The organism is Paenibacillus sp. NRS-1760 (assembly GCF_050467785.1).
GTDB lineage: Bacteria > Bacillota > Bacilli > Paenibacillales > Paenibacillaceae > Pristimantibacillus.
In genome coordinates this window covers 346028-461370 of sequence record NZ_JBITPK010000010.1, presented here as the reverse complement: position 1 = coordinate 461370, position 115343 = coordinate 346028, and the positions used below count along the sequence as shown (strand labels likewise).

97 protein-coding genes, 1 tRNA gene and 1 pseudogene (2 of these 99 running past the window's edge) are annotated in these 115343 nt (G+C 45.0%); 31 read left to right on the top strand and 68 right to left on the bottom strand.

What is annotated here, in order from left to right:
• The 4 genes from clpX to ACIFSR_RS13055 form a co-directional block, all read right to left on the bottom strand.
• A protein-coding gene (gene clpX, locus ACIFSR_RS13070; protein ID WP_076271649.1) for an ATP-dependent protease ATP-binding subunit ClpX crosses the window boundary here: on the bottom strand, positions 1 to 962 show its 5' portion. 295 nt of this gene lie to the left of the window's left edge; 962 of the gene's 1257 nt are visible here — the first part of the coding sequence; the start codon lies at positions 960 to 962; its stop codon lies beyond the left edge, outside the window.
• A gap of 16 nt (positions 963 to 978) precedes the next feature.
• Positions 979 to 1572 carry an ATP-dependent Clp endopeptidase proteolytic subunit ClpP gene (gene clpP, locus ACIFSR_RS13065; protein ID WP_053374767.1) on the bottom strand — a complete coding sequence of 198 codons (594 nt, stop codon included), beginning with the start codon at positions 1570 to 1572 and terminating at the stop codon, positions 979 to 981.
• Positions 1573 to 1800: 228 nt separating this feature from the next.
• Positions 1801 to 3090, bottom strand: a complete 1290-nt coding sequence (gene tig / locus ACIFSR_RS13060) for a trigger factor (RefSeq protein ID WP_339207834.1) — start codon at positions 3088 to 3090, stop codon at positions 1801 to 1803.
• Between the two features lie 88 nt (positions 3091 to 3178).
• The gene (locus tag ACIFSR_RS13055; RefSeq protein WP_430057718.1) at positions 3179 to 4084 is read right to left on the bottom strand and encodes a hypothetical protein; all 906 of its coding nucleotides are present in this window, start codon (positions 4082 to 4084) and stop codon (positions 3179 to 3181) included.
• Positions 4085 to 4323: 239 nt separating this feature from the next.
• Here ACIFSR_RS13055 and ACIFSR_RS13050 point away from each other — a divergent pair.
• A tRNA-Arg gene (locus ACIFSR_RS13050) sits at positions 4324 to 4400 on the top strand.
• A 110-nt stretch (positions 4401 to 4510) separates the two neighbouring features.
• Here the strand turns inward: ACIFSR_RS13050 and ACIFSR_RS13045 are convergent.
• On the bottom strand, positions 4511 to 4975 hold the full coding sequence (locus ACIFSR_RS13045; RefSeq protein WP_339207832.1) for an HPP family protein: 465 nt from the start codon (positions 4973 to 4975) through the stop codon (positions 4511 to 4513).
• Positions 4976 to 5090: 115 nt separating this feature from the next.
• Here ACIFSR_RS13045 and ACIFSR_RS13040 point away from each other — a divergent pair, with 115 nt between their 5' ends.
• The gene (locus ACIFSR_RS13040) at positions 5091 to 5984 is read left to right on the top strand and encodes a LysR family transcriptional regulator (protein WP_430057717.1); all 894 of its coding nucleotides are present in this window, start codon (positions 5091 to 5093) and stop codon (positions 5982 to 5984) included.
• 71 nt (positions 5985 to 6055) lie between these two features.
• On the opposite strand, the gene ACIFSR_RS13035 is transcribed toward ACIFSR_RS13040, so the two are convergent.
• On the bottom strand, positions 6056 to 6664 hold the full coding sequence (locus ACIFSR_RS13035; RefSeq protein ID WP_430057716.1) for an AAA family ATPase: 609 nt from the start codon (positions 6662 to 6664) through the stop codon (positions 6056 to 6058).
• Positions 6665 to 6885: 221 nt separating this feature from the next.
• Entirely contained in the window at positions 6886 to 7218 is a 333-nt protein-coding gene (locus tag ACIFSR_RS13030) for a hypothetical protein (protein ID WP_430057715.1), read from the bottom strand.
• 141 nt (positions 7219 to 7359) lie between these two features.
• Here ACIFSR_RS13030 and asnB point away from each other — a divergent pair, with 141 nt between their 5' ends.
• A complete protein-coding gene (gene asnB / locus ACIFSR_RS13025) occupies positions 7360 to 9204 on the top strand; it encodes an asparagine synthase (glutamine-hydrolyzing) (protein ID WP_339209540.1) in 1845 nt (614 codons plus the stop codon).
• 103 nt (positions 9205 to 9307) lie between these two features.
• On the opposite strand, the gene rdgB is transcribed toward asnB, so the two are convergent.
• The 3 genes from rdgB to ACIFSR_RS13010 all read right to left on the bottom strand — a co-directional run bounded on the left by rdgB (position 9308) and on the right by ACIFSR_RS13010 (position 12048).
• On the bottom strand, positions 9308 to 9958 hold the full coding sequence (rdgB, locus tag ACIFSR_RS13020; RefSeq protein ID WP_339207828.1) for an RdgB/HAM1 family non-canonical purine NTP pyrophosphatase: 651 nt from the start codon (positions 9956 to 9958) through the stop codon (positions 9308 to 9310).
• Positions 9959 to 9965: 7 nt separating this feature from the next.
• Positions 9966 to 10703, bottom strand: a complete 738-nt coding sequence (gene rph / locus ACIFSR_RS13015; RefSeq protein ID WP_076271641.1) for a ribonuclease PH — start codon at positions 10701 to 10703, stop codon at positions 9966 to 9968.
• 292 nt (positions 10704 to 10995) lie between these two features.
• Positions 10996 to 12048: a GerMN domain-containing protein gene (locus ACIFSR_RS13010; protein WP_339207826.1), complete on the bottom strand. Its 1053-nt coding sequence runs from the start codon at positions 12046 to 12048 to the stop codon at positions 10996 to 10998.
• A 131-nt stretch (positions 12049 to 12179) separates the two neighbouring features.
• On the opposite strand from ACIFSR_RS13010, the gene ACIFSR_RS13005 reads away from it, so the two are divergent.
• Together ACIFSR_RS13005 and ACIFSR_RS13000 are read left to right on the top strand one after the other, a co-directional pair.
• Positions 12180 to 12719, top strand: coding sequence for a phosphatidylglycerophosphatase A family protein (locus ACIFSR_RS13005; RefSeq protein ID WP_076271639.1), 540 nt, complete (start codon positions 12180 to 12182; stop codon positions 12717 to 12719).
• Between the two features lie 174 nt (positions 12720 to 12893).
• The gene (locus ACIFSR_RS13000) at positions 12894 to 13574 is read left to right on the top strand and encodes a TIGR00266 family protein (RefSeq protein ID WP_339207825.1); all 681 of its coding nucleotides are present in this window, start codon (positions 12894 to 12896) and stop codon (positions 13572 to 13574) included.
• Positions 13575 to 14254: 680 nt separating this feature from the next.
• Here the strand turns inward: ACIFSR_RS13000 and glpX are convergent.
• The 5 genes from glpX to ACIFSR_RS12975 form a co-directional block, all read right to left on the bottom strand.
• Positions 14255 to 15226 carry a class II fructose-bisphosphatase gene (gene glpX / locus ACIFSR_RS12995; protein ID WP_339207824.1) on the bottom strand — a complete coding sequence of 324 codons (972 nt, stop codon included), beginning with the start codon at positions 15224 to 15226 and terminating at the stop codon, positions 14255 to 14257.
• A 250-nt stretch (positions 15227 to 15476) separates the two neighbouring features.
• Positions 15477 to 24038 carry a carbohydrate binding domain-containing protein gene (locus tag ACIFSR_RS12990; protein WP_430057714.1) on the bottom strand — a complete coding sequence of 2854 codons (8562 nt, stop codon included), beginning with the start codon at positions 24036 to 24038 and terminating at the stop codon, positions 15477 to 15479.
• 164 nt (positions 24039 to 24202) lie between these two features.
• Entirely contained in the window at positions 24203 to 25936 is a 1734-nt protein-coding gene (locus ACIFSR_RS12985) for an extracellular solute-binding protein (protein ID WP_339207822.1), read from the bottom strand.
• Positions 25937 to 26063: 127 nt separating this feature from the next.
• Positions 26064 to 26942 (bottom strand): carbohydrate ABC transporter permease, encoded by an 879-nt coding sequence (locus ACIFSR_RS12980; RefSeq protein ID WP_339207821.1) that lies wholly within the window; start codon positions 26940 to 26942, stop codon positions 26064 to 26066.
• A gap of 23 nt (positions 26943 to 26965) precedes the next feature.
• A complete protein-coding gene (locus tag ACIFSR_RS12975; protein WP_076268055.1) occupies positions 26966 to 27820 on the bottom strand; it encodes an ABC transporter permease in 855 nt (284 codons plus the stop codon).
• 268 nt (positions 27821 to 28088) lie between these two features.
• Between ACIFSR_RS12975 and ACIFSR_RS12970 the strand changes: the two genes are divergently transcribed.
• Both ACIFSR_RS12970 and ACIFSR_RS12965 read left to right on the top strand, forming a co-directional pair.
• A complete protein-coding gene (locus tag ACIFSR_RS12970) occupies positions 28089 to 29822 on the top strand; it encodes a sensor histidine kinase (protein ID WP_430057713.1) in 1734 nt (577 codons plus the stop codon).
• Positions 29823 to 30009: 187 nt separating this feature from the next.
• Positions 30010 to 31623: a response regulator transcription factor gene (locus ACIFSR_RS12965; RefSeq protein WP_430057711.1), complete on the top strand. Its 1614-nt coding sequence runs from the start codon at positions 30010 to 30012 to the stop codon at positions 31621 to 31623.
• Here ACIFSR_RS12965 and ACIFSR_RS12960 read toward each other — a convergent pair.
• Together ACIFSR_RS12960 and ACIFSR_RS12955 are read right to left on the bottom strand one after the other, a co-directional pair.
• A complete protein-coding gene (locus tag ACIFSR_RS12960; RefSeq protein WP_430057709.1) occupies positions 31620 to 32660 on the bottom strand; it encodes an MBL fold metallo-hydrolase in 1041 nt (346 codons plus the stop codon). The two genes, ACIFSR_RS12965 and ACIFSR_RS12960, sit on opposite strands and share 4 nt — an antisense overlap.
• Positions 32657 to 33406, bottom strand: coding sequence for a class I SAM-dependent methyltransferase (locus tag ACIFSR_RS12955; protein ID WP_430057708.1), 750 nt, complete (start codon positions 33404 to 33406; stop codon positions 32657 to 32659). Before ACIFSR_RS12955 ends, ACIFSR_RS12960 begins: the two co-directional genes overlap by 4 nt.
• Positions 33407 to 33592: 186 nt before the next feature.
• Here ACIFSR_RS12955 and ACIFSR_RS12950 point away from each other — a divergent pair, with 186 nt between their 5' ends.
• From ACIFSR_RS12950 to ACIFSR_RS12940, 3 genes are read left to right on the top strand one after another with little or no spacing between them, the layout of a single operon-like run.
• On the top strand, positions 33593 to 34924 hold the full coding sequence (locus ACIFSR_RS12950; protein WP_339207815.1) for a spore germination protein: 1332 nt from the start codon (positions 33593 to 33595) through the stop codon (positions 34922 to 34924).
• Positions 34921 to 36021 carry a GerAB/ArcD/ProY family transporter gene (locus tag ACIFSR_RS12945; protein WP_430057707.1) on the top strand — a complete coding sequence of 367 codons (1101 nt, stop codon included), beginning with the start codon at positions 34921 to 34923 and terminating at the stop codon, positions 36019 to 36021. Before ACIFSR_RS12950 ends, ACIFSR_RS12945 begins: the two co-directional genes overlap by 4 nt.
• Entirely contained in the window at positions 36018 to 37109 is a 1092-nt protein-coding gene (locus ACIFSR_RS12940) for a Ger(x)C family spore germination protein (RefSeq protein WP_339207813.1), read from the top strand. Before ACIFSR_RS12945 ends, ACIFSR_RS12940 begins: the two co-directional genes overlap by 4 nt.
• 73 nt (positions 37110 to 37182) lie before the next feature.
• Here the strand turns inward: ACIFSR_RS12940 and fni are convergent, their stop codons facing one another.
• Positions 37183 to 38238, bottom strand: coding sequence for a type 2 isopentenyl-diphosphate Delta-isomerase (fni, locus tag ACIFSR_RS12935; protein ID WP_430057705.1), 1056 nt, complete (start codon positions 38236 to 38238; stop codon positions 37183 to 37185).
• Between the two features lie 492 nt (positions 38239 to 38730).
• On the opposite strand from fni, the gene nagB reads away from it, so the two are divergent.
• Positions 38731 to 39456: a glucosamine-6-phosphate deaminase gene (gene nagB / locus ACIFSR_RS12930; RefSeq protein ID WP_076267784.1), complete on the top strand. Its 726-nt coding sequence runs from the start codon at positions 38731 to 38733 to the stop codon at positions 39454 to 39456.
• Positions 39457 to 40653, top strand: a complete 1197-nt coding sequence (nagA, locus tag ACIFSR_RS12925; protein WP_430057703.1) for an N-acetylglucosamine-6-phosphate deacetylase — start codon at positions 39457 to 39459, stop codon at positions 40651 to 40653. It abuts the gene before it with no gap.
• Between the two features lie 68 nt (positions 40654 to 40721).
• Here the strand turns inward: nagA and ACIFSR_RS12920 are convergent, their stop codons facing one another.
• The 7 genes from ACIFSR_RS12920 to citZ all read right to left on the bottom strand — a co-directional run bounded on the left by ACIFSR_RS12920 (position 40722) and on the right by citZ (position 49239).
• A complete protein-coding gene (locus ACIFSR_RS12920) occupies positions 40722 to 41504 on the bottom strand; it encodes a DeoR/GlpR family DNA-binding transcription regulator (protein WP_430057702.1) in 783 nt (260 codons plus the stop codon).
• A gap of 2 nt (positions 41505 to 41506) precedes the next feature.
• Entirely contained in the window at positions 41507 to 42463 is a 957-nt protein-coding gene (locus ACIFSR_RS12915; protein ID WP_076267787.1) for a sugar kinase, read from the bottom strand.
• 49 nt (positions 42464 to 42512) lie between these two features.
• Positions 42513 to 42935: a hypothetical protein gene (locus tag ACIFSR_RS12910; RefSeq protein WP_076267788.1), complete on the bottom strand. Its 423-nt coding sequence runs from the start codon at positions 42933 to 42935 to the stop codon at positions 42513 to 42515.
• Between the two features lie 221 nt (positions 42936 to 43156).
• Positions 43157 to 45310, bottom strand: coding sequence for a DNA helicase RecQ (recQ, locus tag ACIFSR_RS12905; protein ID WP_430057701.1), 2154 nt, complete (start codon positions 45308 to 45310; stop codon positions 43157 to 43159).
• A 126-nt stretch (positions 45311 to 45436) separates the two neighbouring features.
• Positions 45437 to 46378 carry a malate dehydrogenase gene (gene mdh, locus ACIFSR_RS12900; protein WP_076267790.1) on the bottom strand — a complete coding sequence of 314 codons (942 nt, stop codon included), beginning with the start codon at positions 46376 to 46378 and terminating at the stop codon, positions 45437 to 45439.
• Between the two features lie 328 nt (positions 46379 to 46706).
• A complete protein-coding gene (gene icd / locus ACIFSR_RS12895; RefSeq protein ID WP_076267791.1) occupies positions 46707 to 48002 on the bottom strand; it encodes an NADP-dependent isocitrate dehydrogenase in 1296 nt (431 codons plus the stop codon).
• Between the two features lie 124 nt (positions 48003 to 48126).
• Entirely contained in the window at positions 48127 to 49239 is a 1113-nt protein-coding gene (citZ, locus tag ACIFSR_RS12890; RefSeq protein ID WP_076267792.1) for a citrate synthase, read from the bottom strand.
• A 306-nt stretch (positions 49240 to 49545) separates the two neighbouring features.
• Here citZ and ACIFSR_RS12885 point away from each other — a divergent pair, with 306 nt between their 5' ends.
• Entirely contained in the window at positions 49546 to 51093 is a 1548-nt protein-coding gene (locus ACIFSR_RS12885) for a Ppx/GppA family phosphatase (RefSeq protein WP_430057698.1), read from the top strand.
• On the opposite strand, the gene ppk1 is transcribed toward ACIFSR_RS12885, so the two are convergent.
• From ppk1 to ACIFSR_RS12840, 9 genes are all read right to left on the bottom strand, one after another.
• On the bottom strand, positions 51065 to 53131 hold the full coding sequence (gene ppk1 / locus ACIFSR_RS12880; protein WP_339207807.1) for a polyphosphate kinase 1: 2067 nt from the start codon (positions 53129 to 53131) through the stop codon (positions 51065 to 51067). The two genes, ACIFSR_RS12885 and ppk1, sit on opposite strands and share 29 nt — an antisense overlap.
• A 168-nt stretch (positions 53132 to 53299) precedes the next feature.
• The gene (locus tag ACIFSR_RS12875) at positions 53300 to 53692 is read right to left on the bottom strand and encodes an FxsA family protein (protein ID WP_430057696.1); all 393 of its coding nucleotides are present in this window, start codon (positions 53690 to 53692) and stop codon (positions 53300 to 53302) included.
• Between the two features lie 98 nt (positions 53693 to 53790).
• Positions 53791 to 54258 carry an acyl-CoA thioesterase gene (locus ACIFSR_RS12870; RefSeq protein ID WP_339209539.1) on the bottom strand — a complete coding sequence of 156 codons (468 nt, stop codon included), beginning with the start codon at positions 54256 to 54258 and terminating at the stop codon, positions 53791 to 53793.
• 124 nt (positions 54259 to 54382) lie between these two features.
• A complete protein-coding gene (gene pyk, locus ACIFSR_RS12865) occupies positions 54383 to 56137 on the bottom strand; it encodes a pyruvate kinase (protein WP_076267797.1) in 1755 nt (584 codons plus the stop codon).
• Between the two features lie 97 nt (positions 56138 to 56234).
• A complete protein-coding gene (locus ACIFSR_RS12860) occupies positions 56235 to 57305 on the bottom strand; it encodes an acetyl-CoA carboxylase carboxyltransferase subunit alpha (protein ID WP_076267798.1) in 1071 nt (356 codons plus the stop codon).
• Positions 57295 to 58164: an acetyl-CoA carboxylase, carboxyltransferase subunit beta gene (gene accD, locus ACIFSR_RS12855; protein WP_076267799.1), complete on the bottom strand. Its 870-nt coding sequence runs from the start codon at positions 58162 to 58164 to the stop codon at positions 57295 to 57297. Before accD ends, ACIFSR_RS12860 begins: the two co-directional genes overlap by 11 nt.
• Before the next feature lie 40 nt (positions 58165 to 58204).
• Positions 58205 to 58396 (bottom strand): glutamate decarboxylase, encoded by a 192-nt coding sequence (locus ACIFSR_RS12850; RefSeq protein WP_076267800.1) that lies wholly within the window; start codon positions 58394 to 58396, stop codon positions 58205 to 58207.
• A gap of 95 nt (positions 58397 to 58491) precedes the next feature.
• A complete protein-coding gene (locus ACIFSR_RS12845; protein ID WP_076267801.1) occupies positions 58492 to 58983 on the bottom strand; it encodes a phosphatidylglycerophosphatase A family protein in 492 nt (163 codons plus the stop codon).
• Positions 58984 to 59404: 421 nt separating this feature from the next.
• Positions 59405 to 63076, bottom strand: a complete 3672-nt coding sequence (locus ACIFSR_RS12840) for a DNA polymerase III subunit alpha (protein ID WP_430057694.1) — start codon at positions 63074 to 63076, stop codon at positions 59405 to 59407.
• A gap of 141 nt (positions 63077 to 63217) precedes the next feature.
• Here ACIFSR_RS12840 and ACIFSR_RS12835 point away from each other — a divergent pair, with 141 nt between their 5' ends.
• The 3 genes from ACIFSR_RS12835 to ACIFSR_RS12825 all read left to right on the top strand — a co-directional run bounded on the left by ACIFSR_RS12835 (position 63218) and on the right by ACIFSR_RS12825 (position 64449).
• Positions 63218 to 63544, top strand: a complete 327-nt coding sequence (locus ACIFSR_RS12835) for a YtrH family sporulation protein (RefSeq protein ID WP_076267803.1) — start codon at positions 63218 to 63220, stop codon at positions 63542 to 63544.
• Positions 63545 to 63589: 45 nt separating this feature from the next.
• Complete coding sequence (locus ACIFSR_RS12830) at positions 63590 to 64063, top strand: hypothetical protein (RefSeq protein WP_339207804.1); 474 nt, start codon at positions 63590 to 63592, stop codon at positions 64061 to 64063.
• Between the two features lie 89 nt (positions 64064 to 64152).
• Complete coding sequence (locus ACIFSR_RS12825) at positions 64153 to 64449, top strand: YtpI family protein (RefSeq protein ID WP_076267805.1); 297 nt, start codon at positions 64153 to 64155, stop codon at positions 64447 to 64449.
• Between the two features lie 8 nt (positions 64450 to 64457).
• Here ACIFSR_RS12825 and ACIFSR_RS12820 read toward each other — a convergent pair whose 3' ends face one another.
• Both ACIFSR_RS12820 and ACIFSR_RS12815 read right to left on the bottom strand, forming a co-directional pair.
• Positions 64458 to 65837: a DRTGG domain-containing protein gene (locus ACIFSR_RS12820; protein ID WP_339207802.1), complete on the bottom strand. Its 1380-nt coding sequence runs from the start codon at positions 65835 to 65837 to the stop codon at positions 64458 to 64460.
• 71 nt (positions 65838 to 65908) lie between these two features.
• Entirely contained in the window at positions 65909 to 66382 is a 474-nt protein-coding gene (locus ACIFSR_RS12815; RefSeq protein WP_076267806.1) for a hypothetical protein, read from the bottom strand.
• Between the two features lie 231 nt (positions 66383 to 66613).
• On the opposite strand from ACIFSR_RS12815, the gene ACIFSR_RS12810 reads away from it, so the two are divergent.
• Complete coding sequence (locus ACIFSR_RS12810) at positions 66614 to 66967, top strand: helix-turn-helix domain-containing protein (protein ID WP_339207801.1); 354 nt, start codon at positions 66614 to 66616, stop codon at positions 66965 to 66967.
• A 78-nt stretch (positions 66968 to 67045) separates the two neighbouring features.
• Here ACIFSR_RS12810 and ACIFSR_RS12805 read toward each other — a convergent pair whose 3' ends face one another.
• Positions 67046 to 67330, bottom strand: a complete 285-nt coding sequence (locus ACIFSR_RS12805; protein WP_339207799.1) for a hypothetical protein — start codon at positions 67328 to 67330, stop codon at positions 67046 to 67048.
• A gap of 90 nt (positions 67331 to 67420) precedes the next feature.
• Positions 67421 to 67756 (bottom strand): YlbF family regulator, encoded by a 336-nt coding sequence (locus tag ACIFSR_RS12800; protein ID WP_430057691.1) that lies wholly within the window; start codon positions 67754 to 67756, stop codon positions 67421 to 67423.
• A gap of 236 nt (positions 67757 to 67992) precedes the next feature.
• On the opposite strand from ACIFSR_RS12800, the gene ACIFSR_RS12795 reads away from it, so the two are divergent.
• The 6 genes from ACIFSR_RS12795 to ACIFSR_RS12770 are packed head-to-tail and all read left to right on the top strand — an operon-like array spanning position 67993 to position 74759.
• On the top strand, positions 67993 to 69363 hold the full coding sequence (locus ACIFSR_RS12795) for a YheC/YheD family protein (RefSeq protein WP_339209538.1): 1371 nt from the start codon (positions 67993 to 67995) through the stop codon (positions 69361 to 69363).
• Between the two features lie 11 nt (positions 69364 to 69374).
• A complete protein-coding gene (locus ACIFSR_RS12790) occupies positions 69375 to 70598 on the top strand; it encodes a YheC/YheD family protein (RefSeq protein ID WP_430057689.1) in 1224 nt (407 codons plus the stop codon).
• Entirely contained in the window at positions 70595 to 71974 is a 1380-nt protein-coding gene (locus ACIFSR_RS12785) for a YheC/YheD family protein (protein WP_430057687.1), read from the top strand. Before ACIFSR_RS12790 ends, ACIFSR_RS12785 begins: the two co-directional genes overlap by 4 nt.
• The gene (locus tag ACIFSR_RS12780) at positions 71974 to 73128 is read left to right on the top strand and encodes a YheC/YheD family protein (RefSeq protein WP_339207794.1); all 1155 of its coding nucleotides are present in this window, start codon (positions 71974 to 71976) and stop codon (positions 73126 to 73128) included. The genes ACIFSR_RS12785 and ACIFSR_RS12780 overlap by 1 nt, the downstream gene beginning before the upstream one ends.
• A 1-nt stretch (position 73129) precedes the next feature.
• Positions 73130 to 73627: a GNAT family N-acetyltransferase gene (locus tag ACIFSR_RS12775; protein ID WP_430057685.1), complete on the top strand. Its 498-nt coding sequence runs from the start codon at positions 73130 to 73132 to the stop codon at positions 73625 to 73627.
• Complete coding sequence (locus ACIFSR_RS12770) at positions 73584 to 74759, top strand: YheC/YheD family protein (RefSeq protein ID WP_339207791.1); 1176 nt, start codon at positions 73584 to 73586, stop codon at positions 74757 to 74759. Before ACIFSR_RS12775 ends, ACIFSR_RS12770 begins: the two co-directional genes overlap by 44 nt.
• Positions 74760 to 74859: 100 nt before the next feature.
• Here the strand turns inward: ACIFSR_RS12770 and ACIFSR_RS12765 are convergent, their stop codons facing one another.
• Both ACIFSR_RS12765 and ACIFSR_RS12760 read right to left on the bottom strand, forming a co-directional pair.
• Positions 74860 to 75537: an HAD family hydrolase gene (locus tag ACIFSR_RS12765; RefSeq protein ID WP_430057683.1), complete on the bottom strand. Its 678-nt coding sequence runs from the start codon at positions 75535 to 75537 to the stop codon at positions 74860 to 74862.
• Positions 75538 to 75653: 116 nt separating this feature from the next.
• Positions 75654 to 75950 carry a hypothetical protein gene (locus ACIFSR_RS12760; RefSeq protein WP_339207787.1) on the bottom strand — a complete coding sequence of 99 codons (297 nt, stop codon included), beginning with the start codon at positions 75948 to 75950 and terminating at the stop codon, positions 75654 to 75656.
• Between the two features lie 153 nt (positions 75951 to 76103).
• Between ACIFSR_RS12760 and ACIFSR_RS12755 the strand changes: the two genes are divergently transcribed.
• Positions 76104 to 76874 (top strand): tryptophan-rich sensory protein, encoded by a 771-nt coding sequence (locus tag ACIFSR_RS12755; RefSeq protein WP_430057681.1) that lies wholly within the window; start codon positions 76104 to 76106, stop codon positions 76872 to 76874.
• A gap of 75 nt (positions 76875 to 76949) precedes the next feature.
• On the top strand, positions 76950 to 77738 hold the full coding sequence (gene asd, locus ACIFSR_RS12750; RefSeq protein ID WP_339207784.1) for an archaetidylserine decarboxylase: 789 nt from the start codon (positions 76950 to 76952) through the stop codon (positions 77736 to 77738).
• A 78-nt stretch (positions 77739 to 77816) separates the two neighbouring features.
• Here asd and ACIFSR_RS12745 read toward each other — a convergent pair whose 3' ends face one another.
• Positions 77817 to 78602 carry a helix-turn-helix domain-containing protein gene (locus ACIFSR_RS12745; RefSeq protein ID WP_076267819.1) on the bottom strand — a complete coding sequence of 262 codons (786 nt, stop codon included), beginning with the start codon at positions 78600 to 78602 and terminating at the stop codon, positions 77817 to 77819.
• Between the two features lie 206 nt (positions 78603 to 78808).
• Here ACIFSR_RS12745 and ACIFSR_RS12740 point away from each other — a divergent pair, with 206 nt between their 5' ends.
• The gene (locus ACIFSR_RS12740; protein ID WP_430057678.1) at positions 78809 to 80113 is read left to right on the top strand and encodes an aminotransferase class I/II-fold pyridoxal phosphate-dependent enzyme; all 1305 of its coding nucleotides are present in this window, start codon (positions 78809 to 78811) and stop codon (positions 80111 to 80113) included.
• A 106-nt stretch (positions 80114 to 80219) separates the two neighbouring features.
• On the opposite strand, the gene ACIFSR_RS12735 is transcribed toward ACIFSR_RS12740, so the two are convergent.
• The 9 genes and pseudogenes from ACIFSR_RS12735 to ACIFSR_RS12695 form a co-directional block, all read right to left on the bottom strand.
• Positions 80220 to 81470, bottom strand: a complete 1251-nt coding sequence (locus ACIFSR_RS12735) for an ABC transporter permease (protein WP_430057677.1) — start codon at positions 81468 to 81470, stop codon at positions 80220 to 80222.
• On the bottom strand, positions 81470 to 82219 hold the full coding sequence (locus tag ACIFSR_RS12730; protein ID WP_339207781.1) for an ABC transporter ATP-binding protein: 750 nt from the start codon (positions 82217 to 82219) through the stop codon (positions 81470 to 81472). The genes ACIFSR_RS12735 and ACIFSR_RS12730 overlap by 1 nt, the downstream gene beginning before the upstream one ends.
• A gap of 179 nt (positions 82220 to 82398) precedes the next feature.
• Positions 82399 to 86073, bottom strand: coding sequence for an S-layer homology domain-containing protein (locus ACIFSR_RS12725; RefSeq protein WP_430057675.1), 3675 nt, complete (start codon positions 86071 to 86073; stop codon positions 82399 to 82401).
• 163 nt (positions 86074 to 86236) lie between these two features.
• On the bottom strand, positions 86237 to 86968 hold the full coding sequence (locus tag ACIFSR_RS12720; RefSeq protein ID WP_430057674.1) for a hypothetical protein: 732 nt from the start codon (positions 86966 to 86968) through the stop codon (positions 86237 to 86239).
• Positions 86969 to 87221: 253 nt separating this feature from the next.
• Positions 87222 to 87758 (bottom strand): annotated as a pseudogene (locus tag ACIFSR_RS12715) (IMP cyclohydrolase); the annotation flags it as partial.
• A 189-nt stretch (positions 87759 to 87947) separates the two neighbouring features.
• Positions 87948 to 89186 (bottom strand): S-layer homology domain-containing protein, encoded by a 1239-nt coding sequence (locus ACIFSR_RS12710; protein ID WP_339209537.1) that lies wholly within the window; start codon positions 89184 to 89186, stop codon positions 87948 to 87950.
• A 112-nt stretch (positions 89187 to 89298) separates the two neighbouring features.
• On the bottom strand, positions 89299 to 90717 hold the full coding sequence (locus ACIFSR_RS12705) for a DEAD/DEAH box helicase (RefSeq protein WP_339207777.1): 1419 nt from the start codon (positions 90715 to 90717) through the stop codon (positions 89299 to 89301).
• A 25-nt stretch (positions 90718 to 90742) separates the two neighbouring features.
• On the bottom strand, positions 90743 to 91516 hold the full coding sequence (locus tag ACIFSR_RS12700) for an SDR family NAD(P)-dependent oxidoreductase (protein WP_076267828.1): 774 nt from the start codon (positions 91514 to 91516) through the stop codon (positions 90743 to 90745).
• A gap of 77 nt (positions 91517 to 91593) precedes the next feature.
• Positions 91594 to 92055, bottom strand: coding sequence for a chemotaxis protein CheX (locus ACIFSR_RS12695; protein WP_054028542.1), 462 nt, complete (start codon positions 92053 to 92055; stop codon positions 91594 to 91596).
• A 166-nt stretch (positions 92056 to 92221) separates the two neighbouring features.
• Between ACIFSR_RS12695 and ACIFSR_RS12690 the strand changes: the two genes are divergently transcribed.
• On the top strand, positions 92222 to 93232 hold the full coding sequence (locus tag ACIFSR_RS12690) for a zinc dependent phospholipase C family protein (RefSeq protein ID WP_430057672.1): 1011 nt from the start codon (positions 92222 to 92224) through the stop codon (positions 93230 to 93232).
• Between the two features lie 43 nt (positions 93233 to 93275).
• On the opposite strand, the gene ACIFSR_RS12685 is transcribed toward ACIFSR_RS12690, so the two are convergent.
• Positions 93276 to 94274: an HRDC domain-containing protein gene (locus ACIFSR_RS12685; protein ID WP_430057671.1), complete on the bottom strand. Its 999-nt coding sequence runs from the start codon at positions 94272 to 94274 to the stop codon at positions 93276 to 93278.
• A gap of 371 nt (positions 94275 to 94645) precedes the next feature.
• On the opposite strand from ACIFSR_RS12685, the gene ACIFSR_RS12680 reads away from it, so the two are divergent.
• Positions 94646 to 95797 carry a glycosyl hydrolase family 8 gene (locus tag ACIFSR_RS12680; RefSeq protein WP_430057669.1) on the top strand — a complete coding sequence of 384 codons (1152 nt, stop codon included), beginning with the start codon at positions 94646 to 94648 and terminating at the stop codon, positions 95795 to 95797.
• 71 nt (positions 95798 to 95868) lie between these two features.
• Here ACIFSR_RS12680 and ACIFSR_RS12675 read toward each other — a convergent pair whose 3' ends face one another.
• From ACIFSR_RS12675 to ACIFSR_RS12640, 8 genes are all read right to left on the bottom strand, one after another.
• Positions 95869 to 97455, bottom strand: coding sequence for an extracellular solute-binding protein (locus tag ACIFSR_RS12675; protein ID WP_339207772.1), 1587 nt, complete (start codon positions 97453 to 97455; stop codon positions 95869 to 95871).
• A gap of 124 nt (positions 97456 to 97579) precedes the next feature.
• Positions 97580 to 98452 carry a carbohydrate ABC transporter permease gene (locus ACIFSR_RS12670; RefSeq protein WP_430057668.1) on the bottom strand — a complete coding sequence of 291 codons (873 nt, stop codon included), beginning with the start codon at positions 98450 to 98452 and terminating at the stop codon, positions 97580 to 97582.
• 10 nt (positions 98453 to 98462) lie between these two features.
• Positions 98463 to 99410 (bottom strand): ABC transporter permease, encoded by a 948-nt coding sequence (locus ACIFSR_RS12665; RefSeq protein ID WP_430057666.1) that lies wholly within the window; start codon positions 99408 to 99410, stop codon positions 98463 to 98465.
• Positions 99411 to 99618: 208 nt separating this feature from the next.
• The gene (locus ACIFSR_RS12660) at positions 99619 to 101835 is read right to left on the bottom strand and encodes a helix-turn-helix domain-containing protein (RefSeq protein WP_430057840.1); all 2217 of its coding nucleotides are present in this window, start codon (positions 101833 to 101835) and stop codon (positions 99619 to 99621) included.
• Between the two features lie 137 nt (positions 101836 to 101972).
• Positions 101973 to 102266 (bottom strand): DUF6807 family protein, encoded by a 294-nt coding sequence (locus ACIFSR_RS12655; RefSeq protein ID WP_430057665.1) that lies wholly within the window; start codon positions 102264 to 102266, stop codon positions 101973 to 101975.
• Between the two features lie 25 nt (positions 102267 to 102291).
• On the bottom strand, positions 102292 to 102504 hold the full coding sequence (locus ACIFSR_RS12650; protein WP_430057664.1) for a DUF6807 family protein: 213 nt from the start codon (positions 102502 to 102504) through the stop codon (positions 102292 to 102294).
• A 41-nt stretch (positions 102505 to 102545) separates the two neighbouring features.
• Positions 102546 to 103700, bottom strand: coding sequence for a Gfo/Idh/MocA family protein (locus tag ACIFSR_RS12645; RefSeq protein ID WP_430057663.1), 1155 nt, complete (start codon positions 103698 to 103700; stop codon positions 102546 to 102548).
• Positions 103701 to 103856: 156 nt separating this feature from the next.
• Positions 103857 to 104543, bottom strand: a complete 687-nt coding sequence (locus ACIFSR_RS12640) for a GntR family transcriptional regulator (protein ID WP_339207767.1) — start codon at positions 104541 to 104543, stop codon at positions 103857 to 103859.
• A gap of 125 nt (positions 104544 to 104668) precedes the next feature.
• On the opposite strand from ACIFSR_RS12640, the gene ACIFSR_RS12635 reads away from it, so the two are divergent.
• The gene (locus tag ACIFSR_RS12635) at positions 104669 to 104965 is read left to right on the top strand and encodes a DUF3055 domain-containing protein (protein WP_179089790.1); all 297 of its coding nucleotides are present in this window, start codon (positions 104669 to 104671) and stop codon (positions 104963 to 104965) included.
• 50 nt (positions 104966 to 105015) lie between these two features.
• Positions 105016 to 105294 (top strand): hypothetical protein, encoded by a 279-nt coding sequence (locus ACIFSR_RS12630; RefSeq protein ID WP_339207766.1) that lies wholly within the window; start codon positions 105016 to 105018, stop codon positions 105292 to 105294.
• 171 nt (positions 105295 to 105465) lie between these two features.
• On the opposite strand, the gene ACIFSR_RS12625 is transcribed toward ACIFSR_RS12630, so the two are convergent.
• A complete protein-coding gene (locus ACIFSR_RS12625) occupies positions 105466 to 106821 on the bottom strand; it encodes a dicarboxylate/amino acid:cation symporter (protein ID WP_430057662.1) in 1356 nt (451 codons plus the stop codon).
• A gap of 309 nt (positions 106822 to 107130) precedes the next feature.
• Positions 107131 to 107907, bottom strand: coding sequence for a phytanoyl-CoA dioxygenase family protein (locus ACIFSR_RS12620; RefSeq protein WP_339207764.1), 777 nt, complete (start codon positions 107905 to 107907; stop codon positions 107131 to 107133).
• Positions 107908 to 108032: 125 nt separating this feature from the next.
• Here ACIFSR_RS12620 and ACIFSR_RS12615 point away from each other — a divergent pair, with 125 nt between their 5' ends.
• Positions 108033 to 108920: an AraC family transcriptional regulator gene (locus tag ACIFSR_RS12615; RefSeq protein ID WP_339207763.1), complete on the top strand. Its 888-nt coding sequence runs from the start codon at positions 108033 to 108035 to the stop codon at positions 108918 to 108920.
• A 20-nt stretch (positions 108921 to 108940) separates the two neighbouring features.
• Here the strand turns inward: ACIFSR_RS12615 and ACIFSR_RS12610 are convergent, their stop codons facing one another.
• From ACIFSR_RS12610 to ACIFSR_RS12580, 7 genes are all read right to left on the bottom strand, one after another.
• A complete protein-coding gene (locus ACIFSR_RS12610) occupies positions 108941 to 109705 on the bottom strand; it encodes a metallophosphoesterase (RefSeq protein ID WP_430057660.1) in 765 nt (254 codons plus the stop codon).
• Positions 109706 to 109815: 110 nt separating this feature from the next.
• Positions 109816 to 111621: an ABC transporter ATP-binding protein gene (locus tag ACIFSR_RS12605; RefSeq protein ID WP_430057659.1), complete on the bottom strand. Its 1806-nt coding sequence runs from the start codon at positions 111619 to 111621 to the stop codon at positions 109816 to 109818.
• 24 nt (positions 111622 to 111645) lie between these two features.
• Complete coding sequence (locus ACIFSR_RS12600) at positions 111646 to 112101, bottom strand: lasso peptide biosynthesis B2 protein (RefSeq protein WP_339207758.1); 456 nt, start codon at positions 112099 to 112101, stop codon at positions 111646 to 111648.
• A 15-nt stretch (positions 112102 to 112116) separates the two neighbouring features.
• Complete coding sequence (locus ACIFSR_RS12595) at positions 112117 to 112434, bottom strand: lasso peptide biosynthesis PqqD family chaperone (RefSeq protein ID WP_339207757.1); 318 nt, start codon at positions 112432 to 112434, stop codon at positions 112117 to 112119.
• Positions 112435 to 113355, bottom strand: a complete 921-nt coding sequence (locus tag ACIFSR_RS12590) for an aldolase (protein ID WP_339207756.1) — start codon at positions 113353 to 113355, stop codon at positions 112435 to 112437.
• A 90-nt stretch (positions 113356 to 113445) separates the two neighbouring features.
• Entirely contained in the window at positions 113446 to 113583 is a 138-nt protein-coding gene (locus ACIFSR_RS12585) for a paeninodin family lasso peptide (RefSeq protein WP_339207755.1), read from the bottom strand.
• A 93-nt stretch (positions 113584 to 113676) separates the two neighbouring features.
• Positions 113677 to 115343, bottom strand: partial view of an asparagine synthase-related protein gene (locus tag ACIFSR_RS12580; protein WP_339207753.1) — the 3' portion only. The gene runs 271 nt beyond the window's last position; only the last 1667 of its 1938 coding nucleotides appear in the window; its start codon lies beyond the right edge, outside the window — the gene reads right to left on this strand; the stop codon is at positions 113677 to 113679.

Genomic DNA, 115343 nt, shown 5'->3' with positions numbered 1-115343 from the left:
AAAATCCGAACGAGTGCAGGCTCATCAAGCGGCTCAAGCGTCGAAATGATAGGCAGACGGCCTACAAACTCCGGAATCAAACCGAATTTGAGCAGATCCTCTGGCAATACCATCGTGAGGTATTCACCAGCTTTAAGATCCTTCTGCAATTCGCCTGTAGAGCTAAAGCCGATTACTTTCTTACCGATACGACGTTTGATCAATGATTCGAGGCCATCGAATGCGCCGCCGCAAATGAACAAAATATTCGTTGTATCGATTTGAATGAATTCTTGATGCGGATGCTTGCGTCCACCTTGCGGAGGAACGGATGCAACTGTACCTTCCAATATTTTGAGCAATGCTTGCTGAACACCTTCGCCAGAAACATCGCGCGTAATGGATGGGTTTTCCGATTTGCGAGCTACTTTATCGATCTCATCGATATAAATAATGCCGCGTTCCGCTTTTTCCACATCATAATCGGCAGCTTGAATGAGCTTAAGCAAAATGTTCTCAACGTCTTCGCCCACATAACCTGCTTCTGTTAGCGAAGTAGCATCTGCAATTGCAAATGGAACATTCAAAATTTTAGCCATCGTTTGAGCTAGCAGCGTTTTGCCTGAGCCTGTAGGACCTAGCAGCAAAATGTTACTCTTTTGCAATTCTACGTCTTCGATTTTGCTTCCGGAATTAATCCGTTTGTAATGGTTATAAACCGCTACAGACAACGATTTTTTCGCAAACTCTTGACCGATGACATAAGAATCCAGAATAGCCCGGATATCTTTCGGTTTCGGAATATCCTTAAGATCAAGCTCTTCCTCATTGCCGAGTTCTTCCTCAACAATTTCGGTACAAAGCTCAATGCACTCATCGCATATATAGACGCCAGGACCGGCAACCAATTTACGTACTTGATCCTGCGATTTGCCGCAGAAAGAACATTTCAACTGGCCTTTTTCGTCGTTGAATTTAAACATGTAATCACCCCTTCGATTAAATCGTCGATACCGGTGCAGTAATCACCTTGTCAATCAAACCGTAGGCAAGAGCCTCTTCCGCGCTCATGAAGTTGTCACGGTCGGTATCTCGGTCGATTTTTTCATAAGGCTGTCCGGTGCGGTCTACGTAAATTTGGTTTAGCTTTTGTTTCGTTTTCAAAATCCAATCAGCATGGATTTTGATATCAGATGCTTGACCGCGTACGCCGCCAAGTGGTTGATGGATCATAACCTCAGCGTTAGGAAGCGCAAAACGCTTGCCCTTCGCGCCCGCTGTTAGAAGCAGCGAACCCATGCTTGCTGCCATGCCCATACAAATCGTGGACACCTCAGGCTTAATATATTGCATCGTATCAAAAATACCCATTCCCGCAGTCACGGAGCCGCCGGGAGAGTTAATGTATAGATGAATGTCTTTCTCTGGGTCGTCGGCCGCCAGAAACAGCAGCTGTGCAATGATGGAGTTTGCAACATCATCATCGATTGCGCTCCCAAGGAAAATGATACGGTCCTTCAGCAAACGGGAGTAAATATCGTAAGAACGTTCCCCGCGATTCGTTTGTTCGACTACGATCGGTACTAGATTCATGCGACCAACCTCTTTTCGTTTATGACTTTGGTTACTTACTTATTGTAACACGTCATCGTATTCATGTCATTTTTCCACTAATACATTATACGACGCCGGCCGTTCGATATGTACGGAGTTTAGCCTCCAAAACGAGCACATTTCCATATGTAGGGTCAAAATAAGGCACGTATCAACGACGTGCCTTATCCTGAGTGAAGCATTTATTCAATTATTCGTATGTGGCTATTAAACAGCTTTGCTGTTTTCAAGCAAGAACTTAATTGTTTTGCGAAGTGCAATATCTTCCTGCAAGTTGCTAAGATTTCCGTTTTTCTCAAAAATGTCGCGAAGCTCAGCAGAAGGACGGTTGTATGATTTGGACAGCTTCTCAAGCTCTTCGTTCAAATCTTCGTCGTTTGCAACGATGTTTTCTGCTTTAGCAATTGCATCAAGCACAAGGTTGTTGCGAACGCGTTTCTCAGCATCTGCGCGCATTTGATCGCGAAGAACAGATTCATTTTGACCGGAGAATTGGAAGTATAGGTCCATGTTCATGCCTTGCATTTTAAGACGGTTTTCGAAATCTTTGATCATGTAATCCGTTTCAGTCACGATCATTGGCTCTGGAATTTCAACATCTGCTGCTGCCGTAGCTTTGTCAACAACTGCTGTTTCGCGAGCTTGTTCGCCTTCTTGATCTTTGCGCTCTTTTAGTTTGTTAACGAGATCCTGCTTGTACTCTTCAAGCGTATCGAACTCGCTTACGTCTTTTGCAAACTCATCGTCTAGCGTTGGCAAAGTTTTGCGTTTGATTTCGTGAAGCTTCACTTTGAACACAGCTGGTTTGCCTGCTAGGTGCTCTGCATGGTAGCTCTCAGGGAAATTAACTTCAATGTCCTTGAAATCTCCGATTTGCATGCCAACCACTTGCTCTTCGAAACCTGGAATAAAGGAATTCGAACCAAGCTCTAGTGAATAACGCTCGCTTGCTCCGCCTTCAAACGCTTCGCCGTCTACATAACCGTCGAAATCGATAACTGTGATGTCGCCGTTAGCCGCTGCGCCTTCTTCAACAACAGTAAGCTCAGCATGACGCTGTTGCAAACGCTCAAGTTCAGCTGCGATTTCCTCTTCTGTAACTTCAGAAACAACGGATTCAACTTCCAAGCCTTTGTATTCGCCAAGTGTAACTTCTGGCTTAACGATAACTTTTGCTTTGAATTTGAATGTTTCGCCTTTTGCGAATTGCTCAACTTCAATCTCAGGACGGTCAACCGGCTCAAGATTAGTTTCTTTGATTGCATCGGAATAAGCATCTGGCAACAGAATGTCAATTGCATCCTGGTACAGGCTCTCAATACCGAAACGGGATTCGAACATGCCGCGAGGCACTTTACCTTTACGGAATCCAGGTACGTTTACTTTTTGTACGACTTTCTTAAATGCTTGATCAAGAGCAACAGTGACTTTCTCCGCCCCTACCTCCACGTCGATCGACACGATGTTCTTGTCTATTTTTTCCCAAGTTGCTTTCATTTTATGCCTTCCCCTCCGAAAATGCTCATGCATCAGTAGTTATCACGTTTCATAAACCATTCTATTATAAACAAGCTAGCCCAGATTATCAAGACTCTGGCTCATCTTCTCCCGATTGCTGCAAAACGGCAACCTGTCTAAGCGCCTTGCATGCTTGCTCATAACGGAACCTTAAACCTTCGGTAATGCCGTATGTATCACGAATATCGTCATCGTTTGCCGAGCCGTAAACGGTAAGAAGCAGCGTCAAATGCAGCGCAGCTGCAAAATAATCAACTGTATCCTCGTCTTCTCTCAACATCCAATGATAAGCAGCCGTACCATACAAAAACTGTAAACTTTCCTTCCAAAGCTCTCTAGCAAAATGCGGCAATGTGGGATCATCGACCTCGGCAACCTGCTCTGTCCGCTCCAATATCCTAATAATTGGCGAAGGGAATTCATCCATAGAAAGAGGCGTCGCTTCCAAATCAAGCTCTACGGTTTCACCAAGTCTCTCCAGTGTCAGTAAACCGACAGCTCCTCGCTTGCGCAAGCATTGCAGAGCCTTAAACTGAACGACAGGGTGAACCTGCTGAGTTACCAGCCAATTTTTAATGGAATCATCCACTTCTGGAGTATGAATATAAGCAGCGCGTTCAAGAGCAAGAATTTGCTGATCGATCATCGGATGATTTTGCATGATGTAGAGCACTTGGTTCACATAAGCTTCATCTTGATCAGGAGGATTAAGAAGCTGCTCGCGCATAGTCGCCTCGTCCTCTTCCTTCTCTCGCTTGGCCGATAGGAATCCCGAATCTTCTCCATCATTTCCTTCTCCAGGAAAAGCCATGTCAAGCCATGTAAGTAAGCTGTCCCACTCTTCATAATGGCGAGCATCCTCGCCCTGGCATTGCAGCAAAAAGCGCAGCAACTCCTTGGCCTCCCCGTATTGTTCCGCTTCCAGCATACGGGTTAACTGTACCTGATAATGGTCCAGCATGCTAGGGAACAAGTAAACGTTATCCTTGTTGTCGCCTTGTGTGTCATTGGGAGTTGTAATGATAACACCGCCTTATGGTCGCGCCTTTTGTTCATTCGGACAATCTTGCGTACGATTATACCATGTACAATCAAAAGAAAAAACAAATGTAGTATTCCGACAACTCATAAATCTTATTTTATAATAAAAAGAATATAAATTCAAAAAAGTACTTGCAATAATTTAATGATGTGTGCTATATTATTTCTTGTGTCCCGGTAGCTCAGCTGGATAGAGCAACGCCCTTCTAAGGCGTCGGTCGGGAGTTCGAATCTCTTCCGGGACGCCATATTATTATCCATTAACGCCGCCTATTCAGGTGGTTTTTTATTATATACTGATCTATTTAAAAGAGGCTGATCCCGGTATTTACCAACTGGATCAGCTTTTTTTTTATTTCTATGACTTCAAAGCTGCTGACTTGGTCGCCAATAATTTCCTATAACCATAAGCGGCAAGCGCGATCAGCACCGCTCCGAAAAGGACCGGAGTAAACAGATAGGACCAGCCCGCATGGCTTAGCATGACAACAAGCGGATCAGCACCTGCGGGTGGATGAACTGTTCTTGTTAGCTGCATCAGAAGGATGGACAATCCAACAGATAGTGCAATGAACCATGTTGCATCTCCGAACAGATGCAGCATCACAAGACCTGCTCCAGTGCTGATCAAATGGCCTCCAACAACATTTCTGGCTTTGGCAAGCGGACTATCTGGCAAAACAAACACGATCACACAACTGGCTCCAAATGGAGCCATCATCAGCGTAATCGACATTAAATCGCCCATGGTCAGCAGCAATGCGATAACAATGGTGCCAACAACCGCTGCCGCCAGCGGCTTCCAATTTTTATTTCTCAGCATTTCTCATTCCCCGTTTCTCTTATTATGACATCATGCTATCATAAGAGAAATCATTCGAGAATTGAATATTTACAATGGAACCCATTTCAAATTCCGATACCTAAGGGGAGTTAACATGCTGGAGTCTTGGGAAGGTCGTTTTTTTGTTACCTTTACTGCTGTGCTGGAGGAGAAAAGCTTCAGCGGTGCCGCTGATCGTCTCGGTTACGTTCAATCGACGGTAACCTCACATATTCGACATTTGGAAACAGCAAGCGGCAAAAAGCTATTTCACCGTTTGCCGCGCGGCGTAGAGCCAACAGAAGCAGGCTTGCGGCTAGCTCCCTATGCGTATCAATTTATCCAGCTTGGACAATCGCTTCAGGATGCGTTCTCGGAGCCTGGCATGCCGTCTGGTATCGTTCGAATTGGAGCTCTAGAGTCGTTTGCCATCTCTCATCTACCGCATTTTTTAACCGGCTTTCTCCAGCAATACACCAAGATCAAGCTGCATTTAACGCCTGGTCTGCAGCATGATATTACCGCACAAGTCGTAAACCATCACGCTGACCTCGGCATCGTCCCCAAGGCTCCGGAACGTGACGACCTTCTATTTGCACCTTTAATAGAAGAGAAGCTCTTGCTGATCTGTGCTCCTACGCTGGAAGAGCGCTTCGCGCAGCTTGGATGGCAAGCGTTGCACGACAACGCCTTCATCAGCTTCGGGGATCAGTGTATCTACCACACCTTTGGACGCGATATGCTGAGAGAAGTTGATGTTGAGCTTGCCGATCATTTGTCTTTCTCCAGTGTTGAGCTCATTAAGCAGACGGTTGCTTGCGGAATGGGCATCTCATTCGTACCAGAATCAAATGTAGCTAATGAGGTAGCCGCAGGTACGCTGCTGTCATTGCCCTTGAACCAAGAGCTCCTATTGACGCATGGCATTATTACACATAAATCACGTGAGCCTAAAGCTGCGGCACAAGCCTTTATCCAGCATTTGAAATCATTTTTGAAAACCAAATAATTACAAAACCACAAATAAAAAGGCGGCTTCATAAGGAAATTCCCAAAATGAAGCCGCCTTTTCTAATTATATTATACGGATAATGTTGCCTGCTTTTCATTAACAAATTGGAATAATTGCTCGGCTTTCTCTTCCGTTAATTCTCCGCTATTATCAAACACGAGGATGGAGGAGTTAGGAATATCCCAGTTGATTTGCGGAACAAATTCTATCCGCTTCTCAAAGTCGCCCCAGTTGTCCAGTTTCCACTGATCGCGCTCTGTTTGACGCCCGATGATCCGATTTTTTTGCAGATCCATATCCAGCAGCGTGACAACAACCACTTTAACGTCTACCTCGCCCATCGTGAGGCCTGCTGCTTCAACAACCTCTTCGATCCACTGTTTGTTTTTCAGTTCTGCCGTAAAAGGTGAAATCATAAATACGTTTTGACCAGCAGCCAAATTTTCGATACATACGTCCTTCGCCGTATCATATTCCAAATCACGCAAATGCTTTTTGTAATAATCAGAATCCCGATCTCTTTTATCCAGGCCGTTTAACTCCAATATAGCCTCAACAAAACGACCGCCTATCGTATCCCGGTCAAGAAAAGCAGCTGGAATGCGAGCAGACAACTTTCTAGCTACCGTTGTTTTGCCCGTCCCCGCTACTCCGACAAAAAAAACTAACTTTTGCAAAACGAAAACCCTCCACTATTTTTTGTAGAAGTATATCATTTTTTGTAGCAATATAATAGAAATGATTACGTAAAAGCAGTGATATAATTTAGAAAAAACACTCTTATTCATTTTTATAGTATCAATCATCTTATATTTATTTATTATTTTATAAAAAAACAGGATGTTGCCTCTGCTATTCAGCTTCTGCAACACCCTGTTTATGCTTACTTATCCGCTTATTAAAAAAACTGCATCGATTCGATATGCTGCTTCGTCGTGTCCGTTCCTAACTCATACAATTTCCTGTAAATACGCTCAATCAACTGATCGTAACCTGCATTGATTTCGCCATCGCTTGCTGAGCCAAACGGACTGTACGAGAAATGAAACATCTCCGCTTCATCCATGCTGGACAGCTCATCAAACAGCTCTCTAAGCTTCGTATGCTCATTTTCGTTCATTATAATCTCAAGCTCATACGCAGCTGCCTGTGGATCCTCTAATATTTGTCCCGCCTGAACAGAAACGAAATAATGCTTGCGTTCTTCACTGCCTGCTTCTTGCTCTGCCATCAATCGCACACTCCTTCCTGCATTTATTACTTTTCACAGCCACTTCTAGCATCCCCCGTCGGACAGACATTTTATCCCTTATTCTGCATATAACTGATATTATCGCTACTTTGAGACCAGCAAAAGAGAGGAATGAGATCAATGTGTGGAATTACCGGCTGGATCGACTGGAACCGTGATCTGACTAAGCAAAGTGAAAGCTTAGAGAAGATGACAGACACCCTTGCACCGCGCGGTCCCGACGCTTCCGGTACGTGGATATCAGCTCATTGCGCTTTAGGCCATCGACGTTTATCCGTCATTGATCCGGAGAACGGGGCACAGCCAATGATTCGCCATACCGGCGACGACAAATATGTCGTTGTCTATAACGGGGAATTGTATAATGCACCAGAACTTCGCAAGGAGCTTGAAAGCAGGGGCAGAATCTTTACGACAAATTGTGATACAGAAGTGCTGCTGGTCGCTTTTATGGAATGGGGCAAGTCTTGCGTAGAGCGTTTTAACGGAATATTTGCTTTTGCCATATGGAATGTATTAGAGCAAGAACTATTTCTGGCACGTGATCGGCTTGGCGTCAAACCGCTGTTCTATAGCACACAGGACGGTTTGTTTATTTTTGGCTCCGAACAAAAATGTATATTGGCACACCCTGCCGTGAAGCCGGAGGTTGGAGCGGAAGGGCTTGCTGAGATTTTTATTTTAGGACCAGCACGCACTCCAGGCCATGGTGTATATAAGCAAATCAATGAGCTTAGACCTGGCAAGTGTATGACCGTCAATCACGCTGGCGTGAAGACGATTACGTACTGGCAGCTTGAGAGCAGCCCCCATGGGCAAAATATAGAAGAAACAGCTGAACAGGTAGGAGCGCTGCTAAAAGATACCGTTGAGCGGCAGCTCGTTTCAGACGTTCCTGTATGTACCCTGCTGTCTGGCGGCCTTGATTCCAGTGCGCTAACTACACTTGCTGTCAATTATTACAACGAGAACGGGCAAGGGAATGTCCACACGTATTCTGTTGATTATGCGGACAACGATAAACATTTTAAGGCACATGCCTTCCAGCCTAATAGTGATGCGCCATGGATCGAGAGAATGACGACGCATCTAGGCACAATTCATCATCCTATACAGTTTGATACACCTGATTTGGTCGGCGCATTGAAAGCAGCCACCTTTGCTCGCGATCTTCCGGGCATGGCCGATGTTGATGCTTCGTTGCTGCTCTTTTGCCATGAAATAAAAAAAGATGCAACCGTAGCGATATCAGGCGAAGCTGCCGATGAAATTTTTGGCGGCTATCCTTGGTTTCATCGCGAAGAGGCTTTAAATGCAAATACCTTCCCTTGGTCGCTTGCTTCAGTAATGCGTGCTGATCTGCTCGCACCTGACGTTGCCGCTTGGATTAAACCGCTTGACTACATTGGGGATCGTTATTCCCAAGCGATAGCAGAGGTTCCTCATCTTGATGGTGAATCTGAGCAGCTGCGTAAGATGCGTCAAATGTCGTACTTGAACATTACCCGCTTCATGCCAACGCTTCTAGACCGCAAGGATCGAATGAGCATGGCAGCGGGCCTTGAGGTCCGTGTCCCTTTCTGTGATCATCGGTTAGTTGAATATGTTTGGAATATCCCTTGGGAGATCAAAACATCCGGCGATCGCGAAAAAGGAATATTGCGCAAGGCGCTGCGCGGTGTATTGCCTGAGGACGTATTGACTCGTAAAAAAAGCCCCTATCCTAAAACGCATAATCCGAACTATTTGGCCGCAGTCAAAGGGCTTTTGTTAGATGTACTGAACGATTCCAGCTCTCCGCTCCTTCCATTAATTAATGTAGAAAAGGTTAGAGCGCTAACCGAGTCGGAATCCGCAAGCTCGAATACCCCTTGGTTTGGTCAATTGATGTCCGGTCCGCAGCTATTCGCTTATTTATATCAAGTGAATTTATGGTTAAAGGAATATAAGGTCGTCATATCATAAGCTGACAAGGATAATGTTTTTGTTCTCATCACAAAAAAAGCAACCCCATCCGCTAAAAGCCGCTGCATTCAGCTGCTCTTGGATAGGGTTGCTTTTTCAATTATTATGCTTGCTCAAGCAAGGGAAGGAGCTTTCTTAATGCATCGCCGCGATGGCTGATCTGCTGCTTTTCTTCCTTTGACAGCTCGGCCATCCCGCGATTCAAGCTAGGAAGCCAAAACAGCGGATCATAACCGAAGCCGCCATTGCCGTGAGGATTATCCGTGATAACGCCATCCACTGTACCCTCCGATTCCAGAAACAAACCGGTCGCCGGATCATACAGCGCTAACGCGCATACGAACTGCGCTTTGCTCAGTATTTTGGACCCGTCTTGCAATTCTTCTCGTTCTGCATGTTCAGCTAGTTGATGAAGCTCCTGAATGAGCTTGGCATTGTTTTCACCATCAGTCGCATTCTCACCTGCATAACGAGCGGAATAGACCCCTGGATCACCATTCAGCGCTGCAACGCGCAAGCCTGAATCATCAGCCAGCACAGGAACGCCAAGAATGTCTCCCGTCGTCTTTGCTTTGATGCGAGCATTGGCGGCAAACGTATCGCCATCTTCCACGATATCCGGAATTTGCGGATAATCCAGCAAGCTTTCTACTGATTTATCAAGCTTCTGAAGCGCATGTGCGAATTCTTTCACCTTACCTGCATTTTTTGTTGCTACAACAATAACAGCATGATTTAATATGGAATGCTTCATCAGAATACTAACCTCCGATTCGCGCCGCCAAAGGACCGAGAACATCCTTTTGCTTGCTGATCAACTCGTGAATACCCTCTTCTCCAAGTTGCAGCAATTGGTTAAGCTCATCGCGCGAAAATGGTGCTTCCTCGCCAGTTCCTTGCACCTCAACAAACTTGCCGCTGCCCGTCATAACAACGTTCATATCTACCTTAGCTTTGGAATCTTCCTCGTAGTTCAGATCAAGCAGCGCTCTCTCTTGAATGACGCCTACACTTACCGACGCCAAAAAATCTGTAATCGGATATTTTGCAAATTGTACCTTCTCGGAAATTTTGTTAATTGCAATGGAAAGCGCGATAAACGCACCTGTAATAGATGTCGTACGAGTACCGCCATCGGCTTGAATGACATCGCAATCAAGCGTAATAGTCCGCTCACCTAGTGCTTGCAAATCAATGACCGAACGCAATGCACGACCAATGAGGCGCTGAATTTCCATCGTCCGTCCTGTCAGCTTCCCCTTAGCCGCTTCACGAATATTGCGTGTATGTGTTGCGCGAGGCAGCATTGCATATTCAGCTGTAATCCAGCCTTTGCCTTGCCCTTTCATAAATGGAGGTACTCTATCCTCCACGCTCGCTGTACAAATGACCTTCGTCTCTCCAACCTCGATGAGAACCGATCCTTCTGCGTATTTATTGACACCTGTCGTTATGGTTACCGGCCGAAGCTGGTTCGGTTGCCGACCATCGTTTCTCATTCTAATTTCCTCCTGAGTGCTAGCGTTTTTCGATTAGAAAACAAAAGTATCCCATCCTGCAATCTTTCCTATTTTAACAAAGTAACCTGTGAATTGCATCCGCTGCCCGTGAAAAAGAAAAGTGAAGCGGTCATGATTGTACAAATTCAGCTGATCAGTGGAAGTTTTTTGCATGTTTGCTTCTGTTTAAAATAGACCGTTCAGACCTAATACATGCTAATAAATGCACAAAAGAGGCTTTTCAAAAGCGTTCACTTTTGATCGGCCTCTTTGTACATTCCGGAGTTATCTCTTATGACTTAATAGCGTTGACATGATGCGGTCTGCCTACAGGCTCGCTATAAGAGTTGTTCGCTTCGTCCGTAAAGTTAGATTCTCCATTTACTTTAATTTGAACCGTTGCTGCTTTCGTATTTTCAGTTATAGAAAGCACAAGTGCCTGAAGCATTTCGGTCGGAAGCTTCTGACCTTGCTGATACGCTTCATCCTGCAAATCTACAGTGACAACATCACCTTCCTGTACAACATCCTTCACTTGTACATCCGGAATGATTACACTGGTCAACTCTTTTTTGTTAAGCGGACCCGAAATGAGCTGTTCCAGCGCTGCTTTCGTTGGAGTCTCCGAGCGAGCAACTAGTCTAGTAACGGGCACATAATATTGTTCGTCGTTTAACGTTTGAGCGGAGAAGTATAGCGTTACAGGCGTTGATTGCGCATAGTTCACACCGTCTGCTGCTTCGATATTAATGCCTACTGAACGTGTCAGCGTATTGTCAAGCGGGAAGCCGTCTTGTGGCATTTCTGGCAGCTTAGCGCCTTCATACCAAATTTCTACGCCTTCAATCCCTGGCATAGCTGTCAGAGTCCATGTGATCGCTTCAACGATAGTACGTTCGTCCTGTGGATTGTAGTCACTGAACGGCTCAGAAAATTCAACTTTAGCAAGCTTTTGCTCTTTATCGTATTTATACGATTTAATTTGAGTGCCTTGCGGGATAACTGCGCGGAAATCCTCAGGCAGCTGATTCGCGTACGCCCCATTCTCGACCATCATTTCCAGTGCCTTTTGTGCGGCTTGCTCATTCGCTCCGAGCGAGGTCTGAAGTGAGATTGGAGCCAAATAACCGTTACGATCTTCAAGGTATACTGTCATTTGCGCTTCTTCGCCAACTCCGATTGCCTGTCCAGTTTCTGCACCTTCTACTCCATCCTTAACCTCAACCTGTGGCGGATCGATTGATTGGCTTGTCTGCTTGGAAAACAGACCACAACCCGAAGTAAGAATGGGCAGCACGAGAACCCCCGAAAGTACAGCACCCCTAATCCATCTTTTTTGAATCATATTGACCTTTCCTCCCTAATCAAGTTTTGCCTAGCGGCTTTGTACAACTCCTTATTTGTAGTACTATGTATACGAGCCCTTCCCTTTTTTAGACCAGTTTTGTCCATAAAATCCTAAGGGGGAACAAAAACATGTCCAATCCCGAAACTTATAGCCTCAACAGCCGCAAAGTGGCTGAGGCTACAGACGAATGGCTCCTCAAACGCGGAGTAACAAAGCTGGCTATCGCCGAGCTCGTACATTTTTTGCAAAAAGACTATTTCCCTGGCTTAACGCCAGAGGATTGTATCGTCCATATTGATGCCGTCCTATCGAAGCGCGAGGTGCAAAATGCCGTTTTGACCGGCATCCAGCTTGATATCCTCGCCGAGGAAGGCAAGCTTATGGCTCCGCTGCAGGATATGATCAAGCATGACGAAAGTCTTTATGGTTGCGATGAAATTTTGGCATTGTCCATTGTCAATGTGTATGGAAGCATCGGGTTTACGAATTTCGGATATGTCGATAAGCTGAAGCCCGGCATTTTGGTCAAGCTGAACGACAAAACCGACGGAGAAATCCATACGTTTTTGGACGATATCGTTGGGGCTATCGCTGCCTCGGCAGCAAGTCGGATGGCTCATCGCAGACAAGCAGAGCGCGAAGGTGTGACACAGCCTCCGCTTGACTAAACGGAATTTACGAAGCTTCGTTTTACATTGCGAGCTTAGTGCGATGGAGGCGAAGCGTAGTTTTACATCGCGAGCTTGATGCGATGGAGGCGAAGCGTAGTTTTACATCGCGAGCTTGATGCGATGGAGGCGAAGTAGATATTGCTTAGGTAAAACCTTTGAGGAGGTTAATACATGAACTATGATATTTTTTATAAAGGCGCCTTTGCCATGCTGAAGGTGAAGCTCAATCCGGGCGAGAGCGTAAAAGCCGAAATGGGTGCAATGGTGTCCATGTCACCTACTATTGATCTTAAAGGGACAACAGACGGCGGGTTTATGCGTGGGCTCGGTAGAATGTTAAGCGGAGAGACGTTCTTTTTCCAAGAGATGACAGCAAATCGGGGTCAAGGTGAAGTCCACCTTGCCCCTCCTTCTCTCGGAGATATTGAAGCGATTGAACTCGACGGCTCTTATAAGCTTTATGTACAAAAGGACGGTTTCTTAGCTGGCACCAGCGGCATAGAAGTCAATACAAAAATGCAAAACCTAGGCAAGGGACTCTTATCGGGCGAAGGTTTCTTTATTGTAGAAATCAGCGGCCGAGGCACAGTGTTTCTCTCCTCATATGGCGCGATCCATGCTCTAAACCTGAGCCATGGCGAAGAAGTCATCATCGATAACGGTCATTTAGTTGCTTGGCCGGGCTATATGAACTATACGATAGAAAAAGCGTCTAAAGGCTGGTTATCCAGCATCACGAGCGGTGAGGGTCTCGTATGCCGCTTCCGCGGTGAAGGTGTCGTTCTGATCCAAACTCGCAATCCATCCAGCTTTGGAACTTGGTTGAAAAAGTTCATACCAGGCGGCAACTAACGTACTAATAGTCAACATTAGCACTTCTACTTAGCATTTGAGTTACTTTTACGGAAGAAGGCCCGTTCAGCTGTGTGAGCATTTACACACAATGAAGCACTAAAAGTAAGCAGCCACCTCACATGAAAACTAACAGGAAAACCCTCCGCTAATCTCATTAGTGACGGACGTCTTATGGGTTTACTTAAAAAACTCCCGCTTATTCGACAACATCTACTCTAAAGGAGGGATGTACTAGAATTGACGGGAGTTTTTTCAGTAATATGCATCTCGCTCATCGAATGAAGAGTAACTGTAGTGTATCGAGCTCAGTATCGATATTAGTTATAGGTGGGGGGCTTGGGGGCTTGGGTTTGTCGGAGTTAATGTGGATAGTCTAGTTAAGCTCGCTCGCACCACTAACGGACATAGGTTCCGCTATTATGGTAAATATAGCTCAAATACAATTCTATCGGACATCAGATACGTTATTTATATAAATTGAAGCATAATCATGGCTTTTGAAGCCAAATAAGAGACTGTAGGTCCGTTAGATCCTTAAAAATAGTGGATTCCAAGCAAATAACGGATCTGATGTCCGTTAATTTCCAATCAGCTGAATTATATTCTTTCTGCTCATTGTATTATTAGAAAGTTATTTCTATGGTGGTCGGCCTAGCGGCCGACAACACCATTCATAATTATTTATCATTATTTAAAAATGTTTTATTCGGCAAATAGTGCATAGCACGTACGAATCGGATCGTTTTGGTCTTAGCGCGCATTACGATGGAATGCGTTTCTGCCCTCTCGTCAGGAAAATACTGAACTCCGCCCAAAAACTCTCCTGGCGTAACGCCTGTTGCTGCAAAATAAACATCGCCCGTTCCAATCATATCCTCCATCGTAAGCACGCGATACGGATCTTCTATCCCCATTTTCACGCAGCGATTGTACTCGTTGCTATCCGCCGGCATCAGCCTTGCTTGCAGCTCGCCGCCTAAACACTTCAGCGCTGCCGCAGCCAGTACACCCTCTGGCGCTCCTCCTGAGCCTACATATAAATCAATGCCTGCTTCAGGAAATGCAGGTGCCATCGCGCCTGCAACGTCACCATCCGACAAAAACTTTATACGCACACCCACGCGGCGCAGCACCTTGACGATCGCTTCATGGCGCGTCCTGTCCAAAATCATAACCGTTAAATCCGAAACCTTCTTGTTTAAAGCGTCAGCCGCTTTACGGAGCGTTACATCCATCGGATCAGTTATCGACAGCTTGCCAACAAGAGCAGGACCGAAAGCGAGCTTCTCCATGTACATATCAGGAGCATGCAAAAGCTGGCCTTTTCCTGCGACTGCAAGCACGGACATTGCATTGTTAAGTCCTTTGGCTACGATTTCCGTACCTTCAAGCGGATCAACCGCTACGTCAACCTCGGGGCCATTCAAGCTTCCTACTTCCTCCCCAATGTACAACATCGGCGCTTCATCCATTTCCCCTTCGCCTATGACGACAGTACCGCGTATGGACACTGAATCAAACATGGAGCGCATCGCAGATGTTGCTGCTCCATCAGCGCTATTCTTATCGCCTCTTCCCATCCAAGGCGCCGATGCGAGCGCAGCCAGTTCCGTTACACGTACAAGCTCTAATGCTAATTCTCTCTCCATGATCCAGTCTCCCTTTGCTTTCATATGACGGAATAAATAATTAGAACACATGTTGAGGTCGTTTCCGTTATTTAATATGTAACATATATTTATATATGTCGCAATATATATTTACCATTCTTCATTAAATCATCATTAATAAACAATAGTTTGCCTTAAGAGCAACCATTGTACGTCAAAAAGACAAAAGAGCATACTTCACAGGATTCCCTGTAGAAGCATGCTCTCTTTATCACTCTAAATAAAACAGTTATTCATAAACCTCAATCTCAAAAAGTGATGGACCATATGGAGGAAGACCTTTTTCTGTCACTAAAATACGAATATATCTAGCCTCCGCACTGCTTGCAAGGGTGATTGTTTCAACAAAGTCTTCTGCTTTCAATTCTCGGTTCAAGGAATGTACCGTCTTCCAATCTGTGCTTCCTTCCGATAAGTCGCTTCCTGCTGCAGCAACTTGAATATCGATCGCTTTTCCATAAGCAGCTTCCCAAGTCAAAATGATTTTATTAATGGAATGAACTTTTTCCAAATCAATATAAAACCATTCTGCATGATACGGAGCTGTATTATTGTCACTCCATTTTGCTTCCCATCTTGTACCCTTATCGCCATCTGTTAGCAAATGAGCAGGAAAGACGGCATTAAAGCTTGATGCAACAGCTTGCTTGTTAAGCGCTAAGTTCACTAGCACTGGATTCGGAGTGGTTCCAGGATCCGGATTGCCTCCGTTTCCTCCTCCTTCGCCGCCGCTTACCCATGTGCCGTACACCTCAAACTCCCACAGGGAATAACCGTAATTGGTGCCCCTAGCAGATCCAACCATTCGAATATGCCTTGCTTCTTGCCCGTTTAATGTAATGTTATCGAGACCGCCATTACCTGCGGCTTCTGTAAATACATCCGTCCAGTCGCTTTCTCCAGGCGCTGCCGCCGAGGATACTTGCAGCTTATAAGCTTTTCCATATGCTCCCTCCCAGCTCAGAACAGCACTTTCCAGCTTATAGACTGCGCCTAAATCAATAGAAAGCCACTGAGGATCTGTTGACTCTGACTCCCATCTCGTACTGCCCGCTCCATCTACAGCGTTAGCTGCTGGTTGATTGCCTGATGATGCAGCAGCAGCTTTATGAAGAGCAATGTTTGCGGCAGCCGTCTTCACCTGCTGCTGCACCTCGCTGATGCCGTATCCAGCTGCGGCAACGGTGATGAGATACGTTTTGACACTTGTAAATAAATCTGCATTAAGCTTGATTTTACCTGCCTCAACCGTGTAGCTGCTGCTCTGGACAGCTGCACCGTCAATCGTAAGCTGCGTAATTGCGGCACGCCAAGCAGGGGAGTCTGCAAATGTCAGCTCAATTGTCTGTCCGACTTTGTTTTCAGTCGAATCGGCCACTAATACCGGTGGTGCTGCCACTTCACGAATAGCGACATTATCAATGTAAATCGTATGCTCACCATCAGGCGTAACAAAAGCACCATTTACGACGTTGCCAAGCAAAAACTTAAGAGTCATATCCACGTTGCTATTTGGCCGCAAACTTTTCTTATAAACAGCAGCTGAATCACCAGTCAGATTAAAATGTACGCTTTCAGTGTTGTTATATCCACCCAGCTCCACTGCAATCGGACGATTAACCGTTGACCATGCGTTAAAGGAAAGCTCATAGGATTTACCTGCCTCTAGCTTGATTCCGCTTTGGTTGAACTGTGTGGACCAGCCGACAGGAACATTCCATTCTGGGTGCATGCCCCCATGGTAATAGATGTCGATTTGGGCAACACCATCTTTAGGTATATATTTCGAATCTCCTCCATCACCAAACCAATGCACCCAGTTAGCTGACCCATTCGTCATTCCACCGTTTAGAACAAGGTTTCCATCTGCTGCAAGCATTAATTGATTAACACTTGTATCGGCAAAGCCCGTCGATTTGACATTAATCGTATATAATTGATCGCTTGCAAAAACAGATTGATCAATCACGATGCTGCCAGGCTGAAGCGTATACTTTGCACCAGCCAGTACAGCTCCATTCACTTCAATTGCACTAATCGCCGTTCTCCATGCTTCGTTTTCTACAAAACGGATTTCTACCGCGTTCCCTACTAGGTTATCCGTTTTATCTGGTATTAAGGTTGGCGGGCGCAGCATTGGCGCATCCTTCACCTCCAGCACAACATTATCAAAGAAAATGTCATGCGGTGCAGCTGCACTTTTTGGAGTTTTGCCAAGTAAAAATTTAAGAGCGACATTATCATCGGTCATCATCTTAAATGTAAATTCAAAATGCTGCATCGAAGGTGTCAGCATCAAAGGTCCCGTATAAAAACGCCGTGTATAACCAGCATTTTCGAGAGCCGCTTCGATGTCGCGTGCTACCGTCGAACTCGCATCAAAAGAGAGCACATACGTCATCCCCTTGGAAAGCTTAAGGTTCGACTGGTTAAACATCACGTTCCAGGCTTCCCCTCCTACGTTTGTTACCGCTATTTTTGCAGCTCCATTCGATTCCATGAATGCTGCTGTACCTCCTTGCGTAAACGGCTCCCAGCCGCTTAGCCCATTGGAGAAATCTCCATTCTTAAGCGGAAACAACTCGACGCCTGTAAAATCAACGTTCAAATTTGTTGTGCGAATAAGCTTAATGTTATCCAGCTGAACCCCAGCGTTGCTGCCGCCTAGCAAAAATTCAAGCTGCGCTTCCTCGTCTGTTACGTTAGGAGGCATCGTAAATGAGAGCTTATGCAAACTTTTCGATGTATCTAGCTGAATCGCGTGTGGACCCGAATAAATCGTTGATCCGTCTTTGCTCTTAAGCTGTACGGTAATGGTCCGAGCGGCCGAAGCTTCTGCATCAAAAGTCAGCTCATACGAATCCTTTTGCAGCAGATTAATGCCCTGTTGGGTTAGTTTTATAGACGAAGCATTAGTACCACCATCAGAAATATTAATGTTTAACCTGCGCAATAATGGATCTACACTGATGTCAACAGCAGCCGAATCCGTTATTTTTGTGTTCCAATAGAGCAGGCGATCCATCGTCCCTAGATCAAAACCTCCATTGTAAATGTGATTGCCGTTATTCAGTGGAGCTTTTGCAGCACTTGGTTCAATTAACTCATCGATTTCCTCTAAATGAACATTTCCGATCCACACATCATTTACGTTTTGACCTAAATTGAATTCCAACCTCGCAGCAGCATTTGTTTTGTCAGTCATGAGGAAGCGATACTCATAATGACCGACCTGATCCTTCAAGGATGCTTCAAAGTTGTCGGAATAAATTCCCCAGCCGCTGTTCGCATCACCGCCAAACTTCAAGCTCATGCTGCGCGGCGCTGATGCCTTTGCATCAAAGCTAATTTTGTAGGCCTGACCTTTAACAAGCGTCACATACTGGACAAGCTGCAAGGAATATGGCACATTCCCGCCATTCGAAATGTCTACTTTGGCAAATGGTGACCCTTCAATCGCCTCAATTGAAACCTCACCCGCTCCGCCAAATTCAGCGCCATGAAGGAAATTCCAGTAATTCATATCTATCACCGGATTTTCTACTGTGATGTTCTTAATGCCATGAGTATAGGCAGGATCATAAATGAAATTGCCATCTATAGCTGTTTTGCCGTTTTGCGGGAACGAATCCTTTACAAGCATCGGTTCAACAGGCACCTTGTAAGGTCTGCCAGTAAGCTCATAAGCACGCACATAGTCAATCTCCATCTGAGCTGACAACAAGGAAGGAGCAGGCTTCAACCCGCCGTCATAATTGCCTCCTACAGCTAGATTGAGAATAATGTAAAACTCCTTATCAAATGGTGCTGGAAAAGCATATTTTTCGGGTTGATCTGCTCCCCAGCTATTCCAATCATTAAGCGTTTGAAACAAATTCCCATCCACATACCAGCGCAGCTCACCTGGTTCCCACTCTAAAGAATAAGTATGGTAACCCGTGATGTCCTCACCTTGCGGAAATTCATACTGCGCACCGGTAATTTTGTTATTAGGAGCATTTTTGCCAAAATGAATGGTACCATCAACTTCACCTGGCACTCGTCCTCTAGCTTCCATAATGTCAATTTCACCTGAGGAAGCCCATCCTCCGTATTCACTGTCCTTCGGCATCATCCAAAACGCCGGCCATAAGCCTTGACCCGCAGGGAGCTTAATCCGCGCTTCGAATTTGCCATAAGCTTTGCTGAAGGTTGGACTGGTCCAAAGCCGGCCTGACGTATATTGTTTACCGCCAAAATTCTCTTTTTTGGCTTCGATAATCATTTGGCCATTCTCGATCTTTATATTTTCTTTCTTATAAAACTGCAGCTCGTTATTGCCCCAGTCGCCTACGCCATACTCACTGCCGTTGCCAAGCTGATACGCCCACTTGTCAAGATCGACTCCGTTTGTATCCAGATTATCTCCTACGCTGTCAAACTCATCATTCCATACGAGACTCCATATGTTTTTCTCTTGAATACTTTGGATCACTTGAGCAAGCTCATAACCAGTTGACCTAATCGTGATCGTGTATGATTTAACTGCACTGAATTGGGTCTTATCGATTGTTAGTTTTCCTGAGGCAAGCTGATACGCTTCTTTAGGAAGCTTCAATTCATCGACAAATACATCAGTTATCGCATTTCTCCAAGCCTCATTATCATTAAAGGTAATGTCGATATTTTGACCCAATTCATTATCGGATACATCTTTTGAAATTACTGGAGGAAGCAGCAGCATAATATCATTTGAGCTGCGAGCCTTCTCGCCTGCTGCTTCCTTAGCTCCTTTCAGTTCAAGATGCACATTGTCGATAAATACGTCATGTGCCGCAGAAGGAGCATCAGGCTGCACTCCAAAAAGCAGTTTAAAGTTTGCGTTGTCATCCTTGGCCATAGTGAACTCGTAGCTGTACATTTTAGTAACCGTATCAAGGTGCACTTTTTCATTTAAGAAACGATTATAAGCGCTGTTCTCAACAACCGCTTCAATGGTTCGCGGCGAAGTTGCTCTGGCCAAAAAGGTAACGACATACGTTTTGCCTTTAACTAGCGCCAATGAGCCCTGCTGCAAAACAATATCCCACGCATTCAAGCCAGCGTTCGCTATCGCGACTTTCACCGCACCATTGTCATCTGTAATGGCTGCTCTCGAGGGGCCATCATAAATGCCCTGAATATGTGTGCTCCAATCCTGCATTCCTGCATCAAAATATCCATTTTGGACCAAGAAGGCTTTACTTCGTGCATCCTGCTGCTCCACATGTATGTTGTCAACAAATACATCATGCTCGCCTATCACAGCTGCACCGTCCAGTTTACCTAGCAGCAGCTTAAACGTCGGCGTAATGTCGCTCTGAACAAGCAGCTCGTAGCTGAACGTTTGTTTCGTCTGCGTCAATTGCACCTTTTTGGACAAATAACGCGTGCTGCCTACTTCAATTACAATTTCCATTTCACGGTTTTTAGATGAACTTGCATCTAACGTCACCGTATACGTTTTGCCTTTAAATAGATTAATATTATTTTGCATCAGCATGACGTCCCAAGGATTAACACCTTCGCTCGCAATCGCAATCTTCAGCTCTTCGTTCTGAGCGTTAAAGTCCGCGCTTGAGCCCCATCCGTCATAACGTCCCTGCACATGCTCGCTCCAACTCACCTTGCCACTCGAAAAGTCACCATTTTTCACCGGAAATTGATCTGCCAGCGCCAATTCGCCCGTGTTGTTGTTAGTCAATCGAATCATCTTAATATCGTCTAAATAAATGTCAGCCTGATGGCCGCCTAATAAAAATACCAATTGTCCATTAACGTCATTAGACTGCTCCATCGCAAACTGAAATGTATACTCCTTCATCTCGGAGGCAAGCGAGATCGTCTCTGGAGCGGCATAAGCCGTACCATCTGATTTGTACACACCAATCTGAATGGAGCGTGCAGAAGCTGCTCTAGCCTTAAATGTTACCTTATAATCGTTTTCTTTCAGTAGATTGATACCCGACTGCGTAAGCGAGATCGACTTCGGCTCTGTTTCGCTATCAAGATTCGATATTTTAAGTTCTCTAGTGTCAGCATTCACCGATGCTGCAGCGTTGCCTCCAGCCTTATTGAAATTCCAATAAGTCAGACGATCGATTCGACCTAGGTCGAAGCTGCCGTTATACACATGATTGCCGTTCAACGGCTCTTTAGGGTCGTTATCATGAAACGGATCTGGGGAAGCGGTTTCTTCAACCTTCACATTGCCGATCCAGACCGGATTCGTGCTTAGTCCAAGGTTGAATTCGAGTCTAGCCAGCGTATCCGTCTCGGCACCCATTTGGAATATCATTTCATAGGATTGGATATTATTTGTCAGCTTTACATCCATAATATCGGAGTAAGTCGTCCAGCCTCGTGTTTCCCCGCCGCCAAATTTGACGGTCGCATTTCGATTTGCATTCGATTTAGCGTCAAAAGTAAGCTTATACCATCTGCCTTTACCAAGCGTTACATTTTGAATGAGTTGAACCGCATGTATGGCATTCCCGCTGCTCGTAATATCCGCCTTGGCATAATTTACACCATTTAAAGCTTCAACAGAAATCGAGCCGTTACCTTGGAATGTGCTTACATGTACAAAATTCCAATAATTCGTATCTAAAGCTTGATTCGCCTCAGCAATGGTTGTGAACGGCTTGCTGTAGCTATTATCATGAATAAAATTACCTGCAATCGGTTCTTTATATTGATCTGGATATGGCTCTGAGTCGACGCTAGGCTCTACAGGCGTCTTATACGGTCTGCCAGTTAGTTCATAGACACGAACATAGTCGACTTCCATTTTCACTGGCAGCAGTGATGGGTCGGGTGTTATCCCACCGTCAAAATTACCGCCAACGGCCAAGTTCAAAATCATGTAAAACGGCTTATCAAACGGAGCGGGAAACGCATATTTTGCAGGTTGATCTGCTCCCCAGCTATCCCAATTATTAAGCTTCTGGAATAATTGTCCGTCAACATACCAGCGAATTTCACCAGGCTCCCACTCTACACCGTAAGTGTGATAGTCAGTAATATCCGTTTCTTCTCCAAAAATGTAATCTGCACTTTTAGACTTGTTTGCCGGCCAGTTTTTACCGTAATGAATGGCACCGCCGACTTTTTCCGGTAAGCGGCCGCGCGCTTCCATAATATCGAGTTCTCCAGATGAAGCCCAAACCCCATACTCGCTATCCTTCGGCATCATCCAGAAGGCAGGCCAGATGCCATTACCTACCGGCAGCTTCATGCGAGCTTCAAATTTTCCATACGTTTTATTAAAGGTAGGCTCTGTATATAATCTGCCTGATGTATATTTCTTGCCGCCAAAACCATCATCATCAGCGGTGATCGTTAATTTCCCGTCCGCTACCTTAATGTTTTCGGAGCGGTAATACTGTTCTTCATTGTTCCCCCAGCCATCAAGGCCATATTGAGAGCCTGTGCCTAACTGATAAGCCCATTTGTCGAGGTTAACGCCGTTTGTATCAACGTTTTCGCCACTTCCATCAAATTCATCATTCCATACAAGCTCCCATTCATCCACAGGTGCTGTTGTTGGTGTCGCCGACGGCGCTGTCGTAGGCGAAGGTGTCGGTGAGTTTGTCGGTACTGCTGTTGGAGTTGGTTGCGGAGTCGTTTGACCGCCACCACCGCTTTGACCTGAGCCAGCCGGTTGTCCTGTTTTTACAATTCCGTTCTGAACAGTGACATCACTGCTTTTGCCTAAGCTATTGCCATTTAATGTCGTGCTTGAACCTGTATTAACAATTTGATTTACAGTACCATTTACCTGAAATGTCGTTCCTTCAGCTGTATCCGAAATCGTAAGTAATTGACTGCTTGCTCCAGCATCAATTTGTATATCAGATCCCGTTTCCACAATAAGCTGCTGCACCTGCGAAGAGCCTGTGAGTAAGATGCGTACTTTTCCATAAGGCTTATTCACAATAAGCTTATTCAGCTTCGAATTTATAAAATGAATGCTGTTGATTCCGCCCCCATTGATGTAGACCGTTCCTTTCACATCCACATCCGTTAAAAAGACATCGCCTTCGCCAATTCCCTGCGTTAAGAACAAATCCTTATCGATAACAGTTTTGTTGATCTTTACTCCCGCTGTATTTACGACAGCATTTCCGGCTATTTTCAAATTTTCATAGATGCCGGCTGCATTAATGATTTCACCAGCAATTCGGTCTAGCAATGTGATGGCTTCTGCACGAGTAATCGGTTTTTTCGGCCGAATGGTTTGATCCGGATAACCCGTTATGTATCCTCCTGCCAGCAGCTGCTCTAACGGTGCTTTTGCATAAGCTTGTACTTGATTATAATCCGTAAAGCTAGATAGCTGATTCCCATCTACTTCAGCTTGTTTAAACAGTTCGACTGTTATTTTTGCAGCCTCCTGCCTCGTAAGTGGTGCGTCAGGCTTAAAGCTGCCATCCGGGTAACCAGTAATCACTCCAGCTTCCAACGCAGCAGCAACCTGCTTGCTGTACCATGCGTCAGCGGCTACATCAGTAAAGGTATTCGAGCCTTTAGCTTCAAACTGAAAGATAGCATGGACCAGCTTTGTAAATTCAGCTCTCGTTACTTGACGATCAGGCTGCAAGCTCCCATCCGGATATCCGCTAAGCATCCCCTTAGAAATCCATTTTTCCAGCACTTTCTCGCCCCAATGTGCCGTTCCCTTCTCATCTGTGGCTCTCGCCGCACTGACAGCCGGCAAGCTGCTTGTGAGCATCATGAACACCAATATTATGGAGATAAACCGTTTATTCATGCTTCTCCTACATCCTTTCCGGATTATGAAATAAAATGATAACGCTTACTTGTCTTTTCAAGGAAACAGCCTGCCCCTTACAGCTAAATGATAAACTGCAACGTGACAGACTGTTTTCTCTATCTATTAAACTTTTACATGATGCCTCAGCTGAAAATAACTCCTTATTTTACGCTGTTGTACCAATCGTTAACTTCTTTTGTAATTTGTTCGCCGCCTGATTTTTTCCAGTTTTCAACCATTGTGTCGAACGAATCTACCGGTTGTTGCCCATATACGATTTTGCTGAACGTTTCATTAAGCAGCTTGTTCAGAAGCTCGTTTTTACTTTGCATCGTTTCCGTCAAAGGACCCATGTAGTAGTTTTTCATACGGATCGAATTTTGGTCCATAACCACTTTCATCGCATCTGTATTCTCTTTTAGACGTGTATTAAACTCTTGTTTCTCGTATGGCGTTACCGGCTCTGCGCCGCTAGCAAGCTTAACATGCGTTTCTGCATACAGAGTAGGAATACGAGCGCCTTCAAAAGTGAGCGTGTAGTAGAGCGGTGGTGCTGTTTGATCCTTCAAACCAGGGAATAGGTCTGGGTATTTTGCAATATCCGCAGTAATAGAGCCGTCTGGAAGTGTTGCATAATCATATCCTTCTGCGAAACCCTTCTCAAACTCGCTGCCCGGCTGCGGGTTAGCCATATTATCGAAGAACCAGTTATAGTAGTGCAAAATAGCTTCAGGATTTTTAGCTTTTTTGTTTACGAATACATAACCGTTTGCTGGCGGGTTGCCGCCTGCGGAGCCAATTTTGCCGTCTGGACCAGCAGGAATTGGATAAGCTTTATATTTTGCGCCAGGAACATTATTCAGAAGATCTGGGAAAGGCCATGCTGGAAGCCAGTTTGGTCCAAAAATAATTCCCGCTTCGCCTTTAGTAAACAATTCCGAGCCAGTTGATTCATCAAGCAATGCTGAATCTTGTGAAATGTAGCCTTTGTCTAACCATTCTTTTAATTTTGTTAATGCATCTTTAGCTGCCGGATTGATCGAACCATGCGCCAAAGATCCATCCGCTGCTTGATTCCATTGACCAGGCATTGTGCCATAAGCGCCAAACACGAAGCCGATATCAGTCATCCAGTTAGCGAAACCATTTTTGAAGCCCGTTGCAAGGCCAATTGTATCCGCTTTGCTGTCTCCGTCTGGATCATTCTTAACGAATGCTTCCATAACCGTTTCCATTTCTGCAAGCGTTGTTGGAGCCTTAAGGTTAAGCTTTGTCAGCCAATCCTCACGAATCCACATGACATGATCTGCGTTGTAGGCATAATCTAGAATAGGCAACGCCATTTTGTCAGCGCCCCGGCTAATTGGCAGCCAGATGGTTGGATCAAGATCAAGGCCTGCTTTGTAAGTATCGTTCGCGTATTTGTCGACCAAATCGCCTACCGGCATAAATTGACCGGAGTCGATCAACATATTAACCGTTTCCATATCTCCGCGGTAAGTGACAACATCCGGCATTTCCTCACCTGATGACAGCATAAGGCGAAGCTTTGTTTTGTATGCATCATTCGTATTCGTTACAACCCAGTTGTATTTAATGTCAATGCCAAGTCTTTCTTTGATAAGACGAGTATGAACATTATCCTCAATGGACTCGCCTTCTTTGAAGATTGAACCATTTTGGTTAAGACCCCAAACTGTCGTTAACGTAATTGGTGTCGTATACTTGCCATCCGCAAAGCCTTCAGTGCTTCCTTCTTCAACCTTGGCTGGTTCGTTGCTCGCTTTGTTTGTTGCTGCCGGACTGTTAGTCCCCTTGTTCGTGTTGTTTCCAGAACAAGCTGCGATTGCGAGCATAAATGATAGTACCAATAAGACCGAAAGCCACTTCTTCATGCCTTTACCCCCGTAAGTTAATTTTTGTTATTATTAACGATATTTGTAATATCGCTTGTTACCAATATACAGCTCGCTTTACAGCTCCGAAAGACCACAATTTTGTTATTGATGCCTTTTTCTTGCACTATTCTTTGACAGCCCCCATGATGATGCCTTTCACGAAATATCGCTGTAAAAAGGGGTATACAAGCAATATCGGCAACGTACCAATGAAGATTTGCGCGGATTTAACGGTACGCTGCGAGATATGCTTAAGCTCGTTGACATCGGGATTTATTTTATTAAAATCCTGCTGTACAATAATCGTTTGCAAAAAGGTTGCTAATGGATATTTTCTATAATCTGTAATATATAACAATCCATCAAACCATGAATTCCAATGTGTAACCATTGTAAACAATGAAATCGTAGCTAAAGCCGGCATTGAAATGGGTAAAAATATACTCCAAAGCGTTCGGAACTGTCCTGCTCCATCCATGAGCGAAGCTTCCTCCAGCTCCTTCGGTACGGCCCGGAAAAAGTTCATTAGAAGCACCATATTAAATACGTTGATCGCCCCTGGCAGAACAAGCGCCCAAATCGAGTTCATTAAATCCAAGTTGCGAATAAGCATGTACGAAGGAACAATACCACCACTGAACAACATCGTAAAGAGAAAATACCACGTATAGACCGAACGGCTCTTAAATGTCCGTCCATCTTTGGATAATGCATAACCCGCTAGAATCATCAAAGACATGCCGACGAGCGTTCCAAGCGCCGTACGCTTAAAACCTACAAAAAGAGCATTGTGAAAATTATCGTTATTCAGCGTTTTGGAATAGGCTTCAAAGTTGAAGCCGATTGGCCATAGCTTGACCAGATTCGCGTTGGCTGGTGAGCTGGCGCTTAAGCTTACAGCTAGAATATGAACGAGTGGAATAATACAAGAAATACAAATGACCGCGAGCAAAATATAGTTAAATACTGAAAAAGCTTTATAACCTGTTGTTTTGTGATACATGCTTTTTCTCGCCCCTCTCTTTCCTAGAAAATTCGATAACCTGCGTATTTGTATGCCATTCGGTAAGAGAAAACGATCATGATCAAACCGATTAAAGATTTAAACAAACCAACAGCTGTTCCAAAGCTGTATTGACCATTCAATATCGCTGTCCGATAGACGAACGTATCGATAATGTCTCCCTTATCGTATACAAGCGAATTGTATAGATTGAAGATTTGATCGAAGCCCCCGTTCAAAATATTGCCGAGGGACAACGTACCTACGACAACCGCGATCGGAATCATCGACGGAACCGTGATGTGCAGCGTCTGCTTCCAGCGCGTGGCGCCATCCACCTCAGCCGCTTCGTACAATGAAGGATTTACACCCGCCAGTGCCGCAAGAAACACGATGGTGTTAAAACCGAAGTTTTGCCAAATATCGCTTACGATAACGGTAAAACGGAACCAATCCCCGTTCCCAAGCCAGAACACAGAATCTATACCGAGACTGTTGAGCGTCTGATTCACGATTCCTTTACTGCCCAGCATGTCAGTAAGGATCGCACCTAAAATTACCCATGATATAAAATGCGGCAAGTACACCAGAGTTTGTACCACTCGCTTAAACAGCATTTTTCGAACCTCATTAAGCAGGATCGCGAACGTGAACGGCACGATTAAGCCAAAAACGATCTTTAAGCCCGAAATGATTAAAGTGTTCCAAATGACCTGTTTGCTGTCTGGATACTCAAACATAAAGCGGAAGTGCTCCAGTCCAACAAGCTTCGAATGAAACATGCCGTTATAAGGTTTAAAATCCTGAAAGGCCATAATTAGCCCGCTCATTGGTACATAAGCAAATATAAAGGTAACAATAGCTGCCGGAAGCAGCATGAGATGCAAGGGCCAAGTACGACTAAATAGTTCTCTCGCTCTTTTATCCTTTTGTTGTCTTTGTTTTTTTTCTTGCTGCAGCGGTTTGTTTAGCGCACTTTCCACTGTTCTGCCCCTTTCCAAACAAAATTTGATTTGAGTTTTTTCATCTCTCCTGTATGATTAATTTTACCAGCAGTCTCTCCTGTTCTATAGACCACGATCTTTGGAAGCATGCCATTTTGTTTACTTATGTATCATTATTTTCATAAAAAGAGAGGACTCCAGCATGCGTTTAAGAGAAAACACATTTGCCAAAATGATTACATTGATCGTCCTTTTGCTTATCCCGATCATTATTTTGTATACGCTTTCTATACGGACAAGCATCGGAGTTATCACGGAAGAAATGAAATCGTTGAAGCAGAAGGACATTACATTTCTAGCGAGCGAGATTGATAAAAGCGTAACAACGCTATCAACGCTTGGCTTTCTGCTCAGCGAAGATATCCATATCCAGCAGCTGCAAAATTTACATTTAATTGAAAGCACATACCAGCGAAACGATGAGAAGCTGCGCATTCTCGAGAGGCTCCGCCTGCTCAATGTCGCACAGCGCTGGGATACGCAATACAGCATTACAGCGCCGGCAAGCAAGCAGCTCGTCTCAACAAATACGTATCTCTCGTATGATCTCGAATCGATCAAAAAAATATTGACCCCGACCTGGAAGTACGAGGAAATGACGATTCAAAACATAAAGCAAAATCGTTTCGTACGCCATATCGTCAAGCCAAAAAGCAAAATCACCGATATAGAGAAAGCCGGTATCATCGTTGAGATTTCTTTTCCAGAGGAGCATCTCATAAAGGATTTGGATACTTTCAAGCTGGCAGGCAAAGGCGATCCGTTTCTTGTCCATCCCGATGGGCGCATGATAAAAAATAAAACAGCCGATAAAGAAATGACCAAGAGCATTCAAGCGCTGATCAAAAAAATGACCGTCCCAGAAGCGTCCAATCAAATTATGACGATAAATGGGGATGATTTTCTCGTCACTTCTGCGCATGTAAAAACGTTGGATTGGTATTTGATTGATTACGTACCGCTGGCAAATGTTTTAAAACCAATCGTCAAAAGCCAAAATTTATTTTACGGCTCCGTTGGTTTGCTGCTCATTATGAGCTTGCTCGCAGGTTATTTGCTTTATCGAAACGTACAGCGCCCAATCGGTTTGCTTATTCGAAGTGTGAAACGGCTGCAGGAAGGCAACTATTCCGCAAGAATAACGGTAAACCCCAAAAATGAATTTACTTATTTATTTCAAAGATTTAACGATATGGCTGCGAATACGGAACAGCTCATTCAGAAGGTTTATGTGGAGGAGCTTCGCAGGCGTGAAGCTAATGTAAAGCAGCTGCAATCCCAGATTAATCCTCATTTTTTATACAATTGTTTCGCGCTCATACGCAGCCTTGCTAGGCTGGATAAAAAGGAATCTGTCATGCGGCTTGCCATGCACTTGTCTACCTATTATCGCTATACGACACGGGTCGAGAAGCTGACCGCAACGCTGAGGGAAGAGCTGCAGCTTGTTGAGAGCTATTTGGAAATTCAACAATTTCATATCCAGCACTTGTCCTATCGCATCGAGGTGCCTGATTCGATGCTTAGTGCTCAGATTCCGCGTCTGCTCCTGCAGCCTGTCGTTGAAAACGCGGTTCTGCACGGGATTGAACGATTCGACGGTGATGGGCTCATCACCATTTCAGGTGTTAGCAATGATCGCTATCACACGATTATTGTAGAAGATAACGGGATGGGGATGACGGACGAAGCCCTTCGAAAGCTGGAGAAAAAAATTATCAATCCGCCTGATGATACGAGCGGCTGCGCGCTGTGGAATATTAGGCAGCGGATGCTGTTCCAATTTGGATCTGAGGCTTCAATCAGCTTCCGAATTCGCGAAGAAGGCGGCGTTGCTGTGTACCTGTCTTGGCCGCATGAAAACTATGCCATCTAGGGCGTATCTGAAAACCCGTTCAGTGGCACCTTTCACCGCCTTTTCGCCCCCTGCTTCGTTCCGTTTGCTTGACGTACCCCCGGTACGCCTTCACAAACGCGCCTTGCATGGAACGAAAATTCGGCAAAATTTGCTCTCCTCAGAGCTCTCAGACACGCCTTAGATGAATGAATAGGAGCTGTTCACCATGTATCAACTTTTAATTGTCGATGACCAACCTGATCTCGTAGAGGATTTAGCCAGTAATTTGCCATGGAGCTCAGTTGGCATTGATTCCGTCTACCTTGCACACTCTGGGCGGGAAGCGCTTGATATTATGCAGGCTACGCCTATTGATATCGTCATTACAGATATTCATATGCCCGGCCTCTCCGGCCTTGATTTAATCGAGCAAATCAAAGCATCATGGAGCAATGTGAAATGTATTTTATTGTCCGGCTACAATGATTTTGAGTATGCCCAAAAAGCACTTCAGTTCCAAGCAAGCGACTATTTGCTGAAGCCTGCTGAAGATGAAGAGCTACTGCAAGCCGTTCAGAAAGCAGCTTCCCAGCTGGAAGAACATTGGAAGGAGGTCAGCTCGCATCAAAGCGCGCTAACCTCTTTGAAAGAAAATGTCCCTATTTTACGAAATCATCTTCTGCTCTCTCTTCTGAAGGGACAGGCCTACAGCGACGAAAAATTAACAGAAAAGCTCGACATTCTGAACCTCGCTTTTCATCCAAAAGAGCCATATTGTATGATGCTTATGCGGATGGAGGACTACTTCTATGAGCAAAGCGAACGTGACAGCTCGCTGCTTGAATACGCCGTGTGCAACATCGCGGAGGAAATATTTACAGAGGAATATAGGTTATGGCATACGAAGGACGAGCATGGCTACTTTGTATTTCTCATTATGGGCAAAGAAAACCAACGCCAAGAGCAAGCTTCCATGCTGCATCTCATTGAGCAAAAAGCAGCGCAGCTTCAGCATTATGTGAAATTGTATTTAAAGGGGACCGTATCGTTAGTCATTACGAAGCAGGATGTATTTCCGCTTGAGATTCGCGAAACGTATGATTTCTCGCTTATCAACTTTAGACAGCGCATTGGCAGTGAACGCGGATTTCTCCTCACACTGACAGAGGAATCACAGCAAGGAGAAGCAAATTCTCTCTCTCATTTATACAATCCGCCGCTGCTTATTCATTTGCTTGAGGCAGGACAATGGGACGCGATCGAGGAGAAACTAAATCTTGCGTTTGAGGAGCTGGAGCTTAAATGGGGCGAGTCGCATGAGCATATTTTGGAAACCTATTTCATGATTGCAAGCTCGTTAAGTTTCTCCATTCATAAGAACAAGCTGTGGATGTCCGACATTATGGGATCTGAGTTCAATCAACTGCTTAGCGGTCCCCACTTTCATACGATTAAACAGCTTCGCACGTGGACGTCCGGCATACTTGATAACTATAGAAGCCATATGACTAGCAAAGTACAGCATTCTCGTTCCAGTACGATTCAGAAGGTTCAAGAATATGTTTCCACTCATTTAGAAGACGCTTCACTGCAATCGATTGCTTCACATGTATTTCTGAATCCGTCCTACTTATCAAAAATATATAAGCTGGAAACCGGCGAAGGCATAAGCGACTACTTATCCAGATTAAAAATGGAGACGGCAGCGCATATGCTTCGCACGACAACAGACAAAATTTACGAGATCGCAGCTAAAGTTGGTTACTTAAAAACGAGTTATTTCATAAAGGTGTTCAAAGATCGATACGGCATTACCCCGCAGGAATTTCGTGATCGTTAAGCGGTGATCGCAAAATAATTATAAATGCCATCTTTTTCAGTAAAAGAGATTCGAGCTTGACGCTCCAAATATACCAAATGCGCAAGTGTCTCCGACATTGCAAATCTCAGCTGATGCGCATTCCCGTTCAGACGATTGCCGAATAGAGCCTCGCACATGCCATAGGCGGTGCGGGGCTCTTCTTCGAGCATCCGAACCATTTTGTCTAACCTCCGTATATGATGCTGCTGCAGCTCCAATATCCTGCCATGGAAATCGGTAAAAGGATCCCGATGTCCTGGAAAAGCCAATTCAACCTCATAATGAGCAAGCTCCTTCAAGCTGCCTAGAAATGCTTCCAATGGATCGCCATCCTCGCCGGGCACTATGCTCACATTCGGGGTAATATGAGGCATCACCTGATCACCGCATACCATCCATTGGCGTTCTTTCTGATAGAAACAAAGCTGACCATTTGCATGACCAGGCGCGTCAATTAGAAGCCAGCTCATTCCGCCAATTATGATTTGATCTCCGGCTTCAATATAGGTTACCTCTGGCTGAGGGGATACCATCTCCACAAAGGTTTCAAGATTTTGCGCAATAGCCTCTCTATGCTGAATCGGCATACCATGCTTCGCATATAGAGCCTGCAGCTGCTCGCCGAACTCACTTTTTTCTCCCCACAGCCTAATCGCATAGTCATGTGCCCTGCGTGAAATAAAAACGGGCGCCCCGCTTCTCTCTTGCACATAACCAGCGAGGCCATAATGATCGGGATGCTGATGCGTCAAAATGATTCTTGTAACATTGCGCCACTCCAGGTTATGATGCTGCAAGACTTTATCCCATACCTGAATGGCTTCGTCCGTTCGCAGTCCCGGATCAATAAGCGTATACCCCTGTTCTTCGGGTATAAGATAGCTGTTCACCCACTTGAGGGAAAAGGGAACCGGGACCTTTACCTGCAGCCATCCTTCCTGCCACGAAACCGTTTGTAAAAACTCCTGTTCATTTGATGACGGCATGCTGCTTGAATCCTTATTTTCAAATATCATCTTTTAGCTCTCCCTGTCATAATCATTCGCGGAGAAGCCTCTGGATCGTATTTCGAACCATCGTAATTGCCGTACAGCTTGTCTATTCTAAGACTGCAAGCATCTAGATTGTTTTCGAACCAGTCTAGGTTGTACAGCCTTACCTGTTCTAAATACTGTCTTGGCTTCTCTTCTTTGTCCGGATTGAAAATTGAAATGCCCTTCTGCACCCAACCATTTGCAATGGATCTTGCCTCTTGTATAAGCAGACCAGTCTCCTCATCTATACGTTCCGATCGGGGCACTAAGGTTTGAGCCACATAAGTAGGATTAAGGAAATCTATTAAAAAACAACCGTCTGTACGCAGCACTCTCCGAATATGCCGAAGCACGCTCACATTATCTTCCTCTGCTGTGAAATAGCCAAATGAGGTAAATAAATTGACAGTAGCATCAAAACGCTCCGCCTCAAACGGCAGCTCGCGCATATCTCCTTTAACCCATTCAACAAGTCCATCTTCATCATGACGATGAGCTTCATCAAGCAATGTAGTCGATAAATCCATTCCTGTAACGGTGTATCCAAGATTTGCTAAAGCGAGTGAATGCCTTCCCATTCCACAGCCTATATCAAGTACATGAGAACCTTCCGCCAGCTCTAGCCAAGCGATCATTTTGGAAGCTTCTTTATTTGCATTTTCCCAATCGCGATGTTTGTAGACAAGCATATAATCGGAGCCGAAGCTCTGTTCGTACCATGGTTTCATATTAATGCTCTCCTTCATCATGGTCATGCGAATTGCTTGCGAATGATGATCACTTTATTGTACTTGAATTCCAACATACTGGCAAAATCGAATCAAATAAGCATAGTTTTCAAATTATACGTGCAAACTATGGAAGCTTATCCAGATCTTTATGCAACTCAGCATCATTTGAAGGGGGGAACCGGCATGAATGAACGTATTCGTTTATTATTTGCAGAAGCCATCGATATCAAATTGGAAAATTTGAAAAATAGCGAAATGAGTATCGAAGTCGCTTATATCGAACCGTTATGCGAAGAGAAAAAAATAAGTGATTTCATTATCGTCCCTTTTATAAAAGAGGAATATTCGTTTCAAGCGCAGCTGGATACAAATCCCGATTATGAAATACTGGAAGATGTCGCTATGTGGCAAAGTCTTCTTCTGCGCGGCCATGTCCTGATTCAAGCAAATGGAGTCGTCTATTCATTCAAAGCTGAACGGGTCATCTGTATTGAGAATTCACAAACACAAGTGGAAAGTGCTATTCAGGGCCCTCAGATTGCATTAAGCGAAAATATAAATATATCACTCAATCTGATCCGAGGCATGTACCCTTCCCCCGATCTCTCGGTGGAAGAGCATTCAATTGGATCATTGTCCAAAACACCCGTGTTCGCCTTATTTGATCAGAGACGCGTAGATCCTACCGTACTTGATAATGTACGTACAAAGTTAACAACGATTAACGTGGAAATGCTTCATTCCGCTGGTGAGCTTGAGAAGCTGTTAGTCGGCAATCGCAAGCATTTGTTTCCAACTATTCTTATTACAGAACGTCCTGACCGCATTACCAGTGCGATTTCCAAAGGGAAAATAATCATTCTCGTAAAGGGAAACATGTTCGCTCTTATTTTGCCGTCAACTTTTTTTGATTTCATGCACGCCGTAGAGGATGATTACGACTCCTATTGGATGACTCGTTTTCTAATCTTCCTTCGTTACACTTCAACTTTGCTTACAATTACTTTGCCTGCTCTCTATATTTCCGTTGTCTCCTATAATCCAGAGCTGTTTCGCGTGCAGCTTGCTTTCTCTATAGCAGGCAGCCGTTCTGCTGTTCCTTATCCCTCGTTCATAGAAGTATTTATTATGCTCTTTATGATCGAAACACTAATCGAAGCAAGCATTCGCTTGCCCAGGTACATCGGCTCCACGGCTACGACCGTTGGAGGACTTATTCTTGGACAAGCCGCTCAGCAAGCCGGTCTCGTAAGCAGCATTATGATTATCGTAACGTCAGTTGTAGCTATTTCAAATTTCGTTATTCCTGTCAATTCGCTGTCATTTGCTGTCCGTTTTTTAAAGTATCCGCTAATCGGGATCGCTATTTTCTTCGGCATCACTGGAGTAGCCGTTGGTTTGTTCATCTATATCACTTATTTATGCAGCCTAAGAAGCTTTGGCAAGCCATATATGCGTATTTTCGGAAAATTAAGGCCGTTAGAAGGCGATGTGGGGCAGGTGAAGATTAAATGAACCGTTATTTCTATTACAACTTTGTACTCGTGAGTTTCATTAATCTATTGCTTTATGTCCCACATATTCTTATTCAATATCGCTATACCGGTGCCGTTTCTTCTATTTTGGTCGGGATTGTTATTGGTACGATACTCGTCTATATGTATACAAGTGCAATGGCTCGATATCCGGGTAAAGGATTGCCCGAGATATTAAAGCTGCATTCTCCGCAATGGCTCGTTACGATCTCCATGTTGTTTTTTTCAGTAATGTGGTGGTTTGCAACGACTATCGTTGTTGTTGCCTACGCTATTCTTATTAATCGTTTTTTCAATCCAGATGCGGATGCGAATATTATTCTAACCATGCTCGTCATTGCCTGCGGTTATGCTGCAACACGTTCAACCCTCTCAGTTATGTTCATCGTTGAAATCGGCATGATCGTAAACGCTCCAATCATTATCTTTATATTGTTTAAAGCTGTACGAAGCAACCAGCTTAATTGGGATGCGATTCATGTCGTAGCCAACTACATAACGGAAATGCCTACATTGACCTGCATTGCAGCCTCTACTTTCATTTTTACCGGTTATATTAATCTTTCATTGTTCAATCGGCTATTTCCGCCAAATTTCCGTTTTAAATTCCGCTTTATTTATCCGATAGCCGGCGCCGTTATTTTATTGATTACATTTTTTGTGCCCATTGGTTTTCATGGGACGGAAGGCGTAAACCAATACATTTACATCTGGAGCCAGACCGCTGATTCCCTGCTTATGCAATACGGCTTTATTGAACGTGTGTTGTTTCTTTTTCTAATCGTTTTTTTAAACCTAACTCTCGTTTATACGATGTCCGGCTGGCATCAGGCGATGGAGTTTGTGAAATCTTGTTTTCCAAGTTATAGGCCGGAGTTTGATAGTCTCAAAACGCCGATGTCCAACTATGTCATCGTCGGCATTTTTGCATTGCTCTCCATCCTATATCTCATGCTGACGAACGAAAAGATGAACATGCTCATTACTACCTATTGGCTCATTGTCCGATTTTTCGTGGAAATATTAATCGTCGTTTGGGTGTTCGTGCTTAGCAAAAGGAGGTCCAAAGCCGTATGAGCATCACCCTTCGAGTCTTTTTGTTAATCCTCTCTCTTGGTTTGCTTGGCGGCTGCGGGTTCAAGGATATCGACAAACGATTCTTCGTGGTCGCTCTTGGCATAGATGCATCAGATAATGAGAAAAAACCGTTTCGTCTTTCCCTGCTGCTTGCTGTTCCGTCTCCAAAGATCGAGCCTGGCGCATCGAAAACGCAGATCGAGACCATTGATACAGAAACCGTCGCAGAAGGCATTCGAATGTTGAAATCCTACGTCGACAAGGAGCTGGATTTCGGGCATTGCAAAGTGTTTCTCATTGGTGAGAAGATTGCCCGCCAAAACTATACGGAAATATTACAATGGATGTCGCGGAGAAGAGATATCCAAAGTGTCGCCGATATTGCTATCGGGAAACCGGACGCGGAATCACTGCTGAAAATAAAGCCTGTGTCAGAGCGTTATCCGGGCAACACGCTTTTTTTAAGCTTTGGAGCTGACGGAACCGAGTCATCCTATACTTACGTAGAAACGTTATCAGACTTCGCTAGGCGTGCTTCCGAGGAAGGACTCGATCCGCTGATGCCTGTTATTACAAAGGATGGTAAAAAGAGCTTCGTCATCAACCGAACAGCGCTGCTGGACAAAACAAAGGTTAAGCTTATATTGTCTCCAGCTGAATCGCAGCTTTACAATCAGCTCGCTGAAGATTTCACCAAATCTTCGATGCATGGCATGTTTGAAGGCTTGGATTTAGTCGTTGCGATTACGGATATGCACTCAACCTTCCGACTCGGGAAGCAAAACGGCCAAGACACAATCACGCTGGATGTTAAGATCAGGGTCGTATTTGAGGAAGCGCCAAAAGGCATATATGAAGATCAGTGGCAGCCCATTGAGCAAAATTTAAATAAGGAATATGCTGAATCTTGCCTCGCGCTTCTCAAAAAAATCCAAAAAGCAAATGTAGATCCCATAGGTTTCGGACTGCGCTATCGGGCTACCCATCCTGGTAAGGAGGCTTGGCAGCAGTGGCAGTCCATCTACCCTAACGTTAAATTTATCGTGAATGCCAATATAAAAATTGAAGGTACAGGCATTATCAAATAGGGTTAGCACCACAAACAAAAGAGGTGAGCCAGAAGCTTGTTGCTTCTGGCTCACCTCGAATGATATTTATCTATTATTTTAATATCAATCGGTTTGTTTGACGCAGCTCATTAACCGTACCAACGCCAATGCCAAACATCGCCGTACGCATTTCAAACTCAATGCGTTCGAATTGCTGCAGCAATTGCTCCTGCGAAACTTCCTTGCTGCTGCTAGCCGCTTGCGGCAGCAATACACGTCCAAAGCCAGCAAGATTTGCGCCTAGCGCTATTGCTTTTGCGGCATCAACACCCGTACGCAAACCTCCGCTTGCAATAATATTAGCCTCGGGAAGCGCAGCGCGAATTTCCGTCACACTCTCAGCAGTCGGTATGCCCCAATCCGCGAATGCTTCAGCAGCTTGCCTTCTTAGATCATCGGTGGAGCGAAACTTCTCGACCTGACTCCATGAAGTTCCACCCGCACCAGCTGCATCAATAAAGGAAACGCCTGCACCCACAAGCGCTGCTGCCGTTTCCGCATCAATGCCCCAGCCCACTTCTTTTACTCCAACGGGCACATTAAGCGACCTGCAAACCTGCTCAATCGAAATCAATAAATTGCGGAAATCAGTATCTCCTTCGGGTTGAAACACCTCTTGCATGCTGTTGAGATGCAGGACTAACGCATCCGCTTCAGCAATGTCTACAGCTCTGCGGCATGATTCTACACCAAAACCATAATTCAACTGAACCGCACCAATGTTAGCAATAACCGGTACGGTAGGCGCATCTTTCCGTATGGAGAACGAAGCTGCGAGCTGTTCGTTTTCTATTGCGGCGCGCATGGAGCCTAGCCCAATCGCCCAGCCCCTCGTTTCTGCCACAACCGCCAATCGACGATTAATAGCCCCTGCTTCATCCGTTCCTCCAGTCATGGAGCTAACGAGCAGTGGGGCTCCAAGCTTTTTGCCGAACCAATCTGTATTTAGGCTTACTTCAGCGAAGGAAAGCTCAGGCAGTGCATTATGCTTAAAGCGGTACCGCCCCAAGCCCGTTTCAATGCCAACGCTGTTTACTTGCTCCTGCAAGCAAATACGTATATGTTCTCCTTTACGCTTTGCAGTTGCTGCTTGCTGATCTACTGACATGCTTGTTCCTCCCAAGCTTAAACGGCCAACGCCTTTTATAGCAGCGCCGCTCACGTTTCGCTTCTCTATCTTCTATTCCTGCGTATACAACTTGTGAATTTTCTCATCAATAGGCTGAACATATATGTATCCATTAGGCCTGCTTGCACTTTACACTTCATAACCTTTTCAGCGTAGTAACTATGTACTAGTTTAGCACATATTTTTGATTCACGCTCTCAACTCCACGACATTGACACATAAGCTGATCGATCCATTCTGAAGCATGCGCTATGGCGTCTAGAATAGTTCTTCTAATAAATGTGGCATTATAAAGAGACTAACCCCAATCCTAAAAATATGAGCCTGGCCGATGAGTTAGAAGCGACGGCTAGTTCAGTAGACAAATGATTTTTACAATCATTTATTTGAATTTTACAATCATTTTATCTTGTTAAACCGTCGAAATTCATATAAAATATAACTAACAAAAGCCTTATAGGGGGACTAAACATGGAAATGATTATATTTGATACACAACAGGAATTAGATGCTTATGCTGCGGAATTATTTGTAGGTATCGTAAAAGAGAAACCAGATGCAGTACTAGGCCTTGCAACAGGATCGACACCCATCGGAATTTATGACAAAATAGTAGAACTGCATAAACAAAACAACGTTAGCTTTAAAGATGTGACAACGTTCAATTTGGATGAATATGTCGGAATCAAGCCTGATAACGACCAAAGCTACGCCTACTACATGAAGCAGCATCTGTTCTCGCACATCGATATTCCCGAGAACCAAATCCATTTGCCAAATGGCATGGCTTCGGATGTTGAGCTGGAATCGAATGCTTACGATGCAATGTTAGAAGCAAGACCAGTAGATATTCAATTGCTTGGTCTAGGCCACAACGGTCATATTGGATTCAATGAACCTGATGTTAATCTTTCTGGCGGCACTCACGTTGTTAAATTAAAAGAGGAAACGCGTGAAGCAAATGCTCGTTTCTTCGATTCAATGGATGAAGTGCCTGAGTATGCAATTACGATGGGTGTTGGCTCTATTTTAAAAGCTAATACGATCGTGCTGGCTGTTCGTGGTGCTGACAAAGCAGAAATTGTAAAAGAAGCATTGACTGGTCCGATTACGACTAACGTACCGGCTTCATTGCTGCAAACTCATGCGCGCGTCATTGTTCTACTAGACCGCGAGGCGGGAAGGATGTTAAGTTAAATGACCCTAAACTCTGCAAACTGGTTCATCCACAACGTAAATATCGTGCTTGAAGATGGGATAGTTAACGGCAGTGTTTTTGTACAAGATGGGAAGATTGCAAAAATTGTTGCCCAAGATGACAACGTGGCAGCAAACGAGGCTTCAGATGCACAGTTGTCTATAGACGGAAAGGGAGGCTGGCTGCTTCCTGGTTTTATTGATGTGCATGTTCACGGTGGATTTGGTGCGGATTTTATGGATGCCAGCCGTGAAAGCTTCGACACCATTACTAAATTCCATGCCTCACAAGGTACGACAGGCATGCTTGCTACAACAATGACTGCTCCTAAGGAAGCAATTGAAGACGTATTGCATGCCGTTGCAGATTACCGCAGCAGTGAAATGCCTTATGCAGCCTTGTATGGCGTACATTTGGAGGGCCCGTTCATAAGCGAGGCATGGCCAGGCGCTCAAAACCCAGCTTATATTAAAACACCTCAGCTGGAATGGATGCAGCAATGGCATGCCAAGTGGCCCGATCTTCTCCGTCAGCTTACACTGGCTCCTGAGAAAAGCGGTGCAATTGAGACTATCGCTTGGCTTGCTGAGCAAGGGATCGTCACAGCCTGCGGGCATACGGATGCTGTCTATGAAGAAGTGATCGCTGCTGCAGATGCTGGCCTTACGCAAGCTGTTCATACCTATAATGCAATGCGTGGTCTGCATCACCGTGAGCCCGGAACGCTAGGAGCTGTATTGACCGATGATCGTATTGTGGCCGAGCTCATAGCCGATGGTATTCACGTGCATCCTGCTGCAATTCGTTTGGTGCTCGCTGCTAAACCTTCAGATAAGGTTATACTGATCACAGATGCGATGGCAGCAGCAGGTATGCCGGAAGGCGAATATAGTCTCGGAGGCTTAGCCGTCATCGTAAAAAACGGCGAAGCAAGATTAAAAGATGGCAACGCCCTAGCAGGCAGCTGTTTAACGATGATTGGTGCCGTACGCTTTATCCATGAGCATACCAACCTATCGCTTTCTGAAATTAGTCGGTTGGCTAGCGGCAACGCAGCAAAACAGCTTGGCATCAGCGACCGTACCGGTACAATTACGGGCGGCAAGCAAGCTGATCTTGTATGGATTGACTCGCAAATGCAGGTTCAACAGACTTGGGCGCAAGGCCGTTCCATATACGAGGCTAAACAAGCGTAAAAAAAGCAAGAGGTTCCGTGCTCAAAGGTTAGATAACCTTTGAGCACGGAACCTCTTTTTAATATTTGTTAATCCGTAACGTATACGGAAATACAGTGCTGCTTCATTTCAGCTGCAAGCTCTTCAGTGAGCGGAACATCCGTAATGACGCCTTTCAGCTCGGATAAGGAAGCAATGGAAAATAATGAGGTGCGATCTGTCTTCGTATGATCGAATACGGCATATGCCGCTTGTGAACGCTTAATGAGTGCTTTAGCAATTTGCGCTTCTTGCTCGGAGTAGGTCGTGATGCCGCCAGCAGCAGATATACCATCAACACCGATAAACATTTTTCCGATATGCAAATGAGCGACCATTCCCTCACCTAGAGGGCCGCACAGCTCAAAGCTGTTATGGCGCATAATGCCACCGGTAACGACAACCTGAATATCACTGCCCGCAAGCTCCATCGCGATATTAACCGCATTGGTTACTACCGTGATGCCTCGCCTCGATTTGATCATCTTAGCAATAAGGAAATTTGTTGTACCGCCAGAGAGACCAATCACATCGCCTTCCAAAATTAAAGAAGCAGCTAATTCCGCGATATGCTCTTTCTCCAGAATCGACAAACCTTCCTTCTCCGCAAAAGGCAAATCCCTTACTGAATTCATTCCATCATACATCGCACCGCCAATCGTCCGAATAACCGGATAATCAGCTTCCATTTGCTCAAGATCTCTTCGAGCCGTCGCTTCAGAGCAGCCGAAGCGCTCAACCATTTCCAAAATCGTCACCCTGCCCTGCTGCTTCAAAAGCTGCAGAATAGCTTCACGGCGACGCTGACCCTTGTTACCGATCAATTCAGCCATTGTCAGCGCTCCACCCAAGCCTTGGCGGACATCCGCTGTTGGACGACACTCCATTCCGGCAAAGCTTCCCAGTCGCCACGCATTTGAACGACTAATGATCCATTAATACTTGCAAGGCGTACTGCTTCTACAGGGGATAATCCCTTCATAATTCCTGCCAAGAAACCAGCGCAAAAGCCGTCACCCGCGCCTACAGTATCAACAACCTGCTCAGCCGGATAGAAAGGCAAGCTTTCTTCCTGCCCTTTGTTCAGAACAATCGTCGTGTCGCCTCTGCCTTTAATGATCGACACCGCTTTTAATTGATTTAGCTGGCCTTTAATATGCTCATAATCGTCTGTTTCGTACAATAGCTTAAGCTCGTCCCATCCTGGCAAAAAGTAATCCGCATCTGCTGCAAGCGGCAGCAGTGCTGCACGAGCTTCTTCGATTGACCACAGCTTAAGCCGCAGGTTCGGGTCAAAGCTGACAAGCACCCCAGCTTCCTTCGCAATATCGATAGCGCGGCGAACCGTCTTGCGGCAATCCTCGCTAAGCGCAGCTGTGATACCGGTTACATGAAGCAGTTTAGCACCGCGAATATAATTCTCATCAAGATGCTCAGGCAGCATCCGACTAGCTGCCGAATGCTTTCTGAAATAATGAACGGCTGTTCTACCCGCTACATGCTCACGAAACATCATGCCCGTAGGAGCTTCCGAGCTAAGCTGCGCACGAGATACGTCTACACCCTCGCCCCGCAGCGTCTTCAAAATAATTTTGCCAAACGGATCGTCGCCGAGAGCGCCAAACCATCCAACAGAGGAGCCTAGACGTGCAAGTCCTATTGCGACATTGCTTTCCGCTCCGCCAAAGCTTTGTTCCAGCGTAGCGGCGCGTTCGATTGACTTATGCTCCTCTGGCATAAACAAAGCCATTGATTCGCCAAACGTAACAATTTGCGGCGATGATTCTAACACGTAAAAATCCCCCTATAGCGTTATATAATCGGCGTTATCCATATTAGCTTTAGATCATCGGAAACTTCATGAAGTAGATAATAGCGATATATAGCACCAATACGATGATGCTCATCACGCGTGCTTTGTTAATGTGTGCAGTTGCGCTTTTGCCTTCTTGAATGGATGCTACTACAAGCTTAAGCGGCTTGGAAATAATTCCGCCTAGTGCCGCAATTGCCAGGAACAGCAAAATAATAATGACCATCCATGCCACCTTGTAATCTGCTTGCGACATCAAATATCCACCTGTTAGCAGCTGCAAAACTAGAAAATATTGCGCAATTCGGTTTGCCGAACGCAGGCCGTCAGCTAAACCGCCTTGTCCAACTCCGGCAAGCTTAGTAGCTCTACCCAGCATGATTGGAAGAACGATATAGAAGCCCATACCTACTGCACCAATCACGTGCAAAAATAACATTACTTTAAACATTTTAACTCCTCCTGTTTTGGTAAATCGTAATCATCCATTCATTGATTCGCAATTGCCAAAATTAATTCTATAAATAGTTTATCAGAAACGAGATTTTTTTCAAATGACTATGCTCCTGAACCGAGGTTTTATACCCTTTTTTGTTTAATTAGCTCCGAATTCGTTCCCTAAATTTTCACACTTTAATTAGAAAGCTCGTTTTAATCGATTTTCGCTTGGCTTTAAGCTTTAAAGCCGTATTTACTCATAACCCCATGAATTGCAAAATAAGTAACTTCCTCAGGCAAAACATCCTTTATGGGACGCAGCTTATCGATTCCTTGCTCGCCAATGGCATGGACGATCAATTGCTCATATTCTGCTGGAATGATTCTGCTCCAATCGATTTCTTCACCTTCATCTGCACATCGAATGATATGTCCTTCAACCGTTACTTTCGTTAATCCGCGTTCCTTCGCTATTTCATCCAGTTCCAGCCCACTTTGAAATAGCTTGAGCGTAGCATAGTGACTTGGCTGCTCATCATTTGTTGCTGCCTTCTTGACGACTAACGGCTCTCTAGCCGCAGTTGTAATCATTCCTTCGGCTTGACCTTCTCCTCCGAATGATTGAATAATCGAGAGCAGGTCTTCTCCATATTTCTCCGCCTTGGCAGCACCAATTCCCTTCACGCTAAGCAATTGATTCTCGTTTTGCGGCCGAGCCATTGCGATTTCTCGCAGCGTTGCATCAAAGAACAACATAAATGGAGGTACACCCTCTGTAGCTGCCTTTTCTTTACGCCATTGCTTGAGCGCATCGAATAGAGGTGAAGCAGCTGCTGAATCGGAAGAGGCTGCTTGCCGAACCGTTGCTCTAACTCTTTGCATGATTGGTTCGCGGCCTTCCAGTACCGGCAGTGCGCTTGCAGTTAGCGAGACGACTGGATATTGCCCTTCACTAAGCTTTAAGTATCCTTCAGCCACGAGCCAATAAAGCCAGTCCGCTATCTCTTTCTCGGGCAAATGCCGCATTAAACCATACGTAGTCAAACGATCAAGCCCAAATTCAAGCAGCCGTTTATCACGTGATCCCTTTAGTACTTTGGCTGCCATCGTTACACCGAAACGCCCTCTCATTCGACCTACGCAGGAGAGCGCCATCTTCGCTTCCTCCGTCCGGTTAACCGGCTCGCTCTTATCGAGACAGCTGCTGCATTTCCCGCACGCCACAACATCCGTCTCTCCGAAATAATCAACAATAAATTGCTGCAAACAACGCTGTGTCCGGCTATAGTTCATCATGGTATGGAGCTTAGACAGCTGAATCGATTTACGATCTGAATCCCCAGTGCCCTGTTCGATCAGAAAGCGCTGCACCTGCATATCAGCCGGTTCAAACAAGAGAATGCATTCGCTCTCCTCTCCATCACGGCCGGCACGGCCTGCTTCTTGGTAATAGGATTCAATATCGCTAGTCATTTGCCAATGCAGCACATAACGAACGTTTGGTTTATCAATGCCCATTCCAAAAGCGTTCGTTGCAACCATTACACGAATCTCATCGAATCGAAACTTCTCCTGTGTGTCAGCGCGCTCAACATCCGACAACCCACCGTGGTATTTGCCTGCTTGAATGCCTCTGCGTGTTAATTGCTCATATACATTCTCGACTTCTTTTCTAGTTGCTGCATAAATAATGCCTGATTGATCCTTGCGCCCTGATAGGAAGCTCTCAAGAAATTTTTTCTTATCCACGCCTGTAACGACGGATAGAGACAAATTGGGTCTTGCAAATCCAGTTACAAAAATGCTAGGCTCACGCAGCTTGAGCATTTCTGAAATATCAAGCGCTACCTCGTTTGTAGCTGTAGCTGTAAACGCCGCAACGAGCGGCCGATCCTTCATTCGAGCAATCCAGCCTGCCAGCTGACGATAGCTGGGACGGAAGTCATGCCCCCACTGTGATACGCAGTGAGCCTCGTCTATCGCAATGAGCGGTATAGTAAGCGTCTCAGATAACGATTGGAACATCGGCGCATCAAGTCTTTCAGGCGCAACATACAGCAGCTTATATTCTCCCATCATCGCGTTTCGCATCACATCTCGATATTCAGCTGCTCCTAGCGAGCTGTTAAGAAACGCTGCAGATACCCCGACTCGCCTCAGCGCATCAACCTGATCCTTCATGAGCGAGATGAGCGGCGAAATAACAAGAGACGTTCCCGGCAAAAGCATGGATGGAATTTGATAACAAATCGATTTTCCGCCGCCGGTCGGCAAAATAGCTAGTGTATCGCGTCCATTCATAATCCCCGATATAATGTCTTCCTGTCCTTTGCGGAAAGAATCATAGCCATATACCTGTTTCAAGGCTTGTCTTGCTTGTTCGATCAACCTGTACCCCTCCCATAGTAAACCTTTTATTTAGTACCTCGAAAATAAACAAGAGGACCCTGGCAGCATTCTGTCAGGGTCCTCCCAAACGCATTCATTTATAAAAGCAGCAATTGAGCTTGCTTGCTAGCCTGTTACTACTTGGATAACGTTGCGTACGGATTGAGCAGATTTATCAAGTGCAGCCTTTTCTTCAGCAGTCAAATCAAGCTCAAGCACCTTTTCAATGCCGTCACCGCCAATGATTGTTGGCACACCCATGAACAAGTTATTATAACCGTATTCGCCTTCAAGCAAAGCGATAACTGGAATAATTCGTTTTTTGTCTTTAAGGATAGCTTCTGTCATTTGAACCAGCGAAGCTGCAGGCGCATAATACGCGCTGCCGTTGCCGAGCAGGTTTACGATTTCGCCGCCGCCAACGCGAGCGCGTTGTACGATTGCTTCAATTCGTTCTGCTGATATAAGCTTCTCGATTGGGATGCCGCCAACATTTGAGTAGCGAACGAGTGGGACCATATCGTCGCCATGTCCGCCAAGCACAAAGCCGCGAACATCTTCAACGGATACGTTAAGCTCTTGCGCAATAAATGTGCAATAACGAGCTGTATCAAGGACGCCTGATTGACCGATTACACGGTTTTTAGGGAATCCAAGCGTTTGGAAGGCTGCATAAGTCATTGCATCCACCGGATTGCTTAAAATAATAACATAAGCGTTAGGGCTAGTTTCTTTAATGTTTTCGCAAACGGATCTTACGATTCCAGCGTTCGTGCTAACAAGGTCGTCACGGCTCATACCTGGTTTACGAGCGATACCTGCAGTGATGATCACAACATCAGAATCTTTTGTATCTTCGTAGTTGGCAGTACCGATAATGTTTGCATCTACTCCAAGCACCGGTGTCGCTTCAAGCATATCAAGTGCTTTACCTTTAGTTGGGTTTTCAAGCGGTGCGATATCAACAAGAACAACATCGCCTAGTTCTTTTTGAGCTAGCATAAGTGCAGTAGTAGCGCCAGTGAAGCCAGCTCCTACTACAGTAATTTTTTTACGCTTAATCGCCATCTGGTGTAAACCTCCTGTAACTTTAGTTAAAGGGGAGACCCCTTTGACCCCCTGTTTTCACTTGCAACCTCCCAAGAGATGTCGAACCCACCTAAATCCTCCCTTCCAAGGGAGGACCTAAGGGGCGCTGCGCCCTCTGGACACCTGCCATTTGGACTAACGCAGGAGGGATATCGGCGCTCTTGAGCATGGATCGCTTTCGTCCCTTTGGGACACGCTTTACGCTTATTCGCGAAGGGAATGTTTCCCTTGCGGGACGCCATTCCCCGTGCGAAAAGCAATAGAATAAAAGATGAGGGGGGCATCTGCCCCCCTACTTTTTATAAAACTACATGTTTTTGATGATTTCGTCTGCGAATGCGGAACATTTTACTTCTGTTGCGCCTTCCATCAAGCGAGCGAAGTCATAAGTTACTGTTTTGTTGTTGATCGAAGCTTCCATACCTTTATAGATAAGGTCAGCCGCTTCTTGCCAGCCTAGGTGCTCAAGAAGCATTACGCCGGAAAGGATTACGGAACCTGGGTTAACTACGTCAAGGTCAGCATATTTCGGAGCTGTACCGTGAGTAGCTTCGAAGATTGCGTGTCCAGTCAAGTAGTTGATGTTCGCGCCCGGAGCAATACCGATACCGCCAACTTGTGCTGCAAGAGCATCGGACAAGTAGTCGCCGTTCAAGTTCAATGTAGCGATAACATCAAAGTCAGTCGGACGAGTAAGTACTTGTTGCAATGCGATATCCGCAATTGCGTCTTTAACGATTAGCTTGCCAGCTGCTTCTGCATCTTTTTGTGCTTTGTTAGCTGCGTCAGTGCCTTCTGCTTCTTTAATGCGGTCGTATTGACCCCATGTGAAAGTCTCGTTAGCGAATTCTTCTTCAGCCACTTCGTAGCCCCAGTTTTTGAACGCGCCTTCTGTGTATTTCATGATGTTGCCTTTGTGTACAAGTGTAACTGATTTTTTGCTGTGTTTGATTGCGTACTCGATCGCTGCGCGAACAAGACGTTTCGAACCTTCTTTCGATACTGGCTTAATGCCGATACCGGAAGTTTCTGGGAAGCGGATTTTGTTAGCTCCCATTTCGTTTTGCAAGAACTCGATTACTTTCTTCACTTCTGCAGAACCTTCTTGGTACTCGATGCCCGCATAGATATCTTCTGTATTTTCACGGAAAATAACCATGTCAACAAGCTCAGGACGTTTTACTGGGGAAGGTACACCCGTGAAGTAACGAACAGGACGCAAGCAAGTGTAAAGATCAAGTTCTTGACGAAGTGCAACGTTCAATGAACGAATGCCGCCGCCGATAGGCGTAGTCAATGGTCCTTTAATTGCAACGATATATTCACGGATTGCTGTCAAAGTATCAGCTGGCAGCCACTCGCCGTATGTGTTGAAAGCTTTTTCGCCGGCAAATACTTCGTACCAAGCGATTTTTTTCTCGCCGTTATAAGCTTTTTCTACCGCTGCATCAAGTGCGCGTTTCGAAGCTTTCCAAATGTCGCGGCCAGTGCCGTCGCCTTCGATAAAAGGAATAATTGGGTTGTTAGGTACTTGAAGTACACCGTTGTCAATTGTAATTTGTTCGCCTTCAGTTGGAAGCGCGAATTTTTCGAACTTAGCCATGAATAAAATCCTCCTTAGAATTGTACCTGCTTAATAGCAAGCATAAATGAAATATGATGTCTTTTTTTAAAGAACAGAGAGCGTAAAGCTTATCCGCTCTCTCTATTGTAACTTAAATCACGAATTAACGCTGTTCAATCGGAATGTACTTGGCATTAACCGGACCAACATAGTCGGCACGCGGACGGATCAAGCGGTTATCTTGGTATTGCTCAAGAATATGCGCGCTCCAACCAGATACCCGGCTGATTGCAAAAATAGGCGTGAACAAGTCACGTGGAATTTCAAGCGTTGTATATACAGACGCTGAGTAGAAGTCCACGTTAGGCTTCAAGCCTTTTTGTCCAGTTACCAGCTCTTCAATTTTAACAGACATTTCGTAAAGCTCCATGTTGCCTGTCAGCTTGCCAAGCTCGCGGGACATTTTTTGCAGATGCTTCGCGCGAGGATCGCCGTTTTTGTATACGCGGTGACCAAAGCCCATAATTTTCACTTTGTTTGCAAGCGCGTTGTTAATAAAGCTTTCAACGTTAGCAGTAGAACCGATTTCTTCTAGCATAACCATTACAGCTTCGTTTGCGCCGCCATGAAGAGGGCCTTTCAAAGCGCCAATCGCAGACGTTACACCCGAATAAATATCCGACAACGTTGCTACGGTTACACGAGCAGCAAATGTCGACGCATTCAACTCGTGGTCAGCATGAAGAACGAGCGCTTGATCAAGTGCTTTAACAGCAACTTCAGCCGGCTCGCTGCCAGTAAGCATATACAAGAAATTATAGGCAATGGATACGCCTTTCTTTGGAGCTACAGGCTCTTGTCCTAGGCGGATGCGTGAAAAAGCAGCAATAATTGTTGGCAGCTGCGCCTGCAATTTAATTGCTTTCAATTGATTCGCTTCAGGAGACATATCGTTTGCAGATTCATCGTACAATGCTAAGCTGGATACTGCCGTACGAAGCGCAGCCATAGAATTTGTATTTTTTGGATAAAGCTTAATTTGATCAATTACGCCTTCTGGAAGCGCTGCAAATTGATCCAATTGCTTTTGCAGTCCATCAAGCTCAGAACGATTCGGTAGTTTACCGTACCATAGCAGGTAGGCAACCTCTTCAAAAGTAGCGTTTTCCGCAAGATCATCAATATCAATACCGCGGTATGTCAATACGCCATCAATAATGGAGCTGATGGAGGACGTCGCTGCGACAATTCCTTCCAGACCTTTAGTTGCTGTCATCGTTCTCTCTCCTTTAACATGGTTATCGTAAACAATAAAAAGGGGTCGTTTTTGTACCATCGCCTTTAATCATAAATGATTTCGGCAATTATGTGAACAAATACAGACATAAAAATGCTTTATCAGCGTCATCAATATTTTTTTCGCTTATTATTTCTCCGCTTCACTTCGTATGCTCAAACTGCATTTTTCCCTATTCGCTCCAATTTTAGCCGCAGCATAAACTATTTTTACAGAAACGGATAAAGTGGTAAAATGTCAAAAAGAGAACTTACAGAGCAAATTTTGCCGTATTGGAGGCGCAACATGACAGGACAACGCATCGGAATTATTGACATAGGCTCCAACTCCGTCCGTCTCGTCGTTTACGAGAAGACAGCAAATGGTGCTCATCGTGTGGCGGATAGCAGTAAACGGCCTGCCAGACTAAGCGAACGTATTGATGAAAACGGATGTCTGCCAGGTACAGCGATCGATGATCTGATCGACACACTGAATCATTTTACCATGATTTGCACACATAATCATACAAGCCATATTCGAGCAGTCGCAACGGCTGCTATTCGAAATGCAAATAATCGTTCAGAAATCCTTGCTCGTATTCATTCGGCAACAGGCTTATCCATCGAATTGCTCACCGGTGAGGATGAAGCCTCGTACGGCTTTCTCGGCATGATTAACTCACTAAAGATTCGTGACGGCCTTCTCATTGATATCGGCGGCGGAAGCACCGAGCTTTCATTATTTCGCAACCGCGTTCTCGTTCATTCTGTATCCTTTCCGTTTGGTTGCGTAAGCTTCAACAAACGTTTCGGCACAAAAGGCACACTCCAAGATGAAGACCTGAAGGCGCTTGAAGCCATCGTTGCAGAAGCGGCTCGAAACGAGACCTGGATTGGAGAAACAGCAGGACTGCCTCTCGTCGGTGTCGGAGGCACGGTGCGTGCATTAGGAAAAATGCATCAAGCCGCATACAAATACCCTTTCCCGCAAACACATAATTATCCGATTACGAGCGAGCACATTGATGAGCTCTTTCATCAAATGCGCAAACTTCCGCTTGATAAAAGACGTAAACTTCCGGGCTTGTCCAAGGATCGTGCTGATGTAGTTGTACCTGGTGTCGCTATTTTACGCGTATTATTCCGTGCAACCAAAGCAACTTATTACCGAATTTGCGGTGCTGGACTGCGCGATGGCTTGTTCCATGCAACCAGATTCCCAAATCGTCCAAAACTAGATGATGTGCTCAAATATAGCCTAACAAATTTAAGTGCCCTGCATCCAGAAGCTCCAAAGCAGCATGTGCTGCAGGTCAACCGAATCTCTCTAGAGATTTATGATGTCCTGAACTATGTTTACCCATTGACACCTCAATCGAGAGTGCTGCTGGACACAGCGTCACAGTTGTTCCGAATCGGTGCATCCATTGATTATTACGAATATGCAAGGCATTCCTTCTACCTTATTGTTAATTCACAGTTGAATGGGCTAACGCATCGCGAAATGATTATGACAGCAGCTATCGCATCTTACAAAAGCAAAGGCCGGGCTCGCCAGCACATTTCCGAATATAAGGAACTGCTTAACGAATCCGACCTTGAAGTCATTTATAAGCTTGGTTCACTGCTGCAGCTGTCGGCAGCGCTTGATCGCGGAGAAACACAAGCCATTGCTCAGCTAAATGTCCAATTATCCGGCATTCAGCTGCTGCTTCGCCCGGTTCAGCCGCGAGGAACGCTTGCAGTTGAGCGCCGAGAAGTGGAGGAGCTCGCCAGCGAATTCAAGAAACTTTGGGGATTCACGCCGAGCCTCGACTTTTCGTCTACGCATGTCCCTTCCAAGACGCTATAACCTTTGCCTCGAATTGACTGCGGAACGGCTCTTTATCAGCACTAGTAAGATGCTCATAAGTACCGTTCGGCTGCAATTCACGGGCTTTTACATTATCATCGATATTAAGCTGAAGCATCTTGATCAATATTTGTCTCAAAATTGGATCAAATACTGGACACATAAGCTCGATCCTTCTTGTAAGATTACGAGTCATCCAATCCGCGCTCGACAAATATACCTCTTCTTCCCCGCCATTATGGAAGTACATAATCCGTGCATGCTCCAGAAAACGGTCGACGATACTTATTACCTGAATATTTTCACTGCGCCCAGGAACACCCGGCCGCAAGCAGCAAACGCCGCGAACGATTAATACGATTTTCACTCCCGCTTGAGAGGCTTCATAAAGCTTATCGATCATCTCTTGATTCGATAAAGAATTCATTTTGGCAATAATGCGAGCTGGCTTGCCGGCTGCTGCATTCAATCTTTCCCTATCGATTAACCGATATAGCTTTTCCTTCAAATCAGAAGGCGCAACGCCAAAAGCTTTCCACTCATAAGGTGATGAATAACCCGTAACCTCGTTGAACAAAGCCGAAGCATCGCCGCCGATTATTGGATGTGACGTAAAAAGTCCAATATCCGTATATAATGTTGCCGTACTGTCATTATAATTCCCTGTCCCTACATGAACGTAGCGGCGCAGCGTGCCATGCTCTCGTCTTACAACTAACAAGATTTTCGCATGTGTCTTCAGACCAACTAGGCCGTAAACGACATGGCAACCAGCCTTCTCCAGCTGACGCGCCCAAGCGATGTTCCTTTCCTCGTCAAACCTCGCCTTTAGCTCTACAACAACCGTTACCTGCTTGCCAGCTTCGCCTGCCTTAGCAAGCGCTTGAACGAGCGCAGACTGGCCGCTCACGCGGTATAACGTCATTTTTATCGCTAGCACGTCGGGATCATAAGCAGCCTGCATGACAAAGTCATTAACTGCGTCAAATGATTCATATGGATGGTACATCAAAACATCGCGCTGGCGGATGACCTCAAACATATCGTCAGTGTGGTCAAATTCTCTTGGATAAATTGGCTCAAGCTTCTCATACCGCAAATTATCATTGCCCGGTACTGCTCCTGCAAACTTCATCAAAAAGCTTAAATCAAGCGGTCCATCTATTTCAAATAAATTATCTTCGATTTCGAGCTCTTCGGTAAGCATTTCGAGCGCATAAGGGTGCATACCCTTGGAAACCTCCAACCTTACAGGAATTCCCCAGCGGCGGCGACGCAGCTCTTTCTCGATCTCCTCAAGCAGATCCTCGGCATCCTCTTCATTCAATGTAATATCCGCATCCCTTGTTAAGCGGAACGGGTTTACTGAGAATGGAATATAGCCGTTAAATAACGTATCGATGAACTTTTCAATTAAATCCTCAAGAAGCACAAACTCCGTTTTCTTGCTGTTAATTCGTCCTGGGACAGGTACAAATCTCGGTAAAATAGAAGGTACCTGGACAATCGCAAACAACGGCTCCTCTTCAGACGGATCACTCTCTTGTCTTAGAAGTACTGCTAAATACAGCTCTTTCGTATGAACAAGCGGGAACGGTCTGCTCTGATCGACAGCCATCGGTGTAAGTACTGGAAATACGATTTCATGAAAATAATCCGAGACTGCTTTCGTTTGCGTTATATTAAGCTCATCCAGCGAACGAATAAAAATGCCCTCACGACTGAGGCTTCGGAACACTTCTCTGTATGTACGATATTGATCATGGACCATTTGGGTTGCTCGCTTAATCAGCCGCTTCCAAAGTCCAGAGGGCGTATAGCCCGTAAAATCAATTTTGGATAAGCCGGCTCTCATCTGCATCTGGATGCCAGCAACTCGCACGCTCATAAATTCATCCAAATTGCTTGAGACAATTGCCAAAAACTTTGCTCTCTCAAGCAGCGGATTGCTGAGATCCTGCGCCTCTTGAAGAACTCTTCGGTTGAATTCGATCCAACTTAAGTCACGATTTACATAGTTGGACAAAAGCTTGGTCATTTCTCACGCCTCCTGAGTAATTTTGCGAAATAAACCTGCTTTTCTAACATACGCTTCTTGCCTCAAATCAAGAATGCTAATATAACGACAAGAAACGACTTATATCTATCTCATTATGAAGCATGACTATTATTGCCATGTTAACCTTTTGTAAATGTCACGTAAATATTAGAATCTTCCGATCTTAAAATTGCCGTTTCGTATTCTTTTCTCTAATTCACGCAGCATGATTAGTCTATAAAAGGTTCTTGTAAATGGAATAAGCAGCGTAATGCCTATGATGTCAGACAGAAATCCTGGCAGCAACAGCAAAATACCTCCTGCTAGCACACATAATCCATCTAAAAGCGACTGGCCGGGAATTTGTCCAGCTTGCATTTGACGCTGAGCCTCACCCCATACTTTTCGCCCTTCCATTCGGGCCAAATAAGCGCCTGCCAAACCCATGAGGATCAGTATAAAAAAGGTGTTCCAGCCCCCGATCCAGCCGCTAATTTGAAAGATACCCCAAAGCTCAACTAATGGAACAACAATTAAAACTGCCAACAGCCATTTATACATGATTGGACCTCCTCCAAAGTTTGCGTAGCAAACTTACTTCGTAAGCATAAGCTTGGTTTGCGCAGCAGCATAATATCATCGCAATTTGTTCGGCAAACTTACTTCGTACGCAGCAGTTCATACAATTCAGGCATGACTTTGTTTAAACGCGCTGGTTGCCATGACTCGTTGACCCATACATGTTTGGTTCCACCCTCCACGAGCAGCTCACCAGGCAGTGATTCGCTTTCTGATACTACTGATGTATGGAAATCATCCAGTGATACCTTTCTAACCTGTGATTCAAAGGATACGCGCAGAGGGCTGCAATCAGCAATTCGAGTACAAACGATTACAGTATCGTCATAGCGAGCGGGTTGCACATAGCGGCATTGCAAATCTATAACCGGCAGCAGCAATCCTTGCTCTTCAATGGTTTTATAGTCATAACCAGCATTTCTTATCCATTCAGTACGTCCAATTTCGAACCAAGTTACATAATTCCCGTGAAAAACGACACCCATTTGATCGGTTTCCTGATAACGAACGCGCAGCGGGTGCAGAACCCAAGTGGAAGCTGACAGCATAAATGCCCCCCATTTTTTATCAAATCGAACATGCTTTGACGAATTGATTAGCAAAAAGCGACGGTGAGATCACCATCGCTTTTTGTTTTTGTACTATATTTTTGTTAACAAAGGCACTGTTTTATTACAGTACTTTTGATTGGCCGTGATAGATAACGCCTGTTTCGCCATAGATGGTAACTTCCATGCCATCTTGCAGCAATTCAGTTGCATTTTGGATGCCAAGAATAACCGGGATTCCAAGATTCAGGCCAACTACAGCGGCATGGCTAGTAATTCCGCCTTGCTCTGTAATAACTGCGCCAGCTTTTTCGAATGCAGGCATATATTCTTTATCTGTGGAGATCGTTACCAAGATTGAACCTTGAGTTGTTTTTGCAATAGCTTCCTCAGGTGTACGAGCTACTACAATTTTACCGATAGCGGTTTGGCTGCCGATACCTTGTCCTTGTGCCAAAAGCTCACCAATGTGGTGAATTTTGATAAGGTTTGTAGTGCCAGCACGGCCAACTGGAACGCCAGCTGTAATAACAACTGTATCTCCCAAGCTTAGGAAACCAGTGCTCATACCGCCTTTTACAGCATTTTCGAACATTTCATCCGTTGTATCCGCATCTGGACCAAGCACTGCAAATACGCCCCAAATGAGAGATAGACGACGCAATACCTTCTCATCAGTCGTTACAGCAATGATTGGAGCTTTAGGCTTGTACTTCGATACCATGCGAGCTGTAAAGCCGCTTTGTGTCGATGTGATGATCGCTTTTGCACCAAGGTCAAGAGCCGAGTTAGCAACAGCTTGGCTGATTGCTTCCGTAACGGATACTTGTTGTGCATTGGCTTGTTTTGTGAAAATTTCACGGTATTCCAAAGCGGCTTCCGCACGCTCAGCAATACGAGCCATTGTTTGTACGGATTCAGTTGGATATCTTCCCGCAGCTGTTTCGCCGGAAAGCATGATCGCATCTGTACCGTCAAAAATCGCATTTGCAACGTCACTCGCTTCTGCGCGAGTTGGACGCGGGTTGCGCTGCATGGAATCAAGCATTTGTGTTGCTGTAATGACAGGTTTACCTACACGGTTACCTTTTTTGATCATATTTTTTTGAACGAGCGGCACTTCTTCAGCTGGAATTTCAACGCCGAGGTCGCCACGCGCTACCATAAGACCGTCAGAAACCTCAAGAATTTCATCAAGGTTGTCTACGCCTTCTTGGTTCTCAATTTTGGAGATAATTTGAATGTGACCTGCATTATGACGCTCAAGCAATTCACGAATTTCAAGCACGTCGCTCGCTTTACGAACAAAAGATGCTGCGATGAAGTCTACGCCTTGCTCGATACCAAATACGATATCGTTAGCATCCTTTTCCGTAATACCAGGCAATGAAATTTTCACGCCAGGAACGTTAACGCCTTTTTTACTTTTAATTGGACCGCTGTTTACGATACGGCAAACGATCTCAGTGCCTTTAACCTCTTCAACTGTCAATCCGATCAAGCCATCATCAATGAGGATAGTTGAACCAATTGTTACATCGTTTGGAAGGTTGTTGTAAGTAATAGGAACACGGTTGCGGTCACCCAAAATTTCTTCTGTAGTAAGCGTAACGATTTCACCTTGATTAAGCTCAATAGGCTCTTCTTTAAGCTTGCCAAGACGAATTTCAGGACCTTTCGTATCAAGCAAAACCGCTACCGAAGTACCAAGTTCTGCATTTGCAATGCGGATGTTTTTAATACGGTTGCCGTGCTCTTCAAAATCTCCGTGTGAGAAGTTAAGACGGGCAACGTTCATGCCTGCATTGATTAGCTTTTTTGTGTTTTCCAGTGATTCGCTGGATGGACCGATAGTACAAACAATTTTCGTTTTACGCATGTTAAGTTTCCTCCGTATACTGCCTGATATTCTTTACTATACTGACATGACAACCCACTGCTTGTACAGTGAAATAATCATTTTTACATATTATTCACTATTGAACGGTCGGAGTTGCTTCCGGCGCCTGTTCCTGAGATACATTCACCGCGTCCGCTTTTATACCGATATTTGTATCGGCAACTGCTCCGTCCGCCACATCTCCGGGCTCTTCAACGATCTTGAATTGACCGACTTTACGGAATTTATTATACCGATCTTCGATAAGCTGCTCAGCACTCATTTTCATAAGTTCTTGTAAATGCTGCCACAGCTTTTCCTTAATTTGCTCCGCTTGAAATGCCAAGTCCTTATGTGCGCCGCCCTGCGGCTCTGGAACAATATCCTCAATTACACCAAATTCTAACAAGTCTTTGGCTGTAATCTTCATGGCTTCAGCTGCTTGATCTGCCCTGGAAGCATCTTTCCATAAGATGGATGCCGCTCCATTTGGCGAAATTGCACTATAAATCGCATTTTCCAACATTAATACACGGTTTCCGACGCCTAAAGCGAGTGCTCCCCCGCTGCCGCCTTCACCAATAACGATACAAATAATAGGCACGCCGAAGCCGGCCATTTCCCGCAGGTTGCGCGCAATCGCTTCCGATTGACCTCGCTCCTCGGCGGTTTTGCCCGGATAAGCACCCTTCGTATCAATAAACGTGATGATTGGCCGCTTGAATTTGTTCGCTTGCTCCATTAGACGAAGCGCCTTGCGGAAGCCCTCAGGATGAGGACTGCCGAAGAAACGAGCAATATTCTCACGAGTGTCCTTGCCGCGCTGGTGTCCAATAACAGTAACTGGAACACCGTTTATCTTAGCAAGGCCACCAACGATGGCAAGATCATCTGCAAACAGACGATCTCCATGAAGCTCCATATAATCGGTAAATACCGTTTGAATGAAGTCTAACGATGTCGGACGCTGATGATGACGCGCCATATGCATCTTTTGAGCAGGAGTCAGCTCACTATACAATTCTTCTTCCAGCTGCTTGCACTTAAGCTCAAGACCGCGTATTTCTTCCGTGAAGTCGATACCCTTCTCCACGCTTAAGGTCTTAAGCTCAGTTACCTTCTGCCGCAAGTCGTTCAACGGTTTTTCAAAAGGCAGCTCACCCGCCATAGGATGTTTCCTCCCTTACGCAATGCATATCAAGCAGCTTTGCTAACGTAGGTTTCATATCTTTGCGGTGTACGACTTTATCCAATTGGCCATGCTGCAAGTTAAACTCAGCCGTCTGGAAGTCGTCAGGCAGCTTCTGGCGAATCGTTTGTTCGATAACAATTCGTCCGGCAAAACCGATCAACGCGCCAGGCTCGGCCAAATTGTAATCGCCCAAGCTCGCAAAGCTTGCCGAAACCCCGCCCGTAGTAGGATCGGTAAAAATCGAAATAAACAAACCCCCAGCACCTTGAAACTTTGAAAGTGCCGCGCTCGTTTTGGCCATTTGCATTAAGCTAAGAATACTTTCCTGCATCCGGGCGCCGCCCGATGTTGAGAAAATAAGAAGCGGCAGTTTCTTCTCATGAGCCGCTTCGATCGCTCTTGTAATTTTCTCTCCAACTACGGATCCCATACTGCCAGTGAAAAAATCAAAGCTCATGACTGCTACGACGACAGGAAAACCACCAATCGTACCTTCTCCTGTTACGACAGCTTCGCGAAGACTCGACTTGCTCTTCTGCTGCTCTAGCTTGCTCGCGTAACCTGGGAAGTTTAGAGGATCGATGGATTCCATATTGGCATCGTATTCTACTAGATGCCCATCATCAAGCGTTAATGCAATACGCTCCAACGCGCTTAGACGGTAATGATAACCGCAGGATGAGCATACCTTCAAATTCTTTTCCAACTCTTTGCTATACTGAATCGTGCCGCATTTGGAGCACTTATTCATCAAGCCCTCAGGAACTTCACGCTTGCGTGGTTCCGAAGGTATTGTTGCATATTTTTTCTTAGTAAATAAATCTTTTATTTGCACGTGTGACACCTCTCAAGGCGCAATAGTATAGAGCATTCCATCATAATGGCCGCATAATGGAGTTGAATACTTCTTGAACTTCCTCCAACTCGCCTGACGGAACTAGTATCTCGTATTGCTGTTTGGACAGATTGACGGAGCGGATTTTCACCAGAAACCCTTCATCCGTTAGCCGCTTCTTGATGTTATCTGCAATTTTTGCTGTTGGTGCGATATAAATGACCGTCCACATCATGGTACCTCCTGAAAACTTTGCTTCCACAAAGCTCACTTACTAAGCACAGCTATCCCGGTAACAGGCCATATGATCTCACAATGATACCATAGTTAAGGCGAATCCGGCAAATCATATTGGATCGCTTTCGGGTCCTGATGTGCAATTCGAGCAGACGCAGCAGCGGCTAATCCAGCAACCAGGTCATCTAAAAAAACATGAATTCGTTCACCTTTTATATTTAGTTGACGAATAATACCGGGTTTTACTTTATCTAAATATCCGAAGCTCGTCAATCCAATCATGCCGTAAACATTCGTAATGCCGAGCGCAAGCGTCTCATCCACACCGTAAAGCGACTCATCATTTTCCATAATCGATTGCAAAGGCTCTGGCAATAACTTCCGCTCAGCTAACTCATCAAGGGCCATACCCGTATACATGACATATTGAACCTCTCGTTTGCCAAGCACTGCCCTTACGCTTTCCTCACACTCTTCCATCGTCAAATCACCGTTATAAGGACGCTGCAGCGTATAAACGATTTCTGTTACATCATCGATGGATACTCCTCGTTTTAAGAGCCATTTCTCGATTCCTGTCATAGGACTCATCCCTCCCGTAACTGCTTGTACGTTTATCTTGGAAACATAGGCGTGAGCAGATGACATTGTCCTCAGGCGGCGCTCGCACTCTCCGAGCCCCAAAGCCATCTTCACATGTATCTCTAAACATATGCACAGATAGGCTCTGATGTGCATACGAAATGCCGTTGCTTGCAACATAAAGCAGGAGGGTAGAAATCCTATTGCATCAATACCAAATATTCATGGCAATAGAATAATTTTTCTTCTTATTTTTTTTGCATAATCTCACTATCGAAATAATTTCAAACCACGGTTTGCTCAGCTCAAACCTTTCTCGCCATTGCATATTTTCAAGCTTAAAATTAGCATCTAATTTCTGATTTGCCAGAAGCGAGAATTAGATTGCAGAAGGCCTCGCACCAGCTTGTTTATGTCGGTGTCATTTGACGATGATCGAGCCTTCACCCAAGAGCTGCTCAACGGCTGCGATAAGCTCAGCAGATGGTTTAACGCGATAACTATCGCTGAGAGCAATCGATTTTTGTCCTTGTACATAAAATAACACGGTAGCGAGCTGTCCGGAATGACCAGCCAAAACACTTTTCAGCTGTTCAAGGACAGCAGGCTGTTCATTTTCCGCCACAATTTTTATATATACGCGCTGCGGCTTGCGCTCATCGGATGCAGGTGTAGTGAAGTTATTTCCGGACTGAGGGCTGGGTTTAACGCTACTATTATCAGCAGCCTTAGACTGGAAAGCTGGCCGATTGCTAGGTGACGTCGTTCGGTTAGCTTGGCCTTGCGTTTTCTGAGTACTGCCCTGAGAAGTATAGCTGCTGCCGCCAGTTCTTGCCGCGCGAGCCTTCGCCTGCTTCTGCAGCCGTCCTACGTGATCCGCAAGCTCCATCTCCGCATGTTCAATCGGTACACAATCCTCAACGATGAGCTTATAGTCATCATCCTGCTGCTGAACCGTTGCTTGTATAATGGCTAAGCCGCCCTTTTTGAGCTTGCTTTCGATTCGCTTCCAGATCGTTGGAAATACGACAGCTTCCACACGCATTATGCGATCTTCAAGCTCGAGGAAACCCATGGACAGACCTTTCTTATTCGTGAAAGGTTTGATGGATACGACCATAATGCCTACAATAGCAATCGCCCCGTCCTTTGCATCAGACAGCTCAACCAACCGATCAAGACCTAGCGCTGACAGCTGCTGCTCGGCAGCATCCAGCGGATGGCCGGATAAATAAAGCCCCAGCAGGTCCCTTTCAAAATCAAGCTGTTGCCCTGTCGTGTACGGACGGATTTCGGGCAGCTCGACATCCCAGTTCTGCACCTCATCTAAACCAAACATTTCAATTTGCAGCTCTTCACGGTCTTTGCGCCATTTGATTGCTGTCTCTACCGTCTCCTCCAATGCAGCTAGTAGCTGAGCACGATGTCCTGGCAACGAATCAAAAGCTCCCGCCTGAATGAGCGACTCCAGCACCCGCTTGTTCACAACCCGCAGGTCTACACGCTGGCAAAGATCCAGAAGACTATCGAAGAGCCGATCCTTTCGCTCTTTTAAGATCGCTTCAATGGCTTGTGTGCCGACATTTTTAATAGCTGCCAGCCCGAATCGAACCGCTTTCTCAACAGGTGTAAACGATACGCTGCTTTCATTAACGTCAGGCGGCAGCACAGCAATGCCCATTCGCCGGCATTCATCCACATATTCAGCGGTCTTCCGCTGATTCCCTGTAACTGAAGCCAGCATCGATGCCATAAACGGCACAGGATAGTTAGCTTTAAGCCATGCTGTCTGAAAGGCGAGTACTCCATATGCTGCTGCATGCGCCCGAGGGAACCCATAATCGGCAAATCGAACAATCATGTCGTAGACATGATTGGCATCCGTTTCTGAATACCCTTGTGCAAGACTTCCTTTCACAAAGTGAGCCCGCTCTTCGTCGAGCACCTCACGCTTCTTCTTGGATACTGCTCGGCGCAGCAAATCCGCTTCCCCAAGAGAAAAGCCAGCCATCAAGGAGGCAATTTGCATGATCTGCTCTTGATAAACAATAATGCCGTAAGTGTCAGAGAGAATAGGCTCTAGCGACGGATGCGGATATTCAACCGTTACGAGCCCGTGTTTGCCTTGAATGTATTTAGGAATAAACTCCATCGGGCCGGGACGGTAGAGTGCAAGGACGGAGACGATATCCTCGAATTCCGTTGGCTTCATTTCCTTCAGCACTCGCCGCACACCGGCAGACTCGAGCTGAAAAATTCCGGTCGTGTCGCCGCGGCTCAGCATGGCATACGTTGCCGGATCACTATCGCTAATGGTGTGGAAATCGATCACTCTGCCGTGCTGCTCCTTAACGGCGTGCAGTGCACGCTCTAGAATGGAGAGTGTACGCAAGCCGAGAAAATCCATTTTTAGAAGTCCAATAGCTTCTAAATGCTCCATTGAATATTGGGTGAGCGGAATTCTCTCGCTTCCTGTCTGTATAGGCGTATAATGTGTAAGCGGCTCTTGTGAAATCACAACACCCGCAGCATGAGTGGAGGCATGCCTTGGCATGCCCTCAACCTTCAAGGCCATCTTCAGCAAAGCCGCCGTCTTCGGCTGACGCTCGCTTGCTTCACGCAGCTCGTTGCTCATGCGAAGCGCTTCCTCAATCGTAATGCCCAGCTGGTTTGGAATAAGCTTAGCTGCTCGATCCACCTCTTGAAACGGAACGTTCATAGCTCTGCCTACATCCCGAACTGCTGCCTTGGCCGCCATCGTTCCGAATGTAATGATTTGAGCAACATGTTCTTCGCCGTATTTAGCTGCCACGTAAGCAATGACCTCGTCACGCCGTTCATCATTGAAGTCAATATCAATATCGGGCATGGAAATTCGCTCAGGATTAAGAAATCGCTCGAACAAAAGCTTATATTTCAGCGGATCAACATCCGTTATTCGAAGCGTATAAGCAACTAAGCTGCCCGCGGACGAGCCCCTTCCAGGTCCCGTTCTAATGCCTGAATCATGAGCGAAGCGAATAAAATCCCAAACGATCAGAAAATAGTCGCTGAATCCCATTTTCTCGATGACAGACAGCTCATATTCGAGCCGCTGCTCCGCCTTTTGTCTATAATCAGTATCTTGAACCCACTCTGGATTTCCGCCATATCTAGCAACTAATCCGTCGCGGCATAAAGTAATTAAGTAATCGGATGAGCTCATACCCGAAGGTACCGGCCGAAAAACAGGAAGCGCTGCGCGTCCAAGCGTCAGCTCAAGCTCACATTTATCCGCGATCTCAACTGTATTCGCAATCGCTTCAGGCACATGTCTGTACAGCAGCGCCATTTCGTCCGCACTCTTCAGATACATCTGATCCGTCAGCATGCGCAATCGATCAGTATCCTCTGTCGTTTTGCCCGTACCGATGCAAATAAGCACATCCTGCATAGCAGCGTCCTCAGCCTGCAAGTAATGTACGTCATTTGTAGCGACCAGCTTAATACCTGTTTCCTCAGCAAGCTTTATCATATCAACAGCTACTTTTTTCTGATCCAGAAGACCATGATCCTGCAGCTCTAAATAAAAGTCATCTCCGAAAATATCTTTATAACGCAAAGCGCTGCTTCGCGCTTGCTCCAAGCGGTCATGCAGCAGATGCTGAGAGATCTCGCTCCCCAAACAAGAGCTTAAACAAATAAGCCCTTCAGAGTACTCACGCAGCATCTCCAAATCAACGCGGGGTTTATAGTGAAAACCTTCTAAATGTGCTATGGAGCAGAGCTTCATTAAGTTTCGATAACCCGCTTCGTTTTTGGCAAGCACAATCAAATGATAGATTGGATTTTCCTTGCGCGCCCCTTTCTCAAAGCGAGAACCAGTCGTCATATATAGCTCGCACCCAATAATTGGTTTTATTCCTTGTGCACGGCATGCCCGGTAAAAAGGAATAGCTCCGTACATGACTCCATGATCGGTGAGCGCAAGTGCCTTCATGCCGAGGTCCGCAGCTTTAGCTGTCAAATCTTTAATTCTGGCGGCGCCGTCGAGCAAGCTATATTCGCTGTGGACGTGCAAATGCACGAAAGATTGTTCATTATGGCCGCTCATCGCATCGGTTCCTTTCCGCTTCGTCCAAAAATAAGATAATTCTATTTTATCATAATAGCGATGGACACGCCCATAGAATGGTAGCAGAGCATACAAGCATGCGGTGTAAATCTACAAGACTATATTTTTGGAGGGATACGGGTGAGCTATTTTTTGTCCAAAGCAGGACTTGATTTCTTTATCGCATTTGGAGTTGTTTTAGGTGGATCTACGCTTGCAGCAGTGGGATCGGTGTTTATGCTGATGCCGCCAGCCCATACAATGCTCGATACAGCCATAAAACTGAAAATATGGGCGATCGTCGCAGCAATCGGGGGGTCGATTGATCCCGTTCGAGTCATTGAAAGCAACATCATGGATGGTCAGTTATCGCCGGCAGCCCAGCAAATCTGCTTTATTATTATCGCTTTTCTGGGTGCACATTTAGGTACAGAGCTAGTGCGGCTTATTTGCAAGGGAGCCACCTAAGCGATGCGCGTGCCGCCGTTTAGCCGTTTCACGAGAGGACTGCAAATGGTAGGAGTATTGACACTCGGGATGATCATTGGCGCAATTGTGTACAATTCACTTTATTTGGCGCAATTTGAGGCTTTAATCACATTGAAGAGTGAGCTGGAGGTTAAGCTGGAGCAATACGAAACGGATTTAAAGCATTTAAATGAATTCAAGAATCAACATACCGTTATAAAAAGCATCCTGCCCCGTGTAGAGAAAGAAGCCGGCCAAAATACGGGAAGACCCCATCTTGATCAAGTTACCGAGGCGTTGATTATTAAGCGGATAAAAGGGGATTTGAGCGTCTTCCTTGGGCAAAGCATTTATGAAATTGACTCTGACGCAAAATTCGCACGCAACCTCCTTGAGAAGAAGGTCTATATGGATGTGAACAGCAAGGACTATACCATTGAGGTTAAGACTATTCTTGTCGTTGATAATGTGCTGCATGTCTGGATCAAGGTGCGTGATTATACAAAGCCTCCTTCTTAAGCATACAGCTGCGATTCGTGATACAATAGAGCCTGTCTATTCACAAGATCGAAGCTGTACATACGTAACTTAAAAGGAGTTGCTTTTCCATGGATCAACTGATGCAATGGCTGCTTGTGCCGGGCATCCTAATTACACTCGTGCTTTCGGCTGTATTCAGCTTTAAATCACGCCGCTCCACTGATGCGAGAACCCGGGGCCTCTTCACAGCTAGAATGAATATTAGCATGGGAGCCATGCTGCTTTTTATCGCTCTCGTTCAGTTATTCTTGTCCGGAGAATCTACGCTTCGCATCGTAATTGGCGCTATATTCCTTGTGATCGGCGTATTTAATGTGTTTGCTGGTCTTCGCAATCTCAGCGCGTACAGCTCGACAAGAAATTAAATGTGCAATTAATACGGATCAATCATTTGGGCCGTCAGCATCGCTTTGGCGGCCAAGCCTTGTTTGTCCTTCACTTCGATTTCAAGCTTCGTAAACTTCCGACTCATCTCAAGCGCTTTAGGAATGATCGTAACCTCACTGTCAATTTGAACCGGCCTAACAAAAAAAGTCGTCATACTCTCCAGCAAATAGTCACGCTTCGCCGTTTCTCGAATCATTCTGCGAGCCGCTTGCGTCATTAGCGTAGAGAGAAGTCCTTCCGATACCATCCCAAGCGCACCTGACATTTGCGGTGTAATGATTCCCTTATAAGCAATGCCCAGCTCGTCCTGACCAATGACATTAACATTTGTTGTAGCCATAAAGCCCGTCCACATTAAGTCTTCGAATGTCTCTCCCGATTCCGGCTGCTTTCCTGCAAAACGCATCGCATCAAGCACTTCTTGCCTCGTCACAACGCCTAACAGCTTGCGATGCCTGTCAACGATAGGCAACAAGTCAATACCTTCCGCAGCCATCGTATGAGCAGCCGAAGTAACCGTTATATTTGGTGCCGCTGTAATCGGATTTTTTGTCATCACTTTATCTACCGCGCTATCCTCAGGCGATCCTACAGCATCCTTAGCCGTCATCATGCCAACAACCTTGCCCCTTACATCGACTACTGGAAATCTGGAATAACCCGTTTCGCGCGATATCTTATGGAAGTCCAAAACCGTTTGCCCGATTCGCATCACATCAGCGGGTCTGCTGAAGGTTACGATGTCTTCGATCAGCATGATCTTCCGCTTAATAAGCCGGTCATACATCGCACGGTTAATCATGGAGGCGACTGTAAACGTATCATGCCGCGATGAGATGATTGGAAGAACGCGCTCGTCAGCAAGCTTGATTACTTCCGCGCTCGGCTCAAAACCGCCTGTAATCAATACGCCTGCTCCCTCCTCAAGCGCGCAGCGATGCGCCCCGATACGGTTGCCGACTATTAGCAAGCTGCCCTCGTCAATGTAGCGCAGCATCGCATCCAGCTCCATTGCACCAATGACAAACTTATGCAGCGTTTTATCAAGTCCGGCTGCTCCGCCGAACAGCTTGCCTTCCACGATCTCGGCAACCTCGCCAAATGTAAGCTGGTCCAGCGCTTCCCGCCGTTTCCGATCAATCCGCACCGTTCCGATGCGTTCCTTCGTGCTGACAAGCCCTGAGCTTTCCGCTTCTTTAAATGCTTTATAAGCCGTTCCTTCGCTGACGCCTAATTCCTTAGCAATCGCGCGTACGGATATTTTCGTTCCAATCTTCAAGCTTTGTATATAAATCAAAATTTGTTCATGCTTTGTGCTAGTCTCGTTGCCTGGTCCGATTGAAGCCACCTTATATCCTCCGTCCACTTGCCTTTGTTTCTCCCTATTATAGGAGAAAGCGAGGAACAAGTCATGCTTACCCTCGATTCAAGCCTAATCTAGAGCTGCCATTGAAGCAGAACTTGATTCGTACGCAGCCTGCCATCGATCAGCTGACCCTCCAAGCCTTTAAACCGCCATTTCTTGAACAGCTGCTGTACCGTTTGAACATTGATGGCATCTTCAGCGCCTGACATGATAAACGCTTGCCAATCATATTCAATCGGAATCGGATATCGCAGTGATTGGATAAGGAATTGATTCATTTCTATCACTTGTGATGGAATTTCATCGTATATGCTAGAGAACAAAAAAGAGCTTTGCTCGCTGTGCGGCCGAGAAATAGGATCTGATTTTAAGTCAAGCACATATTCAACGATTTGGGTATGCGGGTTAACACGACAGCTAAATGAGCCACGAGCAGCCAAAGCCTTATCGACACGGTGAGACAAGCGGTATGTGAACTGAACAAGGAATGGAACATTGTTATAATATGCGCGAACTTTTCTGAAAAATTCGAATTCGTCAACCACTTTGCTTCCTCCTCGTGTCCACTGATTTTGCCCTTATATATCCTACCACTTTTATTTAAAATGGTAAATTGATCCTTTAAAGGCAATGATATTATTAGAATGATACTTTTTTACACAATTATAGTAAAGAGACCATCTATTAGTCAATGACTATAGTCACTCTTTTTAATATGCTCTATAGAATGTTGTTGATAGACTAGTAAAGTTTTATCGTTAGGCTGAGGTGAATCAATGAGTGGGATTGCAGGACTTGTAGGAGAGAACATTCGACTGCTGCGCAAAAAAAGAGGGCTTAGTCAAGAACAGCTTGCTCTTCGCGCTGATATAAATGCTTCCTATATGGGACAGGTTGAGCGGGGAGAAAAAAATCCAACGATTGATGTGCTAAGCAAAATCGCGTTTGCCCTTCAAACGCCTCTCGAGAGAATCGTGAACGTTGTTCCAAGCCCCGATGCTGCAGATGATACTGACGATGAAGGATATGCCACGAAGGTTGCCCACCAAATGAACGGCTTAAGCTTAAAGGAGCAGGAAGCGGTATATAAATTCGTTAAGCAGCTTGTTCAATTTAAAGAAATTCAATAAGAAGGTTTCGTCAAATATGGTTATAAACAAGAAAAAGATCCGTCAGTATAATACCGACGGATCTTTTTTTGTTGTATGCTAACCTCGGGCTCTGCGGGCAGTTGTCGCCTTCTGAACAAGCTTCTGCTCCCATAACAGCGCCTTCGCTCTCTTAATGCGCGCGAGCTCCTTCCGTCTCTCATCATTCATAACCAGCGCATTGACATGAGACGTTATGATGATTAAAGAGAACAAAATCCATACTAATCCGAATACACTCATCAAGCTCCAAGGCGCATTCAGCTCGAGACGCGGAATCGCATATACAAGCATCGCCAGCGCAATAAGCAAATACAATACATGACGGCCTTTTCCAGCTAACATTCCCTTCAGCTCCTTCACACGGTCATAAGCGGCTTATATTCTTGTCCGCATAATCATTCTATGAAGGAGGGACAGGGTATATGTCTCCTATTAGTCTACAATGGACTTCAGCACATCGGACATAATGCGGTTAACATCCTCAAACACGACGGCAAACCGGCGCTCCGCATCCATCAATTTGCCTATCAACGGATTAAGCGTAATTACTTCATAGAGCTTGCTCATCTTCTCCATATCTTCGGCAGAAGGCTCTTCACCAGCCATCATTTTTTGCTGTAAAAAGTTTTGCCGCTCGCGAAAATCATCCAGCATTGCCTTTGCTTCTGCATCAGCTTCTGCTTCCAGCTTTGCAGCCTTTAATAGCAATGCCTCTTCGCTTTCCTTAAGCGCCTTCGCTAATTCATAAGCTTTGTCATAAATGTTCATTCGTCTCTCTCCCATTCATATCGCTCTCATTTGGTATTCAATACGTCCAATCATACCCGTTATTCTATACAAGAACCAAATCCTTGATGGAAAAGCATGCTAAAACAACACAAGCTTCAGAACCGTTTCTGATTCACAAAGGAATAGATGTCCTCATATGCTGAAGTAATTCGTGTAAAACACCTATAGGCCGCTAACCTCTTATCGTCATCCTCCTGCTTGGAAGGAGATTTATGATGCTCAAATCGAAAGTAGCCGTACAGGTGATCAGCTCCGGTATGCTTCCGGAGGATACGCTCATGCTTGGCGAAGCACAAGTAAAGCAGTGGAAAATCCCTCAAGGCCAGCACATTCTCGTAAAGTTTGGTGCTTTTCGGCAGCATGTAAAGGTTATTCCTGTCGCAAAGTACGACGGAATGAGGATCAGTCAAAGTTTAGCCAGACAGATGGGATTAACAAACGGCACATCGATCCGACTGCAATACAAAGCCAGCACTGCCACACTCGTTTTTGGGCCTTTAATCGGCGTTCTCATTAGCCGAGATTATCCGCATATGCCGGATAAACCCTTTGGTTCCATTACTATGTTTTGCAGGGAGCTTGTTGAAGCCTGTACAGCGCAAGGCGCGTACGTTTATTTTTTCACACCTAATCAGATCGGCACAAGTATCGACAACATTGATGGCTGGATCTATTCCGACGGCTGGCGGAAGCTCTCGATGCCCGTTCCTGACGTCGTTAATAACCGTCTTACCTCACGAAAATTGGAGAACAGACCCAGCGTACAACATTTCATGAAAGAAGTAAAACAGCACCATCAGACTACCGTTTTCAATGAAAAGTTTTTGGATAAAACCGAGGTTTTCGATGCGCTTAAGAAAGATGAAAGCTTGGTTCGCTATTTGCCTGAGTCGCATCTGCTGCGCAACTATACGATGCTGAAATCAATGTGCTCTCGGTACAGCAGCGTCTTTCTCAAACCTGTTCGCGGCAGCTTAGGAAAAGGAATCATTCGGATCACTCATCTTGATTCGAGCAATTACCAAGTGATGTATGCGACTTCGGCGGGTACTCGAAGGCAGCAGTTTACGAGCTTGGTTAAGCTCTTCTCAACGATATCCGCGAAGATGAAAACCGTGAGATACCAAATTCAACAGGGATTGCAGCTCATTGAAATCCAGAAGCGGCCAGTCGACTTCCGCGCGCTCGTCCAAAAAAATTCGAGCGGTAAATGGACGATCACATCCATTGTAGCCCGTACAGCCGGTACTCATCATTTTGTCTCAAACTTAGCGCGCGGCGGCACGCTCAGCACGGTTGGAGAAGCTGTTGCAAAATCAAATCTGCAGGCAGGGGTTAGCAGGCAGGAAGCAGCGCAGCGGCTCCAACAGGCAGCGCTAAATATCGCGCGCGGCGTTGATGCGCAAATACCAGCACATTTCGGTGAGCTCGGCATCGATCTTGCAATGGATACGGCAGGCCGCGTGTGGCTGCTGGAAGTCAATTCCAAACCGTCAAAAAATGATAACACACCGCTAAATGACAATAAAATTCGTCCATCCGTCCGCATGATGATTCAATACTCCCGTTTTTTAGCGGGTTTTTAACGGAGGCTTCTATGCAGAATCGAAAGGTCAAACTTGCCATTCTCGTGGCCTCAATCAACGATAATGCCTCAGAGCATGCATCTATTCCGGTAATGCCAGAGCCTTCCTTCTATCGTGCGCTCAGCATTGCCGGCGAGCAGCTTGGCATGGACGTTTATGTAGTTACAGCAGAAGACTTTCAGCAGCATACGGAGTCTCTCGTAGGCTATCGATTGGAGAACGAGCATTTTTCTAAACAGACCGTCCCATTTCCTGACATCATCTATGACCGCTGTTTCTTTACTGAAGCCAATCAGCGAATAAACTGCCGCCGCATGCTCAGTTCCCTTGCTCAAGTTAAGCCTTACCAGCTTCTAAACGGAAAACTTCCTGGGAAGCTCGATGTGTATGAAGCACTCAAAGAAGACCATATGCTGAGCAGGCATTTGCCGCTTACTCTTCCCATGCAAACGACACAGCAGCTTCTTGAGCTCGCCGATCGTTTCCGAGGAGGCATCATTCTTAAGCCTTCCTCAGGGATGCATGGCAGAGGCATCATCCTTGTGAAGCGCTGCCCGTTTGAGCAATCACTGCTCATAAAAGGTCGAAACCGAAGAAATCATCCCTTCTCGGTCTCCTTTAAGGAGGATTTAGCTTTTGAGCGATGGATTCATCGTTTCATAAGTGGAACCTCCTATTTGATTCAGCCCTATCTGGAGCTTAGCGGCAATGACAACAAACCATTTGATTTACGAGTGCTCATTCAAAAGGATGAGAAGAGCAGATGGTCGATCTCGGGAGCCGCTGTACGCACAGGGCAAGCGGGCTCCTTAACATCCAATCTTCATGGCGGGGGCGTCGCCGTCCCGGCGTCAAAGCTGCTGTCAGCCAAATTTGGCGAGTCAAAATCCGAACGTTTGCTAGAGATGATCCATACAATAAGCAAGCAAACGTCAGAACGACTGGAAAGCAAATTCGGCAGATTTGCCGAGCTGGGGTTAGATTATGGCATTGATCAGAGCGGCCGAATATGGCTGCTCGAAGCGAACTCGAAGCCTGGCCGCTCTTCCTTTGGAATCATAAGCGATCATGAGGCCGAGCGGCTTTCCATTGAAAGACCGCTTCTATATGCACGAATGCTGTCTAGGCGACTATCACCGTCCTTTGTAGCCAATGAATTCGCAAATGGCCGTCGTCATCATTCAAGTTCCGACAACCAATTACGGCCTTTCAACGTTCAGGAGGTTCATCGATGAGTTTGACAACTTGTAACGTACATTTCTCACAGCAATCGAATAAAATTGTCTATTTATCCAGCCCACTGCTCAAACAACTCAAGCTCTCAGGCAAAAAATCGGTTCACCTCAAGCTGGGCAAAGAGGTAATCGTAGCTGAAATCAAGCCATTGAAGCGGCCGGGCAATCATCTGTATTTATCAACTGCCATCCGTCAATCGATTAGAGTGCCGAAGTCAGGCAACGTTTACGTGCTCAATTCAGGCGATAATGAGGTTCAGCTCGGACCGCTGGTCGGCATACTGAGCGACAATTCGACACGCTCTGAGAGCAATCCTTTTGGTGCGCGTACCGGATTTATCAAGCAAGTCATTAAAACAGGTGAACATAAAGCTTACCTTTTCGGCTTTACACCAAGCGACATCAACTGGCAGCAAGAAACGGTCAACGGCTATTTCCTTAACCCGCAGGGCGGCTGGTATCGCAAAATCGTTCCGCTCCCGGACGTCGTGTACAATCGTCTTCCGAGCCGCAAAGCGGAGACATCCGCATCCATTAACTCACTGCGCGAACGCTTCGTGCGCCGCAAAATCCCATTTTTTAATTGGAGCTTCTTCAACAAGGCAGATGTCTACAAGCTGCTTGATAATGACCCTGAAGCGCTGACTCATTTGCCTGAATCGGTCTCTGGTCCATCTGCCGAAAAAATTAAGGAAATGCTGGAGAAACATCAATTTCTTTATTTCAAACCTACGGCAGGCAGCCTCGGAGTAGGAATCTACCGACTGACCTATCACCCGAAGCGCGGGTATTTCGCCCGCTATCGCAAGGGCAGCCAAAATGTGCTGCTTCGATTCACGCAATTCAGCAGCTTAATGCGGATGCTTCAGGCGAAGCATGGCAGCAGCTTGAATCATTATGTCGTTCAGCAAGGCATTCGCTTAGTTGAGATCGACAGCTGCCCGCTCGATTTTCGCTTCCACATGCATAAGAACGGCAGCAACGAGTGGGTTCCTGCTGGAATCGGAGCCAAAAAAGCAGGCCGGGGAAGTGTAACTACGCATGTGAAAAACGGCGGCTCGCTCATGACGCCTGAGCAAGCGCTTGGCAAAACATTCGGCACGCAAGCAGATGCCGTTCTTGAGAAAGCAAAGCTGGCTGCGATTAAACTATCAGAAGCTATCGAACGCAACTACCCTCATAGACTTGGTGAGCTGGGACTGGATCTCGGCATTGATAAGGATGGAGAAGTATGGATGTTCGAAGCGAACGCCAAGCCTGGACGATCAATCTTCAAGCATCCAGCGCTTCGCTCTGAGGGCCGCGCTTCGCTATCTTACATCTTAGAGCATTGCTTGTATCTCAGTCGCTTCAAAGATGAGGGAGGTACCAGCTGATGGATAGCTTACTACCCGATGATGCAGACGTTAGAGAGCAGCGTGCCGGCCGAACCGTATTGGCGATTTTGACGATCGATGATGATGTTCAGCTCTTTCGCGGCAATCGAAGCAATTTTGTCGATTTGATTAGAACGGGTCAATCGATGGGTTTCATCGTTTATGTCCTCACCGTAAAAAACCTGCTTCTGACCAGAAGCAGCTTAAAGGGATATGTCTTCAATGAAGCTGAGGACAGCTGGCAGCAGAGATTGCTGCCCTTTCCCGACGTGATTTACAACCGAATTCCGCTGCGCGAAGATGAGATCCAACCGGCTGTAAGGCAAAAGATCAACGCCTGCCGCAAGCATCCGCGAGTCACGCTGTTTAATCCGGCTTTTTTCAACAAATGGGATTTATTCGAATGGCTTCGTTTATCAAAACTGACCAAACCTTATATCCCATTAACACGAAAACTCGTTTCGGTTACGAGCCTGGAACGCATGATGCGAAAACATTCCTATCTTTATCTAAAGCCAGAAAGCGGAAAAGCAGGAAAAGGCATAATGACGATCAAGGTTCACGCTGAGAAGCAGCTTCCTTATCGGCTAAGAATACAAGAAAACAAAAAGAGCACAACTTACAACTGCTCCACCCTTCATAAACTTTGGAGTCGTATTCAGAAACAAAGCGGCAACGAGGCCTATATCGCTCAACAAGGCATCAAGCTCGCCTCCTTTCAGGACCGAAGATTTGACCTTCGCGCGCTTGTTCAAAAAAACCAACGAGGGCAATGGGATATTACTGGAATAGGCGCCCGAATTGCAGGCGCATCCAGCATTACGACCCATGTTCCTCGCGGCGGTATGATTGAAGACCCAGAGAAACTGCTCATTAATTCATTTAATGAAGAGCAGGCGCGTAAACTGCTTGTAAAAGCAAAAAATGCGGCCGTTCTTATCGCTAAGCAGATTGAACGCGCCTCAGGCCAGCAGCTCGGCGAAATGTCGTTGGATTTAGGCGTCGACAGCGTAGGGAATATGTGGTTTTTTGAAGCTAATTCTAAGCCTATGAAATTCGACGAGCCTCATATTCGTCAAAAATCGTTAGAGCGCGTATTTCATTATGGAGCTTATTTAGCTAGAACAAAATTAGAAAAAGCAGGAGGCGCATAACGTGGATCTAGAGCTGCTTACACCGGAAGCATGGTTAGCGGAACAAAAAAGACTCATTGGCTTTGCCATTCGCTTCGGAGATAAGCGGCTTGCAGTTTCGACTATTCATGCGCTCCGAAAGCTTGATCCTTCATTACTACAAGATGGAGTGAGCCGTCCATGCGGCGCGGTTGCTGCTGTTGCTAAGCAGGGCAACCGCGTCGTCGGCTTCGGTTTTGCAGAGGACGGCGGCGAGGCTGCATGCATGGTCGTCGTCCATCCCGAAGCTCGAAGCCTCGGGATTGGCAGTTCACTCGTTCAAGCCATGATTCAACGTTTAGGGAAACTCACTTGCAATGTGGCAACGGACAATACGGCAAGCATGGCTTTATGTTTTCGTTTAGGCATGACAGCCGTTTCCATGCATAGAGGGCCAACAGGCAAACCAACGCTTCGCTTTGAAAGGGGAACCACGAATGAAACAGCCCGTCCTAGGCATCCTGACTCTATATCTCAATGAAGCCGGACATCTGGAGGAACGTTCCATCTATCAGAAAATGACTTCCGCTGGACGAAAGCTGGGACTAAGCGTCTTCGTATTTACGCCAATGGACGTCAATTATATTAACAACAAAATTCACGCGCAGTTCTACAATCTTGACACACAAACATGGTCACGAAGGTGGACCTCGTTTCCAAATATGATTTATGATCGATGCCGAATCCAACGTACCTATCGCTTTGACCAGCTCAAAAAGTTCCGTGAACGCTATGGACATCTTACGTTCCTTAATCGCCCGCTTCGCAACAAATGGACCATCCATCGCATCCTCTCAAAAGATTCTCGATATAAAAGCTATCTGCCTGCCACGAAGTATGTAAATGACAATCAAGATATTACCGACATGATCCGAAAACATCCGCTTGTGTATCTCAAACCGATTAACGGAACCGGCGGCAGAGGAATTTTGCGAATCGAGCGGCGCAAGGATGGTCAACTTCACATCCAAGGCCGGGATCAATCAAGAAAAATTATTCGACCGCAATATATTTCCACTGCAGGTTTAAACAGCTATTTGGCTCCTTGGAATTTGAAAGGAAATCGCTATATCGCCCAGCAGGGCATTCAAATAAAGCTTGCTAGCGGACGTGTGCACGATTATCGGATGCTTGTTCAAAAAAACGGAGAAGGCAATTGGGAAGTTACCGGTTGCGCTGGACGAATCGGGGCATCCGGCAGCATTACCTCTAATTTACACGGCGGCGGCAATGCTGCTAAGATGAGCAGCTTGCTCAAGGAATGGCTTCGCGATGATGCGAAGGTCGCGCAGGTTAAGGAAGAGACAGAGAATCTGGGGGTCGGCATTGCCGCTTACTTAGAGCAAAATTACGGCAGACTTTGTGAGCTTGCTCTCGATTTGGCAATTGATCGAAAAGGCGGGATCTGGCTGCTGGAGGTAAATCCGAAGCCAGCTAGGGAAGTATTTGCACAGGCAGGAGAGAAAGAGGTTTATCGCAATGCGATTATTAGACCTCTGGAATATGCCATCTGGATTTATAACCAGAAGAAGCGAAGGAAAGGTAAAGAGAAGCAGGCTGCCGTATCAGATACCCGTGTGGATGAGAACTTCATTTCTGATAAGGAGCTGTGATGCGGCTGAGCATTTGAAATCCATAGCAAAAAAACACACCTGTTAGGGCGGCGCCATCACTCGGCCTCCCTAACAGGTGTGTTTTTATGCAAGCTGCTTATTATTGTTCCAATAAAGGCAGGAGCTCGCGGAAATCGTTAATCAGCACATCCGCTCCCTCAATTTCTGAAGCACGGCCATATGTAGCATACGCACAGCCGATCGTTTGAAGGCCGTTGCCTTTGCCCGCTTCCACATCCGAAGAGCGGTCTCCTACCATCCAAGCTGATTGGATATTGTGATCCTTAAGCAGGCGAGCAACTAAGTCGACTTTAGTTGAAGTCTCATATTCTCCCGCACTGTATAAGCCGTCAAATAGAGGCGCAATGCCTTTGAATTCAGCAACGCCCTTCACATATTCCTCAAGCCCATTGCTGGCTACAAACAGCTTAATCCCACGTGAATGCAGCTCACGCAGCGTTTCCTCGACAAATGGGTACAGATCACCTTCGCCTCTTTCCAAGCCTTCGCGCTCGTACTGAAGCAGCAAGACATCAGCCCGCTTCCGAGCAGCCTCTGTACTATCTGGCATAACCTGCCGCCAAATATCCTCCAGCAGCATGCCTAAGCAGCTTAGCAGCCGTTCTACAGGCGGCGTTTCATGCTCGTAAAGCCCCTCTTCCCTTAGCGTCTCAAAAACGCGGTGGTGAACAGGCACCAGCAATTTATCCGTTTCAAACAACGTTCCATCCATATCAAATATGACAGCCTCAGGCTTTCGCAGCTTATGTATTCCCATAGTTGAAACCTCCTTCAAAGTCTGCTCTTATCATAACGGAATATAGGAAATGATCGCAAGGCTTGATGAGGGTTGATCGTTTATCACGTGCTTCGTCAACGACAGAGAATCTTTAGTCAATTTCGCCTATGCATAGCGGAAGACTGCAGCGCTATTCTCATCAGCGCATAAGGGCCAAGATAAGCGCCACTTATTAAAAAAACGATATTTTTGAGTACACGATGCACTTCCGTCATAAATACCGTATCATCCATGAGAGTCTGCGCTATGGCAGCCGCTGCGGTTACAAAAAATAAAAAGATGGCCGTAACCGCAAGCCCATCCAAAACTCGATTGACTGAGGCACTCATTCGACTCAACCAGCCCATGAGTATTGCGCCAACCGCTAGTGCCGCACCAATTAATATCATCATTTGCCATCACCTCTTGTGATAGGATTGGTCATTTGCTGTACACTTAAACCTCACATTTCTCGATGGAATGAGAATATAACGAATAAAAGTGATCAAGCTTGTTTACATATGATAAAGAAGTCCAATAAAAGTAACATTTTGGAGGAATGCTGTATGAAAACTCTTATTCGCTGGTTGAATGTTGCCGGTCTCGCCGCCGTGCTTGCAGTTAATGGACTTGCGCAGTGGCTTCCTATCAACGGGAAAACGACTGGAGAAATATCCGCCAAGTACCCTGTACTTATTACTCCTGCGCCATATGCCTTCTCCATTTGGTCAATTATTTATTTGCTGCTGTTTGGTTTCGTCATTTATCAGTTCAAGCCACATGCTGGCAAAAGCAAAAATGTGCAGAACATCGGCCCATGGTTCATCATTAGCTGCTTGTTCAACGTGGCTTGGATTCTCCTGTGGCACTATGAGAAACTAACCAGCAGCGTATTCATTATGTTCGCCCTGCTAATCTCACTAATCGTTATTTATACCGCCATTCGAAAAGATAAGCAGCCTCCTGCTCCTATGGAACAATGGCTTGTACGGCTGCCTTTCAGCATTTACTTAGGCTGGATTTGCGTAGCGGCTATTGTAAATGTAGCTGTTGTTTTGTACGCCGCCGAGTGGAATGGCCTTGGTTTATCTGATGCTGCTTGGACTATTATTATGTTGATTGCAGCCACTCTGCTTGCTGTTGTTATCGGTTTTAAATTTGTGGACCCAGCCTTTGTTCTTGTGTTTGTTTGGTCGTTTATAGCTATTGCCGTAAAGCAGGATCAGCAGCCCGAGGTTAGTCTCTCAGCCAGCATCGCTGCTGCTATCTTAATGATTACGGCCATTGTTATTTGGGTTCAGGCAAGGAAAGGAAAGCAGTTGCATATTGAAAAATAGAACCGGATATGTCACACTGTTTGATGTGTGTGAGGACGAATGCCTCCTTGCAGGAAAGGACGTGACGGTTCACGTATGATAAAATGGCTGCTTCGTTCCATGACAGAATTAAGCTCGCGCAAATGGATATCTCGGATAACCGGAAAATTCGCTCAATCGGCTGCCAGCCGTCGATTTATTTCCCGTTTTGCTGCGACATATGGCATTAAAACTGAGGAAGCTGAGAAACCTCTAGCCCAATATAAAACGTTAAATGAGTTTTTTACACGGCGATTAAAACCCGGTCTGCGTGATGTGCATGCAGATGAGGACTCGCTTGTCAGTCCTGTTGATGCTCTCATAACCGGAGCTGGGCCAATAAGCAGCGGCACGATTGTTAACGTAAAGGGGCAGGACTATACGATTGAGGAGCTTCTTAATCGGTCTCCGCGAACTTCCAATTATATGAACGGCTATTATTTCGTTCTTTATTTGAGCCCAACCGATTACCATCGTATACATACGCCAGTCAGCGGTCGTGTTGTAGAGCGTGAGCATATTGAAGGAAAAGTTTATCCGGTTAATGACTTTGGTCTTCGCCATATGCGCAGAGTGCTTAGCCGCAACGAGCGGCTGATTACCTATATGCAGCATCATGCAGGGGAAACGGCCGTTGTCAAAGTTGGCGCAATGAACGTAAGCAGTATTCAGTACGTACAGCCCCTTAAGGAAGAAATGTTTAAGGGTGAAGAGCTCGCCTACTTTGAATTCGGTTCTACTGTAGTGCTGCTGCTTGAAGATGGAACCTTTACTCCACGTGACAACCACATGCTTGGATCGAAGGTGCGTATGGGTGAGAAGCTCGGATCACTCCACGAAAACTAACTGAAGCAGACTTAGCTCAAAACGAAAAACCCCGAATTTCTCAGCGATGAGTGAATTCGGGGTTTTTCGTTTATTAGCCTATCTGATCTCCGAGGGGCTTCGCCCCGTATACTGCTTAAACTGCCTGCTGAAAAAAAAGATATCCCGATAGCCGAGTGCATCTGCTACCTCGGTCACATTCATCCCGGCGTGCATGAGCAAATGCTGCGCCCGTTCAATTCTCGTGCGAATCATGTAGGTTTGCACTGACATGCCGATCAGTTCTTTGAATTTCATTGAAAAATATCGGGGCGACAGCTGCGCCCGCATCGCTAAATCCTCTACACGGTGCGCAATGCTTGGATTTTGCCGAACAAAGTTTGCCACCTCATGAATGGCCTCTGTCAATTGATTGCTTGCCTTCTTCTCGACAGGCAGCTGCTTGTCCTCTCTAAGCAAATGAATCATCAGCTGCTTAAGAACAAGCTGCGCCTCCTCTTCCGCTGCATACGTTTTTACAAGAAACAGCCTTACATAGCGTGAGAGCATATATTCAAAGTCGACCGTGTCATTCAATTGCCTATACCGGCTCGGCACAGCATCTATCGTTTCATTAATGGCAAAGTGAATATAGGATAATACGAGCGGGCGCTGCGGGTTATGAGTGGAGCTTGTGTAGTCGCCCGGACGAAACAAGAAGCAGCTTCCCGGACCAACCTCATAGTGAGTACCGTTGACTTCAACTTCCCCTTCTCCGCTCCAAACATAAAATAAATCAAAATTGGCCATCGGCTTCTCGCGTCTAGCCCATCTCCAACCCGGCTCACATACGATTTTGGCAAACGCAGGTAACAGGATGAACGAATTAGGCGAAATGTGCAGCATAAGGAAACCTCCTGTACAAATCTATGCCGTCATCATACAACAGGGAGAAACTATTGCGCAAGCCACATGAAGTTACGAAAAAATTTGCTTTGTGAATGGTTTCCATCTCAAAAAAAATGTTATAATAGCACCCGACAAGAATAAACGGCTAACGCCTAATTATACTACATTCAAATGAATGATTTCGGAAGGATGGAATAAAGTCCATGAACCCACTTGCTCAGCAATTAAACGAGACGTTACAAGAAGAAAGCCCTAACGTTTATGCGATGTTGTCAGACTTAGGCAAAGCGATTTATTTCCCGAAGGAGGGCATTCTCAGTCAGTCCGCCGAAGCGAAAACGAAAGCAACTAAATTTAATGCTACTATTGGAATTGCAACAGAAGGCGGACAACCGATGCACCTAAAGGTCATCCAAGATACCCTCTCTGCATACAATCCGAAAGATATATATGAATATGCGCCTCCTGCAGGAAAGCCTGAGCTTCGAGCTGCTTGGCGTACAAAAATGATCAAAGACAACCCTTCCCTTGAATCAAAGGGCTTTGGTACGCCAGTCGTTACAAATGCATTGACCCACGGTCTTAGCATCGTAGCTGACCTATTCGCTAATGCGGGTGACGCTGTAATCATCCCTAATAAAAACTGGGAAAACTACGAATTGACATTCGGTATCCGCCGCGGTGCTGAAATTGTAGAATACCCGCTGTATAACGACCAAACTCGCTTCAACAGCGCTGGCCTTCGCGAAGCCTTGCTGGCTCAGAAGGACAAAGGGAAAGCCATCGTTGTGCTGAACTTTCCAAACAACCCTACTGGCTACACGCCTGGTCCACAGGAAGGCGATGAAATCGTCGCTGCCATTCACGACGCAGCGGAAGCTGGCATCAATGTAGTTGTTGTAACAGACGATGCTTATTTTGGTTTATTTTTCGAAGATTCCATGCAAGAATCACTGTTCTCCAAGCTTGCTGATCTGCATCCGCGTGTGCTTGCCGTTAAAGTTGACGGTGCGACCAAAGAAGAGTACGTATGGGGCTTCCGCGTAGGCTTCATTACGTATGGTTCAACTTCTGCGGCTACTTTGAATGCGTTGGAGCAAAAAACAATTGGTATCATTCGTGCTACGATTTCCAGCGGCCCGCATCCATCACAAACATTCGTATTGCGCGCTTTGACTTCACCTGAATTCGAAGCTCAAAAAGCGGAGAAATACGATATTATGAAACGCCGCGCCAATCGCGTAAAATCGTTGCTCGACAGCGGTCGTTATGGCGATGTATGGGGCTATTACCCATTCAACTCCGGCTACTTTATGTGTCTAACACTAAGCGGCGTTACAGCTGAGTCCGTACGTGCACATCTGTTGAACCAATACGGAATCGGTACGATTGCTCTAGGTGAAACAGATCTTCGCGTTGCTTTCTCTTGCATCGAGGAAGAAAATCTTGAAGAGCTGTTCGATACGATTTTCAAAGCGGTTAACGATTTGATTGCTCAAAAAGTATAATAAACACTCGCACTTCATTCGCGAATAATTGCAAAGAACCCCTGAGTCAGCATTTCTTTACGAATGCTTCTCTCAGGGGTTCTTTTTTGTATTCAGTCTGCCCTGCTTAGTCTTCATCCTCATCTTTCGCAAGCTTCTTGCGCAAACGCGCTGGACGAATGCCGATATACATGGCGGCAAGTACAATAGCTATGAGCGAAGGGACGTAAACGCCGCCCGCCAAAGCCAGCGGCAAAGCAACAAACAGCCACAGCAGCAGCGTGCACTGCACCATCGCCAAACGATCAATTTTCAAATATTGCTCGATTCGCTGTTTTTCCGGCAATGGATACACATGCTTCCAAACCGAATAACGATGGATATGACGCAAGCCGCCTAATTGAACTGCAATGAGTCCCATAAAAATAAAAAATACGAGAACACTGCCATAACCAGATAGCGATACGGCTTCAGCAAACCAATAGGTGATGAGGCAGCCGAGAATAAGCAGCCTTAGTATAATTCCGCCCATCTCGGTTCTAAGCATAGATGCCGTATAGAGATAAACGAATGTATTGCGATTCGAATACGGTATCGTACGCAGAATCCAGCTTAAATACGATCTTCTTGCTATACTCGATGGGAGTGTAGGTACATCGATAAACAATCCAAAAAAAGCATAATACCGTTTGCGTGTCCTTGCTTCCTCTTCAATCAGCCTCTCCCAAGGAAAAGGATGTTTTGTTGGAAGACGATAAAGCAGCATAGACAGTATACCGATGAGCAGCGTAAACCCCGCAGCCTGCCAAGCTGTACAAGTAAGCCAAGCAGCCAGCGTCAATGCTGTCATAGCCCAGCGCAGCACACGCATGAGACGTCGCATGCCAGCCCAAGTCATTCGGCGCTCTTTCCATGCTCCCCATACATTGCCCGCCTTCAAAGCGGCAGCCACGACTGCAAGAAGCAATGCGCCGTTAATGGCTGGGCCTTGGTTATAGATCGGCAAATAAAGAAGAAACACAATGGTAGCTAGTATCGAACATGCAATTGAAGTATGACGGAACGATAAGCGCAAATAACCGGCCATCTCTGCCTCACGCGGCATCATAAAGACGACGTCTCCGGCCGCAAGCCACGTGCGAAGCGGACTCCAACACAACACCAACGTTAATGCAATAACACCAACAGTCGCAAAGGGAAAGCTGGCTGGCATATGTCGAATTAAATTTATGTATCCAATCGTGGAGGAGATCAAGATTAAAGACATAAAAGCTGGGAAGCCGCTTTGCCCCATATACCGAAAATAAGGCAGCGTTTCCCCGCGGAATGCCTTTGCTCTTTGCTGCCACATCAGCTCCAGCTTACTAATATTGCTCATCAAACATTGCCCCCAGTAACGAGCTTATAGAAGGCATCCTCCAGAGAACCGCTGCGCATGTCCATGCCTGCTGCTTGTCTAATATCATCGAGCGTGCCGATCGCAACGATTTTACCGTGGTGCATGACGATAAAACGATCGCAATACGCCTCCACAGTTGAGAGGATATGCGAGCTCATAAGGATGGCTGCTCCCTTTTGTTTTACTTCAACCAGCCGCTCCAGCAAGGAACGAATGCCAAGCGGGTCAAGCCCTAGAAAAGGCTCATCGATGATGTACAGCGGCGGCTCAGCGAGCAGCGCGTTCATAATCATGACCTTTTGTTTCATGCCTTTGGATAAGTGGGCTGCAAAGGCTTTACGCTTTGGCGTCATTTGGAACTGCTTCAGCAGCTCGTCCTCACGATCACCATACTGCTTGTCCTTTACGCTATAGGCCATCCCCGTTAAGCGCAAGTGCTCCTCAACGGTCAGCTCATCAAATAGAACCGGCGTCTCCGGCACATAAGCAAATGCGCTTCTGTAACGCTCCGTTTCTTCTTCCAGCGTAACGCCATCAACCTTTACTTCCCCCGCCTGCGGCTTCATTAAACCTAAAATATGCTTAATGGTCGTGCTTTTTCCAGCGCCATTCAGACCGATTAATCCTACCATCTCGCCCGCTTTTACCTCAAAGGAGATATCATGCAGTACTGGTCTTCTTGGGCTGTAACCGCCGATTAAACCATTCACCTGTAAAATAGAATCCATCCTATCACCTTCAACTATGTAAATTAGTTTATCTAGTAAACAGCATACCGAATTATCGGACTAATATCAAAGAAAGCAATGATTTGTGTACAAAAGCATGAAGCATGCACAAAAACGCAAAAAGTGGGCAGCCATTGGCCACCCATTCTTTAAACACTATGATTTGCGTACATATCGTATTACTTTGAAAGCAGATTATAAAGCACTTGTGCCACTTGAGCTCTCGTAGAAACATCTTTAGGGCTCAGCTTTGAATTGTTCCCCGTAATGATGCCGCCCTCAACTAGAGCCTTGAAAGCGTCGCTTGCATAGCTCGCAATTTGATCGGAATCACTGAAGCTGGACACCGCAACATTTGTCTCTGCTTTAGGCAATTCACCAAACACTTCAAGTGCACGATACAGAAGTGTAAATAGATCTTGACGTGTAATTTTGCTATTAGGGTTAAACGTATTGCCTTCTACACCTTTCGTAATACCCAGGCGCTTAGCAGCTCCCAAGTAATTCGTATAGTAGGTATTCCCTGCATCATCAAAATTAGCTGTCTCTTTCTCATTTGGCTCGATGCCGTATGCTTTCAATAACAAGACGATGAATTGGCCTCTCGTCACTGTCGCATTCGGGCTGTAATGGTCCTCGTCTGTACCTGTTGTAATGCTTCTTGCCGCAAGGAATAAAGCGGCATCCTTATACCAAGCTGCATCCGATACATCTTTAAAGCTTACTTTATTGTATCCTACAATGTACTGGGAGAAATGTGTCGTAACAAAGTTTACCGTTCCTGTACCCGCGTTGTATTTCCCGCGGATCGTTTCCAAGCTGCCGGCATCCGTTACATAGTAGACCACCACAGCATTTGGATCTTCTCCGGCTTTTAAAGTATAAGGCACACTAACTTGCACATTGCTGCCGCCAAAGCTTGTAAGCTGGGTAGTTCCTGCGAATACGGAGAAATCATAAACCGGTCTGTCACCCAAAGCTTCCTTGCCCTCGTCCGTCAGCTCTACTTTCGTAATAATAATGCTGATGTCACCCTCTTCAGCCGAATTGCTGATGCTTTCAATTGCTTTTGCGTCAAAAACGACAGTGCCAACGCCAAGATTGGCCTTCACACCCGCATTTGTGCTTGAAGCTACTTCATTAAACGATTTTCTAGGAATGCTCAGCTCTACAGATTTAGTTTGAGCTGTTGCTTCAACCTTAAGCTCAACGACAGAGGTTTTGCCTGCTGCTTCCGCTTTCTTAGCAAGCTCAACCAGGCTTGTAATAGAAGCTGCGGTTGCTTTCGCTACGGTTGCTCCTGTCGCAGCATCGGTTGTTGCTGTTATCGTTGCTGTTGGTGCTGTACCATCATTGTCTCCGCCTGCTGGAGGTGTAGGTGTTGGCGTTGGATTTGGGCCATTGTTTCCACCGCTTGGAGGGGATACATAATTAGGTACAATGACATCTAGCACTGCGCCGGCATTATAGCCTTCCTTAGCCGCAAACCTCACGTTGTAAGTGCCTGATGATAAACCAGTAATAGATGGCGCTGTAGCCGCTTGATAGGACTCAGCTCCTGACAGCTTGTATTCAAGTGCTGTCGTTGTTCCTGTAATTTGTCCATCATTATTAGCTGAAGAGGTTGGAGCTACACCCGTCAAGCCTGATGGTTCCGGCTGCTCTTGTAGAGCAAACGCTTTGATAACGATATTAATTGCGGGGCTTGCACTGAATCCAGGTTTAGCTGCAAATCTGATATTGTAGGTGCCTGCTGCGAGACCAGTGATCGCTGGTTCTGTTGCCGCTTGATAAGCATCCGTTCCATCTAATCTGTATTCTAGAGCTGCAGTCGTTCCTGTAATTTGTCCATCGTTATTAGCAATTGTTGTCGGCGATACGCCTGTTAAGCCAGTCGGCGCTTCTTGCGCTTCCTCGCCGTAAGCCGGAATAACAACCTCTACTTTAGGGCTTGGGCGATATCCTTCTTTTGCCGCGTAACGAACATCATAAGTACCGTAAACAAGATCTGTAACAGACGGTTCTGTTGCACGAATATAATCGGATAATGAATTAGACAACTTGTATTCAAGCGCTGTCGTCGTTCCTGTAATTTTACCGTCATTGTTAGCTGATGTCGTTGGCGCAACGCCTGCCAGCCCTGTTGGTGCAGCTTGGTCTTGAATAAAGGATGGAACCACTACGTTTACAGCTTCGCCCGCTTTGTACGAAACAGCTGCAGGAATTCCTGCTGTATGAGGACCATTGTATCCAAGCTTGGATGCATATCTAACATTGTAAGTACCTGGCACTAAGTTAGTTATTGCATCACCAGTTACAGCCTTGTAATCCGTTTCACTTTCAAGCTTGTATTCTAGCGCTTTGCCTTTCGTTCCTGTAATTTGACCATCATTTTCATCGGATGAGGTTGGTTTAACCGCTGTCAGCCCTGTAGGTTTGGCCTCAACTCTTGCGAATAGGCTGTTCAAAGCATTCGTATAGTTATTGTAATTCACACCAGTAAGCCCGCTGCTTACATAATCAGGTTGAATATTGGTCCAAGAATACATCAATTCAATATGCCCAAGAATCGGAGCTTTGTTGCCATCAGCATCCTTGTTGTCTTTGTTATATTGAAAGAGGTATGGAACCTGAGCTTTGCTTGCGATTACTTCTACGCCGTTCTCATTCGTATACTTTACATTGTTGCTTGCTTTTACATATTGTGTTTTGATATCAGGCAAATATTTGTTAATCAAATCTACATACAGATTGGCATTTGGATGATTCGTATCTCTCGTTTGAAAGAATATGCCGTTATGCGGGTCAGCGTTCGGGTCTTTATTAAGATCCATGATCGAAATTCCCGAATCCAGCTTGGTGTCCCAGAAATAAACTTTATCAATGTTATTTTTTTTCGCATATTCGTTAATAAACTTAATGGCTGCTTGCGTATTCGGGCACCAAGAGCCGCCGAACAAGATCGTATAATTCCCTTCGCTCTCGAGAATCTTCGTCAATTGGTGATAGGTTACATGTTCAAATACGAGCTCGCCATCCGATTCGTCAAAAATAACCGTTTCTTTTTTGTTAATGATTGATCCGTTTCTATTGAAAGCTGCTTTGATGGAATTCGAACGGTTAATCGTATCAAATGAAGTGATTCCTTCAAATACTTGACTCACTTTTGCTTTGTAAGCATCTACTTTACTCGTGTCCAAAACACCATTTGTTAAGTAATCGTTCCATACATTCGTTGATGCCAAAGAGGAAACAATTTTCTTTTTGTTATACACAAACAGGAATGGCGCTTCAATCTTTTTCGCTGAGCCTTCAGAAATTACTGCGCCCTTGCTGTCTTTTTTCGTATAGCTAACGATATCTCCTGCTGGAAGTACTTCATCGAGGTTCTTTAAATATTTTTTGACCAGCTCGACATACGCTTCTGCAAAATCAAAAGTGTTGTTGCCAACTTTGATTTCTTTCGTTTGCGTTTCCGCAATCTCTAGTGATTTGCCATCTAACCTCGTATCAAAGTTATAGATGGTTTTTACGCCATATTGCTTTGCCACCTGATTAATAAAGCCAATATTCGCTTGTGTTTTATCGCTCCAAGCTCCGCCAAACAACACAACATATGTGCCTTCGCTGTCAAAGAGATTAATAATATCTTCATACGTTACCGTTTGAAGAATATGGTTCTCATCATCCAAATGCTCATACACATTATTAAAATAGTTATAATGGCTGGCGCCGCTATTTACTAGAGTTTCCGAAGCTGGATTGGCATTAACGATATTGGCAGCTGGCAAAATTAATAATGCAGCCAATATAAGAGCTAACCATCTTTTGGATGTATTAAATTGTAATTTCATGTTCATTCCTCGTTTTCATCAAATTTTGTCGATGTGCCAAGTGTGAAATATGTATTCTCCACTAGTCGCTTCAAGATCTCGTGCAGGGAGCCGGTCATAAGAGGCTGATCTGCCCTTTATGACCACCCCCATTTCATAACTCATGAATACGTATTTCTTGTTTCTAGCAGATTTCTTCTTCCGTCGTCGATGGTGCTGGCTGTTGACCTTCGGAAGACGAAGATGATGACGAAGAGGATGAAGCAGGAGCCTCTGAGGATGATGGTGCTTTCGGCTGTACCGTATCTTTTTTCACGAATGAGACCGATTTAGATGGTTTCTTTTCTTCTTTCGCAGCTGGCTCCGCTGGTTTCGATTGTGTTTCTTCTTTCGCAGCAGGTGCTGCTGCTTTTGGTTCTTCTTTTACAACGGCTGCAGCTTTAGGCTGGCTTTCTTCTTTTACGGTCGTGGCTGCTTTAGGCTGGGCAGCTTCTTTCGGCTGTGTCGCTGTTTTTTCAACCGATGTATTTGCTTTAGCCGCAGGCTCTTCCTTCGCTGCTGCCGCTTTAGCTGCAGGCGCCTCTTCCTTCTTATCTACAGCAAGAGTAACTTTGGATTTATCTTCTTGTTTCGTATCTGCTTTTTCTGCTTCAGGTTTATTTGCCTCTATCGTGTCCGCCGTTTTTGCTTGCGGTTGTTTTTCGCCTTCTGCTGCAGCTGTGTTTACTTCTGATTTTTTCTCTGTGTCAGAAACGGTAATGATTTTGGATTGATTCTCTTCCTTTGCTTCGGTAACAATTGCAGCGTTGTCCTTCACCGCAGGCGCACCTTGAGCCTGTTTGGCAGATACGACAACATAAGTTAGGGCTGAGAAGGCTACTGTTGCAGAAATTAATGTTAGTGTTAGTTTTTTCATGATTGTAAACATCCCTTTCGCTTCGCTCTTTGAGCTTTTTTGTTTTTTTGGATAAAAAAAGGAGACCCAACAAGGCGCAGAACTGCGCTCCTATTGAATCTCTGGTGGTCCAGTAGATTATCTTCTTTTGTCATCCTACAAAATGGTTTTTCAACTCACTTTGAATATATTCCTATATTATTCCTCAAAAACGACCCTGTCAACGATTATTTAATTTTTCCCATCGTTTTTGTCGGAATTAATTATAAAGACACTAAAACGTCTGATTTTTATTAATTATTTTAAATTCCACCTTACGATCATCGGTATGAATAAATTTCACAAGAAATGAAATTTTATGACCTGCGTTTACGCTGCTCCAGTAAAACTGAGCCGTTTCATCCATTGAATTAAATAAAGGCACCTCCAACGGTTCACCTTCAAAAGATCTCAAAATACCATTTTCTTCACCTTTATAAGTGTGAATACAATGACCAATCCCTTTTGTAAAAGAGTCGTAATGAAAGAAATGACGGATGCAAAATGACGGATCGTTTTGCCTTGTTTTCAAAATGGACAAGCTGTATGCAGCTGATTCGGTATCAATAATACCGGAAATACGCGGTGTATAATGGGGAGCATCTGGTTCAAACATTCTGCTTTTTAATGCATCTTCAAACGTTTCTTTTTTGCCATAAGCTTCATAGATGGTTTCCGTCTGATCTCCATTGGAAATGATGTGCATCCCATTTATACTCTTTATCGGATCATAAATAATCAATGAAGGGTCTTCCATTTTTGCCGCATCATATGCTCTGTTTCTTACAAACTATGAAAATTAACGCACGAATTTCATAACGAACTATATCGTGCTTATTATGTAGAAAAATAAGCGCTGCTAGATTCACTAGCTATTATTTTGATTGTTGAGCAATGAAAAAAGGGCTGTTCCAAAAGTAGAAAAATCTACTTTCAGGACAGCCCTTCTCTTATTTATACCTTATTTCACTTCAATTGATTTAACTGTACCATTGTCGCCTTTTACTTGTACATATTGACCAACCTTTAGCTGCGAGGAGTCACCTGTGATGACTACACTTGGATCAATGCTGAATGTTGTGACAACTGCCTGTGAGTTTTCATATCGAGTAATGAGAGAAACCGTCGTCAATTTCGCCTGATTGTTGAACGTTAATGTATTAATAATTCCGTTCTCCGTGAAAGCTGTACTAACAGGAGCCGACTTCGTTACTTCAATAAATACGATACGATTGAGATACGTACGAACGAGTACCTCATCCCCTGCTCGGAGTGAGCTCACTGGCGATTTTTTATCATCTCGGAAAATAAACACATTCGAGTCTAATGCTAGTGAAATCTCCGTGTTATCTCCTTTAACAACCGTCAACTTGCCATCAGCAGGAGCTGCTTTTAGCTTGCCTAAAATGGCTTGTGCATCATGATTAGGCATTTCCGTATCTGTGCGATCGAGAAGCGCTGCCAGCTCTGCACGGGTTACTGGTTGATTAGGACGGAACGTTTTTCCATTCTTATCATTGTAGCCGGTAATAATGCCTTTCTTCAAAGCAAGAGCAACATAACCTACAGATCCAGCAGGGATCTCTTTTGCATCCTTAAAGTCAAGCTTCGTATTATTGAGCGCCTTCGCTTCGTCTTCCAGTTTAAGCGCTTTTACGAGAAGAATCGTAGACCATAGTCTTGTCGCGTTTGCTTCCGGTTTCACTTCTGATTCAGTCTCAGAGAATAGATCGTTCTCCAGCGCTACTGCAACGTAACCAACAGCCCAAGGGTATTTTTTTGCGATTTTATCCCCATCATTAAATTGCAAGTCCGTTTTCATTTTATCTGCTGATTCCGCTTGTGAGCGAAGACCCATCAATCTGACAGCAGCAGTCAACGTTTCAATACGGTTGATTTTCTGATTCGGCTTAAATGTACCATCCTCGTAGCCAGTAAATACGCCCTTCGACGCTAACCGCATAATGTATTCCATAGCCCACTTCAGATCGTCCTCATCTTGAAATTGCCATGTTACTTTATGTTTATCGTCCTTGTCATACTTGTCATCCTTGTCCTCATGACGGCCTTTATCATCATTACGATCGCCATCATGCCCTTTGCCTTTACCGCCATCTGCAAAAGCTGACGTCGCACCGCCTGCAAGCATTAGCAGCGCAAGCGAAGAAATTGCTGTCTTTTTCCACATTGTTTGTTTCATCAAGAAAGCCACACTCCTTTTTCGATTGCGGGTTTTGCCGCATTTTTTACCTTCGCCCATATGTTTCGGGAGAGGCTGATCGATTTAAGAGGGTGGCTTTCAAAATAAATTTTTATGATTGTTCCTTATCGGCCTCGCGTTTAGCCTTCAACCACTTAGGAGCACCTTTGTTTTTGCCTTCGCGCTTTCGCTCCACTTTCTTAGGAGCAGGCTTCGCTGCTGGCTTTGGTTTCGGCGGAGCAGCTACTGCTTTCGTCTCTACAAGCTTCGTTTGTTTCGGAGCAGCAGCTGCACTTTTGTTCTCTACAGCTCGCTTCGTTTGCAACGCTTCTGAGCGATCTGCAAGCTTCGCTTCATGGCGAGCCGCAAACGGTTTTGTTGCTTCTCGCAGCTCTTCCTCGCTAAGAAGCTTTCCTCTGAACATCGTCCGTTCTGTCAATTCGATGCCCAGCTGCTTGCGGAATTTCTCCATAATAAACAGCTCCTGCGGCGTGACAATGGAAACGACTGTACCAGGACGTCCCATACGGCCCGTTCGTCCTGCACGATGCACATAATGATCCGCATCCGATGCAGGATCAAGCTGAATGACGAGCGGCAGACCTTCAATATCAAGGCCTCTAGCCGCAACATCCGTAGCTAGCAGCAGTTGGCAGCGACCCTCGCGAAAACGTGTCAATGTTGCTGCACGGCGCTGTTTATCCGCATCCCCATACAAAGCCTCAACAGTAAAGCCTTCATAACTTAGCTTCGATTCCCAGTTGGAAATGTTGTCGGTATCATTTAGGAAAAGCAGAGCAGAGGCCGGGTTCAGCAAGCGTACAAGCCTTCTTGCCGTATCGGTTTTATCACGCTTATCGCTAACGATAAAGTAATTATCGATCGTTTGTGATACGGTATGCTCCGGCGTAACCTGAATACGTTCCGGGTTTTTCATCCAGCGTCCTTCAAAACGAGCCATTTGATCCGGATATGTCGCGGAGAAAAAAGCAATTTGGTGCTCTTTACCGACACTATGCAAAATGATCTCGACCTCTTTTGTCGACCCGAGCTGAAATACTTGATCCGCTTCATCAACTACAACATTTTTCACATCATTCAGCTTGAGTTTGCGCAGCTTAAGCAATTCGTGAATTCGCCCTGGTGTTCCAATAACCAGCTGCGGGCGCAGCTTCAATTTCTCTACCTGCCTCTTTAATGCTGCTCCGCCAATCAATTGCTGAACGCGAATGTTCAGCGGCTCCGCGTACACTTCTGCTACACGAACAATTTGCATCGCAAGCTCCTGAGTTGGAGCCAAAATAATCGCTTGAATCGCGCTTGAATGCGAATTCAGCTTCTGAAGAAGCGGCAGCAAATACGCAAGCGTTTTACCTGTGCCCGTCTGCGACCTCGCTGAAACGTCGCTGCCTCCAAGCAATATCGGAATCGTATTTGCCTGTACATCCGTTGGTTCAATAATTCCATTTGCTGTGAGCTTATCCGACAGCAGTTCATTAATTCCTATTTCATACCATGTGTGCTTACTCATTTTTAATCCTCTCTCATTTAAACCTTTATTTTCGATTTAACATACCGCCGAATAGCCGATCAATGGTTCGCGGCAGCAATTGATATAGTTTAATACCAAAAGCTGCGGTTTTCGGCAGGTCAAGCTCGGCTTTTCTCCGCTCGATTAAACGAATGATTTTTTTGACTACATATTCTGGCTTCATCATAAACCAATTGACATTTTTAACGTAAGAGCCGGAAGGATCAGCCAGCGAGAAAAAAGGCGTATCAATTGGACCTGGATTAACCGCAGATACCTGAATTCCCTGCTCCCGAAGCTCCATGCGAAGTGCATTAGTAAAGCCAAGCACAGCATGCTTTGTGGCTGTGTAGCTGGTTGATTTGGCAGTGCCTATTTTGCCTGCTAAAGATGCTATGTTTACAATATGTCCGCTTCCTTGCTTCACCATATGAGGAACAACTGCCTTCGTGCAGCGTACGATGCCTAGGTAGTTCGTGTCCATCATTTGCTCAAAGCTTTCCACATTCATGCTCATAAAATTCTCGAATTTGCCGTAGCCAGCGTTGTTCAGCAATACATCTATTTTACCATATTCCGCAATGACAGCTTCTACTGTTCGCTTCACCTGTTCATTATCGGTCACGTCCATCTGATAGAACGAGCTTTTCCCCTTTATTGCAGCGGAAATCTCCTTTAGCTTCGAGATGTTGCGTCCAGTCAAAACTGGGATCGCCCCCCGTTCAGCCAGCATTTTAGCCATTAACGCTCCGATTCCGCTTGATGCACCGGAGATGAAAATCACTTTGCCTCTTAACATCCATCATCACCCATTTACAATTTTACTTGATTGGTATTGCAGACGCAAAAAAAGCTCCCTAAGGAGCCATTTCTATGCTAAGATGCGATTAAAACTTGGATGTCGAGTTCTCCAATGCCTTCCATTATCAGTGGAATCGTCAACGCTTTTTGTGCGGTGAAGCCAGCTGATTGAGCAGACTGGATAACCTTCGGCGGTGTAATATCTACTCTCACCCCTTGATTAAACAGCATCGTACTCGCATTTCCGCTAATCATATTGCCAAGCTCAGAAATAGCACTCTTCACGATTTCGTCGATTTCAGAAATTACGTATCCGCCCATCATCGCAGAAACCATTTTCATAGCTACCTCTTCGCTAAGCCCGAATACAATGTCACCGTTCATCTGTCCGTTGAGCCCAATTTGAATCCAAATATAGTTCTCTACAAACTTGATATCCTTGAGACCTAGTTCTCCAGTCGCTGGACGTATTTGAACGACTTGCTCAATCACGATTTTTGCAGATTCAAGAAACGGGTTAATGTACTCTGCCTTCATAATGAAGATACGCTCCTTTTCGACAAAATTCGCGCTTTGTCTTGTTTAATTTATATTATACTTAATTCACTAGGACAAGTATACTATAAATAAAATATATGTATCTTTAGAACTATATTTTAAAACGAAATCTGTAGAATATTGATAGGAATGGAGGTCCTCTTCTATGCCTAACGTATGGGCTCACTTCATTTTTGGACAACTTGTATTCGAGCGGCTTGGCGAATGCGCACTAATTGAATCAGCTGAGAAAAAAAATATATTTAACATGGGATGCCAAGGACCTGACTTTTTGTTCTATCATCGTTTTTTCCCTTGGCAGCGCAGCATAGCCTTAAATCGTTTAGGAACGGAAATGCATAACCGCAATTGCGGACCGGTACTTGTCGAAATGCTGGATAGTGTCGTCGGCAGACCCGCCTGCCCTAAACGTCCTGATTCTTCTATCCTATACACACTAGGATTCGTATTGCATCACATTCTTGATCGTAATCTTCATCCTTATGTATTTAGCAAATCGGGCTTTCGCAAATGGGATCATCAACGTTTTGAAATTATGATGGATACGATAATAGCGCGTGAGCTTTGGGGTATTGAAACGTGGAAAACTCCAGTCTGGAAGCATATCGATACGAAGGGAGCATTTCCTGCACCCGTAGTGGACGCTTTCGAGTCAATTGCTGCCCTTTATTATGAAGAGCTGGCCCCGCTCATTAAACGCGAGGATTGGAACCAAGCGAATCGTGATTTCACTGCCGCGCAGCGTTTATTCCATGATCCGACTGGCATACGAAAAATACTAACTTTTGGGCAAATCGAGCCTTTCACTTATAAAAGAGGGGCTATGCCCTTTGACGTATTAAATGTAGAGGAACAGCCTTGGCTTAATCCAATGGACGGCGCCACCTATCACAATGAGAGCGTTTGGCAGCTATGGAATCAAGCGTTAGATGATGCTGTTGAGGTTGTAAGCGCTATCCTCATTTGGCTAAGAGCCTATGAGCAGCCGCAGTTTACAAAAGAGGAGCGTTATCGTGTACGTCTACTGCGAGAAGACGCCATCGCCCTTATAGACAATCGTTCCTATGAAACTGGACTTCATTGCGACTTTAATACTACGATCCGTTTTGCAGACACGGTTTGGACTGACCAAATCGGAATTATGAAGGCTCCTTAAGTAATGAAGGAGCCTTCTCTTGTCTTTCTTTTTCTAAAAAAAATTATACAGCCTTACTTGTCAGGCTTCTTCTAAAACGCAGCCTTATGAGCCTCAAGCGCTCATAAAGGACATCAACAGGCTTATTCAACTGCGAAGCTTCCAAAGTGCCATATACTTGCTGCAATACCGGCTTCAAATATTTATCGCCGACCAGCGAGAGAGCATCCCATACGAGCTGCTGCTCATCATCTGGCATCTCTACGAGCTCCCGCGTAATCAGTGATTCCATATCGTAACCCTCTTGTTCTAATTGCTCGATTCGATCCATTAATTCGCGCCTTGACAGCTCTAGCTCCACGCCAAGCTGTTCAAGCGATCCACCCTGCTGTACCGCCGTCAAAATATGTTTTTTTGCCTGTTGGCGATCCATCTGAGATTTATATTTTGTCTCCTTTTGTTTATAAAGCCACTGCGTATAGGCGATTGAGTCTAATTTGTCACTTACCCATTGCAGCGGAAACTCGGTATCACGATTAGCCTCACTTGTAATCTCCAGCACTTCCAGTCCATAGGATGCATGCTTGGCGCTTCCCCAACCGGGAATTTGTGCTAATTCATCTGCCGTCTTCGGAACGAAGGCGCTGATCATCCACAACATGCGATTAGTAGCGACAAGATAAGCCGAACGCTTCTCAGCAATTGCTTTCGTACGCCGCCATTCACGAAGCTTCTGAAAAAGTTCTTGATTGGCATGAAGCTCGCCGTAGCATTGAAGCATAGTTACAAAGCTGCCAGTTGTAGAACGGCGATCGTCCAGCATGCCATCGATAATAGGCGCGTACCCTTCCCCCATGACCCTTGCAATTCCATGACGGAATGCCACAATCATTTCCTCCCATGACGTTCCTTCAAACCAAGTGATCGGATCTTCGCTCTCCTCATTCAGCTCCACCCACAGCACTGCCCAAATGCCTTGATTCTCACAGATAGATAGCTGCGCGCTATCAATGCGCTGGCCTTCTCCAAGCTTCTCGAACGTGTTCAAAAATACGATTTGCATGTTTCTCATTCCTCCAATAAATAGATGTGGTCGCGAATCGGTTGAAGGCAAGGAAAGCGTCCGAACAATTAGGGAGAATGTCGGAAAACAACAAAAAGCACCTCCTCTGCCTACGGCAAAGGAGGTGCTTCCTCACGTTTAATGATTCGATTGCTTTCATGCTATCATATTGATTTCTTTATTACAAGCATTTTGTTGCTGCAAAATCATGCTCTCAAACTTCCTTAATAAGACCAAACCTTTAATAATTACAGTACTCTATAAACTTTCTAGGGTAGGAACTCTGAACGATACAAGGTAAAGTTTTGGTGAAGTCAATTTCTCAGGCATTTCCATGCAGTGAAAATTTAATATAAGGGGAGTAATACAAGATGTCGACGAAGCTGGGAACGGGTGCTTTTTTCACAGGGAACTACCGAAATTTGTTTAAGCTGTACGGTTACAGCCAAGAAGAAATTGGGAGACGTGTCGAGGATACTTGGGACAACCTGTTCGGCGGTAATGAAGATACGCGAATCTATTACGAGGCTGGCGGCGATATGGGGTATCTGTTAGATACCGGAAATATTGATGTACGCACCGAAGGCATGTCCTATGGCATGATGATGGCTGTGCAGATGAACCGCAAAGATATCTTCGACCGCATATGGAAATGGACGATGACTTACATGTATATGAGCGAAGGTGAAAATGCCGGTTATTTCGCTTGGTCATGCAATACCGATGGCACAAAAAGATCATACGGTCCCGCGCCCGACGGCGAGGAATATTTTGCGCTTGCTCTCTTCTTTGCATCACACCGATGGGGTGATGGCTCTGTTCCTTTTAATTACGGTGATCAAGCTCGGAACCTGCTTCACAGCTGTGTGCATAAGGGTGAAAATAACGACGGTTACCCGATGTGGGAGCCTGCCAATAAATTAATCAAATTTATTCCAAATTGCGACTATTCCGATCCATCCTACCATTTGCCGCACTTTTATGAGCTGTTTGCGCTGTGGGCTAATCCAGAAGATCGCAAGTTTTGGAAAGAAGCTGCAGCTGCGAGCAGAGATTATTTGAAGCTGTCATGCCATCCGGTTACTGGACTAGCACCCGAGTACGCCTATTACGACGGAACACCAAACAACGAGCGCGGATATGGTCATTTTTACAGCGACTCGTACCGTGTAGCCGCCAATATTGGCCTCGATACGGAATGGTTTGGCGTCGATGCGTGGCAGCGTGAGGAGGCAAACCGGATTCAAGCTTTTTTCTCAGGTATTGATCCGTCTGATTATAGACGTTATACGATAGCTGGCGAACCATTTGAGGAAAAATCACTCCATCCCGTCGGGCTGCTTGCCACAAACGCGATGGCTTCGCTTGCCAGTTTCGAAGGACCGCATGCCAAAGCTTCTATTGATTTATTGTGGAACACACCGCTTCGCACCGGTGACCGCCGCTATTACGACAACTGCCTCTATCTGTTCGCCATGCTTGCGCTTAGCGGCAGCTTTAAAATTTATATGCCTACTGTATAGCGTTTTGTCTCATCGCAATTGAAAAAGAACGGTCACTTCTCCTGAATCGAAGGTGGCCGTTCTTTTTCTCCTTACGGATTCTCAGCTTTAAACGCTGCTCGCTTCTCTTCCATTACTTCCTTGCCGCCAATTTTCATATAATCCGCTACTTCCTTCTCATAAACCTTGTCAAAATCCGCTGGTTTCGCAGTTAACACTTTAACAAATATTTCGTCGTCCTTTTCCTTCAGCGTTGTAGCGTACTTGATCTCCGATTGAATCGGCGTCACCACACGAGGTTTAATGATGCCATCCTTCGATCCAGTCGCGATGCTTTCCACCGTAAAATCCTTGAAATTCGGATCGGACGCATTAGCCGTAATGTTCAGCAGCTCATCGGTTGTACTGACATATTTCCCGTTAAGAATGATACAGTAATCAAAATAGTTATATAAAGTCTGCTTCGCCTGATCGTTATCAAGCGTAAATGGAACGCCATCCTTCATCTCATATGTTACGCCTTCCGTACCGTTCTGAAGGGCAATAATATTGTCCGTTTCAGCCATCCAATTCAAATATTTAATTGCTGCTTCCGCATTTTTACTTGCTTTTGGTACCATAATGTATATGCCATTAGGCGAATAAATAGGCTTTGGTGTCTTGCCGTCCGCGCTTGTGAACGGATCGATTAACGCCAGCTTTGCATTCGGATCATTCTTTTGCAGCTCTGCGTAATAGCCCATATAAACCGGCTCGTTGGTATTTGTTGTTGCCGAACCAATATATCCGTTCAGCAGGTTCTTCTGGAACTGCTGCGTATCCTTGCCCATATGGAGCGGAAAATCCGGATCCATAAGTCCCTCGTTGTACATCTTATTCAAGAAGCGGTATGCTTCCTTATTGCCCGGAATGAGCCACTCCGCTGATGCATAAAGATCCTCATCTGCGATTTTGTCCCATTCCCAGAACGAATATTGAATCGGATGCATATGGAAATAGTCGATCTGCCCATACGGAATCGCTTTATCACCGGATTTGCCAGGCTTTTTCTCTTTAAAAGCCTTCATCGTCTCATAGAACTGCTCCGTTGTTTTCGGCAGCGGCAACCCGAGCTCATCCAACCAATCCTGCCGGATAAAAGTCGAGCTCTGAGGCTGCAGAACGCGCTTAGCTGGAATCGTATACTGCTTGCCATCGAATACACCGTAGCTGAGCAGCTCCTCACCCAATACTTCCTTCAACTTTTGTCCATGCGCATCCATCAGCGGACCTAGATCTGTCAGACCGCCGTTTTTTACGTATTGCTGTACCGTCGGCTGGTCATAAGTAAATACGATGTCAGGAGCCTGATTCGCAGCCATAAGCACGTTCAGCTTGTCTACCTCCTCTGAGCGAGGAACCGTAACGAATTCGACAGTAATATTATTCGGTTCGCCAAAATTTTTCTGAATGTATTTGGTCATGTCGTTGTCGGTAATTTTCGGAGCGCCTGCCGGTGTATTGTTTCGGTCAAACAGCTCGATTCGAAGCTTAATTGGATCTCCCTTCGGCTTCTCGGTTGCTTCAGAGCCTGAATTGCTCGGTTTATTGCTTGCAGCTTCCTTTTCTTTGACAGGCTCCTTATTTCCGTTTCCGCTGCTGCACGCAGACAGCATGGATGTGATCAACAGCACTGCCATAAAGATTATCGTGAATTTACGCCTTGCTCTCCTCAACGCATTCAACTCCCTTTTATCATTTTTTTAATCTATAGCAACTCCATGAAACGGGAGCTTTCGGCTCCAGCCTGTCTGGGAGTGACTATCAACCTTTGACGGCACCGATCATCATACCCGAAATAAAGTAACGCTGAAGCGCCGGATAAACGAGCAAAATGGGAATGGTAGCGAACATGATCGAGGCAGCTTTAAGACTTTCCGGAATCGGTACCGAGGCATTAAGCCCCTCTGCTATCGCCATATCGTTAACCTGGCTGTTGATGACCATTTCGTACAGCTTCAATTGAAGTGGATAAAGCTCCGAGTTGGTAATGTACAACAGGGCATCCATAAATCCGTTCCACCTGCCCACTGCGTAAAACAAGCTAAGTGTGGCCATTACCGGAAGCGACAGCGGCAGGATGACATGCCACAATATTTTAAAATGGTTGGCTCCGTCCATCCGCGCCGACTCTTCCAGCTCTACTGGAATGGAGGAGAAAAAGGTCTTGATGATGAGCAAATAAAAGGCATTCACCATCCCCGGCAAAATGAGCGCCCAGATCGAATCAAGCAAATGCAAATTTTTTACGAGCAGATATTCCGGTATCATTCCTCCGCTGAAAAACATCGTCAGGACGATAAGGAGAAGAAAAAAATTTCTTCCCTTTAGGTTAGGCTTCGTCAAGGGATAGGCTGCCATAATCGTCATCAGCATCGATATAGCCGTGAACAAAACAACTAGTCCAATAGTAAAAAGTAAGGAATGGATCATCGCTGCATTGCCGAAAACAGCCTCGTAAGCAGAAAAATCGATTTCTACGGGTAGTATCGTAACTTTTCCTGATAGAATCGGCCCGTTGGCGCTTAACGATAAGGCAAAAATATGAAGCAGCGGCAGCAGGCAGAAGAGCCCTGCCGTTATGATTACGACCATGATCATTGCATCTACGATTTTGTCATTGCCATACGCTCTCATATCTGCCCTCCTACCAAATGCCTTGATCATTAACTTTTCTGGAAATATAATCGGCCGACAGCAGGAAAATAAGACCTACAACCGCTTGGAACAGACCGATAGCCGTTGCTATTGTATACCGTGCGGACTGAATTCCGATTTTGTATACATACGTGCTGATAACCTCAGACACATCGGTGACGAGAGGATTGCTAAGTACAAACGGTCTATCAAATCCAATGCTGGCCATATGACCAATATTAATAATGAGAAGAATGATAATTGTCGGCTTGATGCCCGGCAGCGTGATGTGCCAGATTTTACGCATTCGGCTTGCACCATCTACATCTGCAGCTTCGTAAAGATCTTTATTAATTCCCGTTAAAGCAGCGAGATAAATGATCGTTCCCCACCCGGCACTCTGCCAAATACCTATGAATAAATATGTTAGCACCCAGTAAACAGGCTCCGTAAGGAAAGGAATGACCTTCATCCCTAAAGACTTCAGCAGATTGTTGACAATACCGTTATTGGTCGCAAGCAGTTGAATAGCCATCCCGCCGATGATGACCCATGATATAAAATGAGGCAAATAAAGAATCGTCTGTGCGCCTTTTTTGAACCATTTTATGCGAAGCTCATTTAACAGTATCGCTAGTGCGATTGGAATCGGAAAACTTACGACAATATCCAAGAAATTGAGTAGAAAGGTGTTGCGGAGCGCATTGTAAAAACCATCCATCTGAAATACTTCCCGGAACGTTTCGAAACCGACCCAAGGGCTTGCTAAAATGCCTTGAAACATGTTGTAGTCCTTAAATGCAATGACGACGCCCAGCATTGGTGTGTACTTAAAAATAATAAAATACGCCAAGGGCAGAAGCAGCAGCAGGTATAACTGCCAATCCCTGTACAGCGCTTTCATACGAACGCGCGGCACGGTTTTGACCTTCCTCTGGCGTTCCGTTTCAATCTGCATGGATGACCTCCTGACTCTTATTGGAAGCAAATATTTCGGCTTGGTTCCAAATGTAACACGTGATTAAGAAATCGGATATTAACAAGAATCAGAGGCTTAACATAATCGGAAATCTCGCTATTCACGCGGACTTTACCATTTTCCGACGATTAACCTTTACGGAAGTAAAAAGAAAATCTGCCGATTAATTCGGCAGATTTGTTGCCATTCATTCGTTTAACCGATAAATGGTTCGATATTCACCTGGCGGTAGATTGAACAATTTTTTGAAAGCGCGGTGGAAGGAAATGACGTGTGTGTAGCCCACCTGTTCTGCAATCCATTGGATAGGCTCATCTGTTTCAAGCAGCATGTTCTTCGCATGTGCGAATCTTACCTTAAGCAAATAATCGATAAAATTTTCGCCAAGCTCCTCTTTAAACAAATGACTAACGCTTCTAGCGCTTAGACCAAACTTCTCGCTGACTTGAACGAGAGACAAGCTCGGATCAGTGTAATGCTGGTCGATGTATTCCTTCGTTTGGAGGGCGATCGTATGATTTTTGCCATTCAGCCTTTTCTTATCCCTATCGCCCGCAAGTTCAGTCAAAACAGCCGTAAGCTGAATCTCAAGCTCGTCGATCGTTTCAGCATGCTGGGCTATTTGCCTGAACCTGCTTCGGTATTCGCTGCTCCATATCGTCTCGATATCACTTGGCAATGCTTCCATATCTTTCTCTAGCTGGCGGATTAAATTATGAATGAACGCTTCAATATCCGCGCGCGAGATTAACATGCCTTTCAACTTAAGAAAAATTCGGCTCAGCTTAATCTCCCATTGCCCGTCGTCCATCCGGCAAGAGCGTGACAGCTCCAATATGGATTGAAAGCAAAGAAGTGTCTCTCCTGTTTGTTTTGTATATCTTAACCGGTTATCAATTACGCTGTTTGTGCCAAAAACCGCTTTGTAGGATACATTCTCAGCAGCGCTGTGGTAAGCGGCCGCAATATTATGAATGGAATGGACGAAGTTCCCAATTCCACAAGATACGGTTAACTCCAAATGCTCGTTCATCCACTTGCGGAATTCTTCGCATACTTGTACCAGCCTATCTTGAATGGACTCTGAGCTTTGCTGTAGAAGGACAACAAAAGCCATTCGCTGAGGCTCTGTCCATACGTGTTGGATCTGAAATTCCTTCTGCTGCATAAGCTCTCGAAAAGCGGATTCAATAAGAAATTTCAGCAGGTTTTGATCACTGGCTTTATATTTATCAGTAAATGCGGCAAAATGGTCAATTTCTAGAGCAATGACGCCAAGCCATTCATAGGAATGCGGCAAGCCTAGTGCCGATGCCTGATTTTTCCATTCCTGATCGGTCAGCATGGATCGTCCAACAAGCAGCTCTTGAAGGAGATTCCGTTGTCGGAGCAGCAAATCCTCTTTATGCAGATGCTCATAATCAATCGATTTCTTTAATAAATGATCAATCGCGGTTTCGATAAATTTGAACTCGTTTCGGGGCAGCTTAATGCCAAGCTCTTGGCTTTTGCGAGCCGCATATCCGTCGATTTTACCCATGATGGTCTGGATCGGCTTGTAAGAGACATGCGTAATAAAGGTAAACCATACTAAGGCAAGTATGATGATGATAAATACGATAATAAACCACATGTTGGAAAACAAAGAGAGGGTGGAAAATTCGTTGGCATGCTCGCTGTCTGCATAGAATTGCCAACCGGTGTATGGGGAGCTGGCATAAATACCGCCTTCCTTGGCAGAAGGCAGAGTGGATTCAAACGGCTTCTTCTCCCAATCGAGAAGTTGAATCGTGCCGCCGTATCCATTGAAGTGATTCATAAAATCGATGATGGAGCTTACATTAAGATTGACGACCACCGCTCCCTGCTGATCAGACGCGAACGGGTAAGTCTTTACTAACGAAACAACCTTGCGGGTGGAATCGTCAAGGATAGATTGGCTATATTCTCTTGGGCTCGTCCAGCCTATTGCAGCCGATCTTGATTGATGCGAATCGAAAAAAGGCTTGTCCTTAAACGCCTCGAGCTTGACCATCCCTGCTTCGGATAATACTTTTCCAGTATGATCACTGTAAATATAAATGGAATTAACGAACGGCAAAGATGAGGATATTTCAACTAACTTTTTTTGAATTACGAAGTAATCATACAGTGACTTGGGCTTTTCATTAAAAAAGGCTTGCAGCGTTTTGTCCGTCTGCATTTCCCTTACCACATTGCGCTCAATCAGCTGCAAGTTGGCGTCCACATTTTGCATCGTCTGCTCCACGATCGCTTGATTCGTTTCCAAATACTTCTTCTCAGACGAATGATTTAATGTTGAAAAAAACAAAAAGATAACCGATGAAATAACAAAGAAAAATATCGGTGTATACGACAGCATCATCCGGTAATACCAGTTCATCTTCAAATGAACCAACCTCCCGTCCATTTATGAAGCGCTTACAATTAGAAAAAAGTTTCTAGTTTCTGATTCTAGCCGACCTCTACCTGCAAAGGAAAGAAACCGCGATTACGCGGCCTCCTCCGTGCAGTTGTTGATTATGCCTTAGTCCATGAAGCTAGCTGCCTGTCATGTTCGGCGTATTCACTGTATCTGTCCTTTACTCCACCTTTTTCTGTGTTCCCCTCCTGAATGTAAATACGGTGCTTCATCGTTATTGCATCTCCGCCTGGCAACAGCTTTCCGCCGCAGAAATGGAAATTCGCAGGTGTGAAAGGGCCATAATCACGGACAAACCATTGAGAAGCAAAAGTTTCATTTTCTGGATGGGAGAAAACCGCAATACCTGCCTCGGTGTACTGCTTGACCATTTCATCTCCGTCTCGCTGCATGCTGAGAAACAGTTCACCGCTGTAGTCAATGACTGTTCACATCATCGTGTCCCCACCATAACCCGTGATGATGAAGATGATCGTCCGGCCCATCATGGATCAGTGTCTTTCCATGCGGTCCGATTAAGGGGTAAAAGTAAGGTTTCGCACTCGTAGCCGCATATAGGTACCGAGTAAAAAGTTTACCCTCAATGCTTACGACAACTCTCGCATTATCTTCCTGATGATCTAGATACACCCCAGGCAGCTCGCTCCAAGTACGTCATATCGGATCCGCTCCTATTTGCTTTCTCCGCTTACCGTAATTTGATTGCTGCTGAACGCTGCAACGGAGTTTTTCTTCTCATAGAAGTGAGTCGCTGACGCCATAATCCCTTCCCGTGTATAAAAAGGGCTGTCTGGTCGAATAGGCAGCTCTACAGTTGTCCCTGTGCTGGAAGCTTGATAAATAGCTGTAATAAGCTCAAGCGTTTTTCTTCCTTCCACTCCCGTTACGAGTACTTCGCCGCTGCCGTTTTCAATCGCGGTTATAACATTATCCAGCTGACCCTTGTGCCCTACGTAGGTTAAGGAAGCTATACCGTCTGCAACGGCAGCAATTTGCCGCTCCAATTCCGGGTTTTCTATAGGAAAACCGTTTTCCTGTGCAGATGAAGCGGTTACCTGCCATGGCATCGATACCCGCGCTTTCTCACCTTGGAAAATAAGCTTTTGCTCTTGTCCGTGATGAACGACGGAGCTTGTGATTTGAGCAATCGCTCGCGGATAAGACAAAATCGCTACCGACAAATCCTCAACTTCTGCATTATCATGGGAAGTATTAGCCATAATGGCCGTCACTTTATCCGGCATCCCCATCATCCATTGGAACATATCGATATGATGTACGGCATGGTTCAGCGTACAGCCTCCGCCTTCCTTCTCCCAAGTTCCGCGCCACCACAAATCATAATATGTATTCCCTCGCCACCAAAAGGAATCAACCTGCGCATGCACGATTCGTCCTGCAAGCCCAGAATCAAGCACGCTCTTAAGCTTCATGACCGCATCGCCAAATCGATTCTGGCTTATGACGGAAAGAATTTTTCCTGATGCGGCAGCGGCTTCGTTCATTCTATCGCATTCAGCCAGCGAAGATGCCATTGGCTTCTCGACAATGACATGTTTTCCTGCTTGCAGGAAGTCTACCGAAAGATCAGCGTGTGTATAGGGCGGTGTGCAAATCGAAACCAAATCGATATCATCACGCGACAGCAAATTTTTGTAATCGTTTACAATTTCACAATTCAATTGAAACTTCTTTTTTTTGTCCTGCGCGCTTGCATCAATAATATCGTATAAAGCAACAATACTGCAGCGGTTCCCAAGTGCCAGATAAGCTTCGATATGAGCAGACGATATAGAGCCGGTTCCAATAATCGCAACACGAATCATATAATTCCATCTCCTTAGTCATTTTTCTTAACTGATAATACTAGTATACAATTAATTCAGACAAGTGCATATGCCTTTTTAATATGAGTATATATTGCAAAATCAAAAAACAGCCGACACCTCCTATGAGGCTGCCTGCCGTTTCATTGTACATGATTACTTAAAATACGCGGGGTGTTTCTCTTTCAGCTCATCCTTCTCCAGTTGAAAACGATTCAAATGCTCATGCATCACTTTTTCCGCCGCATCTGCGTCCTTGTCCTTAATTGCCGCCACGATTGCACGGTGCTGGCTCAAAATAATATGCCAATCATCGTTTGCAGCTAGGCGCAGCATCCTCACCCTCTGGTAATGGGCGCTAAGCTCTTGAAGCAGCTTCCATGTGCGGAGCTTCCCACATCCGATGATAATCGTTTTGTGAAACTCATCGTCGAGCTCAAACAATCGCTTATAGTTTTTTTCTTCGATACAGAGCTCTTGCAGGGCAATCAAGTTTAGCAGCTGCAGCACTTGTTCAGCCTTAAGCTGCTCGCATGCCAGCCTGACGATTGTACTTTCCAGCGTTTCCCGCACGAAGCGTGACTCTTCCACCATATCCAGATCAATGAGAGAAATAAATGAACCTCGCTGGGGTATCGTTTCAATAAGTCCCTCTTGCGAAAGCTTCACGAATGCCTCTCTGATTGGTGTTCTGCTCACCTTCAACATCTCGATTATATCTTTTTCTGAAATAAAACGACCCGGCTCCAGTTTCAAATCCAATATATCTGCTTTCAGCTTATCGTATACATAGTCACGAATAGATCCTTTTGCATCACGCGACGATTCGGAATTGTAGTTCATATCATTGTATCCCTCCTGATGGCACTGCTATTACTAATGTACCATAGCTTGTATAAACTGCAATAAGCCAAAGCAGAACATAATATTGTATAATGATTGTATTAATGAATTGGAGGCTATACCTTATGCTGTTGCCTGATTTTGATTTTATGTCCGATTCCACGGAAGAAACGTCTACAAGATACGTCACTTTTATTGGACCTAGCTTGAAGCGATTCGACCTTGCAATTACTTCCACTAGCCGTTTTTACGGCAAAAAACTAATTACTGACCTTCAATTTGGCAAAACAGCGATTATCGGTCCTGATGACCTTGAAGAGGAAGGTTATCTTGAACATACGTTTAAGCTGACAGAAGAAGAGGCGGCTGAGCTCGCTCAATTCTTATACTTTGTTGTTGGAACGGTGCATTTTACCGATTAATCAGGGTACACTGAAATGGTAAACTAATACCATTTGAGAGGAGTCTGCTGATGGATCGATTTGTTCCTGAAAATCGCCAGCCCTATACAGATGTATCAACAGTAGAATCGCAGCGCAACGATCTCATTCCGGAGGAGTTTCCGGATGGACCGTATGGCTCTGATCTGCTGATGGAATCGCTAGGAAAAAGTACGCCTTGGAGAGTGGATCAGCGACCATCCAATCGCTTCGCTTATGAGAATCGAGCGCTTCATGCAGGAATGCCTCGTGACTATCCAGGTGAAGATGAATACGACCATGATTTTCCTGAAGTACATGATGAACCTTAAACCAAGCAAAAACGCCTTCGGCGTCCTTAGACGCTGAAGTAGCTTTGACGGTGAAATATAAGATAAGTATGAGAAAATTATATACTTTCTTATATTTAAACAAAGCCCTTGGATAACACGTCGTATCACGTGTTTCCAAGGGCTTTTTTCCAAGCTTATTTATACGTTGGTTTATGCAGGATTAAGCTCTAGGTCATCTTCGTCACCGCGGTTGAATGCTTCACGATCGAATTCGCCTTCGGAATCTGCTACAAGCAATGCAGTAACCGTAGTACCCGTAGCATTAACAGCCGTACGACCCATATCAATTAGAGATTCAACAGCAACAACGAGTGCAATACCTTCTAGCGGTAAGCCAACTGCTGTCAAAACAACTGTTGTCGAAATGGAAGCTGGACCTGGTACGCCTGCTACACCGATTGAAGAGATTACACTAACAAGTACGATAAGTACATAATCTGTTGCAGTAAGCGATAAACCGTAAACTTGTGAGATGAATACTGCTACAACAGCCGGCCAAACCCCGCCGCAGCCGTTAAAGTTCATCGTAGCGCCAAGCGGTGCTACAAAGCTCGCGATTTTTGGTGAAATGCGAAGGCGCTTCGTAATAACTTCAAGATTGACCGGAAGCGTTGCAAAGCTGCTGCGTGTTGTGAACGCTACTGCTACCGTAGGATATGCTTTTTTGAAAAATTTCAAAGGATTAACCTTAGCGACAAAAGATACAAGGCCGCCAAAGACGAATACAAAATGCAAGAGCAATGCGATATAAGTTACAAGAATCAACATGGCAAGCGGTTCGAGTGTTTCCCATCCGTATCTAGCAGCCATAACTGCAATCAAGGCATACACACCATACGGTGTAAAACGAAGAACGAACTTAACAACCTGGTGCATAATTACGGTTGCCGATTGAATGAACGCTTTGAACGGTTGAACGGAATCCGGATTTTTTGCTCCTACCTTAACGATTGCGATAGCAATGAATAATGCGAAAATAAGAATTGGCACTACTTTACCCTCTGCAGCATCGTTAATCGGATTTGAAGGCACTTGATCCAATATCACTTTGAAAAAGCTTGGAACTTCACGCGCTTCAAAGTTTTCAGGTGTTTTAAGCTCGAAGCCTGCACCCGGATTAATAGCAGATGCTACTAGAAGTCCGATAATCGCGGCTACACCTGTCGTTGCAAGAAACCAACTGATCGTCTTAACGCTTAGCTTGCGTAGAAACTCAAGATTCGTAATCGAGATAATACTGTTAATTACGAGAACAAATACGAGCGGAATAACGATCATCTTAATTAAATTAATATAGATGGAGCCAATCGTACCTACGCCCTCAGTATCTAGTTTAAAGTTGTTAAAAATAATACCTGCCACAAGGCCAAGGCCAAGTGCGACCAATACTCTCGTTCCGAAGCTTACACGTTTTTTGGCCATAAAATAAAGACCGCCAAGTATTATTGCTGATACAACTAAACTGATCCAGTTTGTTTCAATTGCTGTCAATAAATTATTTTCCATAATACAACAATCATCCTTTCTGTCTATACCTTATGATTAATAGCAAAAATTAACTCTTAAAATCAATTCCGTTTTAATTCCGATAAGAATACTCTACTTTGCAGAAACAAATATATCATCGTTCTCAAACTTATGTCAATATGATTTTTCCACAGCTTCCAGAGAAATATTCGTTTAGCTTTTTGGAGTTTCGATACTATAAATATGTAGAGCTCTTTCAAGTATTACTTCGCACAAAAAAGAGACGTATAACAACCTTTTGCATCCGGTTGTATACGTCTCTTAGTGGCGTAATTTCAGTATAAGTAGTTACTCCGTAATTTCAAATTTTGGTTTAACATTGTTGAAATCAAGATTTTCTCCACTAACCATAAGGCCCATGCCCCAATCAAAATGAGTATTTACAGAAGGCTTGTCGGCTGCATCACGATATTGGAACAAAACGTTTCTTCTCGTTCTGTCACTGCGGTTAACATCCGATCCATGAATCGTCAAATAGTTGAAGAACAGGACATCCCCTGCTTTCGCCGGGCAAAGCGTTCCCGATGAAATTGGATATTCCTTATGGTTGAGATAATGTCTTCCCACATGATTCAGCGGTCCTTCCAAATGAGAACCTGGGATAACCGCTAAGCAGCCATTTTCTGAATCGGCATCATCAAGATGAACACTTGCAGCAAGCATCGAATGGTCGTTATGAGGGAAATAAGGGTAATCCTGATGCATAGGAAATGCTGCTCCGTTAGCAGGCGGCTTCACAAGCATTTTGGAGTGATGGAGCTGTACGTTAGGACCAATTATTCCATTCAATACAGATACCATATTCGGATGAATGACTGCCTTAGTAAAGGAGGCATCATGATAATGCACATCATGGAAGCCTTTCAGCACAAGCTTCTTAAGCTGCTCCGGCGGCAGAAAATCTCCTTGCCATGCGTGGTTATGATCAGCCTGAGCAAGCGCCGCTCGTTGAATGATCCGCTCAACAGCTGCTCTCATCTCAACTACCTCTTCATTGTTAAACACGCCTCTAACTAGCAAGTAACCATTTTCTTTATAAAATTGCACATCTTCATTAGTGATCATGTTCATTCCCCTTATCGTATAATTAATGTGAATATGGTTTAATTATAGATAGGATATAGTGCAATCGTATTTACCTGTTAACGACATAATTTTGCATTATTACGCCATAGGAGTTGATCGTTCAAATGTACGTTTGGTCAAAAAGCGAAGAACGCTTGAATCGATATGCAAGATTGCTGCAAGGTGAGAGCTTGACCATCCATGTCTATTACTGGGGAGCGGTGCCTAAGCTCGTCGCAAACGCTGTTCATAAGCACTCATTTTTTGAAGTATGTTATGTAGCTGGTGGAACGGGGATTTATGAGGAGGGCGGAACGGCTTATCCTCTGCATGAAGGCGTGCTTTTTTGCTCGCGGCCAAATATCCGTCATCAAATTAAAGATGTAGACCAATTGGATTTATTATATGTTGCCTACGAGCTCGATGAGAAGCTTTCTAAGCCGGATGAATTCGAATATTACAATCAGTCTTTAAACAGCGGCCCGATATGGATGGAAAACCAGCAGCATTCTCCAACCGCTCATATTTGGAAATCGCTGCTCATTCCAAGCGAAGAAATGTTCGCTGTGCCAATCGCCTTGCTGAATCAGCTGGCACATGCCTTGATCCTAACGTTTCCTACGATTGTAGGCGGGAGGAACAAAAATACAGAAATCATTTTGCCCGCTTCCAATGCAGCTATCCTCATTAGCCGCGCAAAGCTGTACATACGCGATAATTTAGGCGCTAATTTGAGCTTATCGGAGGTTGCTCGCTACATTAATGTGTCGGAGCGCCATCTATCTAGACTTTTTTCACAAAGCGTTCATGAATCGTTCTCCATGCTTGTTAGACATGAGCGAGTCCGCGTGGCGGAGCAGCTGCTATCACAAACAGCAACGCCGATTAAAACCATCGCTGAGCGCTGCGGCTTCTCATCCGTACATTATTTCTCCCGAACGTTTGCCGAAGCAAAAGGCATTCCTCCAGCTGCCTTTCGCGAGGCAAGCCGCAGAAATACCGATGATGACTAGATGCATCTCTGATTCATTGATTATAGGTCATGAATCGTAATCTCGCTTCTGACCATAAACCTTGCGTTAACGCCTGCTTGACCGATGCCTTTGGAAATGTAAAAGGAGCCATCCTTATTGTGATGAAGGCCTTTGTAGATCCCTTTCACGGACAACGGGCCCTTTGGCTTTAATGCAAAAAAGAACGGCACGTTCAGCTGCTTCCCATGCAGATGACCGGCCATCAAATATTGAAAAGGACGATTAATTTTTAGAACGACATTAGGATCATGCGTCATAATGACGACAGGCTTGCTATCATCAATACCTCTAAATGAAGGTAAGATTCGGCTATGATGAGAGCAGTCATCGTCGATTCCGACAAGCTGAAAATCATCGAGCATGACATTCTCGTTACGCAGCACCTTAATCCCATAAACGCCAAATAGATTGAGCAAATTCTTTAAACGCGGAAGCTCATAATCATGGTTTCCGAGCACTGCATAGACAGGTATTCCGCTGTCTGCTATAGCTTTAAGGTAATAGCCTACCCGCGTCAAATAGTGTTCTTTATACGTATAATCGCCGGTCAGAAAAATGTAGTCAGGCTGCACGGAGGCAATGACATGCTGAATTCGCTTTGCGCTTATGCGCAGCCTGTCTACATGCAAATCGCTTATTTGCAATATGCGTTTGTTAATGCCAATGGGATGTGTGATTTTTTCGATTTTTAACCACTGGGTTGGGAGGATAAAGAGCAGGTACAAGAGAAGCACGGTTATTCCGAGCGTTAGTATAATAGCCAAATGTGTCCTCCTAATCATTGAAACCAATTCTGAATTAATCTACCCCAAGGAGTAAAAGCATGTCCCTGATATGAACTTTTTCTATTCTAATTAGTATAGTAAAGTTCCGCTTATAAAGCTACTTGCAGCTGATTGCCTAATAAACGGCTGAACAGTCCTTTTTTATCCTCAGCGAGCATGATGAAATGGCCCGTTTGCACGATTTTCCCATTTTCCAACACGATAACCTGATCTGCATTCCGAATGGTCGATAGGCGATGAGCAACGACGATAACGGTCATTTTTCCCTTAAGCCGCTCTATAGCTTCTTGAATTTTTGTCTCGTTCAAGCTGTCTAGTGCGCTTGTAGCCTCATCCAAAATAAGGATAGATGGCTTTCTTAATATTGCTCTAGCCAAAACGAGTCTCTGACGCTCCCCACCTGATAAACGTATTCCACGATCACCAATAATCGTATCAATGCCATCCGGAAGTTTGCGAACAAATTCAGCCGCAGAAGAGAACTCCATCGCTTCCCATATTTGATCTTCCGTCGCATTCGGATCGATTAATATTAAGTTATCTCTAATCGTCCCATGGAACAGAAACGGCTCCTGCGGGACATAACTGATTGACCTTCTTAACGACAACAGATCCTCATCTGTAAGCGTCTTCCCGTCAATGAGCACAGAACCTTGATCAGGCTTCAACATGCCCATAATCATATCAATTAATGTACTTTTACCTGCACCTGATTGACCAACAATTGCAGTCATACCATTAGCAGGAATACGAAGATTAATAGCTTCTAATGTATAGTCTACCTGATCTTGATCGTAACGGAAATATACTTGACGGCATTCAAGCTGATGCTCGAACTTCATGCTGCCAACATTCTCATCTTCGTATTGAATGATATCTGTTACTTCCTGAACTTGCATGCATTCTTCTTGAAGGTTCATCAATGTTTTGAAAGCGGGTATGGAGGAAGCAATTAGTTCAACATTGGACTGAATTCCTGTGAATCGTGGCCATAGACGAGCGAAAATAGCAATGATAAGCAATAAATACCCGCCTTCTTGTTGGAACATTGTCGCCGAGAACAAAATAAATACAGCTATCATAAGTGAAGAAGTCAACTTGTAAACAAGCTGAGAATTATTACTGACAATACTATTGCTATTCCGCTCTTCCGCTTGTTTTCGAGTCCAGCCCAGCATCCAACGATAACGTGATGTCTCTAAAGAGTTACTCTTAATATCCTTCATTCCATTGAACTGATCCGTAATGCCTGCCATATAACCTTGATAAAGTTCAATAGCTTCACTTCCAAGCTCTTTTGATTGTTTAATAAATCGACGAGATATAAAAATGACAATTAAACCAAAGCCAAGCACAAAAAGCGTCATCTTAGCCGAAATTACAAATGCAATACCTATTTGAATCATTGTAAAAATGATTGATGTCAAAAGTTGAAGAATAAGGTAAGCGCCATTAGTCACACGCCATAATTGATCGGTCAAAGATGAGATGAGATCTGTTTTTCGTTTTTTTAAAAAGAAAGCCCACTGTGTTTGCAATAATGTTCGATATATTTCTAATCTCACACTATTAACATACCCTGTCAAAATTCGCGTTTCGCGTATGCTAAGATTTCGACTTACAAAACTTTGACCGATAACTAATGTTAAATATACGGAAAGGATGATCAATAAGGCTTGCAGTTTAGGCATAACTTGCAAAAATTCAAAAAAGGCGAGGCCAGGTATAGCGTGGATTTGAAAATCAATAATTCCGATAATAGATAATAAAGGGATTAATAATAACATTCCAGCGCCCTCTAATAAACCAATGAGCATCATGCCGAATAAATTGAAATAAAGCACCTTGCCAGAGTAACTATGTAGCTTCTTAGTGAAATATATAATGTGACTCATTACCTCATCACTTTCCATTCTTTTTCATTGAATGAACTTAGCGAACATACCCGTTACGGTAAATCTGTTCATTTCTTCAGCACCTGAGACAACCAATGAACCGCTCCGAAGCCAAGCATGAGCGATTAACTTCCCGTTCTCGTCCTTTGCTGTTCCTAAATACAAGGTGCTTTCAATTTGACGTCTTTCCAGCATCTTCATAGCAGTAATCGCTCGAACTAAACACTTTGTCTCCCAAAACGTATTTCTTCCCATTATTTCTATCGATTGATAAACATTGAAAATTATCTCGTGATTTTGCTGACTATATTCAGAGTCGGTTTCCTTCAAATAAACGCCTAGTGTAGGAGCTATCCGTGAGAATGGAAAATAAAGCAGCTGCATTCTTATCCTTCCCAAATATAAACCTGTCTCGATAAAGAGGAGCAGCGTCTTCATATCCAAAGAAAAAACTGTTTTACATTTTCCTATAATCCCCATTTTCTCACCTTAACGTTATAGACTGTAGTGAATTAATTTTTCTTCTGACAGATGAAGCAGGAACGGCAGCAGTTGCTCTTCACAAGTAATCCGATCGACATCATATTGTTCTATCAACTTATCAATTAGTTGCATGACAGGAATAGGCTCCTGTATTAGCTCCCAAATCTGACTCCCCATAATGCCAAGATTATAATAGTTCCCGTTTCTGATACTTAAAATAACTTTTTCACCGCCCATATCACTAACGATATTCTCCTGGTCTCGAACAATACTCGCTTGTACTAGATTTGCCTGATTCAATGTTAGGCTGTTCGTTTCTATTGTCATCATTTATTCCTCCAACGAAATGGTTTTTAATATAAGATCGACTAATTGTGGAGCCGAAAATTCATTTTCCGAACGCCGTAAATGATAGATAGGCAGTCTCTCTCCCAACTTTGAGGAGAAACCGAAATGCCAGCTCACAAGGTTCATTTTTGGAATTAAAAAATGTCTATATGTATGTTGAAATAATAAAGGCAGTCTTTCCAGCTTCTTAACTGCTTGAATATTTATTCCGTCTACATCTGATTTTTCTAATAAGAAAATCCCTGCTAGTGGTATAGGATCCGTATAATATTTATCTTCAACCGAGATGCAGTACTTCGTTTCCCGACCATGAATGGAACGAAGCTCAGCGTTATTCATTCCGAAAGCATCCAAGCTCTGCTGCCATAGCTTCTGCTGCGGATAGGAGGGAGTAACAATAGGGCGATGCTCTGCTGGTAAGAATGAAATAGGAACAATATCATCTGTTACAAGCTTATGTCCCCGTCCTACAAAAGCAGAAGCGAGGGTTGACTTGCCGGCCCCTGATTCACCTATAAAAGCATAGGCATTACCATTAATAACAACTGCACTCCCATGAAGTGGATAAATCGATCTTTGTATAAGTATGATCCCCATACAGGTACCAAGAAGGTACAATCGAATTACATCCTCGTCTGCTTCAGCGCATGGAGACACAATGATCTTATTGCCATTTTGAATACTAAAAACACCGGCATCAGGTAGTCTCATCGTTACTGCTTCTCCATCAACAATAACTTCATAAGGCGATAAATTAAACGCTTCCTTAAAGCTGGGGTCTATCACAACTTCAACATCATTACACACTTGAAGATCATTCATCCTAAGTAGTTCAGGAAATGGAATTTCACTAGATATGTTCAAACCAAATGCTTTATAACCTTCCCTGACCTTTGTAATCAACAGACATCCACTCCATAAAAAGATAATTAACATTCAAGCCCTTATATAACAAACATACAAGGGCTTGAAGTTTAACTTACACAATTGCGATTAGCTATAACGGAGGTCTGGAACGGGAGTTCCAGTTGGGAATGTTGCATCCAAACGAGTACCCACTTTAGGACTAGCTTCAGTCATTTTGACTTCCAGAACTTGTAGTTCTGGCTTGATCCATTGCTTCTTTGACATATGTATCACCTCCTTAATGATGTTTATCACTTTTGTATCCATGAAACCAATCTAGCTTTCCTAGTAAATTAGAGTGATGCTATGAGTAGATGGTTAAAAATGTCGTTTAAGGAATCGATACACAATTACACTTCTCATAAGGGCTCGCAAACCTTCATCCTCTGCTAGATTTGAATCCGCCTTTTTTTTAAAACGTAACAATGCTCCTTTAACCAGGTTGCCATCTACAAGAGACATCATTCTATCATCTTTGCTCATAGACTCTGCCTCTTCGATAAACAAATGCCAATCTGGTCTTATACGATGAAGCCAATCCAAACCCTGAACGCCGCGAACACGCTGGTTGAGCCTTACGTCATCCGGTAAATAATTTTCAGTTGCTCTTCGAATAAGAGCTCGATCTAATCCCTTATGAACATATTGATCCTCTGGTACCGATAAGCAAAACTGGATAACTCTACTATCATTTGACGGATCACGACTCCATAAAGCATTAGGTAACGAAAATTTTGATGTAACTGTATTGGTAGCATTCCAGTATAATGGATTCTCAAAATGTTCTCTTCTTATTTTATAAATGTTCTGCTCGACTAGCCAACCTGTCTGGTCCATTCCATGCTCGCGAAGTTGATCAAAAACTTTAGTTTTCGTTGCAAAATCGCTATTTATAATAGGTCCAATAGAAGGCTCTTGATTGATATGTAATCTGCTAAGTGCTGGAAAAGCCATTTTACTCAAAACAGAAAATACTCGTCCACGCCCAGTCCCCATATTTCTGCTAAATGCCTTTACTTCGTTATGTAAATGAATCCATCTGAAACGTTTTAAGAGACGAGAGTAGTTTTCGAGGGCATCACCCCAAGAAATGGACAAGTTACCTCGCGCACCTGTTAGTAATATGCCAATGTCTTTCGCCGCAGCTTGTTCGAATATGCCTCTTATCCAAAAAGAGTTCTCAAAAAATTTATAAGGCATTTCTAATGTCTCCAGAAATGGATCAATATCTGAAAACGAATTTCTATCTTTAAAGTCAAGATAGTTCGCTTGAAACCCACCAACATACTGGACAGTTGAATTAATATAGGGTGATTCATTAGCAATCGTTTGACGAGAGGTATAATCGTCAAAATCGCTTGGAGGAACATAACTGAATGTATGTATTTCTTTATTTATTGGACGAAGGGCTTTAACTGCAAAACTAACTACTGCTCCTGAATCCAACCCCCCACTTAATTGTGAACCTATTTGTTTGTAAGTGCGCAATCGTGCATTTACTGACTGTTGAAATACATCCCTGAATGCTTCAACATATTGTTCGTCCGTTTTGAAGCGAAGTTTCTTATTTGCCGTTAGCTTAAAATATCGCATGACCTTTACTTGACCATTAACCAATGTCATGCAATGAGATGGCGGCAATTGCAAAATATCCTTATACACATTTTGTGTAACGTCAACAACATCAATTACTGTGCTGATAGCTAAAAACTGTGCCATCCATTGCTCATTCAGACGTTTATGAACATCTGGCAGCTCTAACAGTGGTTTCATCGTCGTACACATCGCTAACCGATTTCCATTCCAGTGATAATACAAAGTTCTGCAACCAGAAAAATCTCTAGCAGCAAATACTCTTTGCTCTCTTTCATCCCATATTACAAAAGCAAAATCACCGATTAGATACTTGGGTGATTCAACACCCCATTTTGCATAGGAGAGTAAAATGAGCTCTGCATCAGTCATTTGCATTCTACGATCAAGGT

What these genes read in the sequence shown, in the direction of transcription:
- clpP (WP_053374767.1), bottom strand. Translation starts at nt 1,572, where the DNA reads ATGAATCTAGTACCGATCGTAGTCGAACAAACGAATCGCGGGGAACGT.
- tig (WP_339207834.1), bottom strand. Translation starts at nt 3,090, where the DNA reads ATGAAAGCAACTTGGGAAAAAATAGACAAGAACATCGTGTCGATCGAC.
- ACIFSR_RS13045 (WP_339207832.1), bottom strand. Translation starts at nt 4,975, where the DNA reads ATGCTGAGAAATAAAAATTGGAAGCCGCTGGCGGCAGCGGTTGTTGGC.
- ACIFSR_RS13040 (WP_430057717.1), top strand. Translation starts at nt 5,091, where the DNA reads ATGCTGGAGTCTTGGGAAGGTCGTTTTTTTGTTACCTTTACTGCTGTG.
- ACIFSR_RS13030 (WP_430057715.1), bottom strand. Translation starts at nt 7,218, where the DNA reads ATGGCAGAGCAAGAAGCAGGCAGTGAAGAACGCAAGCATTATTTCGTT.
- asnB (WP_339209540.1), top strand. Translation starts at nt 7,360, where the DNA reads ATGTGTGGAATTACCGGCTGGATCGACTGGAACCGTGATCTGACTAAG.
- rdgB (WP_339207828.1), bottom strand. Translation starts at nt 9,958, where the DNA reads ATGAAGCATTCCATATTAAATCATGCTGTTATTGTTGTAGCAACAAAA.
- rph (WP_076271641.1), bottom strand. Translation starts at nt 10,703, where the DNA reads ATGAGAAACGATGGTCGGCAACCGAACCAGCTTCGGCCGGTAACCATA.
- ACIFSR_RS13010 (WP_339207826.1), bottom strand. Translation starts at nt 12,048, where the DNA reads ATGATTCAAAAAAGATGGATTAGGGGTGCTGTACTTTCGGGGGTTCTC.
- ACIFSR_RS13005 (WP_076271639.1), top strand. Translation starts at nt 12,180, where the DNA reads ATGTCCAATCCCGAAACTTATAGCCTCAACAGCCGCAAAGTGGCTGAG.
- ACIFSR_RS13000 (WP_339207825.1), top strand. Translation starts at nt 12,894, where the DNA reads ATGAACTATGATATTTTTTATAAAGGCGCCTTTGCCATGCTGAAGGTG.
- glpX (WP_339207824.1), bottom strand. Translation starts at nt 15,226, where the DNA reads ATGGAGAGAGAATTAGCATTAGAGCTTGTACGTGTAACGGAACTGGCT.
- ACIFSR_RS12990 (WP_430057714.1), bottom strand. Translation starts at nt 24,038, where the DNA reads ATGAATAAACGGTTTATCTCCATAATATTGGTGTTCATGATGCTCACA.
- ACIFSR_RS12985 (WP_339207822.1), bottom strand. Translation starts at nt 25,936, where the DNA reads ATGAAGAAGTGGCTTTCGGTCTTATTGGTACTATCATTTATGCTCGCA.
- ACIFSR_RS12980 (WP_339207821.1), bottom strand. Translation starts at nt 26,942, where the DNA reads ATGTATCACAAAACAACAGGTTATAAAGCTTTTTCAGTATTTAACTAT.
- ACIFSR_RS12975 (WP_076268055.1), bottom strand. Translation starts at nt 27,820, where the DNA reads ATGCTGCTTCCGGCAGCTATTGTTACCTTTATATTTGCTTATGTACCA.
- ACIFSR_RS12970 (WP_430057713.1), top strand. Translation starts at nt 28,089, where the DNA reads ATGCGTTTAAGAGAAAACACATTTGCCAAAATGATTACATTGATCGTC.
- ACIFSR_RS12965 (WP_430057711.1), top strand. Translation starts at nt 30,010, where the DNA reads ATGTATCAACTTTTAATTGTCGATGACCAACCTGATCTCGTAGAGGAT.
- ACIFSR_RS12960 (WP_430057709.1), bottom strand. Translation starts at nt 32,660, where the DNA reads ATGATATTTGAAAATAAGGATTCAAGCAGCATGCCGTCATCAAATGAA.
- ACIFSR_RS12955 (WP_430057708.1), bottom strand. Translation starts at nt 33,406, where the DNA reads ATGAAACCATGGTACGAACAGAGCTTCGGCTCCGATTATATGCTTGTC.
- ACIFSR_RS12950 (WP_339207815.1), top strand. Translation starts at nt 33,593, where the DNA reads ATGAATGAACGTATTCGTTTATTATTTGCAGAAGCCATCGATATCAAA.
- ACIFSR_RS12945 (WP_430057707.1), top strand. Translation starts at nt 34,921, where the DNA reads ATGAACCGTTATTTCTATTACAACTTTGTACTCGTGAGTTTCATTAAT.
- ACIFSR_RS12940 (WP_339207813.1), top strand. Translation starts at nt 36,018, where the DNA reads ATGAGCATCACCCTTCGAGTCTTTTTGTTAATCCTCTCTCTTGGTTTG.
- fni (WP_430057705.1), bottom strand. Translation starts at nt 38,238, where the DNA reads ATGTCAGTAGATCAGCAAGCAGCAACTGCAAAGCGTAAAGGAGAACAT.
- nagB (WP_076267784.1), top strand. Translation starts at nt 38,731, where the DNA reads ATGGAAATGATTATATTTGATACACAACAGGAATTAGATGCTTATGCT.
- nagA (WP_430057703.1), top strand. Translation starts at nt 39,457, where the DNA reads ATGACCCTAAACTCTGCAAACTGGTTCATCCACAACGTAAATATCGTG.
- ACIFSR_RS12920 (WP_430057702.1), bottom strand. Translation starts at nt 41,504, where the DNA reads ATGGCTGAATTGATCGGTAACAAGGGTCAGCGTCGCCGTGAAGCTATT.
- ACIFSR_RS12910 (WP_076267788.1), bottom strand. Translation starts at nt 42,935, where the DNA reads ATGTTTAAAGTAATGTTATTTTTGCACGTGATTGGTGCAGTAGGTATG.
- mdh (WP_076267790.1), bottom strand. Translation starts at nt 46,378, where the DNA reads ATGGCGATTAAGCGTAAAAAAATTACTGTAGTAGGAGCTGGCTTCACT.
- icd (WP_076267791.1), bottom strand. Translation starts at nt 48,002, where the DNA reads ATGGCTAAGTTCGAAAAATTCGCGCTTCCAACTGAAGGCGAACAAATT.
- citZ (WP_076267792.1), bottom strand. Translation starts at nt 49,239, where the DNA reads ATGACAGCAACTAAAGGTCTGGAAGGAATTGTCGCAGCGACGTCCTCC.
- ACIFSR_RS12885 (WP_430057698.1), top strand. Translation starts at nt 49,546, where the DNA reads ATGACAGGACAACGCATCGGAATTATTGACATAGGCTCCAACTCCGTC.
- ppk1 (WP_339207807.1), bottom strand. Translation starts at nt 53,131, where the DNA reads ATGACCAAGCTTTTGTCCAACTATGTAAATCGTGACTTAAGTTGGATC.
- ACIFSR_RS12875 (WP_430057696.1), bottom strand. Translation starts at nt 53,692, where the DNA reads ATGTATAAATGGCTGTTGGCAGTTTTAATTGTTGTTCCATTAGTTGAG.
- ACIFSR_RS12870 (WP_339209539.1), bottom strand. Translation starts at nt 54,258, where the DNA reads ATGCTGTCAGCTTCCACTTGGGTTCTGCACCCGCTGCGCGTTCGTTAT.
- pyk (WP_076267797.1), bottom strand. Translation starts at nt 56,137, where the DNA reads ATGCGTAAAACGAAAATTGTTTGTACTATCGGTCCATCCAGCGAATCA.
- ACIFSR_RS12860 (WP_076267798.1), bottom strand. Translation starts at nt 57,305, where the DNA reads ATGGCGGGTGAGCTGCCTTTTGAAAAACCGTTGAACGACTTGCGGCAG.
- ACIFSR_RS12850 (WP_076267800.1), bottom strand. Translation starts at nt 58,396, where the DNA reads ATGTGGACGGTCATTTATATCGCACCAACAGCAAAAATTGCAGATAAC.
- ACIFSR_RS12845 (WP_076267801.1), bottom strand. Translation starts at nt 58,983, where the DNA reads ATGACAGGAATCGAGAAATGGCTCTTAAAACGAGGAGTATCCATCGAT.
- ACIFSR_RS12840 (WP_430057694.1), bottom strand. Translation starts at nt 63,076, where the DNA reads ATGAGCGGCCATAATGAACAATCTTTCGTGCATTTGCACGTCCACAGC.
- ACIFSR_RS12830 (WP_339207804.1), top strand. Translation starts at nt 63,590, where the DNA reads ATGGTAGGAGTATTGACACTCGGGATGATCATTGGCGCAATTGTGTAC.
- ACIFSR_RS12825 (WP_076267805.1), top strand. Translation starts at nt 64,153, where the DNA reads ATGGATCAACTGATGCAATGGCTGCTTGTGCCGGGCATCCTAATTACA.
- ACIFSR_RS12810 (WP_339207801.1), top strand. Translation starts at nt 66,614, where the DNA reads ATGAGTGGGATTGCAGGACTTGTAGGAGAGAACATTCGACTGCTGCGC.
- ACIFSR_RS12805 (WP_339207799.1), bottom strand. Translation starts at nt 67,330, where the DNA reads ATGTTAGCTGGAAAAGGCCGTCATGTATTGTATTTGCTTATTGCGCTG.
- ACIFSR_RS12800 (WP_430057691.1), bottom strand. Translation starts at nt 67,756, where the DNA reads ATGAACATTTATGACAAAGCTTATGAATTAGCGAAGGCGCTTAAGGAA.
- ACIFSR_RS12795 (WP_339209538.1), top strand. Translation starts at nt 67,993, where the DNA reads ATGCTCAAATCGAAAGTAGCCGTACAGGTGATCAGCTCCGGTATGCTT.
- ACIFSR_RS12790 (WP_430057689.1), top strand. Translation starts at nt 69,375, where the DNA reads ATGCAGAATCGAAAGGTCAAACTTGCCATTCTCGTGGCCTCAATCAAC.
- ACIFSR_RS12785 (WP_430057687.1), top strand. Translation starts at nt 70,595, where the DNA reads ATGAGTTTGACAACTTGTAACGTACATTTCTCACAGCAATCGAATAAA.
- ACIFSR_RS12780 (WP_339207794.1), top strand. Translation starts at nt 71,974, where the DNA reads ATGGATAGCTTACTACCCGATGATGCAGACGTTAGAGAGCAGCGTGCC.
- ACIFSR_RS12770 (WP_339207791.1), top strand. Translation starts at nt 73,584, where the DNA reads ATGAAACAGCCCGTCCTAGGCATCCTGACTCTATATCTCAATGAAGCC.
- ACIFSR_RS12765 (WP_430057683.1), bottom strand. Translation starts at nt 75,537, where the DNA reads ATGGGAATACATAAGCTGCGAAAGCCTGAGGCTGTCATATTTGATATG.
- ACIFSR_RS12760 (WP_339207787.1), bottom strand. Translation starts at nt 75,950, where the DNA reads ATGATGATATTAATTGGTGCGGCACTAGCGGTTGGCGCAATACTCATG.
- ACIFSR_RS12755 (WP_430057681.1), top strand. Translation starts at nt 76,104, where the DNA reads ATGAAAACTCTTATTCGCTGGTTGAATGTTGCCGGTCTCGCCGCCGTG.
- asd (WP_339207784.1), top strand. Translation starts at nt 76,950, where the DNA reads ATGATAAAATGGCTGCTTCGTTCCATGACAGAATTAAGCTCGCGCAAA.
- ACIFSR_RS12745 (WP_076267819.1), bottom strand. Translation starts at nt 78,602, where the DNA reads ATGCTGCACATTTCGCCTAATTCGTTCATCCTGTTACCTGCGTTTGCC.
- ACIFSR_RS12740 (WP_430057678.1), top strand. Translation starts at nt 78,809, where the DNA reads ATGAACCCACTTGCTCAGCAATTAAACGAGACGTTACAAGAAGAAAGC.
- ACIFSR_RS12735 (WP_430057677.1), bottom strand. Translation starts at nt 81,470, where the DNA reads ATGAGCAATATTAGTAAGCTGGAGCTGATGTGGCAGCAAAGAGCAAAG.
- ACIFSR_RS12730 (WP_339207781.1), bottom strand. Translation starts at nt 82,219, where the DNA reads ATGGATTCTATTTTACAGGTGAATGGTTTAATCGGCGGTTACAGCCCA.
- ACIFSR_RS12725 (WP_430057675.1), bottom strand. Translation starts at nt 86,073, where the DNA reads ATGAAATTACAATTTAATACATCCAAAAGATGGTTAGCTCTTATATTG.
- ACIFSR_RS12720 (WP_430057674.1), bottom strand. Translation starts at nt 86,968, where the DNA reads ATGAAAAAACTAACACTAACATTAATTTCTGCAACAGTAGCCTTCTCA.
- ACIFSR_RS12710 (WP_339209537.1), bottom strand. Translation starts at nt 89,186, where the DNA reads ATGAAACAAACAATGTGGAAAAAGACAGCAATTTCTTCGCTTGCGCTG.
- ACIFSR_RS12705 (WP_339207777.1), bottom strand. Translation starts at nt 90,717, where the DNA reads ATGAGTAAGCACACATGGTATGAAATAGGAATTAATGAACTGCTGTCG.
- ACIFSR_RS12700 (WP_076267828.1), bottom strand. Translation starts at nt 91,516, where the DNA reads ATGTTAAGAGGCAAAGTGATTTTCATCTCCGGTGCATCAAGCGGAATC.
- ACIFSR_RS12695 (WP_054028542.1), bottom strand. Translation starts at nt 92,055, where the DNA reads ATGAAGGCAGAGTACATTAACCCGTTTCTTGAATCTGCAAAAATCGTG.
- ACIFSR_RS12690 (WP_430057672.1), top strand. Translation starts at nt 92,222, where the DNA reads ATGCCTAACGTATGGGCTCACTTCATTTTTGGACAACTTGTATTCGAG.
- ACIFSR_RS12685 (WP_430057671.1), bottom strand. Translation starts at nt 94,274, where the DNA reads ATGCAAATCGTATTTTTGAACACGTTCGAGAAGCTTGGAGAAGGCCAG.
- ACIFSR_RS12680 (WP_430057669.1), top strand. Translation starts at nt 94,646, where the DNA reads ATGTCGACGAAGCTGGGAACGGGTGCTTTTTTCACAGGGAACTACCGA.
- ACIFSR_RS12675 (WP_339207772.1), bottom strand. Translation starts at nt 97,455, where the DNA reads ATGGCAGTGCTGTTGATCACATCCATGCTGTCTGCGTGCAGCAGCGGA.
- ACIFSR_RS12670 (WP_430057668.1), bottom strand. Translation starts at nt 98,452, where the DNA reads ATGAGAGCGTATGGCAATGACAAAATCGTAGATGCAATGATCATGGTC.
- ACIFSR_RS12665 (WP_430057666.1), bottom strand. Translation starts at nt 99,410, where the DNA reads ATGCAGATTGAAACGGAACGCCAGAGGAAGGTCAAAACCGTGCCGCGC.
- ACIFSR_RS12660 (WP_430057840.1), bottom strand. Translation starts at nt 101,835, where the DNA reads ATGAACTGGTATTACCGGATGATGCTGTCGTATACACCGATATTTTTC.
- ACIFSR_RS12655 (WP_430057665.1), bottom strand. Translation starts at nt 102,266, where the DNA reads ATGCAGCGAGACGGAGATGAAATGGTCAAGCAGTACACCGAGGCAGGT.
- ACIFSR_RS12645 (WP_430057663.1), bottom strand. Translation starts at nt 103,700, where the DNA reads ATGATTCGTGTTGCGATTATTGGAACCGGCTCTATATCGTCTGCTCAT.
- ACIFSR_RS12640 (WP_339207767.1), bottom strand. Translation starts at nt 104,543, where the DNA reads ATGAACTACAATTCCGAATCGTCGCGTGATGCAAAAGGATCTATTCGT.
- ACIFSR_RS12635 (WP_179089790.1), top strand. Translation starts at nt 104,669, where the DNA reads ATGCTGTTGCCTGATTTTGATTTTATGTCCGATTCCACGGAAGAAACG.
- ACIFSR_RS12630 (WP_339207766.1), top strand. Translation starts at nt 105,016, where the DNA reads ATGGATCGATTTGTTCCTGAAAATCGCCAGCCCTATACAGATGTATCA.
- ACIFSR_RS12625 (WP_430057662.1), bottom strand. Translation starts at nt 106,821, where the DNA reads ATGGAAAATAATTTATTGACAGCAATTGAAACAAACTGGATCAGTTTA.
- ACIFSR_RS12620 (WP_339207764.1), bottom strand. Translation starts at nt 107,907, where the DNA reads ATGATCACTAATGAAGATGTGCAATTTTATAAAGAAAATGGTTACTTG.
- ACIFSR_RS12615 (WP_339207763.1), top strand. Translation starts at nt 108,033, where the DNA reads ATGTACGTTTGGTCAAAAAGCGAAGAACGCTTGAATCGATATGCAAGA.
- ACIFSR_RS12605 (WP_430057659.1), bottom strand. Translation starts at nt 111,621, where the DNA reads ATGAGTCACATTATATATTTCACTAAGAAGCTACATAGTTACTCTGGC.
- ACIFSR_RS12600 (WP_339207758.1), bottom strand. Translation starts at nt 112,101, where the DNA reads ATGGGGATTATAGGAAAATGTAAAACAGTTTTTTCTTTGGATATGAAG.
- ACIFSR_RS12595 (WP_339207757.1), bottom strand. Translation starts at nt 112,434, where the DNA reads ATGATGACAATAGAAACGAACAGCCTAACATTGAATCAGGCAAATCTA.
- ACIFSR_RS12585 (WP_339207755.1), bottom strand. Translation starts at nt 113,583, where the DNA reads ATGTCAAAGAAGCAATGGATCAAGCCAGAACTACAAGTTCTGGAAGTC.